Here is a 108,274-nt window from a genome sequence, read left to right as displayed (position 1 = left end):
TTCCGAACAGGACCGTGAAACGCCTCAGCGCCGATGATAGTGCAGATACCTGTGTGAAAGTAGGACACCGCCAGACTCCCCCACAAGAAGCCCAGCTTGAGAGATCAAGCTGGGCTTTGTGCTTTGGCGCGGGGAAAGCAGCAGCTCGTGCGACGCTGCACTGTCCTGTGCTGACGACATCCTCCCCGAACGCTGCGGCCAACGTTGGCCGCCACCTACCCTTACCGCCAAACAGAAAGCCCGCATGCGCGGGCTTTGGTGTTTCTATTGCTGGGCGTGGCTCGCTGCATGTGCCGTTTGTGGATTCCTCAAGCGAGGTCAAAGTGTTGCAATAAACACGCTTGTTGTCTGCGGGTAGTCTTCTAGACTGGATAGATTCCCAGGAAATCTCCACGTAGTTTATATTTTGTATACAATAGTCAGATACAAGCAGTTGGACTATGGAGAAGCTACTCATGCAATTTCAGGCATTTGCGCGCGAGCAATCCGCGCTTCGTGACGCGATTACCGCAGCCTACCGTCGTGATGAACGTGAATGTGTTGCAACCATGATGGAACAGGCGGCAATGCCTGAGGGACAGGTAGCCTCGATCAAGGCGCTGGCTAGCAAGCTGGTGACCCAGGTTCGTCGCGAACGCACCAAGTCCAGTGGTGTTGATGCCTTGATGCATGAGTTCACACTGTCCAGCCAGGAAGGTATCGCGCTGATGTGTCTGGCCGAAGCACTGCTTCGCATTCCCGACCGCGCCACGGCAGACAAACTGATTCGCGACAAAATTTCCGGTGGCGACTGGAAAGCACACTTGGGCAATAGCTCTTCGCTGTTCGTGAACGCGGCTGCCTGGGGCTTGCTGGTTACCGGCAAACTGGTGTCTTCCCATAGTGCGCAGGGTCTGTCTTCGGCGCTGACCCGTATTATTGCCAAGGGTGGTGAGCCGTTGATCCGCAAGGGCGTCGATCTGGCGATGCGCATGCTCGGCAAGCAGTTTGTGACTGGCGAAACCATCGAAGAGGCGCTGGCTAACGGGAGGGAGCGCGAAGCACGTGGCTACCGCTTCAGCTACGACATGCTCGGCGAAGCGGCGATGACCGAAGCGGATGCGCAGCGTTACCTGAACGATTACGTGTTGGCCATTCACGCCATCGGCAAAGAATCCAACGGGCGTGGCATTTACAGTGGTCCCGGCATCTCGGTGAAACTGTCCGCTATCCACCCGCGTTATGCGCGGATGAAGCACGAGCGCATGATGGCAGAGTTGCTGCCGCGCCTGAAACAGCTGTTCCTGCTGGCCAAGCAATACAACATCGGCCTGAATATCGACGCTGAAGAAGCCGACCGTCTGGAAATTTCCATGGACCTGGTCGAGGCCCTGGCCAACGACCCGGAGCTGGACGGTTTCGAAGGTATCGGCATTGTGGTGCAGGCATACCAGAAGCGTTGCCCGTACGTAATCGATTACCTGATCGACCTGGCGCGCCGCAGCAAGCATCGCTTCATGGTGCGCCTGGTAAAAGGCGCCTACTGGGATGCCGAAATCAAGCGTGCGCAAGTGGATGGCCTGCCGGGCTACCCGGTATACACCCGCAAGGTGTACACCGACGTGTCCTATATTGCCTGCGCCAAGCGCCTGTTGGCCGCACAGGATGCCATCTACCCGCAGTTTGCCTCGCACAACGCCTACACGTTGGCCGCGGTCTACCATCTGGCCGAAGGCAAGGACTACGAATTCCAGTGTCTGCACGGCATGGGTGAAACCCTGTACGACCAGGTCGTCGGTAAGGACAAGCTGGACAAGCCCTGCCGTATCTACGCGCCGGTGGGCTCGCACGAGACCCTGCTGGCCTATCTGGTGCGCCGCCTGCTGGAAAACGGTGCCAACTCCTCGTTCGTGAACCGTATCGTCGACGAGAGCGTGTCGATCGAAGAGCTGGTGGAAGATCCCGTTGCCGAAGCTGGCCGTCATGGCGGACTGCCGCATAGCAAGATCGCGCTGCCGGTTGCCCTCTACGGCGCCGAGCGCAAGAACTCCAAAGGCCTTGATCTGGCCAACGAGCATGTGCTGACAAGTTTGCAGCTGTCGCTGCAGGCATCCGAGGTGCAGCCTTGGCTGGCCGTGCCGCTGCTGGCCGATCGCGATGTCGAGCCGGTCAATTCGCAAGCGGTTCGTAATCCGGCCAACCTGCAGGATGTTGTGGGGCAGGTGCAAGAAGCGAGCCGCGAGGATGTGGAAATCGCCCTGCAGGCTGCGGTGCGGGCAGCTCCTGGCTGGGCGGCCACCGAGCCGGCCAAGCGTGCGTTGTGCCTGGATCGCATGGCCGATCTGATGGAAGACAATATGGCCACCCTGATGGGGTTGGCCGTGCGCGAAGCCGGTAAAACGCTGAACAACGCGATTGCCGAAGTGCGCGAGGCGGTGGACTTCTGCCGCTACTACGCCGCACATGTGCGCGCCGAATTCGACAACCAGCGTAATCCCGCATTGGGTCCGGTGGTATGTATCAGCCCGTGGAACTTCCCGCTGGCGATTTTCATCGGTGAGGTTACCGCCTCGTTGGCCGCAGGTAACGTGGTACTGGCCAAGCCCGCCGAGCAGACCGCGCTGATTGCCGCCTACGCCATCCGCCTGCTGCATGAAGCTGGCGTGCCGCGCGATGTACTGCAGTTCCTGCCGGGGCGTGGCGAAGTGGTTGGCTCCGCGCTGACCACCGATGCCCGCATCAAGGGCGTGATCTTCACCGGCTCCACCGAAGTGGCGCAGATCATCAACCGCGCCCTGTCCGGCCGTGGCGAGGAAGTGCCGCTGATCGCCGAAACCGGTGGCCAGAACGCCATGATCGTCGACAGTTCGGCGCTGCCGGAGCAAGTGGTTACCGACGTATTGTCCTCGGCTTTCGATTCTGCCGGCCAGCGCTGCTCGGCGCTGCGCGTGCTGTATCTGCAGAACGACATCGCCGACAAGGTGGTGACCATGATCAAGGGCGCGATGGACGAACTGCGCGTGGGTAACCCGGCACGCTTCGATACCGACATCGGTCCGGTAATCGATGCCGAAGCGCAGGGCAATCTGTTGCGTCACATCGATGGCTTGAAACCGCGTGCCCGCAGCATGTATCAGGCCAAACTGAGCGATGAGTGTGCCGCCGGCACTTATGTGGCTCCGACTTTGTTCGAGATCGACAGCATCAAGCTGCTGGAACGCGAAGTGTTCGGCCCTGTGCTGCATGTGATCCGTTTTGATGCCAGTGAAATCGACAAGGTCGTTGCCGAGATCAATAGCACCGGCTACGGTTTGACCCACGGTATTCACAGCCGTATCGACGAAACAATCGAAGCCATCACCAGCAACATCAAGGTGGGCAACGTCTATGTAAACCGCAATATCGTTGGCGCGGTGGTTGGCGTGCAGCCGTTTGGTGGCGAAGGCAAGTCGGGTACCGGTCCGAAAGCCGGTGGCCCGCTGTATCTGTACCGCCTCACCCGCGGCAGCTGGAACGCCCGTCTTGCGGCCAACCCGGAGCCGGTTGACTTCACCGCGTTGGATCAACTGCAAGGCGTGCTGCCGCAGCTGCCGCTGGATGACGGTGCCCGCAATCATCTGCAGGAACTGATTGCTGCAGCACGTCGTCATTCGCCGCTGAATCATGCCGAGACCCTGCCGGGTCCGACTGGCGAGATCAATACCTTGCTGTTCGCCCCGCGTGGTCTGGTGGCGTGTTCGGCCGATAATCTGGAGGCACTGGTGATGCAGGTAGCTGCCGCCTTCGCGACCGGCAACCGCGTGTTGCTGCAGGATAGCGTGCCGGCGCAACAGTTGGCCGCAGTGCTGAAGAGCAGCGTGCAAGTTGGTGACAAGGTTGAAGCGGCCGAGGTGACGGCCATGCTGTATGCCGGCCCGGATGCGGAGCTGCTGCGCCAGACGCTGGCCCGCCGTGACGGTGCCCTGATTCCGCTGCTATTGGTCGAAGAGGGTGGTTACAACCTGCATCGACTGGTCGTGGAGCGCGCGATTAGCGTGAATACCACGGCTGCAGGCGGCAATGCGAGTCTGATGAGTATCGGAGACTGATTAGACTTGATCTTGGCAGGTGGCATTGAAATAATGCGCCTGCCTTGTTGTAACGTTCGCCAGTAGACAAAATCCATTGGCACGAGCAAACCCTGACACAAAAGAGAAGAGAAACGACATGCAACTGAACAAACTGACCAGCGTATCCCTTGCTGTTGCCGCCGCCCTGGCGATTGCCGGCTGCAGCCAGAAGCAGGATGCACCGGCAGGCGAGGCCTCTGCTGCCAGCGCCGCCGCTACCGGCAACGTAGTGAAAATCGGTTTTGCCGCACCGTTGACCGGTCCGCAAGCCCACTACGGCGAGGAGTACAAGAATGGCGTGACGCTGGCAATCGAAGATGCCAACGCCGAGAAGCCGACCATCGATGGCAAGCCGGTAACATTTGAACTGGTAGCCGAAGATGACCAGGCCGATCCGAAGACCGCTACCCAGATGGCTCAGAAGTTTGTCGATGACAAAGTGAACGGTATTGTCGGTCACTTCAACTCCGGTACTTCCATTCCGGCGTCCAAGATCTACTCCGATGCCGGTATCCCGATGATCGCCATGGCGACCTCGCCGGTATTCACTGCTCAGGGCTACAAGAACACCTTCCGATCCATGACCTCCGATACCCAGCAAGGTTCGGTAATGGGCCAGTTCGTGGTTAAAACGCTCGGCGCCAAGAAAGTCGTTATCGTTGACGACCGTACCGCCTATGGTCAGGGTCTGGCTGACGAATTCGAAAAAGCAGTCAAGGCTTCCGGCGGCGAAGTGGTGAAGCGTGAATTCACCAACGACAAAGCCACCGATTTTGCCGCCATTCTGACCACCATCAAGGGCGTGTCCCCGGACGTGGTGTTCTACGGTGGTGCTGATGCCCAGTCCGCTCCGATGGCCAAGCAGATGAAGCGTCTGGGTCTGAAGGCACCGCTGGTATCCGGCGAAATGACCAAAACCCCGACCTTCCTGAAACTGGCTGGTCAGGAAGCCGAAGGCACCATCGCCTCGCTGGCCGGTCTGCCGCTGGACAAGATGCCGAAGGGTGCCGACTACGCTTCGCGCTACAAGGCCCGCTTCAACATGGACGTTGCCACCTACTCGCCGTACGGCTATGACGCGACTCGCGCCTTGATCGCCGCGATGAAGGAAGCCAACTCCGCCGAGCCGGCCAAGTACCTGCCGGTGCTGGCCAAGATCCAGTACAAGGATGGCGTGACTTCCTCCAACTGGACCTACGATGAAAAAGGCGACCTGAAAGACGGCGGTATCACCGTGTACAAGGTTGAAAAAGGCGAGTGGAAAGTGATGCAGACCGTGGGTGGTGGCGCTCCGGCCGCTGACGCCTCCGCAGCCCAGTAAGCCTGCCGGCAGCCCGGCTGCCCAAGCAAAAAGCCTGACAGTACGCTGTCAGGCTTTTTTATTGTGCCGGGATCACCGCAAGAACAACGCCCGCGATGGCGGGCGTTGTGCCGAGCAGCATGCGGCCAACGTTGGCCGCACAGCAAGCATCAGCATTCCACGATGTTGACCGGCACCTCGATCACATTGATCGCCAGGCCGCCACGCGCGGTTTCCTTGTATTTGTTGCTCATGTCGCGGCCGGTATCGCGCATGGTCTTGATCACGCGATCCAGCGACACGAAGTGCTGGCCGTCACCGCGCAGCGCCATACGGGCAGCGTTGATGGCCTTGATCGCTGCCATCGCATTACGCTCGATGCACGGCACCTGCACCAGACCGCCGACCGGGTCACAGGTCAGGCCCAGGTTGTGCTCCATGCCGATCTCGGCGGCGTTTTCTACCTGTTCCGGCGTGCCGCCCAGCACTTCGGCCAGCGCACCAGCTGCCATCGAGCAGGCCGAGCCGACTTCGCCCTGGCAGCCGACCTCGGCGCCGGAGATGGAGGCGTTGAGCTTGAACAGGATGCCGATGGCGCCGGCAGTGAGCAGGAAGCGCACCACGCCATCTTCACTGGCATTCGGTACGAAGCGGGCATAGTAGTGCAGCACTGCCGGAATGATGCCGGCCGCGCCGTTGGTCGGGGCGGTGACCACGCGGCCGCCACCGGCGTTTTCCTCGTTGACCGCCAGGGCGTACAGGTTGACCCAGTCCATCACCGTCAGCGGGTCACGCAAGGCAGCTTCCGGCGCGTTGGTGAGCTTGCGGTACAGATCGGCAGCGCGACGTTTCACCTTCATGCCACCCGGCAGGATGCCTTCGTGACTGCAACCGCGTTGCACGCAGCCCTGCATCACGTGCCAGATTTGCAGCAGGCCGCTGCGTACCTCGTCCTCGCTGCGCCAGGCCAGTTCGTTCTCCAGCATGATCTGGCTGATGCTCTTGCCGTGGCGCTGGCACAGCGCCAGCAGCTCGGCACCGGTCTTGAACGGGTGCTTCAGCTCGGTCACGCCCGGCGGCACAAAACCGGCGTCGATCGCCGCCTCGTCCACCACGAAGCCGCCACCCACCGAGTAGTAGGCGCGTTTGGACAAGCTGTTGCCAGCTGCGTCGAAGGCTTCGAAGATCATGCCGTTGGGGTGGTAGGGTAGCGCCTTGCGCTTGTACAGCAGCAGGTCTTCCGCCTCGTTGAAGGCAATGCGCTGCTGACCGAGCAGACTGATGGCCTTGTCGGCACGGATGGTAGCCAGTATCTGCGGCACGGCATCGGTATCGACCAAGTCCGGCAGTTCGCCGGCCAAGCCTAACAATACCGCGGTGTCGGTGCCGTGGCCTTTGCCGGTAGCGCCCAACGAGCCGAACATCTCCGACTTCACCCGGCTGGTGGCGGACAGCAGACCGTCTTTTTCCAGGCGGGTGACAAACTGGCGCGCGGCGCGCATCGGGCCGACGGTATGGGAGCTGGACGGGCCGATGCCGATCTTAAACAGGTCGAAAACACTGATTGCCATGCTGCTTCTCTTGTCTGGTTGCGGCGCCACCGTGGGTTGGTAGTGCCTGATGTTTCAGGGGGTAGCCCTGTGTTTTTGGACAATGTGCTGCGGCCAACGTTGGCCGCAGCAGCCTTGCTATTTTAACGATAGACCGGATAGGCCGAGCACAACTCCGCCACCTGGCGTTTTACCCGTGCGCTGACTTCCGCATTCTCGATGTCGTCGAGGATGTCGCACACCCAGTGCGCTACCTGGCGCGCTTCGGTTTCCTTGAAGCCGCGGCTGGTGATCGCCGGGGTGCCGATGCGGATGCCGCTGGTCACGAACGGGCTTTGCGGATCGTTCGGCACCGCGTTCTTGTTGACGGTGATGTGGGCGGCGCCCAGCGCGGCATCGGCCGCCTTGCCGGTGAGGCCTTTGTCGATCAGGCTCAGCAGGAACAGGTGGTCGTCGGTCTTGCCGGAGACGATGCTGTAACCGCGGCTCTGGAATACGTGCACCATGGCGCGGGCGTTGGCCAGCACCTGTTTCTGGTAGTCGATGAACTCCGGCTGCAGTGCCTCCTGGAATGCCACCGCCTTGGCAGCGATCACGTGCATCAGCGGGCCGCCCTGAATGCCGGGGAACACCACCGAATTCAGCTTCTTTTCCAGCTCCGGGTTGGACGCCGCCAGAATCAGGCCGCCACGCGGGCCGCGCAGGGTCTTGTGGGTGGTGGTGGTCACCACGTGGGCGTGCGGAATCGGGTTCGGATACAGCCCGGCCGCCACCAGACCGGCGACGTGCGCCATGTCCACGAACAGGTAGGCGCCGATGCTGTCGGCGATCTCGCGCATGCGCTTCCAGTCCACGATCAGCGAGTAGGCGGAGAAACCGGCCACGATCATCTTCGGCTGGTATTCATTGGCCATGCGCTGCACTTCGTCGTAGTCGATCTCGCCGGTTTCCGGGTTCAGGCCGTATTGTACGGCGTGGTAGATCTTGCCGGAGAAGTTGACCTTGGCGCCGTGGGTGAGGTGGCCGCCGTGGGCCAGGCTCATGCCCAGCACGGTGTCGTGCGGTTCCAGCAGTGCCATGTACACGGCGGCGTTGGCCTGACTGCCGGAGTGCGGCTGCACGTTGGCGTAATCGGCGCTGAACAGCTGCTTGGCGCGGTCGATGGCCAGCTGCTCCACCACGTCCACATGCTCGCAGCCGCCGTAGTATCGCTTGCCTGGGTAGCCCTCGGCGTACTTGTTGGTGAGCTGGCTGCCCTGTGCCTGCATCACGCGCGGGCTGGTGTAGTTCTCGGAGGCAATCAGCTCGATGTGGTCTTGCTGGCGCTGGTCTTCGGCCTGCATGGCGGCCCATAGGGCGTCGTCGAAACCGGCAATCTGCATGTCTTTGGTAAACATCGTAATTTCCTTGGTCGCCGGCGCAGGCGGCAAAAGGTTGGCCGCACCACGCCTTGAAGAACGGGCGGTGCCGGACGGACGGTCTGTGCGGGAAGGCCGACAGATAGCTGGGCGCCCGTCCGGTATCACCGGACGATGCCCCCTCTGTCCCTTTGCCTGAGAGATTGCGGCGCAGTGTGCACTGGCCATGCTGCCTTCGGCGAGGTCGCGCGCTTGCGGACCTACTCTCCAGAGTGCCAGACCAGGGCAGTTCTTTTGCCTGAGAGTTTCTGGGGCGATTCCCCTTCGGCGCTGCCGCCAGACGCTGGTCCGGGCAGTCTCTCCTGCACTGGTGGCGGCCAACCTTGCAATCGGCCGCGTGGCTTGGCGCAATCTAGAGAAGGCAGCATGGGCTGTCAACGCATGTCCGACAATATTCGATGTGCGACTGCAGCAAGATGGACAAATTTCAGACTGCCGGTCTTGCTCGCCGGTCAGTCGCTATTGGGCGGCAGGTGAGGGAATATGGTGCTGCACAGTGAAGAATGTTGCTGTTTTTATAGCTGCGCTGGCAGCCAGTGGCATGTGGTGCGGTGCAAAAAGTGATTGCAGGGCGCGGGCCGCTAGCGGTTTGCTTACTGTAGATTGGTTACAGTAACGCAGGAGAGATGTACGGTTTATATGGAAATTTTTCCGGTCTAAACCTAACATGTCGCAATTGCTGGCTTGTTTTAAATCAAAAGCAAGTCACTCTCTAAATTGGCTAAGTATCAAAGTGCACAATTTTGTTTTATGGCTATAAAAGGAACGGGAGAACTACCGAGCAGGTAGTGACAGATACCCGCCTGAAACTCAAAAAACAAGGGAAATAACAATCATGTCATTGCGCGCAAAACTCATGGCATTCGTGCTGCTGGTGTTGGCCGCACTCTCGGTAGTCTTCTGTGGGGTAGCCTACTGGAAGATGAGTGCGACCCTCGAAAGCCAGATTGAAGGGCAGATCAAGATGGCGGCCGATAACAAGGTCAGCTTCGTGTCGGAATGGGTGCAAGTTAGGGAGGGGATCGTTGCCTCGGTGCTGCCACGTTTCGGTACCGGTGAGCTCAAGCCGATTCTTGATCAAGCCCAGCAGGCTGGTAAGTTCGACGATATGTATGTCGGCCAACCTGACAAGACCATGACCCAGTTCTCCGGGTCTGCCGGTGTACCGCCGGGCTACGATCCGACTGGCCGGCCGTGGTATCTGGCGGCCAAGGATGCCAATGGCCCGATTGCTTCTCCGCCATATATTGATGCCTCCACCAAGAAACCGATCATCACTTTTGCCCAGGCGCGCAAGGATGGCGGCCAGCTGGTGGCCGTGGCCGGTGGTGACGTGACGCTGGCACGCGTGGTGGATGAAGTGGTCTCTGCCAAGTTGCCGGGTGATGGCTATGCCTTCCTGATTACTGCCGAAGGCGACGTGATTGCCCACCCGCAGAAGGATTCCGGCCTCAAGAAAATCTCCGAGGTGATTCCGGGTTTTGATCTGGCTGGTATCAATAAGGATGGCTCCATCCAGATTGCCAATATCGATGGCGTCAAACACATGGTGGCGCTGTTCCCGGTACCGAATACCAACTGGCTGTTTGGCGTGATGGTGCCGCATGCGGCAGCCATGGCACCGGTAAGCCAGTTGCTGATGGTGATGGTTGGTCTGGCAGCAGCTGGCATGGTGCTGGCCGGTATCCTGGCTTATGCCGGTGTTGCCCGCATGCTGTCGGGCCTTGGCACGCTGCAGAAGGCGATGCAAGAAGTGGCGAGCGGTCACGGCGACCTGACCAAGACCTTGCCGGTTGGTAACCGCGACGAAGTTGGCTTGATTGCCGAAGCCTTTAACCAGTTTGTGGCCAAGTTGCGCGAGATGTTCCTGACTGTGCGTGACGAATCCCAGGCGCTGGCACATGATGCGGCCGAGTTGAGCCGGGTGGCAGAACAGATCGGCCAGGATTCCCGCGTGCAGTCCACCGAGCTGTCTGCCACTGCGGCAACCATCGAGGAAATCACCGTCAGCATCAACCACATTGCCGACCATGTGGGTGAAACCGAGCAACTGGTAGCGCAGTCGCGCACCAATTCGGTGGAGTCGCATCGCGCGATGGCCGAAGTCGAGCGCGAAGTGGCCTCTATCCAGGAAGCTGTTGCCTCGCTGCATACCGTGATGGGTAGCCTGTCCGGCCAGTCCGAACAGATCAAGGGCATTGTCGGTGTGATCCGTGATATTGCCGACCAGACCAACCTGCTGGCACTGAATGCCGCTATCGAGGCAGCGCGCGCCGGCGAATCCGGCCGCGGCTTTGCCGTGGTGGCCGATGAAGTACGCAAACTGGCCGAGCGTACGGCCACGGCTACCGTGCAGATTGCCGAGATGATCGACACCGTGATCCGCCGTACCGGTGAAGCAATCGAACATGCCGATACCACCAACGAGAAAGTGACATCTGGTGTAGCATTGTCGCGCCAGGCGGCCGACAAGGTAGAAGTGATCAAGAGCAATGCCGAGGAAATCTCGTCGCGCATGGGTGAGATTACTTCGTCCACAGCCGAGCAGGGCGTCGCCACCAACGAGATGGCGCGGAGTGCCGAGCGAGTAAACGTAATGGCGCAGCAGACCGATACCAGCCTGCAAGAAGCACTGGCTACCATCAATGTGCTGGCGCAACGTGGCGACGAGCTCAAGGCACTGGTGTCCCGCTTCAAGCTGTAATCGCGACCCGTCATATCCCGCCCCGGCCCGTGCCGGGGTTTTTTATTTGTGGAGCCACAATTGCACAATCCTTTCAGTCAGTTTTCCGCAGACACTCCTGTCGTTCTGGATGGCGCCATGGCGTCGGAGCTGGAGCGTCGCGGTTGCAATCTTAATGACGCCCTGTGGTCTGCCCGTGTGCTGATCGAGCAGCCGCAGCTGATCCGGGACGTGCATTACGACTACTTCATGGCCGGGGCCGATGTGGCGACCACGGCCAGTTATCAGGCCAGTTTTCCCGGCTTTGCCAAACGCGGTCTGAGCGAAGAAGAGTCGGCACGCCTGATGCGGTTGTCGATCGAGCTGGCCCAGGCGGCACGCGATGCTTTTTGGGCAGACGAACAGCATCGGGTTGGCCGCATCAAGCCACTGGTGGCGGCGTCGGTCGGCCCGTATGGCGCCATGCTGGCGGATGGCTCCGAATACCGCGGCAACTATGGCCTGAGCGAGCAGCAATTGATGGACTTCCATCGTCCGCGCATTGCTGCCTTGCTGGTCGCCGGACCGGATCTACTGGCTTGCGAAACCATTCCATGCCAGGTTGAGGCGGTGGCCATTGCCCGTCTGTTGCAGCAGGAGTTTCCGCACGCCGCCGCGTGGATCAGCTTCTCCTGCCGTGACGATGCCAATCTCAGCGAAGGTACGCCGCTGGCCGAGGCCATTGCCGCACTGGAGCCGTTCCAGCAGGTGGTGGCGGTGGGGGTAAACTGCACGGCACCACGTCACATCGCACCGCTGTTGCAGGCTGCGGCAAAAGCCAGCGGCAAGCGGCTGCTGACTTATCCCAACTCGGGAGAGGCTTACGATCCGGTCACCAAGACCTGGCATGGCAGCAGCGATCCGCAAGCCTTTGCCGAAGCCGCCCGCCAGTGGCGCGCAGCGGGTGCCAGCTGCATCGGTGGCTGCTGCCGTACTACGCCGGAAGACATCCGCGCACTGTCCGCCTGGTTGCGCCGCGGCTGATGCCGCGCCGTCGCAGAGGGCTTACGGTTGTCGTGAGGTTAAATTGCGCATTGCCTGCTATTTGTTTTGTTAAATGGCAGGCAATTGCGTTTTTGGGGTTTCTTGATCTAGGTGCTGGAGGCGTGGCTGGTGTGGCCGTAAAATGACCGCTCTTTTTGTTGCGCTGCAATATCCATCATGACCACGCTTAGCCAAACTGCCATGCCGCCTGCTGATACCGCCATTGCCCACTCGTTGCTGGAGGATGTCCTTGCCATCCTGGTTGGCACCTTGCTGGTGGCATTCGGCGTGGTGATGTTCAAGCAGGCCGGGCTGTTGACCGGTAGCACCGCCGGCATCGCATTTCTGATTCACTACCGCACCGGCCTGCCGTTTGGCGCGATTTTCTTTGTCATCAACCTGCCGTTCTACTGGCTGGCATGGCGGCGCATGGGCTGGCGTTTCACCCTCAAGACTTTCATCGCCGTCAGCCTGTTGTCACTGTTTACCAGTGTGCATGGCCAGTTCCTGCATCTTGGCAGTCTCAATCCGTTCTATACCGGCCTGGTCGGCGGTCTGATGATGGGGATGGGGTTCATCGCGCTGTTCCGCCATCAGGCCAGCCTCGGTGGTATCAACATTCTGGCGCTGTACCTGCAGGAGCGCTACGGCATTCGTGCCGGCAAGCTGCAGCTGGGGCTGGACGTGGTGATCCTGCTGGCTTCGCTGCTGCTGGTGAGCTGGCAGGCCCTGCTCGGCTCCATTCTCGGCGCCGCCGCCCTGAACATGGTGATCGGTTTCAACCACCGTCCGGATCGCTATATCGCCATGTAACGGTGGCTGGGTGTCGTGCAAAGGTTGGCCGCATGCGGCCAACCTTTTTTCATGGCTGGCGATCAGCAGGATGGTTGACGCCATCGTTCAGCGGCACCGGCTCGAGCAGGAACGGGTTGACGTCATCCAGGCAGCCGACGTTGTAGCCGTACTGTTGCGGATTGCTGCGCCGCTGGTGGTGGGTGTAGATGCCGCACTCGCTGCAGAAATAGTGGCTGGCGGTACGGGTGTTGAACTGGTATCGCCGCAGCTTGTCCTCGCCTTGCACGATGCGGATGCCGGCTAGCGGTACCGAGGCCACGATGGCACCCTTGCGGCGGCAGATCGAGCAGTCGCAGCGGCGCGGATCGACGATGCCATCGGGTAGATGCAGCTCCAGTACCACCGCGCCGCAATGGCAGCGGGCGGTGTGGTATTCGCGGATGGGGGTTGTGCCGACTTGCTTGATCATGACTGCCTCCAATGTCTGATGACTTTTGCATGATGGCAGGTGGCAAGCCGGCCGGCGACTGGCCGCCGGGCTAGGCCACAAAAAACCCGGCGCAGGGCCGGGTCTGGTCAGTTCTTCTGGTGGCCGTTTTCCTGGAAATCCAGGCTGAAGCCGGCGCCGGCATCAATCGCCAGCACGTCTTTTAACCACGGCAGTACGGACTCCAGCTCGCGCTTCAGTGTCCATGGCGGGTTGACCACGAACATGCCGGTGCCGTGCATGCCGAAACCGTCGGCCGACGGCTTGCGTACCGTCAGCGTCACATCCAGCCAGCTATGGCAGGGCAACTTGCGCAGTTCGCGCAGCATGTCGCCCACTTCCTTGCGCTGCAGCAGCGGGTACCAGATGGCGTAGGTACCGGTGGCAAAGCGTTTCAGCGCCTCTTTCATCGCCCGTACCACGTGCTGGTAGTCGCCCTTGTCTTCGTATGGCGGATCGATCAGCGTCAGCGCGCGGCGCGGTGGCGGCGGCAGGATGGACTTGATGCCCTCGAAGCCGTTGGCCTTTTCCACTTTCACGCGGCGGCCGGCATCGGCAAAACAGTGCGACAGCAACTCGAAATCGCTGGGATGCAGTTCGAACAGCCGCAGCTTGTTGCTGCTGTCCATCACCTCGGCGGCGAACCACGGCGAGCCCGGGTAGTGGCGCAGCTCACCGTCCTCGTTCATACCGCGCACCACGGCCAGATAACGCTGCACCAGCTCCGGCGCATCGTCACGCTGCCACAGTCGTGCCACGCCATCGACATACTCGGCCGTTTTGGTGGCATAGCCTTCGGTCAGGCTGTAGGCACCGGCACCGGCATGGGTGTCGATGTACCAGAAAGCCCCTTTCTGGCCGAGATAATCAAGAATCTGCACCTCTACCAGGTGCTTGAGGACGTCGGCGTGGTTGCCGGCGTGAAAGGCGTGGCGATAACTGAGCATGGGCGTGGGCCGTCAAAAACAGCCGGCTATTGTAGCTTAAGCCGGGGTCTCAGTCGCCCAGCCATGCGGCCGGCAATGCGTCCTGCCAGCCGAACTCGCGCAGCAGGCGCGCGAAATTGCCGGACAACGGTGCGGTGATGGTCAGGGGCTGGCCGCTGTGAGGATGCGTCAGCGTCAATTCGACTGCGTGCAGCAACATGCGGCCAACGTTGAACTGGCTCAGGAAGAAGCGGTTGTGCACGCCCTTGCCGTGGGTGGCATCGCCGATGATCGGGTGGGCGATGTGCTTGAGGTGGCGGCGCAGCTGGTGGCGGCGGCCGGTTTCCGGTGCCAGCTGTACCAAGGCATAGCGGCTTTGCGGGTAGCGGTCCACCGCGAACGGCAACTCGCAGCGTGCCAGCGTGCGGTAGCGGGTAAACGCCGGCTGGGCGTTGAGCTGGGCATCGCCATGCACGTACTCGCGCTCGTCCGGCTGGCGGGTGATGGCGTGATCAATGTCGCCGCTGTCCTGCGGGTGGCCGCGCACGATCGCCAGATAGGTTTTGCCGGGCTGGCGCGCGGCGAAACCGTCATTGAGCAGCCGCGCGGTGGCGCTATCCAGCGCGAACAGCAGCACGCCGCTGGTGCCGCGGTCCAGCCGGTGTACCGGAAACACCTGCTGGCCGATCTGGTCGCGCAGCAGCTGCACCGCGAAGCGGGTCTCGCGGCGATCGATCTCGCTGCGGTGTACCAGCAGGCCGGAGGGCTTGTCGATGGCGATCAGGTGTTCGTCGAGATACAGGATGGTGAGCATGGGGCAGGGGCGCAAAGCGGGAAAGGCCGGCAGTGTAGCAGTTCGCTGCCTGGTGCTGGCAGAGGAGCGGGCCGCCGCAGGCATTGCCGCGCATCCCCGTGGCGGTGCTGTTTGGTGCCTGCCGGGCCAGGCTTGGGTGGAGGGCACAGTTTGCGGCCTTACAGTCCAAGCAGGTACAGCGAGGCAGAGATTGTGATCACAGATCCGAGTGTGGTCAGCAGGATGACGCGTGACACCAGTGCCGCTTCGCGTTCGTAAAAGCTGGTCAGCATGAAGGGGCCGGTCCCGGTGGGCAGGGCGCTGAGCAGCAGGGCCGCGTCGGCCCACAGGGCCGGCAACTGGAACACGCGAAAAGCCAGAAAACCGGTCAGCAGCGGTTGCAATAGCAGTTTTGCCATCACCAGTCCGGCGGTGCCATCGCGGCGGCCTTGCTGCTTTTGGGCAAGAAACAGGCCGAGGGACACCAGCGCGCACGGTGTAGCGGCGGCCCCCAGCATGGACAGGAACTGTGTTGCCGCTGCCGGCAGGCTGCCGCCGCTGGCGGCATAGGCGCTGCCGAGTAACGGAGCGATCAGCAAGGGATTGCTGGCCAGTGATTTGCTGATTTTCAGGATTGCCGGCAAGGCCTTCTGCTTGTCTTGCAGGCCGATTTCAATCAGCACGATACCGATGGCGAACAGCAGGCAGGCGACAATCAGCGTCGCGATAATGGCCGGTAGCAGCCCTTTGCTGCCGAGCACCAGCATACACAGCGGGATGCCCAGAAAGCCGGTGTTGGCATAGGCAGCGCTCAGCCCGTCTATGCTGGCATCGGCCAGGTGCCGCAGCTGGCGCCGGCGGTAAATGACGGTGACGGCGAATACCAGGAACGAGCCGGCACACACCGAGGCGATGAATCCGGGTTGCCATAGCTCTCCCCAGCTGGAGGTGGCGGTTACCTTGAACAGCAGCGCCGGCAGAGCCAGCCAGACGACAAAGCGGTTCAGCTCGGTGGAGGCGGTTTCCCCCAGCCGCCCGCTACGGCGACAGAGGTAACCGGCCAGTATCAAGCCGAAGATTGGCAATACCACGTTGATGATCGACGACATTTGGGCGCGTGTAACCAGGGGAACAGAGACGCGTGCAGCTTAAGTTTCCGTATAAATACCGTCCAATGCTATATATGTGAGATATAAATACTTAAAAGGTATCAATCTATGGATTTTCGCCAACTGCGTTATTTCGTTACGCTGGCCGAGACGCTGCATTTCGGCCGTGCCGCAGCTTTGCTGCACATCTCGCAACCGCCGCTAAGCCGGCAAATCGCGGCGATGGAAGAAGAGCTGGGTGTCGCCCTGCTCAAACGCTCGACCAGGCTGGTGGAGCTTACCGCCGCCGGCCGGCACTTCCACGAACAGGCCAGCCGCGTCATCGCCGCGCTGGATGCCGCCGTGCGCAGCACCCAGGCCATTGAACGCGGCGAGCTGGGGGTGTTGCGGGTCGGCTTTACCATGAGTGCGGCGTGGAGCGTGTTGCCACCGCTGATCCGGCAATACAGTGACGCCTACCCGCAGGCCGAGGTGCAGTTAAGCGAAGTGTTGCCGCGGGAATTGAACGATGCGCTCATCTCCGGTGCTGTCGATGCCGGCATTGCTTTTCCCTGGCAGCGGCCCCCGGGACTCGAGTACATGGCGGTTCATGCCGAGCCGCTGTGCGCGGTGGTGCCCAGCGCTCACCGGCTGGCGCAATTGCCAGAAATTGCCGTCAGCGATCTGGCTGGCGAGCCTTTCATCACCTTCCCCGCAACCACCGCACCGGCCTTGCACGAGCTGGTCATCGGCTGCTGTCGCGATCATGGCTTTGAGCCGCAGATCCGGCTGGAAACCCATCTGCAGCAGACCATCGTCAACCTGGTGGCCGAAGGCCTCGGCGTATCGCTGGTGCCGCAATCGATGGCCAGGATGCGGCTGGCTGGCGCCGAGTTCCGGGAGGTCGCCGGCGCGCGGATTGTCGAGCAGGGCATCATCTGGGCGGCGGGCAACGACAATCCATGCCTGGCAAGGTTTCTGGCCTGTGCCCGGGGTTTTGGCGCGGGGGCGTCACCAGTGGCTGATCTGCCGCGCTAGCCGGCTGACGCTGGAAGTGTAGCCGGCAGCCACGGCGGATTTGCTGCAGGTGGCTGGTGTCCGTGTTGCCGGCCGGCTGTTGCCTGGGCGAGGCGGTATGGCGCAGCGGAGGCTTTCATTTGGCATGAGATGTGCTATCGATGAAGCTTTCCCCTGTTGCAAGGAGTTGCCATGTTGCCCCGCCTGAATGTCCTCGCCCTCGCCTTGCTGCTGGGGGCCTGTGCCGCCACACCGCCGGCCTTCAACTACAGCCCGCTGCCACCGCAGCCGGAAGTCGCCTCCGGCTACCAGGACAAACCGGGCTGGGCCACCCGCCACTACGCGGTGGCGGCGGCCAACCCGCTGGCCACCGATGCCGGCCGCCAGGTACTGGCAGCCGGCGGCAGCGCGCTGGATGCCGCCATCGCGGTGCAGATGGTGCTGGGGCTGGTCGAGCCGCAGAGCAGCGGCATCGGTGGTGGTGCCTTCCTGCTGTACTGGGACGGCAAGGCGGTGAGCGCCTACGATGGCCGCGAGACCGCGCCGGCCGCTGCTGACGAACGGCTGTTCCTGACGGCCGAGGGCAAGCCGATGGGTTTTGATGCCGCGGTCGTGGGCGGGCGCTCGGTAGGCGTGCCGGGCGCAGTGGCCATGCTGGAAATGGCACACCGCGAGCAGGGGCGCCTGCCGTGGGCGCTGTTGTTCCAGCCGGCGATCCGCCTGGCCGAGCAGGGCTTTGCCATCAGCCCGCGGCTGTTCACCCTGCTGCAGTCCGACCGCTACCTGCGGCAGGACCCGGTGGCGGCGGCGTATTTCTACCAGCCGGATGGCCAGCCGTGGCCGGTGGGGCATGTGCTGCAGAACCAGCCCTACGCCGAGGTGCTGCGCGCCATCGCCGCACAGGGCAGCAAGGCGCTGCTGCAGGGGCCGGTGGCGGCGGCCATCGTCACCAAGGTGCGCGGACATGCGGCCAACCCCGGCTTGCTGACGCTGGCCGATCTGGCCGCCTACCGGCCAAAGAAGCGCGAGGCACTGTGCAGCGACTATCGGGCCCGCGAGCACGACTACCGGCTGTGCGGGTTTCCGCCGCCCAGCAGCGGCATGCTGGCCATCGGCCAGATTCTGGGCATCCTGAACAATACCGCCGCCGCCAGCCATCCGCCGCAGCAGGCGGCGGATGGCAAGCTGTTGCCGTCGCCGCAGTGGCTGCACCTGTACACCGAGGCATCGCGACTGGCGTTTGCCGATCGTGCCAAGTATGTCGGCGATCCCGATTTTGTCAGCCCACCCGGTGGCAGCTGGCACAGCATGCTGGCGCCGGCGTATCTGGCGGCGCGTGCCGGCCTGATCGGTGAAACCAGCATGAAGACGGCGCAGCCGGGCCAGCCAGGCGTGCTGCAGGCCGCACTGGGGTTGGCCGCGGCGCAGCCGGAGTACGGCACCAGCCACATCAGCATCATCGATGCAGCAGGCCACGCGCTGAGCATGACCACCACGGTGGAAGCGCAGTTCGGCGCGCGGCAGATGGTGAATCCGTCCGGCAAGGGCAGCGGCGGTTTCCTGCTCAATAACCAGCTTACCGATTTCAACTTTGCGCCCAATGACACCCGCGGCCTGCCCACCGCCAACCGCGTGCAACCGGGCAAGCGTCCGCGCAGTTCGATGAGCCCGACGCTGGTGTTCGACAAGGCCAGCGGCCAGGTGCTGATCAGTGCCGGCAGTCCGGGGGGCGCGCTGATCATCCACTACACCGCCAAGACGCTGTATGCGATGCTCAACTGGGGCATGGACGCGCAGCAGGCCATCAGCCTGCCCAACTTCGGCGCTACCGGTGCACCGACGCTGCTGGAGCAGCAGCGCTTTCCGGCCGACACCATCAGCTGGTTGCAGGCGCATGGTCACGAAGTGCGGGAAAGCGAAATGACCAGCGGCCTGCAGGCGATCGGGCGTCGTGACGGTGGTTTCTTCGGCGGCGCCGACCCGCGCCGCGAAGGGGTGGTGATGGGGGAGTGATAGTCTCCGGCATGGCAGCAAGGGCATGCCGTGCCGGCATAAAAAAAGCGCGGGACGAACCCGCGCCAAACTGGGAGCAAACCCCTGACACAAAAACAGCGCTAGTGTTTGGCCCAGCGGCTGGCCAGCTCGCCCATGATGCCGCGGCGGAAGGCCAGTACGCAGATAATGAAGATGGCGCCGGTCACCAGCGTCACCGAGTCGCCGAGGGTGGCGAACCAGTCGATGCCGCTGAGCTGGGCCAGCGCGTTGCCGATCTCGCCCAGCTTGTTCTCGATGGTCACCACCACGAAGGCACCCAGCAGCGGGCCGCTGAAGGTGGCCAGGCCGCCCACCAGCGTCATCAGCACCACGGCCCCGGCCAACAACCGGCGCTTGCGACGGCTGATCGAGGAGTTCTGCCTCAACACCGATCGCTATACCCACGTGGAAATGTCGAAGGCCACCGGCAAGGAAGATCCGCAGGCCGATCACTATCGCATTCTGGAAGCGGCGCGGCGGCGGGATACTGCGGCGGTGGTGGAAATGCTGGAGGCGCACATCCTGGATACCAAGCGCGAATTGCTGGCGCTGGCACGGGCACAGGAGCAGGGCGAGTTGCTGTCGGGCGCGCGCTTTACCTAGCACGCCGCTGGCGGCGCAAGACGGGACTGACCAGCCCGTCAGCGGACTGGAAATGACTGCGGCCAACCATCCGGCATGGTTGGCCGCAATACTTTTGGCTGGGCGCGGCGTGTTGCGCGGCGGGTTTACACCCCGTCCACGCTGTTCTGTACCTCGCACTCCTTCAGCATCTCCTGCGCCCATACCACGGCATCCAGATAAAGGCCGGTTACCTGTTCCGCACTCACCAGCAACAGCTGGCACAGGCTGGCGATACGCTCGCTGTCATCCTGCTCGCACGCCAGCGTCAATTGCAGCGGTGCGGCAAACAGCCCGCGGTTGTTCAGCAGGGCGTCGGCAATGGTGACTGGCAGCTCCAGCGTGGCCAGCGCTTCGGCCTGGCTGGTGCGCAGCAGGGCGCCCAGCATGGAGAACATGCCGGTCAGGAACAGGTGCTCAGCCTCCAGCCGGTTGCCGTTGAGCAGCCCCAGCTGCTCCATGAAGCGGCCGCGGATCAGCGATTTTTCCATCAGCGTCAGCGCGGCGCCGCTGTCGTCGTCGGCGCTGAACAGCAGCAGCGACAGCCACTTGAACAGGTTGTCCCGTCCCAGCAGCATGATGCTTTCCTCGATGCTCTGCACCTTGCGCGCCAGGCCATTGACCGGTGCGTTGACATAGCGCAGCAGCTTGAACAGCAGCAACGGGTCGAGCTTGAACTGCGCCTCGATACTGGCCGGCGGCGCATCGGCACGCAGCAGACGCATGATTTCCAGCACCCGGCCCTGGTTGGGCGCTTCCTTGTTGCCACGGCTGCCCGGTGGCTGCACGCCCAGATAGGAGCCGTGAAACAGCGCGAAATGCTGGCTGCCCGGCGCGTGCTGGCACAGCGACAGCTCCTCGGCGGAGTTGATGTTGCGCGCCAGCCAGCGCAGGTGGCTGAAGCGTTGCGGCAGTTTCTCCAGCAGCGGGAACAGCGCGCGGGTGTTTGGTGCGGCAAAGTCCAGGATCAGATAGTCCATGCGCTGGTACAGCGCCAGCGCGCTGGACATGCTGCCAAAGCGCGCCGGTTCGGCGGCAAAGCGCCAGCCAGCCTGACGCAAGGCGTCCAGTTGCGCCATCAGGGCCTCATCCAGCGCATCGCCTTCCTGCGCTTCCAGCACAAAAATGCAGCTGGCCAGCGGCAACTCCTGTGCCGCCAGCTCCGGTAGCGAGGCCAGTGACACGTGGATGAAGGCGCGGCGATAGGCCAGCAGACGGAACACATTCATATTGCGCAGCGTGTCCAGCAGCAGCCGGTCGAAAGTGCGGCGGTGCTGGCGCGACCTGGCCTGGCCCAGGCTGCCCTTGACCACGAATTCGTAAGCCACCACCCGTTGCGATTTGTCCTGCAGCGGCTGGTGGGCGACAAAGCCCAGCGATTGCACCTGGTCCAGCGGCGCGACACGATCCGCTGCGGGCGGGGTGCTGCTTGCCGGTGCGACGGCCGGTGCCGGGGTGCTGGCCGGGGCGGGGGCCGGCGGCTCCTTGCCACGCAGGGCGCCAAACAGTTTTTTCAGCATGAATCTATCCCGTGGTAGTGCTAGGGGGAGGCGTAAGCATAGCAGCCATGCCGGAGGCTGGTGTGACGGCGCGGTGGGAGAGCGTTGCACCTGTCGCCGATACGCTCAACAGACGCAGTTAGTCGCAAAATTTGGCTTTGCGAGTTACGGTGCGACTTCTTTGATCCTGTTAAGGGCCTCTGTGATGCTCTTTGGGTACTCGCCACTGAAGTATTCAAAAGTAAGCGGATTGGCTGTGTAGAAATGGCAGCAGAACTCGACCCAGTCTTCCGTTTTCAGTGGGCCATTAATCTTGAAGACCTTGTGCGATCTTGCCTTGACGTGAGCAGGGTTCTTCATTGGCATGTTGAAATCGGCATCCCGCCTATGAAAATACTCTTCTTCAGTGAAAAGCTGGATCGCACCGTCAAAGTGTCTGAAACAGTTGGCAGCGAGATCGAATTCGGCGTGAAGGTAGCGCGCGGGGAAGTAGGACAATCCACCGGCTTTGATCCGAACGTTCTCTGTCTTCATTTCCAGAGCCTGAAACGACTTGATGCCATCCGATTCGCTCCACTTGATGTCTAGACAGTACGCGTCGGCAAAGAAAAAAGAGATATGCCGAGATTCGAGATCTAATGGTGGGCGCAGTTTGGCAATTCCGGGTCTGATGTTGCGTATGTCCCTGTCAAAGGGGGCACCGAACCAGGTATCGGCCTCGAAGTAGTCCCGCCCGTCGATGTCGATCCGGACCCTGTCTTCGTCGAGAGCAATGTATTTTTCTATGCCGGGGCCGTCGAACTGCCAGAACAGCGCTATAAACCTTGGTGCCCAGTTGTTGACTGGGTGCATTCCACGCCGGTAACAGGGATGGGCCATCAAAATAAAGTGGGGACCGGCAAAGCAGCCTTCAGACTGGGGGCTTGAAGGAAATCGGCGCGTGATCTCGTGGAACGGCAGTAGTCCGTCACGCTCTGTCGGTATTGGTCCCAACAGCGCTCTTGTAATGCCTTGAGCCTTGGCAATGACGCCAGTGGTTTGAATGTACTTGAACGACTCTGGGTTGAGCGTTACGCCTTTGGATGCGGCCAAGGCTGTAAATTTTGCAATCAGGTCTGCAGCGCTGGCTAGCCGTTCCCGGGACTGTCTCTCCATGTCCGCAAAATAACGAGCCATCATTTCGTCATGTTCTCGGTCAGTCATTACAGTATTCCGAAGCAGGTTATATCGCGCATGCGGCCAACCTTGTCGCCAAGGTTGGCCGCAGCATACACCGGGTAGTGCGCTTTAGCGGACCACGGTCTTGCTGAAATCCACCCGGCCGAACGGGTTCACCTGATAGCCGCTGACATTGCGGCCGGTCAGCGCCGCGGCGGTGGGGTGGGCCAGCGGCAGCCACAACGCCTGCTCCTTGATGATCTGCTGCGCGCGGGCATAGTTGGCCGCCCGTTGTTGCGGGGCGGCGATGCGGCGTGCATCGGCGATCAGCTTGTCCAGTGCCGGGTCGCAGTAGCGGGCAAAATTGGTGCCGGACTGCACCGCGGCGCAGCTGAACTGCGGGGTGAGGAAGTTGTCGGCGTCGCCGTTGTCGCCGGCCCAGCCCATGAACAGCAGGTCATGCTCGCCAGCCTTGCCGCGCTTGATCAGCTCGCCCCATTCGATCACCTTGATCTCGGCGCGGATGCCGACCTTGGCCAGATCCGCCTGCAGCACTTCGGCGCCGGCTTTCGGGTTCGGGTTCAGCGTGCTGCCGGTGGGGCGTACCCAGATGGTGGTGTCAAAGCCGTTACCGTAGCCGGCCTCGGCCAGCAGTTTCTTGGCGCGGGCAATGTCCAGCGGGTAGTCCTTGATCGCCTTGTTGTAGCCGAAGGTCGAGGGCGGGAACGGGTTGTTGGCCGCTACCGCACTGCCGGCAAACACCACTTTCAGGTAGTTGGCCTTGTCGAAGGCGAGGTTCACCGCCTGGCGCACGCGCTTGTCGTCAAACGGCTTGTGCTGGCTGTTCAGTGCCACGAAGGCGGTGGAGAACATCGGCGTGGTCAGCACTTTCACCCGTGCATCGCCGGCGGCATCGCTGATGTCCTGCGGCTTGGGACCGAGGGCGATCTGGCATTCGCCGGCTTTCAGCTTCTGCGCGCGTACCGCGCTGTCCGGGGTGATGGCGTAGATCAGCCGTTCTGCCGCCGGCTTGCCGCCAAAGTAGGCGGGGTTGGCCGCATAGCGTACTGCGCTGTCCTTGGCCAGGCTCTGGAACACGAACGGGCCGGTGCCGACCGGCAGGCTGTTGAGTTGCTCGAAATTGCCGGCCTTGGCCAGCTGCGCGGCGTATTCGGCGGAGTAGATGCTGGCAAAGCCCATGGTCAGCAGCGGCAGCAGGGTGGCATCCGGCTGGTTCAGCTCGAAGCGCACGGTGCGGTCGTCCACTTTCACCACCGCCTTGATCAGCTTGTCGAGCTGGAACGATTTGGCGTGCGGGTAGCCGGTGGGGGCGCTCTTGTACCACGGCTGCGCCGGGTCCAGCATGCGCTGGAAGCTGAATACCACGTCGTCGGCATTCAGCGGGCGGCTGGGCTTGAACCAGGCGGTCTTGTGGAAGCTGACGCCGGGGCGCAGGGTGAAGGTGATGGCCTGGCCGTCGTCGGCCACTTTCCAGCTGCTGGCCAGGCTCGGCACCACCTTGCCGGCACGGGCGTCGTAGTCCACCAGCCGGTTGAAGATCACGTCGGCGCTGGCATTGGTGGTGGTCAGCGAGTTGTAGCGGACCACATCGAAACCTTCCGGACTGGCTTCGGTGCACACGGTCAGCGGTTTGGCGTAGGTAGCGGTGGCGCAGGCCAGCAGGGCGGCCAGCAGGGGCAGTCGGGTGCGCATGCAATCTCTCCACAAGGCAGTACGGCGCCGGGTGCGCCGTGACGGTGTCAAAGGGCAAAGCAATGTCGCAAGCATAACCTGATTGCCGGCCGGTGGCGTAACCGAAAATCCGCTAAGCATATGCCGCTTTGCCTGCGGCGCCGGTCTAGCCGTAGCGCTGCAGCAGTGGCGTGGCAGTCTTGTGCAGCAGTGCCGCCAGCGTGGCCAGCGCCAGCTGCTGGCGCTTACTGAGGTGGCGGGCGTATACCGCGCTGTATTCCAGCTGCGGCTCGCCGCCGCGATGGCGTTTGAACGAGCCGGCACCGGCGCTGTAGTGCAGCCGCAGCCCGCGCTGGCGCGCCTCGCGCAGCAACAATGCCATCAGCCGGCGGTACAGCCCCAGTGCGGCCGGCAGGCGGGTGTCGTAACCCAGCATCGGCGTGGTCAGCCAGCCGTGGCGGGCGTACAGGCCGACGCAGCCGACCACATTGCCGGCCAGTTCCAGTGCATATAGCTCTAGAAAACGCTGCTCGTGGCACAGCCGGAAGAAGCGGCTGCTGAAATCCGGATTCAGCGCCGAGTGCTTGTCGATGAACAGGTCGCGAAAGCAGTACTGTAGTTGCGGCAGCTGCTCGGCGCGGATGTCGTCCGGCCCCAGCAGGCGCAGGTCGGCTTGCTCCAGCAGGGTCTGGTCGCGCTTGACGTTGCCCCGCCGCCACAGTGCCGGCGACTGCGGGTCGCACAGGTAGACCAGCCGCGCCGGCAGCAGCGTCCAGCCCTGTGCGGTCAGCTGTTGCGGCAGGCCGGGGTTGGCCGCGGCGCAGACATTGCGCAGCAGCAGCGGCTGTTCCGGCTGTGTGGACAGCAGGCTGTCGCGCAGGTCGGTCAGCTCCTGCGCTTGCCAGTCCGGATGCAGGTTGGTGGACAGCAGCCAGTTGCCGGGCAGCAAGGCGCTGTCCAGCCGCGCGGCGCTGATCAGCCCGGACAGCGGCGATGCGGCCAACGTCGCCAGCGCCTGCGCGCGGCTGCCGTGACGGCGCGCCTCGGCCTGCGGGTAGCGCAGCCAGGCCGAGCGCGGGCTGGCGACGTAGCTATCCTGCGCGCTGAACTGCTGCAGCTGGGTGACCGGCATCAGGCCATGCCCGCTATCGCACACGCCGATCTGGCATGGCGCATTGCTCACCCAGTGCTGGCCGCCATGACGCTGCGCCAGCTGCAGCCAGCTGGCGTGGGCGTCCGGATGGAGCGCTTGCTGCAAGCGGATCATGTGCGCTTGCTGTACACGTGTACGCCACCGTAGATGGCGGAGCGGTCGCGGGCGTGCAGGCTGCGGTTGTGATCCGGGTCGGTGTGCCAGCAGGCCATCAGCTGCGGCGCCAGCCGGCCTTCCAGCGGCGAGCGGCTGCCGCCGGTGCGGAACACCACCCGCGCGCCCGGCGCGGCGGTGCGGGTAATCTGCCGCCACAGCGAGTTGAGCTGGTTGTCGTCCATCCAGTCCTGCGCATCCAGCAGCAGGTAGCCATCCAGCGACTGCGGCGCGCAGCCGTCCAGAAAATCGGTCAGCGAGCCGTGGTGGCTCAGCAGGCGCGACAGGTTGCTGCGGATGGTTTCGTAGTGGCGCGACTGCAGGTACATCGGCAGTGCGTCCTGCTGCGTCAGATCGTAGCGGCGGGCAAAGGCCTGCTGCGCGAACGGGTTGGCCGCAAACGGGAAATCGCACGCCAGCCGGCGCAGGCGTTCCTGGAACAATCCGGCCAGATTGCCGCCGGCATCGGCGCGCAGCGCGGCGAACTGCGCCGGCGGAATGCCCATGCTGTACAACAGGCTCTCGCGGCGGGCGAGGAAGCGCAGCAGCGGGTGGCGGAACACCGGTGCCAGATGGCGCTCGAACAGCTCGCGCTGTTCCGCCAGGTTGGCCGCATCCGCCAGCCGCGACAGATTGCCGCCCAGCAGCCGCGTCATCACATGACCAAAGCCGATGAAGCCGCCCAGCAGGCCGTGGCGGTAAGCGCGGTGCGCAAACAGCTGGTAGCGCTGGCGGCCGCGCCAGTCCTTGCCTTCCCAATACTGGCGGGCGGCCACCGGCAACTGCGGTGCCACATAGCGGCGGAAGCGCTGCGGGTTGTGCTTGCTGTCGGCGCTGCCGAGAAAATCCAGCAGCGTCTGGTAATCGGGCAGGGTGGCAAAGGCGGCTTTCTTCAGCGCCAGCATCGCCAGATGGCTGTGGTTGAGGTCGACGGCGTGGACCACCGCCGGCTGCTGGCTGAGATACGCCAGCGCATTGCAGCCGCCGGAGGCGATGGTCAGCAGGCGCGCCCCCGGTTGCAGTTGCAGCGCCTCGATATCGACCTGCGGGTCTTCCCAGATCTGCGCATACACCAGCTGGCTGAACCAGCGGGCAAACAGCCGGTCGCCCAGTGCTTTCAGCCCGGTGGTGGTGGAATTGTTGACGGCTTGGTGAACCAGGGTATGCGTGCTCATGCGGACTCCCTCGCTGGCGTTTGTCGCATGGTGCCTGCGCTGCATGGCAGCTTTGTGACGAGCGGATGTGGGATTTGTGTCAGCCCGAGAAAGCAGGTGAAAGTGTGGTTTTTTGCCGCGGGTCTGGATTGCATCAAGCCTTCCGGTGCTTGGGGTGGCATACAATTGCCCTCTGCGCGGGGGCTGGCCTGTCCTGTCGTATGGTCATCTTTTACAAGGAAACGAGTGCTATGACGGATGTCAGTGAGCTGAGTGGTGGCAGTGCGGTGTACAAGACCCTGCTGGAATCGACCAATGCCATTCCGTGGCAGATCGACTGGCCGACCATGTCCTTTGCCTACATCGGGCCACAGATCGAACCGTTGCTGGGCTGGAGCCAGGACAGCTGGGTGTCGGCCAACGACTGGGCGATGCGCATCCATCCGGATGATCGCGACTACGTGGTGAATTTCTGCGTGGCGCAATCCCAGGCCGGGGTGGATCACGAGGCGGATTACCGCGCACTGACCAAGGACAACGGCTATGTGTGGATCCGTGACGTGGTGCACGTGGTGCGCAACGCGCAGGGCGAGGTCGAATCGCTGGTCGGCTTCATGTTCGATATCAGCGAGCGCAAGAAGACCGAAGAAAAACTGTTGGCGCTGCAAAAAGAGCTGGAGGCGCTGTCGTTCAAGGATGGCTTGACCGGTATCGCCAACCGCCGCCAGCTGGATGCCAGCCTGCAGCGGGAGTGGGAAACCGCCTGCCGTAGCCAGCAGCCGCTGTCGATGCTGTTGCTGGATGTCGATTACTTCAAGCAATACAACGATGTGTATGGCCATGTGCTGGGTGACAAATGCCTGATCGACATCGCGCAGACGCTGAATCTGGCCGCGGTGGGCGCGCGCGATGTGGTGGCCCGCTTCGGCGGCGAGGAGTTTGTGCTGCTGCTGCCGGAAACCGATGCCGCCGGGGCGCAAAAAGTGGCCGAGCGTTGCCAGCGCCTGATCGAGAAACTGGCCATTGCCCACGTGCAGTCACCGCACCAGCAGCGGGTGACCGTCAGCATTGGCGTCGGCACCGTGACGCCAGGCCGCGGCATGAACAGCAGCGAGTTCATCCAGGCAGTTGACCGCCAGATGTACGCCGCCAAGCAAAACGGCAAGAACCGCATCGAATCCTTGCAGCTCGCCGACTGACAACGGTGCGGTGGGGCGAAGGCGGCCTTGCCGCCGCCGCTTGCTCAGTACTGCCAGCGCACCACGGCGAACCATTCCACCAGAAAATCCAGCAGCGCCCGCACCGCCGGCGACAGGTGGCGGCGCGACGGGTACAGCGCGTAGATGGTCATCGCCGGCGGCTGCCAGTCCGGCAGTACCGCCTGCAGTTCGCCGCTGCGCAACAGCCGGTTGGCCAGATAGGTGGGTTGCAGGCTGATGCCGCCGTCGGCCAGCGCCGCGTGCAGCAGCACGGTGGCGTCGTTGGCGGTGAAGCGGGTGATCACCTGCACCGTTTCGCGCACCGCGTCGCGCGTCAGTTGCCAGCTGCTGCGGCCAACGTTGCTGTGCCCCAGGCAACGGTGGCCGGCCAGCTCGGCCGGTGTCTGCGGCGTGCCGGCGCGGGCCAGGTAGCCGGGGCTGGCCACCAGTACCGAATCGCACACCGCCAGCGGCCGCGCGATCAGAGCCGGGTCCGGCTCGCTGCTGATGCGGATCGCCAGGTCGATACGCGCCTCCACCAGGTTCAGCGCGGCATCGCCGACGTTGAGATCGAGCTTCAATTGCGGATGCTGTGCCAGAAACGCCGCCAGCGCTGCCGCCAGATGGGCATGGCCGAAAGACATGCTGCTGGTCAGCCGCAGTTGGCCGCGCAGGCTGCCATCGGCCGGCGCCACTTCGTCCTCCACCTCCGCTACCAGGGTCAGCAGCTGTAGGCAGCGCCGCAGCGCCTGCTCGCCGGCATCGGTCAGCGTTACGCGGCGGGTGGTGCGCTGCAATAGCCGCGCCCCCAGCCATTGCTCCATTTCCGCCACGTAGCGCGTCACCATCGCCCGCGACATGCCCAGCCGCTCGGCGCTGGCGCTGAAGCTGCCACTGGTGGCGACATCGGTGAATACCTGCATGGCGGTGACGCGGTCCATATGATTTGGCCGATTTGTGCAACAAATATGCGCAGTTTATCGCGTTTATCTGCGCGGATAGAGAAATTATAGTGGCGTCCATCAACCCCGCGGCTGTTGCCGCCATGAAAGGACACACCATGTTTCGCACCACGCTGATCGCTGCCTCCCTGGCCCTGAGCGCCACCGCCGCCCAAGCCGCGCAACCGCTGCAACTGAAGGTCTACAACGCCGGCGAAGGCAGCTTCCACGCCAACGCCGTGGTGGTCAGCGGCGAGCACGAAGCGCTGGTGATCGACAGCGGCTTTACCCGCGCCGATGGCTACCGCATTGCGGCCAACGTGCTGGACAGCGGCAAGACGCTGAAGACCATCCTGATCAGCAATGCCGACCCGGATTATTACTTTGGCGCCGAGGTGCTGAAGCAGCTGTTCCCGCTGGCGCAAGTGGTGGCCACCCCGGCGGTGACGGCGCAGATCCAGGCCAAGCTGGCCGGCAAGCTGGCGTTCTGGGGGCCGAAGATGGGAGCCAACGCGCCGCAGCAGCCGATCGTGCCGACGGCGCTGCGTGAAAACAGCCTGAGCGTGGATGGCGAGAAGATCGAGCTGCGCGGCACCAGCGGCGTGCTGGCGCATCGCCCGTATGTGTGGATTCCGTCGCTGCACGCCATTGCCGGCAACGTCGCGCTGTTCAGCGGCCTGCACGTGTGGACCGCCGACACCCGACAGCCGGCCGAGCGCCAGGCCTGGCTGGCACAGCTGGACGAGATGGCGGCGCTGAAACCGGCCATCGTGGTGCCGGGGCACATGGCCGCCGGCAGCGCGCTGGATGCGTCGGCCATCGATTACACTCGCACCTACCTGCAGCGTTTTGACCGCGAGGCGGGCAAGGCGGGTAATGCCGCCGAACTGATTGCCGCCATGCAGCGCGCCTACCCGCAGGCCGGCATGGGGCTGGCGCTGGATATTGGCGCCAAGGTGAACAAAGGTGAGATGAAATGGTAAAAGCCACCCTGCATTACTACTACGACCCGCTGTGTGGCTGGTGTTACGGCGCGGCACCGTTGCTGGCCGCTGCGGCCAAGGTTGACGGCCTCGCCATCGCGCTGCACGCCGGCGCGATGATGAGCGGCCCGAACCGCCAGCCGGTGACGCCGCAGCTGCGCCAGTACGTGATGGGTCACGATGCGCGCATCCGGCAACTGAGCGGCCAGCCGTTCGGCGATGGCTACTTCAACGGCCTGCTGCTGGATAGCGGCGCGGTATTCGACAGCACGCCGCCAACGCTGGCGATCCTCGCTGCCGAGGCGCTGGGCGTGGCTGGACTGGCCATGCTGCACCGGCTGCAGCAGGCGCATTACGTAGACGGGCAGCGCATTGCCGATGTCACGGTATTGCAGCAGCTGGCGGTGGAGCTGGGGCTGGATGGTGCGGCCTTCGCCGCCGAATACCAGCGGCAGCAGGGCGAATTCGCCAGCCACGTTGGCCGCAGCCACCGCGACATGGCGGCGCACGGCCTGCGCGGCTTCCCCTCGCTGCTGCTGGAGCTGGATGGCCGTTTGCAGCGGGTGGATTTGTCGGCGTTCCTCGGCAAACCGGAGGCGTTTGCCGGCTACCTGCAAGGCCTGCTGGCCGGTGCCGCCGCCCAGGTGGCGGCCGATGGCCCGCTGTGCACGCCGGACGGTTGCCAGTAGGCGAGAAAATTTCAGTAAAAAAAGCCGCCAGTCAGGCAAGACTGGCGGTTTTTTTTGCGGCCAACGTTGGCCGCGGCTTACTGCGCTACGGCCTGCAGATGCGAGCCCAGCACGCCTTCGGTGCTGCCGGCAGGCTGGCCGGCGGCAACCGCGGCAATCCAGTCGTCGGTGCTGACCACTGCGGCAAAGCCGGTCTGCATCACCACGGTAAACACGCGGTGGATTTCCTCGGCGCTGGCGCTGCCGGCGCGGTTGCGGTACGGCAGCGAGCCGCTGGCGTCGGCCAGCAGTTCCACTTGCCAGCCATCGTGGCTGGCGTGCAGCACGGTGGCGGCATCGCAGTTGTGTGTCATGTAGCCGACGATGCTCAGCGTGTCGATATCGCGTGCGCGCAGCCAGTCGGCCAGGTCGGTGCCGGTAAAGCAGCTGGCCAGCTGCTTGCTGATCAGGTGGTCATGCGGGCGGGCGGCGATGTCCGGATGCAGTGCGGCGCCGTGGCTGCCCTCGGCAAAAATCGGCGTGCCCGGCGGGGTGATGTGCTGCACCACCACCACCGGGATGCCGGCGGCGCTGGCCGCATCCATGGCGCGGCCAACGTTGGGCAGGGTGATGGCCGGGTCCGGATAGCTGATGCCCAGCTTGCCGGTGAAGTATTCGTTCTGTACGTCGATGACGATCAAGGCGCGTTTCGGGCTACTCATGCTGCTCTCCTGGTGTGGGCTGGCGATGACGGCAGTGTGCCGCCGCCATGCCGCCGTCACGAGTGGCCCGGATGACAATTTACGTTAAGATCGGGCCATCTGTGTGCCGGAGTCCGTCATGTCCGAAATCCGTGTTGCCGTGGTGGCATTTGACCGCATCAGCCCGTTCCATCTGTCGGTACCCTGTGTGGTGTTCGGCGAGAACCGCCTGCAAGCGCCGGCTTACCGGCTGCAGGTGTGTGCCGCCGAGGCCGCTCCGCTGGCCAGCTCCGCCGGTTTTGGCCTGTTGCCGGCGGCGGGGCTGGAGGCGCTGGACACCGCCGACGTGGTGATCGTGCCCAGCTGGCGCGATCCGGCCGAAACCGCGCCGGCGCCACTGTTGGCCGCCTTGCGCGCGGCACACGATCGCGGTGCGCGCATTGTCGGCTTGTGCCTGGGCGCCTACGTACTGGCGCAGGCCGGGCTGCTGGATGGCCGCCGTGCCACCACCCACTGGGCCTATGCTGACGATTTTGCCCACCGCTTCCCGGCGGTGACTGTCGATGCCGATGTGCTGTACCTGGATGACGGCTCGCTGCTGACTTCGGCCGGCACCGCCGCCGGGCTGGATTGCTGCCTGCACCTGCTGCGCCAGCTCAGTGGTGCCGCTGCGGCCAACAGTGTGGCGCGACGGCTGGTGACGCCGCCGCACCGCCAGGGCGGGCAGGCGCAGTACATCGAACAGCCGCTGCCGGAAAGCGCGCGGGACGGCCGGCTGGCCGGGTTGCTGGACTGGGTGCGCGCCAATCTGCAGCAGCCGCACACGCTGGACAGTCTGGCGGCCCGCGCGCTGATGAGCCGGCGCACCTTTACCCGCCACTTTCGCCAGCTGACCGGCAGTACGGTGCAGGGCTGGCTGCTGGCGCAGCGGCTGGCATTGACGCAGCAGCTGCTGGAAAGCGGTGCGCTGCCGGTGGAGCAGATCGCGCAGCAGGCGGGCTTCGGCTCGGCCGCCTCGTTGCGGCTGCATTTCCGCCAGGCGTTCGGCGTCGCGCCCAGCGCCTGGCGGCAGACATTCCAGGCCGCCACGCCCGGCTGAGCCGGTGCTTCAGGCGGGCTGGACCAGCGGCGGCCGGCGCTGTTGCCAGGCCAGTACGATGGCCACGGCGATCAGGCTGGCGGCCACGGTGAAGGTGGTGTGCAGGCCGGTGGCCGTGGCCACCGCCGTGGCGGCGGTAATCGGATGGCTGCCACTTGCCGCGGCGAACAGCGCGCCCATCAGCGCGGTGCCGGTAATCAGCCCCAGATTGCGGGACAGGTTGAGCAGGCCGGCAATGAGGCCGCGCTGGCCGGGCGCCTGGCCGCGCATCACCATGGTGTTGTTGGCGGCCTGAAACAGCGCATAGCCGGAGGTCACGGTAATCAGGGCCAGCAGGTAACCCGGCACGCCAAGACTGGCAGGCAGCCAGGCCAGGGCGCCGCAGCCGGCCAGCATGGCGGCCAGACCGCCCACGGTCATGTCTTGCGGGCCGTAGCGGTCTACCAGCTTGCCGGCCGGAACACCGCACAAGGCGGCCGCCAGCGGGCCGCACGACATCACCAGGCCAAGCTGCGCTGCCGCCAGCCCGAGACTGCGGCTCAGATAGAACGGTCCCACCACCAGCGTGGCCATGATCACCGTCGATACCAGCAGGCTCATGATGAGGCCGCTGCGCATGGCGGACTGGCGCAACAACGACAGGCTGAGCAAGGGCGCGGCGGCGCGGCGCTGGTGCTGCACGAAGGCCAGCCCCAGAACGCCGGCCATCGCCAGCAGCGGCAGGCTGGCACCGCCGGCAGCACCATGTCGCTGGGTCATGCCCAGTGCGTAGGCCAGCAGGGCCAGCGCCAGCAGCAGCGTACCGGGCAGATCGAAGCCGCGGGTTGGCCGGCTGGCTGCCGGCGGGTCTGCCGGCAAGCTGCTGGCCATCAGCAGCAGTGCGGCCAGGCCGAGAGGGAACTGGATGACAAATACCGCCTGCCAGCCGAAAAGCGCGATCAAGCCGCCGCCCAGCGATGGTCCCAGCGCGGTGCCGACCGCAGAGGTGGTGCCCAGCAGCCCCATCGCGGTGCCGGTTTTCTCGGCCGGCACGATGTCGGCGACGACGGCCATGCTCAAGGCCATCATGGTGGCAGCCCCCATGCCCTGGCATGCCCGGGCAAGCAGCAGTAGCGGCAGGCTGGGAGTGGCGCAGGCCAGCGCTGCCAGGCTGAACAGGCTGACGCCGGCCAGCAGCAGCCTGCGCCGGCCCAGCAAGTCGCCGAGCCGGCCGATGCTGACGATGAGGGCAGTCAGCGGCAGCAGGTAGGCCAGTACGATCCACTGTACTTGCTGGAAGCTGGCGGCAAACACGCTGGCCAGCGTCGGCAGGGCAATGTTGGCAATACTGGTGCCCAGCGCAGACAACAGCATGGCAAGGGCCAGCGAGAACATGGCCAGACGCGGTCTGGCCGTGGGCGAATGTAGGGTAGGCATATGCGTTTCCGTTAAGGCGTGTGGATCGGGCCGGCGCGGTGTGGCGGGGCGCCGGTGATGTTGACGCTGTAAGCCTAGGGTGGTCCGACATGTGGCGGAAGACGCACGAATTGCATTCGAATAGTGCATGTAACGCCGCATTGTCGAATTGCTGCTATGCTCGGCGGATGACCATGCCAGATCTCAATTTGCTGATTGCGCTCGATGTCCTGCTCGAAGAGGGCAGCGTGGCGCGGGCGGCCCGCCGGTTGCAGCTAAGCCCGTCGGCCATGAGCCGTACCTTGCAGCGCCTGCGCGATGCCACCGGCGACCCCTTGCTGGTGCGCGCCGGCCGCGGCCTGCTGCCCACGCCGCGGGCCGTGGCGTTGCGGGAGCAGGTGAAGGGGCTGGTGCAGGCGGCAGAACAGGTGCTGCGCCCGGCCGCCTTGCTGGACCCGGCGCAGGTCAGCCGCCGTTTCGTGCTGCTGTGCAGTGACGGGTTTGTGGAAAATTTTGGCCCGCCGCTGCTGGACCGGTTGCGCCAGGCGGCGCCGGGAATCCGGCTCGACTTCCTGCCCAAGGTCGATCGTGACACCCGCGCCCGGCATGAAAGCGAGATCGATCTGGAAACCGCGGTGGTCGGGCGGCTGCCGGCCCAGCAGCTGCGGGTGCGGGCGCTGTTTCGGGATCGCTTTGTCGGCGTGGTCAGCCAGTCGCACCCGCTGGCCAGCGGCGAGGTGACGCTGGCGCGTTATCTGGCCTGCGAGCATGTGGCCGACAGCCGCCACGGCATGGGGAACGAGCCGGTAGACCGTGCGCTGCAGGCGCAAGGTGCATCGCGGCGCATCGTCACGTCGGTGGGCGGTTTCGCTGCTGCGCTGGCGCTGGCCCGCCACAGCGGACTGGTGGCCACGGTGCCGGAGCGGCATAGCGGCAACTTGCAGCAGGGGATGTTTGCTTTTGCGCTGCCGCTAGCACTGCCACCGTTCACCGTGTCGATGTTGTGGCATGGCCGGCTGGAAGGCGACCCGGTGCATCAATGGCTGCGTGCCCAGCTGCTGTCTGTCTGCCAGGACACGCCGCCTTCTCTGCCTGTCGGGCCGTGACGCCGGCTTGGCGCGTAGCAGTGCTGCCGTCGCGGCAGGCTTGCCCATTCGTATTGCGCTGCAAGGCGCCGCAGCACATCGCGCGGCCCGCAGCTAGGCGCTCAGCGGGGCGCTGCTTGGGGTGGCTGTGGCGCCCATATGCAGGGCAAGCAGTTCCGACAACGGCATCGGCTGGCCAAACAGATAGCCTTGATAATTATGGCAACCTTGTTGCTGTAAAAATGCCAGCTGCTCTGCGGTTTCCACGCCTTCGGCCACGACGTTCAGGTTCAGCGCCCGGGCCAGCACAATGACGGTACGTACGATGGCGGCATCGTGCTGGTCGTGCATGACGTTGCGCACAAAGGACTGGTCAACTTTCAGCTGGTCGAGCGGCAGTTTTTTCAGGTAGGCAAGTGACGAATAGCCGGTGCCGAAATCATCCAGCGCAAACTGCACGCCGCTGTGCCGTAGTGGTGCCATCTTGCGGCTGCTGGCTTCGATATCGTCTACCAGTCCGCTTTCGGTAAGTTCCAGTACCAGCCGTTGCGGCGGCGCACCGCTGGCGGCGAGTATGCGCTGTACCTGGACGGTAAAATCTGTTTGCCGCAGTTGCCTGATGCTGATGTTCACCGACAGGCTGAGGCCCGCCATGGCGGGCTGCAGGCTGAATTGCTGTAGCTGGAGACAGGCTTGTTCCAGCACCCATTGCCCGATGGGGATGATCAGCCCGGTTTCTTCCGCCAGTGCAATAAAACGGTCCGGACTTAGCAGCCCCAGCGTCGGGTGCTGCCAGCGCAACAGCACTTCCGCGCCATAGATCGTGCCGGTGTGGTCAATCTGCGGCTGGTACAGCAGGCGTAGCTGGTCGCCAGCCACGGCCTGGCGCAGCGCCGCTTCCAGACTGGCGCGTTCGCTCAGGTTCTTTTGCATCTGCGGGTCAAAGAAATGCACCGCATTGCGGCCGGCGGCCTTGGCGCTGTACAGGGCCAGGTCGGCGCGTTTCATCAACTCGTCGCCGTTGTGCTGGCCATCGGCAAACATGGCAATGCCGATGCTGGGGGTGGCGTGGTAGTCATGGCCAGCCAGGTCGTAGGGCACGTTCAGTGCCAGCCGGATGCGTTCACCCAGCCGCTGCGCAAGCTTGGCCGCTTCGTCGTGGTTTTTACTTAAGTTGGGCAGCAAAATCACGAACTCATCGCCCCCGAGCCGGGCCACGGTGTCATCTTCGCGCACGCACTGGTTCAGCCGCAGGGCAACATCCTGCAGCAGCAAGTCGCCCATGTCGTGGCCGAGGGTATCGTTCAGGGTCTTGAAGTTATCCAGGTCGATGAACAGCAGCGCGCCTTCGTTGCCGCGTCGTCCGGCACTGCCGACTGCCTGCTGCAGGCGTTCCAGCAACAGGCGGCGGTTCGGCAGCCGGGTCAGCGGGTCGTAATACGCCAGATTACGGATTTCTTCCTCGGCACGTTTGCGCTGGGTGATATCCGTCAGCGTGGCAACGTAGTGGCTGATGTGGTTTTGCGCATCGCTTACCGCGGTGATGGTGAGCCACTCCGGATAAATGTCGCCGCTCTTGCGACGGTTCCAGATTTCACCGCTCCAGAAGCGACAGCTTTGTAACTGTCGCCACATCTCGTCGTAAAACGCTTGTGGATGTTTGCCCGAACTCAGCAGGTGCGGGGTTTGGCCGACGGCTTCTGCTTCGCTGTAGCCGGTAATGGTGCTGAAGGCGCTGTTGACCCGCAGGATGGTGTTGTCGGCATCGGTAACGAAAATGCCCTCCTGCGATTCGAACGCGGCGGCGGCAATGCGCAGCTGTTCTTCATCGCGCTGACGGCGGGCTTCCAGTTTCTCGAAGCGCAGGTAGTACACGCTGGCCATGCCGATCAGCAGCAGCAGGATGCTGCCAACCATCGCAACCGCGAAATTGGCCTCATGCCGCCAGTTGGCCAGTATCTGCTGGCGATCCAGCCGCACCGCGATGATGAATGGATAGACGCGAGATGCCCGGTAGGCGGTGATCAGCTGGCGGCCATCCGCCAGCTGTTCCGTAAAACTGCCTGCTTCGCTCTGTGCCAGCCGGATACGCAGTGCCGGGCTGTATACCGTGGCAGCAGGCTGCGGATTGCTGCGGATAAGCAGGCTGCCATCGTAACGCAGCAGCGCAATCTGGCCATGCAAGGCTGTGAGGTGCGAGGTGTAAAAGTTCAGGAAGTAATCGGTATTCAGTGCAGCCACGACCGTATGCCAGCTGCCGTCCGGCTGCGGGACATCCAGCAGGAGCGGAATGAAACTGAGGTTGTCCGCCGGCTGCCGGGGGGCGCTCCGCAGATCGGCGAAATCGCGGCCGGCAAACAGTGACCCGCTGCGCAACACCGCCACCGGCGCCGTACTTTGCGGCATGAACATGCGGCGATCCAGTGCGATGCCAAGGTTGGCCGCATTGGAGCTGTGGCGGATGCGGTCGGTGGAATCGGCCAGCGCAACCGAACGCAGGTAGGGTGCCTGCTGCAGGTAGAACGCCAGCCGCTGGCGCGCCTGCGGATCACTACCTGCCAGGGTGAGGGTGTGCTCCACCACGGTGAGGCTCTGGGTCAGCTGGTCTTCCATGGCGCGCGCGGTCAGGCCGGCCAGCGCAAACTGCCGCTCGAGGGCGTCATTGTGCAGTCGCCACAGAACCGCGCCGGTGGCGATGCCTACCGTCAGCAGCACCAGCGTGACCGCCGTCAGAAAGACGTTGCGGCGCCGGCGGCGTGCTGCTGCGGGCGTTCGGGATCCCAAACTGTCCACCGTGTCAGCCGCCTCAGTGCTCAGCAATCGGGTCCAGTTTATTGCGCTTGATGGCAGCTAGCAGACGGCCATCGGCACGCACCTTGTCGAGGAAGGACGATACCCGCTGGTACCAGGCATCGTCGCCCTTCTGCATGGCATAGGCGTAGTGCGTCAGATGATAGGTGCTCGGCGGTGATACCAGGCGGGCCCAGTCGGTGGTTTCCAGCATGCGGCGGCTGAACGGGTAGTCGGTCATGAACACATCGGCGCGGCCGGCTTCCACTTCCTGTTCCCGACCCTGCGGAGTAGCGGTGACCAGCAAGGTGGCTTGCTTCAGTTTCTCGCGCATCACCGCTTCGTGCAGCGTGCCCTTGGCCACGGCCACCACGGTGCCGGGCTTGTCGAGATCGGCCCAGCTCTGGATGCGGCGGTTGCTGCGAGTGGTGATGGCGTAGATATCGCTGATCAGGTGCGGGCGGGTGAAGCGCAGCCGTTCGCTACGCTGCGGGGTGATACCGATGGCAAACATGGCGATGTCGCACTTGTCCTGCTCGATGTCGCTGATCAGCGTGGCAAACGAGCTGTCGATGAAACGCACCGGCACCCGCAGCTCCTGCCCCAGCGCATTGGCCATCTCGATATCGATGCCGGAGAGCTGCAGCGTTTTCGGGTTGCGGTAGGAGATGCCGTAGTAATCCGGCCAGATACAGACTTTCAGCTCGTTGGCGGACTGAATCTTGTCCAGGTGGCCGGCGTGGGCGGCGGGTAGTGCCAGCATACAGGTGGCGGCCAGCAGGCTCAGGACCGTGCGTTTCATGGTGGGTGGGCTTTCGTGGAAACTGGTGACCGTGCCCATACGAAACGAGCCTTGGCAGCATGTGCTGTCAAGGCATCGTGGTAGGCGGTTGCGGCGATTCTATTGGAGCTTGTCCCGGCACAAACTGCGAAAGATCAAACTTGCTGTGGACATTTGTCGCTGATGACTAGTATTGCATTCGCATTTTCTTGCCTTGCGGTGTCCTCGTTCAAGCCGCCTCGAAGCCCTGCAGCACATTCACCGCGTTGACGCCGATGTCATCCACCATGTAGCCGCCTTCCAGCACAAACAGCGTCGGGATGCCGAGCCGGGCCAGCAGTTGGCCGATGCGCAGGTAGTCGTCGTTTTCCAGACAGAAACGGCTGATCGGGTCGTCCTTGAAGGTGTCCACCCCCAGCGAGACCACCACCGCGTCCGGCGCGTAGCCGGCAATGTGCTGGCAGGCATGCTGCAAGGCGGCGCGGTAGCCTTGCCAGTCGGTGCCGTGCGGCAGCGGCAGGTTGAGGTTGTAGCCGAAGCCGTCGCCGGCACCCAGTTCGTCGCGGTGGCCGGAGAAGTATGGGTAGCTGTTCTTCGGGTCGCCGTGCAAGGACAGGAACAACACGTCGGCGCGGTCGTAGAAGATGCTCTGGGTGCCGTTGCCGTGGTGGTAGTCCACATCCAGCACCGCCACGCGGCGGGCGCCGTTGTCGCGCGCGTACTGGGCGGCGATGGCGGCATTGTTCAGGTAGCAGTAACCGCCCATGTATTCGCGCGCGGCATGATGGCCGGGCGGGCGGCACAGCGCGAAGGCGGCGTGCTGGCCGCCGTGGCGGATGGCCTCCATGCCGCTCAGTGCCAGGTCGGCGCTGGTCTTGATCGCCTGCCAGGTGCCGGCGGTGATCGCCACGCCGGCATTCATGGCGTAGAAGCCCAGCTTGCCGTCGATGAATTCCGGCTCCAGATCGCTGCGCAGATCGCGCACCGGCCACACCAGCGGCAGCGCATCGTGGTCGCGGCCGCTGTCGCGCCATTCCTGCCACGCATTCTGCAAGAAGGTGAGGTAGCGCAGGCTGTGCACTCCGGCATAGTGGTCGATGCTGAAGTTCTGCGGGGCGATAACCTCGCCCAGTTGCTGCTGCAGCACGCGGTTGAGCACGGTATCGGCGCGGCTGGGCATCTCGAAGCAGGGCATCAGCACGCCGTCCTTGAGTTCGGAACCGTGGTGCAGGCGGTGGGTGTCGCTGTAGTAGGTAAGCATGGTGGTAAGGCCTGGGCAGGAGGATGGCCCAGTATCGGCGCCGGCGGCGGAAATTGCTTTGCCATTTGCCGCCATCGCTGGCTAGCATTGAGAAAATATTTTCACAGGTTGGCCGCAATGAGCGAAAAAAACCTAAACCGGGCGCTGGATGATACCGATCTGACTATCCTGCGCCTGCTGCAACAGGATGGTGCGCTGTCCAATACCGCGCTGGCGGAGCAGCTGTCATTGAGCGTGACGCCATGCTGGCGGCGGCTGAAACGGCTGGAGGAAGAAGGCTATATCACCGGCTACCAGGCCAATCTGGATCGCCGCAAGCTGGGCTACGATGTGCTGGCCTTCGTGCAGGTGAGCTTCGGCGTGCATGGCGGCGAGTTGCCCAACCGTTTCGAGGCGGCGATGCAGGCCGAGGCGCGGGTGCTGGGCTGCCACAAGATCACCGGCAATGCCGATTACCTGCTGCAGGTGGTGGCGCGCTCGCTGGACGATTACAGCCAGTTCGTCGAGAACGTGCTGCGGCAGATGCCGGGCGTGGCGGCGATTCACTCCAGCCTGGCGCTGCGCGAGATCAAGGCCGGCAGCCGGCTGCCGCTGGGCAGCTAGCCGACAATTATGCCGACTGCGCGCCGGCCAGCTGGGCGCCGGCCTGGGCCGGCAGGCGGCGGAACTGCAGTGTCGACAGCATGGCCAGCCCGCCCATGGCCACGAAGGCCCACGAGAAATCGCTGGCCTGCAGCGTGGCGTGGCCCTGCCAGCTGGCGACCCCCTGCAGCACGAATGCGGCCAACGTGACCCCCACGCCGGCGGCCAGCTGCATCACCACGCTGGACAGGGTGGAGGCATGGCTCATGCCGGCCGGGCTGATGTCGGCAAAGGCGATGGCATTGAGGCTGGTGAATTGCAGCGAGCGCAGGCAGCCGCCCAGCAGGAAGGTCGCCAGCATCAGCCAGTGCGGGCTGTGGGCATCGAACAGGCCGTAGCCGGCAAACGACAGACCGCACAGCATGCTGTTGACCATCAGCACCTGGCGGAAACCGAAGCGCTGCAGGATGCGGCTGACGATGGTTTTCATGAACATGGCGCCCAGCGCGGTGGAACAGGTCAGCAGGCCGGACTGGAATGGCGTCAGGCCAAAGCCCAGTTGCAGCATCAGCGGCAGCAGGAACGGGGTGGAGCCCATGGCGACACGGAACAGGAAGCCGCCGATCAGGCTGACGTGAAACGTGGGCAAGCGCAGCAGCGACAGATCCAGCAGCGGATGCTGGCGGCGGCGCACATGCCACGGATACAGCACCAGCAGCACCGCCCCCAGCAGCGTCAGCAGGGTGGACAAGCCGGCCGACAACATGTGCTTGCCCTCGCTGGCCAGGCCCAGCATCGCCAGCGACAAGCCCAGCCCGACCAGCACAAAGCCGCGGACATCCAGCGGCGGCACCTGGTCATCGCGCAGGTTGGCAATGTAGCGGCCGGCCAGCACCAGCCCCAGCAGGCCGATCGGCAGATTGATCAGGAAAATCCAGCGCCAGTGGAAATAGGTGCTGATGAAGCCGCCCAGCGGCGGACCGACCACCGGCCCCAGCAATGCCGGAATGGTCAGATAGCTCATCGCCCGCACCAGCTGGCTTTTCTCGGTGGTGCGCAGGATCACCAGCTTGCCTACCGGCACCATCATCGCGCCGCCGATACCCTGGATGAAACGCGCCAGCACGAAGCCGACCAGGCTGCTGCTGAAGGCGCACAGCAGCGAGCCGGCGCTGAACACCACGATGGCGGCACGGAAAATGCGGCGGGCGCCAAAGCGGTCGGCCATCCAGCCGCTCAGCGGAATGAACACCGCCAGGCTGACCAGGTAGGAAGTCAGTGCCAGCTTGAGCGCAATCGGGTCGACGCCAAGGGCGCCGGCAATCGCCGGCAGCGAGGTGGCAATCACGGTGGCGTCCATGTTTTCCATGAACAGGGCGGTAGCAATGATCAGCGGCGTGAGCATGCTGCGAGACAGACGGAATGGCATAGCGGGTACAGGCGACAGGCAGGGCGATAATTTACCAGATAGTTAGCCTGTTGATGGTCACGCAAGGTAATGGTTTCCTGTCCGACGGGTCAGGTTGGCCGCAGGCCCGCGGCCAACCTTGTAGCGTTACAGCATCATGCCGCCGGACACCTCGATGCGCTGCGCGTTGACCCAGCGGCTGTCGTCGGACAGTAGCGCCGCAATGGCGCCGCCGATGTCGTCCGCCTCGCCGACGCGGCCCAGTGCCGTCTGGCTGGCAACGAAGCGGTTCAGCTCCGGATTGTCGCGTACCGAGCCACCGCCAAAATCGGTGGCAATGGCGCCTGGGGCGATGGTGTTGACGGCGATGCCGCGCGGGCCCAGCTCTTTGGCCAGGTAGCGGGTCAGCACCTCCACCGCGCCCTTCATCGCCGCGTAGGCGGCATAGCCGGGCAGCGCGAAGCGGGCCAGCCCGCTGGACAGATTCACGATACGGCCGCCGTCGGCCAGCAGCGGCAGCAGGCGCTGGGTGAGGAAAAACATGCCCTTGAAGTGGGTATTCAGCAGCAGGTCGAACTGCGCTTCGCTGGTGTCGGCAAAGGCGGCATGCACACCCATGCCGGCGTTGTTGACCAGAAAGTCGAAGCTGTCACGCTGCCAGTGTGTGCGCAGCGCGCTGCGTACCGCGTCGGCAAAGCCGGCGTGGCTGGCGAGCTGTCCCACGTCCAGTTGCAGCGCGACGGCCTTGCCGCCCAGCGCTGCGATAGCGGCCACCACCTCGTCGGCGGCGGCACGGTTGCTGTGGTAGGTAAGGATGATATCGGTGTGGCGGGCGGCCAGCTTCAGGGCGGTGTTACGGCCCAGGCCACGGCTGGCTCCGGTGATGATGGCGATCTTGCGCATGATGGGTTCCTTGCAGGTGGGCGGGCGGCGGCTGCCGTCATGCGCTGCAGTCTATTGCCGGTTGGTGGCGCAATAAACCGGCTGATTACGGTTAGACTGTACGGATTATCCGGATAATTGGACGGGCAATGGAGCAACTGGACGCGATGCGCATTTTCCTGCGGGTGGCAGAGCTGGGCAGCTTTGTGCGTGCCAGCGAAACGCTGGGCCTGCCGCGCGCCACCGTGTCGGACGCGGTGCGGCAGCTGGAAAACCGGCTGGGTACCCGGCTGCTGCACCGGACCACGCGGCGGGTGCAGCTGAGCCAGGACGGCCAGCTGTTTCTGGAGCGCAGCCGCGACCTGCTGGCGGATTTCGACGAGCTGGGGGCGTTGTTCCAGCAGCAACAGGCGGCGGTCAGTGGCCGGCTGCGGGTGGACATGTCCAGTGGCATCGCCCGCAATATGGTGCTGCCGCAGCTGCCGGCTTTCCTGGCGGCCCATCCGGGGCTGCAGCTGGAGTTGTCGGGCACCGACCGCCGTGTCGACCTGGTGCGCGAGGGTTTCGATTGCGTGGTGCGGGTAGGCGAGATCGGCGATGCCAGTCTGGTCTGCCGGCCGCTGGGGCTGCTGCCGCTGGTGAATTGCGCCAGTCCGGACTATCTGGCGGCGCACGGCACGCCGCAGACGCCGGACGATCTGGCCGGCCACCGGCTGGTGCACTACGTGGCGCAGCTGGGCAACAAGCCGGACGGTTTCGAGTATCTGGATGCCGACGGCCAGCGCCGTCATGTCGCGGTAGCCGGCCAGCTGGTGGTGAACAGCGCCGATGCCTACCTGGCGGCTTGCCTTGCCGGCATCGGCATCATCCAGTTGCCGCGCATGGCGGTGACGGCACAGTTGGCTGCCGGGCAGTTGCAGGAGGTGCTGCCGCAATGGCAGGCGGCACCGATGCCGGTGAGCCTGCTGTATGCCAACCGCCGCCACCAGCCGCGACGGGTGCAGCTGTTCATGAACTGGCTGGACGCGGTGATCCGTCCGCAGCTGCAGGCGGTGGCGGTTGCTGCGACCTAGTCCACTTTCAGCCGGGCGCCGCCGGTACTGCCGCGACGTTTGGGCAGACTGAGCGTCAGTACGCCGTTTTCGTACTTGGCGCTGGCCTGCTCGCGGTCGATGTCGGCCGGCAGCTGGAAGCTGCGCGACACCATGCCGTAGTAGCGCTCGCTGCGCAGGTTGCGCTCGTCCTTGTGCTGGCTGTCGAACTGTTTCACCTCGGCCTTGATGGTGACCTGGGCGCCGTCGATCTCGACATGGATGTCTTCCTTGTCGACGCCCGGCACTTCGGCCAGCACGGTGTAGCCGTTGTCGGATTCGTTGACGTCCAGCTTGATCTGCGAGGGCAGGGTGTCACCGTGCAGCGGCTTGATGAAGAACCCCGGGCTGGCGAAATCGCGGAACAGTTCGTCGAACAGGCCATTGCGGGAGGGCAGGATGTTCATGACTTCTCCTTGCATATCAGAGGGTTGACACGGCGGCTGCGCCGCTTGCCCTTGATATAGTGCCCCTGTCGCCGCTTCTCAAGCCGGCTAAAACGCGGAGTTGATCTGCCGCAGATAACAACAAGGCCACGCGCTGGCGTGGCCTTGTCCTGGGGCGCAACGGGCTTATTGCAGCTCCAGCGCCAGCAGTTCTTCCACCGTCTGGCGGCGGCGGATCAGGCGGTCGCTGTCGCCATCCACCAGCACTTCGGCGATCAGCGGGCGGGTGTTGTAGTTGCTGGACATCGAGGCGCCGTAGGCACCGGTATCGTGGAATACCAGCAGGTCGCCGATGTTGGCCGCCGGCATGCGACGCGGCACCACCACGCCACCGTCGCCCTGGGTGAACACGTCACCGGATTCGCACAGCGGGCCGGCCACCACGCAGTCTTTTTCGGCCTGTTGCACGCCGTCATGCGGTACCACGCTGATGTGGTGGTAGCTGCCGTACATCGACGGACGCATCAGCTCGTTGAAGCCGGCATCCACCAGCACGAAATGGTTGCGGCCAACGTCCTTGGTGGCGCGGACCTCGGCCAGCAGGTTGCCGGACTCGGCCACCAGGTAGCGGCCGGGCTCGATCTCCAGTGCCAGCGGATGGCCGATCAGCGCGGCGGCTTCCTGGCGCGCGGCATCCCACAGCCCGAAATAATGGCCGGTATCCACGGTGGCGTCGCCGTCGCGATACGGAATCGACAGCCCGCCGCCGGCGGAGATGGCGTGCAGGTCGTGGCCGGCGTTCTTCACCAGCCGTACCAGGTTGACCATGGCGCCGCACACTTCCTGCAGGTGGCTGTAGTCGACGCCGGAGCCGATGTGCATGTGCAGGCCGATCAGCTGCAGGCCGTACTGGCGGATCACCGCCAGCGCTGCCGGCAGGTCGCTATGCCAGATGCCGTGCTTGCTGTGCTCGCCACCGGTATTGGTCTTGTTGCTGTGGCCATGGCCGAAACCCGGGTTGATGCGCAGCCACACGCGATGGCCGGGGGAGGCTTCGCCCAGCTGCTGCAGCATGTCGATGGAACCGGCGTTGACCGGAATGCTGTGCTCGACCACCAGCGCCAGCGTCGGGCGGTCGATCAGGTCGGCGGTGAACACGATGCCGGACGGCTCGCCGGCAGCATCGAAGCCGGCGGCCAGCGCACGCAGGATTTCGCCACGCGATACCGCGTCCACTTTCACGCCCTGTTCGCGCATCAGCTGCAGGATGTGCACGTTGCTGCAGGCTTTTTGCGCGAAGCGGATGGTGTCGAACTGGCGCAGTGCGGCGATACGCTCGCGGATCACCGCGGCGTCGTAAGTCCACAGCGGGGTGCCGTATTGCTGTGCCAGCGCGGCGAGGCGGGCGGTGTCGGGAGTCTGCATGGAATTTTTCCTGATCTGGAAGTGGCTGCCTTGCATCATGCCGCCGGTGGTTGATTCAGTAAAATGCTAATATTTTGCCAATCAATTCATTTTTGATATGGAATGGTGATGAGCATTTCACACCGACACATCGAAGTGTTCCGCGCGGTGATGACCAGCGGCAGCGTCACCGCCGCCGCCGCCTTGCTGCACACCTCGCAGCCCACCGTCAGCCGCGAGCTGGCGCGGCTGGAGCAAATGCTGGGCTTTGTGTTGTTCGACCGCATCAAGGGCCGGCTGCAGCCGACGGCGCCGGCACTGGCACTGTTCGACGAGGTGCAGCGTTCCTATATCGGTCTGGAACGTATTGTAGAAACTGCGGCCAACCTGGCGCGGCCGGATGGCGGCCAGCTGGCCGTCGCCTGCCTGCCGGCGTTTGCCCATGCCTTGCTGCCGGCGGTGTGCCGGCGCCTGCAACAACAGGCGGGCAATGTGCGGGTGGCAATCACGCCGCAGGAGTCGCCGCTGCTGGAGGAGTGGCTGTCGGCGCAGCGCTTCGACATCGGTCTGACCGAATCGGCGGAGCCGCCGCCGGGCACCAGCCTGCAGCCGCTGCTCAGCGCCGACGAAGTGTGCGTATTGCCGGAGGGTCACCCACTGCTGGCCAAGGCGGTGCTGGCGCCGCAGGATTTTGCCGGGCAGCCGTTTGTCAGCCTGTCGCCGCAGGATGCCTACCGGCTGCAGCTGGATGCGGTGTTCGCCGCCGCCGGCGTGGCGCGGCAGCTGGTGTGGGAGACGCACAGCGCGGTGTCGGTGTGCGCACTGGTGCAGCAGGGGCTGGGGGTCGCCATCGTCAACCCGCTTACCGCGCTGGCCATGGCCGGACAGGGGATGCAGCTGCGCCGCTTTGCCGTATCGGTGCCGTTTGCGGTTAGCGTGGTGTTGCCGCAGTTCCGGCCATCGACACCGCTGAGCGGCACTTTTGTCGCACTGCTGCAGCAGGAGGCGGCGCTGCTGCAGCAACGGCTGGCGGCGATCTAGCCGGCCGGCTGCAACTAGCGGTTTCGTATGCGACCGCAGGGTTAAGGCATTGCTGTGATTGTGTTTTTGGCTGTTGTGCGTGGGCGACGCATGTTTACGGTTTGTTTAGAGTTTATTGCTGTTTTTGTTTAAAATTACTGCATTAAATAATTGCAGGCCGTGCGGACGCCGTTCCGTATCGTTCTTTCAGAAAACAAACCGGAGGATGTCTTGGTGCGACGGACGCTACTCGTGTTCTGCTGTTTGCTGTATTGCGGCCTGGCCCAGGCCATGTCGGTGACTTTCATCAACCCGGGCAAGCATGACGAGATCTATTGGCTGACCGCCACGCGCGCGATGCAGGCCGCGGCCGACGATCTGGGCGTGCAGCTGGAAGTGCTGTACGCCGAGCGGGTTCATCCCCGCGCCGTGGAATTCGCCCGCGAGATCGTGGCCCGCCCCAGGGACAAGCGCCCGGACTATGTGATCCTGTCCAACGACTACGGCACCGGACCGGAAATCCTGCGGTTGCTGGATTCCGCCGGTATCCGCACCTTCCTGGCCTTTAGCGGCCGTGGCGACGACAAGGGGCCGGAGCCGATGGGCGCGCCGCGCACCCAGTTCCACCTGTGGCTGGGGTCGCTGGAGCCGCGCGCGGAAGATGCCGGCTACCAGTCGGCCAAGGCGCTGATCCAGCGTGCGCGCAAGGCGAAGCTGCCGCGGGTGGGCGGCAAGCTGCAGCTGATCGCCATTGGTGGCGACCGTTCCACCCCTGCCTCGATCGCCCGGGACGAGGGCATGCGCAAGGCCGTGGCCGAAGCCGGTGACGTGGAGCTGGTGCAGGAGGTCTACGCCGCCTGGAACCGCGCGCGCGGCGCGGAGCAGAGCGATTGGCTATACCTGCGTTATCCGCAGGCGCGCATGGTGTGGGCCGGCAACGACCTGATGACCTTTGGCGCCATGGACAGCTGGCGTAAGCGGGGCGGCCAGCCGGGCAAGGATGCCTTCTTCAGCGGCATCAATACCTCGACCGAAGCGATGCAGGCACTGCGTGACGGCAGCCTGGCTGCGCTGTCCGGCGGCCATTTCATTGCCGGCGCCTGGGCGCTGGTGATGCTGTACGACTACAACCGCGGCATCGACTTCGCCACGGAAGGGCTGGAGCTGGATCGCACCATGTTCACGCTGTTCGATGCCGCCAGCGCCGAGCGCTATCTGCGCTATTACGGAGATATGGATTTCTCGCGCGTCGACTTCCGTCACTACAGCAAGGCATTCAATCCGCGTCTGAAGCGCTACGATTTCGGCTTCCAGCAACTGCTCAAGTAAGAAAGTCGCACTTTGCCGCAAAACTTCCGCTCGCTTGCCTATGCGCTGATCCGCCGTCTGGCCCTGCTGGCGACTTGCTGTACCCTGCTGTTCAGTGCCGTGCAGGGGGTGTGGACGTACCACTCGGTGCGGCAACAGCTGCTGGGCAATATCCAGTACGTTGCCAGCAGCAATATGCCGATGCTGTCGGTGGCGCTGTGGGACATCGAGCCGGCCACCGTGCGGCAGCAGCTGGCGGTGATCGCCGCCCGACCAGGCGTCGGCTTTGTGCGCGTCAATGTGGTGACCGGGCAGATGTTCGAGGCCGGCGATGCCTCGCTGCTGTACCACAACCAGGTCTCGCGCTTTGTCATTCCGCCGCCGGCCGGTGGCGGCAAGGCGCTGGGCGAGCTGCTGATCGTGCTCAAGGACAACTACATCTACCGGCAGGTGGCGTTAGCCCTGGCCGGCATGTTGCTGGGCTATTTCCTGCTGACGGTGTTGCTCTGTGCGCTGGTGGTGTACGTGCTGCGGCGCGACCTGGAAAAGCCCATGCACGCGATGGCCGATTTTGCCGGCCGCCTCGGCCCGCACACGCTGACCTCGCCGCTGCGGCTGCAGCGCGGCAAACGCGATATGCATGACGAGATCGATCTGGTCGCCGCCGGTTTTGGCACCCTGCAGAATGCGCTGACCGAACATATCGAGTCGCTTGACCAGCAGGTGGCGGAGCGCACGCGGCAGCTGGAAAGCGCGCTGGCCGATATTCGCGACCTGCTGACCCATGACACCCTGACCGGTTGTTACAACCGTGCGTTTCTGGACGAGCGCCTGCCGCAGGAAACCGCGCGGGCGCAGCGAAGCGGCCAACCGCTGGCGCTGGTGTTCTGCGATATCGATCACTTCAAGCAGATCAACGACGAATACGGCCACCTGGTCGGTGACGAGGTGCTGCGCGAGGTGGCCACGCGCCTGCGCAGCCAGCTACGCAACGATATCGACTGGGTGGTGCGTTTCGGTGGCGAAGAGTTCGTGGTGGTGCTGCCGGATACCGGCGGCGACAACGCCCGCCTTGTGGCCGAGCGGCTGCGCGAGGCGGTTGCCACTTCCATGCTGCTGGAGGATGGCCGCCGCCTGCAGTTGACGGCCAGCCTCGGTGTCGCCATCTGGCAGCCGGACGAAGAGCTGGACGCGTGGCTGAAGCGGGCCGATACCCTGCTGTATCAGGCCAAGATGCAGGGCCGCAACCGCGTGGAAAGCTGAGCCGCCTGTCCACTGCCGACCGGCATCACAGCGGGTCAGATTGCGCCCAGATGCCTAGTCCCTCGTTACGTGCCTCACGCTCGAACGGTACGTAGTAATAGGCGCCGTATTGCGAGCGGTCGACACTGCCCAGCCCGCGGCTTAGCAACGCTGCCGTGATATCCGCCTTGTATAGCCGCACGCGGGCCAGGTCGCGGCCAACCTTGTCTACCCCGAACACATCCACCCGCACCTGCTGATACAACAGGATGTTGTCCAGCTGGGTATAGCTTGCGGCCGCCAGCGGGTGGTTGTCCGGCGGCGGCTGGAACGCCAGCAGGCTGACGCGCACGCGGCTTTGCTCGACCTCTTCGCTGTCCGGCAGCTGGCGATAGCGCACACAGCTGAAAGCGTTGCCGGACTCTACCGCCTGCACTACGCAGTAGAAGCTGGTCAGCAAACCCTCGGCGCGGGCGAGGGCTGGTGCGGCGGATAACAGGCACAACAGCAAGCAGTGCCAGCAGGAGAATCGGGACATGGGCAGGCTCGGATGGAATGCCCCATTGTCGCCGCTGGATCATGCGTGGATTTGTCGACCATGTATCCGCGTTGTCACAAGCGCCGTAGCGTAACTACAAATACGATGCGGCCAACCTGTCAGCAGGTTGGCCGCAATGTTGGCGTGGAGGCGCTGCCGGTTTAGAACGCGTCAGACGGCACCCGCACCCAGCCCTCCATCAGGATGCGCGCGCTGCGGCTCATGATGGCTTTGGTGACCAGCCACTGGCCGTCGACCAGTTTGGCCTCGGCACCCACGCGCAGGGTGCCGGACGGATGGCCGAAACGCACCGTGTTGCGTTCGCCGCCACCGGCCGCCAGGTTCACCAGCGTGCCGGGCACGGCGGCGGCGGTGGCGATGGCTACCGCGGCGGTGCCCATCATGGCGTGGTGCAGCTTACCCATCGACAGCGCCCGCACCAGTACATCGATGTCGCCGGCCTTGATCTGCTTGCCGCTGGCGGCGGTGTAGTCGGCCGGCGGCGCGACGAAGGCGATTTTCGGCGTGTGCTGGCGGGTAGCGGCTTCTGCCGGCGTCTTGATCAGCCCCATGCGCAGCGCGCCGGCGACGCGGATGGCTTCGAATCTTGCCAGCGCCGCCGGGTCAGTGTTGATGGCCTCACGCAGCTCGGTGCCGCTGTAACCGATGTCGGCGGCATTGACGAAGATGGTGGGAATGCCGGCACTGATCATGGTGGCCTTGAAGGTGCCGACGCCGGGTACTTCCAGATCGTCCACCAGCTTGCCGGTGGGGAACATGCTGCCGCCTTCGTCGCCGTCGTCAGACGGATCCATGAACTCCAGCACGATCTCGGCCGCCGGAAAGGTGACGCCATCCAGCTCGAAATCACCGGTTTCCTGTACCTGGCCGTTAGTCACCGGCACATGGGCGATGATGGTTTTCTGGATATTGGCTTGCCAGATGCGCACCACACACACGCCGTTGTCCGGCACGCGCGCCGGGTCGATCAATCCGGCGTGGATGGCAAAAGCGCCGGCGGCGGTGCTCAGGTTGCCGCAGTTGCCGCTCCAGTCGACAAAGGCCTTGTCGATGGCGACCTGGCCGTACAGGTAGTCCACGTCGTGATCGGGCTGGCTGCTTTGGGACAGGATCACGCACTTGCTGGTGCTGGAAGTGGCGCCACCCATGCCGTCGATGTGGGCGGAGTAGGGGTCGGGGCTGCCGATCACGCGCATGAACAGCGCATCGCGTGCCGGGCCGGGCTGCTGGCAGCGTTCCGGCAAGTCCTGCAGGCGGAAGAACACTCCCTTGCTGGTGCCGCCGCGGATGTAGGTGGCGGGGATGCGAATCTGGGAAGGGTGAGCCATGGGCGCTCCTGGATAAAAATGTCGGGCGGCAAACTGCTTGCGGCCAACCTCGCAAGGTTGGCCGCAGCGTGGCATCAGGCGGTGGCGCCTTGCAGGAAGTCCTTGGCAAAGCGTTGCAGCACGCCACCGGCTTCGTACACCGACACCTCTTCGTCCGAATCCAGACGGCAGGTTACCGGCACTTGCAAGGTCTCGCCGTTCTTGCGGTGGATCACCAGCGTCAGCTCGGCGCGCGGGGTCAGCTGGCCCTGCACATCATAGGTTTCGGTGCCGTCCAGCTGCAGCGTCTTGCGGGTGGTACCCGGCTTGAACTCCAGCGGCAGCACGCCCATGCCGATCAGGTTGGTGCGGTGAATGCGCTCGAAGCCTTCGGCGACGATGGCTTCCACCCCGGCCAGACGCACGCCTTTGGCGGCCCAGTCACGCGAGCTGCCCTGGCCGTAGTCGGCGCCGGCCACGATGATCAGCGGCTGCTTGCGGTTCATATAGGTTTCGATGGCTTCCCACATGCGCATCACCTTGCCTTCCGGTTCCACACGCGCCAGCGAGCCTTTCTTCACTTCACCATCCACCACGGCCATTTCGTTTACCAGCTGCGGGTTGGCGAAGGTGGCGCGCTGCGCGGTGAGGTGGTCGCCGCGGTGGGTGGCGTAGGAGTTGAAGTCCTCCTCCGGCAAGCCCATCTTGTGCAGGTACTCGCCGGCTGCCGAGTTCATCAGGATGGCGTTGGACGGCGACAAATGGTCGGTGGTGATGTTGTCCGGCAGCAGTGCCAGCGGGCGCATGCCGCGCAAGGTGCGCTCACCGGCCAGCGCGCCTTCCCAGTACGGCGGGCGGCGAATATAAGTGCTCATCGGGCGCCAGTCGTACAGCGGCGAGGCGGCCTTCTCGGTGGCGCGCTTCTCGAACATCGGGATGTAGATCTGGTTGAACTGCTCCGGCTTCACCGCGCGTGCCACGATGGCGTCGATTTCCTCGTCACTCGGCCAGATGTCCTTGAGGCGGATTGCCTTGCCATCCACCACGGTCAGCACATCCTGCTCGATGTCGAAACGTACGGTACCGGCGATGGCGTAGGCCACCACCAGTGGCGGCGAGGCCAGGAAGGCCTGCTTGGCGTACGGGTGGATACGGCCGTCGAAGTTGCGGTTGCCGGACAGTACGGCGGTGGCGTACAAGTCGCGGTCAATGATCTCCTGCTGGATGTGCGGTTCCAGCGCACCGGACATGCCGTTACAGGAGGTACAAGCATAGGCGACGATGCCGAAGCCCAGTGCTTCCAGGTCGTCCAGCAGGCCGGCTTCTTCCAGATACAGTTTCACCACCTTGGAGCCAGGGGCCAGCGAGGTCTTCACCCACGGCTTGCGTACCAGGCCGAGCTTGCGGGCGTTGCGGGCCAGCAGGCCAGCGGCGATCACATTGCGCGGGTTGCTGGTGTTGGTGCAGCTGGTGATGGCGGCGATGATTACCGCACCATCCGGCATCAGGCCCTGCGCTTCTTCGGCGCGCGCCGCTTCCAGGTTGGCCGCAATGCCGCGCTCGGCCAGCGCCGAGGTCGGCAGGCGTTTGTGCGGGTTGGACGGGCCGGCCATGTTGCGCACCACGCTCGACAGGTCGAAGCGCAGTACGCGCTCGTACTGCACCTCGCGCAGGCTGTCGGCCCACAGGCCGGCTTCCCTGGCGTAGCTTTCCACCAGCTTTACCTGTTCGTCGCTGCGGCCGGTCAGGCGCAGATAGTCCAGCGTCTGGCCGTCGATGGCGAACATGGCGGCGGTGGCGCCGTATTCCGGAGCCATATTGGAGATGGTGGCACGGTCGCCGATGGTGAGGCTGGCAGCACCGGCACCATAGAATTCCAGATAGGCGCCGACCACTTTTTGCTGACGCAGGAATTCGGTGAGCGCCAGCACCACGTCAGTGGCGGTGATGCCGGGCTGGCGGCGGCCGCTCAGCTCCACACCGACGATATCCGGCAGCCGCATCCACGAGGCGCGGCCCAGCATCACGTTTTCGGCTTCCAGGCCGCCCACGCCCACCGCGATCACGCCGAGCGCATCCACGTGCGGGGTATGACTGTCGGTGCCGACGCAGGTATCCGGGTAGGCCACGCCGTTGTCGGCGTGGATGACCGGCGACATCTTCTCCAGGTTGATCTGGTGCATGATGCCGTTGCCGGCCGGAATCACGTCCACGTTGTCGAACGCGGTCTTGGTCCACTCGATGAAGTGGAAGCGGTCTTCGTTGCGCCGATCTTCGATGTCTCGGTTTTTCTGGAACGCCTCCGGGTCGAAACCACCGCATTCCACGGCCAGCGAGTGGTCGACGATCAGCTGCACGGGCACCACCGGGTTCACCTTGGCCGGGTCGCCGCCCTGGTCGGCAATGGCGTCACGCAGGCCGGCCAGATCCACCAGCGCGGTCTGGCCGAGGATGTCGTGGCAAACCACGCGGGCCGGGAACCACGGGAAGTCGCGCTCGCGCTTGCGCTCGATCAGCTGCAGCAGGCAGTCGTTGATGATGGCCGGGTCGGCACGGCGGACGATGTTCTCGGCGTGTACGCGGGCGGTATAGGGCAGGCCGGCCCAGGCGCCGGGCTGGAGGGCTTCAACGGCGGCACGGGCATCGAAGTAGTCGAGGGCGGTGCCGGGCAGTGGCTTGCGGTATTGGCTGTTCATGGCATGGGCACAAGGGTGAGGGTGGCGATTACCTTGCGGCCAACGTTGGCCGCAAGGTGCCGGATGCTGGTTATTGTTGTGGGGCCGCACCACCGGCAGGTGACGCGGCCTGACGGCTTAGCGTTGCGACAGCGGCACGAAAGGCAGGTCTTCCGGGCCGGTGTAGTTGGCCGACGGGCGGATGATCTTGCCATCGACACGCTGCTCCATCACATGCGCGCTCCAGCCGCTGGTGCGGGCGATCACAAACAGCGGGGTGAACATCGCGGTGGGCACGCCCATCATGTGGTAGCTCACCGCGCTGAACCAGTCCAGGTTCGGGAACATCTTCTTGATGTCCCACATCACGGTTTCCAGCCGTTCGGCGATGTCGAACATCTTGGTGTCGCCGGCGGCCAGCGACAGTTCGCGCGCCACTTCCTTGATCACTTTATTGCGCGGGTCGCTGATGGTGTACACCGGGTGGCCGAAGCCGATCACCACCTCCTTGCGTTCCACGCGGGCCTTGATGTCGGCCTCGGCTTCGTCCGGGTTTTCGTAGCGTTTCTGCACTTCGAACGCTACTTCGTTGGCGCCGCCGTGTTTCGGGCCGCGCAGCGCGCCGATGGCGCCGGTGATGGCGCTGTACAGGTCGGAGCCGGTGCCGGCGATGACGCGGGCGGTAAAGGTGGAGGCGTTGAATTCGTGCTCGGCATACAGGTTCAGCGAGGTGTGCATCGCGCGTACCCATTGCTCGGACGGCTTCTCGCCATGCAGCAGGTGCAGGAAGTGGCCGCCGATGGAGTCGTCATCGGTTTCGACGTGGATGCGCTTGCCGTTGTGGCTGAAGTGGTACCAGTACAGCAGCATCGAGCCGAGGCTGGCCATCAGCCGGTCGGCGATGTCGCGGGCACCAGCGGCGTTGTGGTCGTCTTTTTCCGGCAGCGCGCAGCCCAGCGCGGACACGCCGCTACGCATCACGTCCATCGGATGGGCGGCGGCCGGCAGCGCTTCCAGCACCGCTTTTACCGACGCCGGCAGGCCGCGCAGGCTTTTCAGTTTCTTCTTGTAGCCGGCCAGCTCGGCCTTGTTCGGCAGCTTGCCGTGTACCAGCAGGTAGGCGACTTCTTCGAATTCGCAGTGCGCCGCCAGGTCCAGGATGTCGTAGCCGCGGTAGTGCAGGTCGTTGCCGGTGCGGCCAACGGTGCACAGTGCAGTGTTGCCGGCGGCAACGCCGGACAGGGCAACGGATTTCTTCGGTTTGCCGGTCAGAACCACTTCACTCATGCTGTTTCTCCTTTGTGCGGCCGCCGGGCGGCCTGGCGATGACGGTGCGGCGCTGCCGCAATAACTGCGATGGGGGTGGGGTTGGCCGCGCTCTGTGTATGGTTGTGGCTTGTTGCGGCCAACCCCGGTAACGCTTACTTGTTCTTGCCTTCGGCAAACAGGGCGTCCAGTTTCTGCTCGTAGTCGTGGTAGCCCAGGTGGTCGTACAGCTCCATGCGGGTCTGCATCTTGCCGACCACGTTCTGCTGGGTGCCGTCCTGGCGGATGGCGCCGTAAACCTCCAGCGCAGCCTTGCTCATGGCGCGGAATGCCGACAGCGGATACAGCACCATGCTGACGCCGTGCTCGCCCAGCTCCCTGGTGGTGTACAGCGGGGTGGCGCCGAATTCGGTGATGTTGGCGAGTACCGGCACTTTTACCGCCTCGGCAAACTGCCGGTACATCGCGAGATCGGTGATGGCCTCGGGGAAGATCATGTCGGCGCCGGCTTCCACGCAGGCCACGGCGCGTTCGATGGCGGCGTCCAGACCTTCCACCGCCAGCGCATCGGTACGGGCCATGATCACCATGCCGTGCTTGCGGGCGTCGGTGGCGGCCTTGATGCGGTCGACCATTTCGTCCTGGCTGACGATGGCCTTGTTGGGGCGATGGCCGCAGCGTTTTTGCTGTACCTGGTCTTCGATGTGCACGGCGGCGGCGCCGGCTTTTTCCAGGCTGCGTACCGCACGGGCAATGTTGAAGGCGCCGCCCCAGCCGGTGTCGATATCCACCAGCAGCGGCAAGTCGGTCACGTCGGTGATGCGGCGCACGTCGATCAGTACGTCTTCCAGCGTGGTGATGCCCAGGTCGGGAATGCCGCAAGAGCAGGCCGCCACGCCGCCGCCGGACAGGTACAACGCCTTGAAGCCGCTATGCTCGGCCAGGCGTGCGGCATAGGCGTTTACCGCGCCAACGACCTGCAGGGGTTTTTCTTGGGCGACTGCGTCGCGGAAACGTTGGCCGGGTGTCGTCATCGGGGGCTCCTGTCCTTGTTCTGGGGTGATTTGCATAAATTCTAGCAAGTGCTTGGTTTTTTGAAAACAGACTTTTTGTCCCAGGGGCTGTCACCTGCAGTCACAGGCTGGCTTGCCAACTGGCTGCCGTGGTTCAATGTGCAGCTCGGGGTGTTGTCGTAATTCAGTGTGAACTAATGCGGAGGGCCTCCGGTCATAAGTTGTGCCCTGTGCCGGCTCAACCGGCGACAAACTAAAAACAGCAGGGCGAATCAGGGAGTGAATGACAACGATGAGCGATCGAGAACTCGATCAGCAACTGGTGGAGCGTGCCCAGCGCGGCGAAAAACGTGCGTTCGACTTGCTGGTCAGCAAGTATCAGCGCCGTCTGTCACGGCTGTTGTCGCGGTTTATCCGCGATAGTGCCGACATTGAAGACGTGACGCAGGAAGCTTTTGTAAAGGCATACCGCGCCTTGCCGTCGTTTCGTGGCGAGAGCGCGTTTTATACCTGGCTGTACCGGATTGGCATCAATACAGCCAAGAATTTTCTGACCTCGGCCGGGCGGCGGCCAGTGGTAAGTGCGGAGTATGAGGACGAGGACGGCGATACGCTGGATATGGCCTCGCAGGTGCCGGACTACCACACGCCCGAGGCGGAAATGATGAACCAGCAGATATTGGCCGCGGTCAATGCGGCGGTAGCGCGTCTGCCGGAAGAATTGCGTACGGCGATCTCCCTCCGGGAAATGGAGGGCCTCAGTTACGAGGAAATTGCTGAGGCAATGAATTGTCCGATCGGCACCGTGCGGTCACGGATTTTCCGTGCCCGCGAGGCGATTGCGACAGAGTTGCGTCCGTTGCTGGACACGGCCAAAAACAAGAGATGGTGAGAAGATGATGAAAGAAAACCTTTCCGCCCTGATGGATGGTGAACTGGCCGACAAGGATGCCGAGCCGCTCATCAAGCGCCTGGCCGGCGATGCCGAGTTGCAGTCGGCGTGGCAGGAGTTTCACCTGATTGGTGATGCCCTGCGCGGTGCCTCGCTGCTGTCGGTGGATGTGCGCAGCGAGGTAAGCAGCACGCTGGCAACCGAGCCGACCGTGCTGGCGCCGCGTTCGTTGCAGCGTCGGGTCAGCCGTCCGGCGGCCCGCTTTGCGGTGGCGGCTTCGGTGGCGCTGGCGGGCGTGGTGGGTTGGTACAGCTGGCAGAGCCAGCCGGCAGATGCCGGTCTGGTTGCCCAGGTGGTGCCGGCGCCGTCTGCCCAGTTGCAGCAAGTGGCGGATGGTAGCCAGTTGTATCTGGATGCGCATCAGGATGGTGCCGTCGGTGACGGTTTGACGCGAGTTGGCCTCAGCCAGCCAGTTGCCCAGGGGGTGCGTTGATGCGTCGGCTGGCCGTCTGTGTCCTGATTTCTCTGCCGCTGGTTGCCCATGCCGAAGATGACTGGTCGTTGTTGCGTCGAGCGGCGGTTGCTGGCCAGTCTTTTCCTTTCAGTGCCATCTATTCCCACCCGTTGGGCGGCGAGCTGGAAACCTTCCGTATTTACCGCAGCAGTGAAGATGGCTTGCTGCGCGAACGGCGCGAGTCGCTGGACGGGTTGCCGCGCGAAATCGTGCGCCAGGGTAGCGAGCTTACCTGCTATGCGCCGGATGCCCGCTCGCTGAGCGCGGCCAAGCTGGGTGCGGTAAAAATGTTCCCGGCCGTGTTGCCGGATGCGCCAGCGGATCTCGCGGTGGCGTACAACCTGAGCCGTGGCGGTATGGATCGCGTGGCCGAGCGCGACTGCCAGTGGTTGCTGCTCAAGCCGCGCGAGGTCAATTCCCGTTACAGCCAGCGTTTGTGTATCGACCCGGTCACGGCATTGCCGCTGAAGGTGGTAACCGGTGGCGTGCGCGGCGAGGTGATCGAGCAGTTTGCTTTTACCGAGTTGACCCTCGGACCGGAGCATGACAGATCGAAGCTGCGGCCGCGTTACAAGCAGTCACTGTCGCTGGGGACGGCGGCAGTGGTGAAAAGTGCGCAACCGCCGCTGGAAGTGAAGGGTATCCCCGCTGGTTTCCGGCTGCTTCGCTACATGAGCCGGCCGCTGCCGGGCCACGAGCAGGCGGTGCAGCACTATGTATACTCGGACGGTTTTGCCAAGCTGTCGCTGTTTGTCGAAACCTCGGATGCCGAAGTGCCTGCACATCCGGTGGTTATCGCGCCCAACGGTATTGGGGTGGCATCCCGCCGGGCTGGTGAGCAATTGCTGACGGTGGTGGGGGATATGCCGGAAGCGGGTCTGCAGTCCGTCCTGAAAAATATTCGTCTCGTCCCGAAGTAATATGATCGAAACCGAAGCGCGGGTATTGCGGGTGGAGCCCGGTTTTGCCTGGGTGGAGCCCCGCCCGCATTCTCCCTGCGGGCAATGTGATCCGGTTTCCGGCTGTCGCTCGTTGCAGCTGGCACGGATGTTCAGCCTGCGCCAGCCGCAGTTCCGGGTGCTGGATCCGCTGGGGGTGAATGCAGGCGAACAGGTCAAAATCGCGGTGCCGGAATCCGGCATGCTGCGTAGTGCCGGCTTGCTGTATGCCGTGCCGGTATCTGCCTTGTTGCTGGGAGCCATGCTGGCCTCCGCTGCCGGCGAGTTGGCCGCAGTGGCCGGCGGGTTGTTTGCCTTGCTGTTTTCCTTGTTGCTGGTGCGTGGCTACAGCCGTCGCCTTGCCGGCGATGTGCGATTTCAGCCGCATATCGCCAGTCGTGCCTCTTCTTCTCAACTTTCCGTGGAGTTTGTCAGAACATGCCGCTCAAGAAGCTGATTGCCGCCTCTATGCTGATGGCCGGCTTGATTGCCAGTCCTGTGATTCACGCCGCACCGGTAACGGTGCTGCCGGACTTCACCCAGCTGGTCGAGGACCAGGGTAAGGCGGTGGTGAATATCCGTACGGTCGGTACGGTACGGCAGATGGTGCGCGAGCTGCCGCAGGGCATGGAAAACGATCCGTTCTCCGAGTTTTTCCGCCAGTTTGCCCCGCCGCAGCTGCGAGAGTACCGCACGGGTGGCATGGGGTCGGGCTTCATCCTGTCGGCGGACGGTTATGTGCTGACCAATGCGCATGTGATTGCCGACGCTGACGAGATGATCGTTACCCTGGGGGACCGCCGGGAGTTCAAGGCCAAGGTGGTGGGCTCCGATGCGCGTACCGATGTGGCGTTGCTGAAAATCGATGCCAAGGGGCTGCCCTTTGTCAAAGTCGGCAAGTCGGAGGCGCTGAAAGTCGGCGAGTGGGTGCTGGCTATCGGCTCGCCGTTCGGTTTCGAGAACAGTGTTACCGCCGGTATCGTTTCCGCCAAAGGGCGTCACCTGCCGGACGAGAGCTACGTGCCGTTCATCCAGACCGATGCGGCAGTGAATCCGGGTAACTCGGGCGGCCCGCTGTTCAATCTGAAGGGCGAGGTAGTCGGGATCAACTCGCAGATTTACAGCCGTTCCGGTGGTTTCATGGGTATCTCTTTCTCGATTCCCATCGATGTGGCCATGACGGTTGCCGACGAGTTGAAGCGGGAGGGCAAGGTCAGCCGCAGTCGTATCGGCGTGGCGATTCAGCCGATGAGCAAGGAGTTGGCTGCATCGTTCGGTCTGGCTGATGCCAAGGGTGTACTGATCAGTAGTGTCGAAAAAGGCGGTCCGGCAGATAAGGCCGGGCTCAAGTCTGGTGATGTGGTGTTGTCGATGAATGGCAAGCCGCTGGACAGCGGTGATGACTTGCCGCGGCTGCTTAGCGGCATCCGCCCGGGCAGCAAGGTGGAGCTGGAAGTCTGGCGTAACCGCAAGTCGCTGCGCACGAGTGTGGTGACCTCGGAGTTGCAGAGTGAGGATCCGCGTACCGCTGATCGTGCCTATCACGGAAATCAGGGGCCTTCGGCCGAGGCGTCGATGACCAATCAGACCGGCTTGACGGTGCAGCCACTGGCTGCCGCACAGCTGCAGAAGCTGGGTGTGAAATTTGGCCTGCTGGTGCGGGGGGTGCAGGGTCCGGCGGCGGATGCCGGCTTGCAGGCGGGGGATGTTATCGTCGGTGTTTCAGGTGAAGAGCTGACCAGCATTCGCCAGCTACAGCAGGCAATCAATGCGGTGCCTGCTGGTGGCAGCCTGGCGTTGCAGGTGCTGCGGCAGGGGGATTCGCTGTTTGTTGCCGTGAAGCCGGAGAAGGTAAAGCCCTGATGCAATTGACACTGTATTTTCGCGAGTACTGCAGCCTGTGCCACGACATGCTGGCGCAGCTGCGGCCGTGGCAGCAGCACTACGGCTTTGCCATTGATGTGGTGGATGTCGATGCCGACCCGGTGCTGGAAGAGCGTTTCAACGAACTGGTGCCGGTACTGATGGATGGCGAGCTGGAAATTTGCCACTGGCATCTGGATGAAGCAAGGTTGGCCGCACATCTGGAGCAACGCCCGGCTGCACAGGGCAGCGAAATCAGCTAAAATCCGCGCCAGTGTTAAAAGGGCACTTTGTGTGCCCTTAATTTTTGCTGGATTCAGATGAAACATATCCGTAATTTCTCGATTATTGCCCATATTGACCACGGCAAATCGACATTGGCCGACCGCTTCATCCAGTTTTGTGGCGGTCTGGAACTGCGTGAAATGAGTGCCCAGGTACTCGACTCGATGGATATCGAGAAAGAGCGCGGTATCACCATCAAGGCACAAACTGCCGCGCTGCAATACAAGGCGCGCGATGGTCAGGTCTACAACCTGAACCTGATCGATACCCCGGGTCACGTCGACTTTTCCTACGAAGTATCGCGCTCGCTGTCCGCCTGTGAAGGCGCGCTGCTGGTTGTCGATGCCTCCCAAGGTGTTGAAGCGCAAACCGTGGCCAACTGCTACACCGCCATCGAGCTAGGTGTCGAGGTGGTACCGGTGCTGAACAAGATCGACCTGCCGGCCGCCGATCCGGAACGTGTCAGCCAGGAGATCGAGGACATCATCGGTATCGAGGCTATCGATGCCGTGCGAGCCTCGGCCAAGTCCGGTATCGGTATCGAGGACATCCTGGAAACCGTGGTTACCAAGATTCCGCCGCCGGAAGGCAATCCGGATGCACCGCTGAAGGCGCTGATCATCGACTCCTGGTTCGACAACTACGTCGGCGTGGTGATGCTGGTGCGCGTAATCGATGGCCAGCTCAAGCCCAAGGACAAGATCAAGTTCATGGCGACCCAGGCCGAGCATCTGTGCGAGCAGGTGGGCGTATTCACCCCGAAATCGGTACAGCGTGAAGTGCTGAGCGCGGGTGAAGTGGGCTTTGTTATCGCCGGTATCAAAGAACTGAAGTCTGCCAAGGTGGGCGATACCATCACCCTGGCCGCCAAACCGGCCAGCGAGGCACTACCTGGTTTCAAGGAAGTCCAGTCGCAGGTATTTGCCGGTCTGTATCCGGTGGAAAGTCACGATTACGAAGCCCTGCGCGATGCACTGGAAAAGCTGCAGCTGAACGATGCCTCGCTGAAGTTCGAGCCGGAAGTGTCGCAGGCGCTGGGCTTCGGTTTCCGTTGTGGCTTCCTCGGCCTGCTGCATCTGGAGATTGTGCAGGAGCGCCTGGAGCGCGAATTCGACATGGACCTGATCACCACCGCGCCGACGGTGAACTACGAAGTGGTGATGAAGGACGGTGTCGTCGAGGTAGTGTCCAACCCGTCGCGCATGCCGGAAGCTGGCAAGTACGACGAACTGCGCGAACCGATTATCACTGCCACCATTCTGGTGCCGCAAGACTACGTGGGCTCGGTGATGACGCTGTGTAACAACAAGCGTGGCGTGCAGCGAAATATGCAGTACATGGGGCGTCAGGTGATGCTGAAGTACGACCTGCCGATGAACGAAGTGGTGATGGACTTCTTTGACAAGCTCAAGTCCACCAGTCGCGGCTATGCCTCGCTGGACTACGAGTTCAAGGAGTTCCAGTCCGCCGATCTGGTGAAGCTGGATGTGCTGGTTAACGGCGAAAAAGTGGATGCTCTGAGCCTGATCGTGCACCGTGCCAGCAGCGTGTATCGTGGTCGCGAATTGGTGTCCAAGATGCGCGAGCTGATTCCGCGTCAGATGTTCGACATCGCGGTGCAGGCCGCCATCGGCGGTCATATCATCGCCCGCGAAACAGTCAAAGCACTACGTAAAAACGTACTGGCCAAGTGTTACGGTGGTGACATTACCCGTAAGAAGAAACTGCTGGAAAAGCAGAAGGCCGGTAAGAAGCGCATGAAGCAGGTAGGTAACGTTGAAATCCCGCAGGAGGCCTTCCTGGCCATTCTGCAAGTTGGGGACAAGTAATGGGGACGAACCTGGTGTGGGTATGGGTAGTGCTGGCCGTGGTCGGCCTGCTGCTGATCCTGTTTTCGGCCAAAAATGAGGATGGTTCGCCATCCTCCTCGGTAGAGTGGGGTTATCTGGCGCTGCTGGGTGGCGCCTTCGGCTTGCTGTCCGGCTATATGAGCTTTGGCTCGGTAATGCTGATCATCGTACTGGTGACCGGCATCATCTGGGCGCTGGACAAGTGGCTGCTGGCAAAAAAACGTCCGCCGGGCGAACGCGCGCCGCACTATATCGACTTCCCGCGCGGGTTCTTTCCCATCATTGCCGTGGTCTTCCTGCTGCGCTCATTCGTGGCCGAACCGTTCCAGATTCCGTCCAGCTCCATGCGGCCGGGCCTTGTTGTCGGAGATTTCATCCTGGTGAACAAGTTCGACTACGGTTTGCGACTACCGGTGACAAACCAGGTGGTGGTGCCGGTGGGCAAGGTAGAGCGTGGCGATGTGGTGGTGTTCAACTACCCCGAAGATGAAAAGATCAATTTCATCAAGCGCGTTATCGGCACACCGGGCGATGTAGTGGACTATCGCAACAAGCAGCTGACCATTAACGGCAAGCCGGTAGAGCATGTTTCGGCTGGCGATCTGGAATATCTGGAAAAAGGCCTGATGCTGGTGCGTACGCAGCAGTTCCAGGAAACCATCAACGGCAAGACTTTCCATACTCTGGTGATGCCAGAAACGCCGGTTTACATTCCTAACGGTGTCCGCCTGTTTGCCGGTCGTGAAAATTGCGAGTACCGCGAAGACGGTTTTACTTGCAAAGTACCGCAGGGACAGTATTTCATGATGGGTGACAATCGCGATAACAGCGAAGACAGCCGTTACTGGGGTTTTGTCGAGGATCGCCTGCTGGTGGGTAAAGCCTTCCTGATCTGGATGAACTTCGGTGATTTCTCGCGTATCGGCACCCGCATCCACTGAGCAATCTGAAAGGGCTGGAGATGAAGCGTTCGCAGGGTGGTTTTTCGTTCCTGGTGGTATTGGCTTTTGCCATGCTGGCGGCTGTGGTGGTGTTTCTGGTGCTGAAAGTGGTGCCGGTGTACACCGAGTACAACGCCATCAAGCGCACGATTAATGAAATCGCGGTGGATCAGGAACAGACCGATCACGAGGTACGCCGCAGCTTCGAGAACAATGACATTGTGCAGGACTTTAACTCCGTAAAGAAAGAAGACCTGCTAGTGATCAGCTCCGGTGGCAAACTGGGTGTCGGCATTAGCTACAACACCGAAGTTCCGATCATGAAGGACATCAAACTGGTGTTCCATTTCGAATATCAGGCCGGCAGCATTCCCGTGCTGCAGGATCAAGCAAAATAAATCGTGAACCAACAAGACAATCGATTCCGGCGCCTTGGTACGGCGCTGGATTATTTTTTTGAGAAGCCGGATTTACTGAAGCAGGCGCTGACCCATCGCAGTTTTGGTACGCCCAACAACGAACGCTTCGAATTCATCGGCGACAGCATCCTCAATTACACCGTGGCGCGGATGTTGTTCGACCAGTTTCCGAAACTGAGCGAAGGCGAGCTGTCGCGCTTGCGCGCCAACCTGGTTAACCAGAACACTCTGGCCGAAATCGCCCAGGAGCTGAAACTTGGCGATTACCTGTATCTGGGCGAGGGCGAACTGAAAAGCGGCGGCTTTAACCGGCCGTCCATCCTGGCTGATGCCGTCGAGGCAACCTTTGCCGCCATCAGCTTCGATCGCGATTTCCAGGCCGCGGAACAGGTAGTACGGCGCTTGTATCAGGGCCGTATCAGTGCCATTGACCCGCCCCGTCATGCCAAGGATGCCAAGACCCGCCTGCAGGAGGCATTGCAGGCACGCCGTCTGGCGCTGCCGCGTTACACCATCCTGGCGCAGAACGGCGAAGCACATGAGCAGTCGTTCCGCGTGCAGTGTGACCTGGGCGAGCTGGCGATCATTACAACCGGTGAGGGCAGCAGCCGTCGCGGTGCCGAGCAACAGGCCGCGGAAGCTGCGCTGCTGTTGCTGGAACAACATTTTGCCGCTGGCAAGAAAAAAACATCATGAGTGACACCCCGTACCGCTGCGGCTTTGTCGCCATCGTTGGTCGTCCCAACGTCGGCAAATCCACGCTGATGAACCATCTCATCGGCCAGAAGATCAGCATCACCTCCAAGAAGGCGCAAACCACGCGCCACCGCGTCAACGGCATCTACACCGAGCCGAACGCGCAGTTCATTTTTGTGGACACCCCGGGTTTTCAGACCTACCACAAGGGCGCGCTGAACGAGACGCTGAACAATAGCGTGAAAGATTCGCTGGCCAACGTCGATTGCGTGCTGTTCGTGCTGGAAGCCATGCGCCTGTCGGCGGCCGACCGCGAAGTCATCGCACTGTTGCCCAAGAAGACACCGGTGATTCTGGTGCTGAACAAGCTGGACAAGGCCAAGGACAAGCTGGCGCTGTCGGCCTTCATCGAAGAGGCCCGGGCCGAGTTCCCGTTTGCCGAAGTCGAAGTAGTCAGCGCCAAGCACGGCCAACGTCTGGGCGAGTTGCTGGACAAGGTACGTCCGCACCTGCCGGAATCGGTGCCGCTGTATCCGGAAGACATGGTCACCGACAAGACCCAGCGTTTCCTGGCTGCCGAAATCGTGCGCGAGAAACTGTTCCGCTATCTGGGCGAAGAGCTGCCGTACGAGATGAACGTGGAAGTGGAGTCGTTCGAAGTGGACGGCCACATGTTCCGCATTTATGTCGCGGTGCTGGTGGACAAGGAAGGGCAGAAGCCGATCGTTATCGGTCGCGGAGGCGAGAAGCTGAAGAAAATCTCTACCGAGGCACGCATTGACATGGAACAGCTGTTCGACTGCAAGGTGTTCCTGGAAGTGTGGGTGAAGGTGAAATCCGGCTGGGCAGACGACGTTCGCTTCCTGCGCGATTTCGGCATCAACTGACCCACGCCTCAGCAAGGTTGGCCGCATGTTTGCGAACACTCCCGAACCGCCGTACTGGGCGGTGATCTTCAGCAGTCAACGTACCGCCGGCGATGATGGTTACAGCGACATGGCCGAGCGCATGGTGCAGCTGGCTGGCGAGCAGCCGGGCTTCCTCGGTGCCGAAAGTGCCCGTGATGGCGACGGCTTCGGCATCACCGTGTCCTACTGGTCCAGTGAAGACGCGATTGCCGCCTGGAAGGCGGATGCCGAGCACCGCCTGGCGCAGCAGCAGGGCTTTGTCCGCTGGTATGCCGAGCTGGCGTTGCGGGTTGCCAAAGTGGAACGGGCCAAGGTCTGGCAGCGGCCGGAGCAGGGCGATGCAGCCGGGCAAGGTTGACCGCCAGCCGTCCTACGTTCTGCACACCCAGCCGTACAAGGAAACCAGTCTGCTGGTGGAAGTGCTGACGCGGGACCACGGCCGCTTCACCCTGGTGGCGCGCGGCGCGCGCCGGCCGCGCTCCGATTTGCGTGGGCTGTTGCTGCCGTTCCAGCCCTTGCAACTATCGTGGTTCGGCAAGGGCGAATTGCGCACCCTGCATGTCGCCGACTGGCGTGGCGGCGTGCCACAGTTTGCCGGCGAACGGCTGGTGTGCGGCTTCTATCTGAACGAATTGCTGCTGCGGCTGGCGCCGCGTGACGATCCGGCGCCGGAGCTGTTCAAACTGTACGACCGGGTCGTGCGTACCCTGGCCGGCGATGTGCAGTTTGGCAACGTGCTGCGCCGCTTCGAGCTGGATCTGCTCTCGCTGCTGGGTTACGCCCCGATGTTGGCCGCCGATGCCGGCGGGCAGGATGTCGTGCCAGAAGGATATTACCTGTGCCGCTTTGGCGAGCTGCCGCAACGGGTGGCGCCCATCGAGCGGCCATCGGCGCATGGCTGCGTGCTGCCGGGCGCCAGCCTGCTGGCACTGGCAGCCGGTGACCTGAGCCAGGTACAGACCCGTCGCGATGCCCGTCTGCTGACCCGCGTGCTGCTGGACGAATTGCTGGGGCAGCAGCCGCTGGCCACCCGCGAACTACTAACAACCCTATATGCGCTGGCCGAGTAGCCAGCGACAGCCGGAGAGAGACCCATCATGATTCTGCTCGGTGTCAACATCGACCACGTCGCCACCCTGCGTCAGGCGCGCGGCACCCGTTTCCCCAGTCCGATCGAAGCGGCACTGGTGGCCGAATCCAGCGGCGCCGACCTGATTACCCTGCATCTGCGCGAAGACCGCCGCCACATCCAGGATCACGACGTGGACGCGATGCGCGCCACCATCAAGACGCGCATGAACCTGGAAATGGCGCTGACCGACGAGATGCTGGCCAATGCGCTGCGGGTGAAGCCGGAAGACGTCTGCCTGGTGCCGGAAAAGCGCGAAGAAGTCACCACCGAAGGCGGCCTGGATGTAATCCGTTACTTCGATCAGGTGCGCGAATTCACCCGCCAGCTGACGGATGCCGGCACGCGGGTGTCGATCTTCATCGATCCGGATATCGAGCAGATCCAGGCGGCCTGGGATGCCGGCGCCCGCGTGATCGAACTGCACACCGGGGCCTATGCCCACGCCGACTTCAAGCACGAGGAGCAGGCTGCCGAGCTGGCACGCATCCGCGAAGCTGCGGTGTTTGCTGCCCATCTGGGGATGGTGGTGAATGCCGGTCACGGCCTGAACTACCACAACGTAAAGCCGATTGCCGCCATTGCGGAAATCGCCGAGCTGAACATCGGTCACGCGCTGGTGAGCCATGCGCTGATGGTCGGTTTCGCCAATGCGGTACGCGAGATGAAGGCCTTGATGATCGAAGGCCGCCAGGGTCTGTAAACGATGATTTACGGCATCGGCACCGACATCTCACGGATCGAACGCTTCGAAGGCTTGCTGGCACGCTGGGGACTGGACATCGGCCGCCGCCTGCTGGCGGCCCCGGAGCGCGAGGAGTTGGCCGCCGCGGCGCAGCCGGCGCGCTTTCTCGCCAAGCGTTTTGCCGCCAAGGAAGCGCTGGGCAAGGCGCTGGGCACCGGCATCCGCGAGCCGGTGCTACTGACGGCTATCGCCATCACACACGATGCCCTGGGCAAGCCGATGTTTGCCTTTGACGATGCGCTGAAAGCGTTTCTTGCCAGCCGTGGCATCAGCAATGTGCATCTGTCGATTTCCGACGAACAACAACACGCGCTGGCGTTCGTGGTCTGCGAAACCGCCGGTGCGGCCAACCTGTGAGCAAGACATGACGACTATGCAACTGCCCCGCGGCCCGGTAATGGCGGATGTAGCCGGATTCCGCCTGACGGATGAAGAGCGCCAGCGGCTATGCCACCCGCTGGTGGGCGGCGTGATCCTGTTCCGTCGCAACTTCCAGAATATCGAGCAACTCAAGGCGCTGACTGCCGAAATCCGTGCGCTGCGCAGCCCGGCACTGCTGATTGCCGTCGATCACGAAGGTGGCCGCGTGCAACGCTTTATCGATGGCTTCACCCGCCTGCCGCCGATGCAGTTACTGGGCCAGTTGTGGGATAGCGACGGCGAGGCTGCGGCCTGCGCCTCAACCGAGAACGTCGGCTATGTGTTGGCCGCAGAGTTGCGCGCCTGCGGTATCGACCTGTCGTTTACCCCGGTACTGGATCTGGACTGGGGACAGTGCGCGGTAATCGGCAACCGCAGCTTCCATCGCGACCCGGCGGTGGTGTCGGCACTGGCGGTGGCCTTGCAGCGTGGGCTGACCCGTGGCGGCATGGGCAGCTGCGGCAAGCACTTCCCCGGGCACGGCTTTGTCGAGGGCGACAGCCATCACGTGATTCCGGTGGATGAGCGCAGCCTGGATGCGCTGCGACAGGACGACCTCAAGCCGTTTGCGGCGCTGGCGGCGGCAGGAATGGCATCGGTAATGCCGGCGCACGTGGTGTATCCGGCGGTAGACCCGCAGCCGGCCGGTTTCTCCCGCGTCTGGTTGCAGGACATTCTGCGCGCTGAGCTGGGTTTTGATGGTGCCATCTTCTCCGACGACCTGACCATGGAAGGCGCCGCCGGTGTCGGCGACATCGTGGCGCGCGCCGAATTTGCCTTTGCGGCCGGCTGTGACATGGCACTGGTGTGCAACCGTCCGGATCTGGCGGACGAACTGCTGGCGCGACTGACGCCGCCGGCACAGCCCAAGTTGGCCGCACGGCTGCAACGCATGGCCGGGCAGGGCGAGGTGGCCGACTGGCAGGCATTGTTGGCCAGCGAGGCGTTCCGCGCCGCGCAGCAGGCGGTGCTGCAGCTGGGACTGCCGCGCGAGACACTGCAAGGACCGATTGTCGGCGAGGCTTACTGAGGCTCTCTACGCGAAAAAAAGCCCAACGTATGCGTTGGGCTTTTTCTATGTTGGCCGCCGGCCGCTAGCGGCCTTGTTCCTGCCAGCGCTGCAGGTTTTTTTCCAGCAGCTGATCCATGACTTTAGAGTCGACCAATTTTTTCAGTGCCTTGTTGAGTCGCTGGTAGAGCTGATCACTGTAGCAGGAGGACTGGTGGCCAAGCGTCAGGTACAGCGGCTCGCGGGTGATGGTGCCGCTGGCGCTCTTCAGATTTCGCATGCCCAGACGGCGGGCATAGGCATTCGCCGGTTCGTCTTCGTAGATCAGGTAGTCGGCACGTCCCAGGCTGAGCATGCGCAAGGCGTTTTCCACGCTACCGACGGTTTCGATGTTGAGGCTGTGTTCGGCAAAGCGGTCGAATTCCTCGCCAAAACTGTTGTTCACCACGGTGACGCCGCGATAGCCGACCAAGTCCAGCCAGCGGCTGTAATTGACCGGTTTGCTGTCGCGCATCCAGATCGCGGTGCGGGTCATGGTCATCGGCGTCTGGATGTAGCTCATGTACTGGCGACGCGGCTGGGTATAGAACGCGCCGGCAATCAGATCGACCCTGCCATCCTGCACCGATTTCTGTACCCGTGCCCACGGGCCGACGTAGTTCACGGTAATCGGGATGCCGATCTCGCGTGACAGCAACTGCATCAGGTCGGCGGCGGCGCCTTCCAGATGCTTGCCGTCGTCGGCGTCTACCCACAGGTACGGCGGGTATTCCGGGTTGCCGGATGCGATCAGCTGCGTGCAAGGCGTACCGCCGGCAACGGCCATGCTCCAGGGCAGGCTGGCGGTCAGCAACAGGGCGGTAGTGGCAAGCGTTCGGGCAAGCGGCATGGCGACAATCTGGGCGATAGGCAAAATCAGTGAGCCAGTCTAGGCAGGCTGTTTACGGGCGACAAGCGGAGTATTCCGGATATTTGATTTGATTACATGTTTTGCATTTGAGCTATTTTTATTTACACAAATATGCCATTGATATTGTTTGCAAGCTGCTGTTTCTATTGTTTGATATACAACGGGCATTGTCAGGCCAGGTTTTAATAAGTTTTTGTTGTTTTTACAACGCTGTGCATTTTGTCGGACAAAATGCGCAGGCGGTATTGTTAGGCTGACAAGCTTGGTCGCAGGGTGACCAGTCGCTGGTAAAGCGGTTCGCAGGCATCGGCCAGTCGTTCGATGCTGGCTTCACGCAAGGCCGCCAGGTCTACGCTCCGGGCATTGTCCAGCCCGGCCCAGCGCAATAGCGCCGCGCCGGCTTGCGGATGGTCGAACAGACCATGCAGATAGCTGCCCATGATCTGGCCATCGTCGCTGCAGGCGCCATCGCTGCCTTCGTCAAGCAAGAATGCCGGCCGTGCACAATCCGGCCCCTGGCTGACTCCCATGCGGATTTCGTAGCCGCTGACCGCGGCGCTGGCAAAGGCGCATTGCCCGTGCCGCTGGCGTAGCGTCTTGCTGGCGGCCAGGGTGGTGTCGATGTCCAGCAGGCCAAGTCCGGCGCTGCTGCCGGCGCTGCCTTCCACGCCCAGCGGGTCGTCAATCCGGCGCCCCAGCATCTGGTAGCCGCCGCAGATGCCCAGCAGCTTGCCGCCATAACGGAGATGGCGATGCAGGTATTGCGGCCAACCTTGCTGCTGCAGGAATGCCAGGTCGGCACGGGTGCTTTTGCTGCCCGGCAAGATGACCAGATCCGCCGGCGGCCTGGGTGCATCCGGCCCGACAAAATGCAGGTTTACTTGCGGATGGGCGCGCAGGGCATCGAAATCGGTATGGTTGCTGATGCGCGGCAGCACCGGTACCACGATGTCGAAACTGCCGCGTTGTTGCTGTTGCTGGATGCTGTCTTCGGCATCCAGTTGCAGGCCGTGCAGATAGGGCAGCACCGCCAGCACCGGCTTGCCGGTCTTGGCTTCCAGCCAGTCCAGTCCGCCTTGCAGCAGGCTGATGTCGCCGCGAAACCGGTTGATCACGAAGCCGACAATGCGTTGCCGCTCGCTGGCGGACAGGCAGTCCAGCGTGCCGGTCAAATGGGCGAACACGCCGCCACGATCAATGTCCGCCACCAGAATGACCGGACAGTCCACCGCCTCGGCAAAGCCCATATTGGCAATGTCGCGATCGCGCAGGTTGATTTCCGCCGGACTGCCGGCGCCTTCCACCATCACCGCGTCGTAGCCGTGCTGCAGGCGCCGGTAGGACTCCTGCACCGCCTGCATCGCCGTGCTCTTGTAGTGGTGATAGTCGCGGGCATTCATGTCGCTGCGCACCCGGCCCTGGATGATGACTTGCGCACCGGTATCCGAGCTGGGTTTGAGCAGCACCGGGTTCATGTCGCTGTGCGGCGCGACGCCGGCTGCCAGTGCCTGCAATGCCTGCGCCCGGCCGATCTCGCCGCCATCGCTGGTTACCGCACTGTTCAGCGCCATGTTCTGCGGCTTGAACGGTGCCACGCGCAGTCCGCGGCGGGCCAGCAGCCGGCACAAGGCGGCCACCACGGTGCTTTTGCCGGCATCGGAAGTGCAGCCTTGCACCATCAGCGTCGGCCACGGCCAACGGGCGGGAGTGGAGGCGGGCATCGGGAAATCCAGTGTGGGGGGAGCGCGATTCTAGCAGCATGGCTGTCTGACGGGGCAGCAGGCACTGCAGCGTGCATTTACAATGCGGCCAACTATGGAGAAGACGCTGTGCACCTGTTTGCTTTTGTCGACCGTGTGGTCACCGACATCATTACGCCGGCGCTGGACCGGCGCTTTGCCGTAACACGCGTCAGTTTGCTGTGCCAGGAGACCGAGCTGGGGCTGGCATACGACATTGCCGGCGTGTGCCGCAGCCAGCAGCTGCCGGTGGAGGTGGTGACCGTGCCGCCGGACAACCAGCCATTGGCACTGCGGCAGCGCCTGTCCGAACTGTTGCATGGTCCGCTGTGCCTGAACCTGAGCGCCGCCTCGCCGGTACAGGCTGCGCTGGCGTTTGAACTGGCGCGGCAACGGCAGCTGCCGGTCATGGCGCTGGATCACCGGCGAGACCGGCTGATCTGGTTGTCCGGTGGCGAGCAACAGCCGCTACGCAGCGGCAGCGATATCGCCGATGGCCTGGCGCTGGAAGATTACTTTGCGTTGTATGGCTGCCGCCTGCGCGGCACGCGCTACCGGCTGTGGCAACGCGATCTGCGGCTGGAAACGTTGGCCGCCGGTCTTGCCGCCCGGGCTGCCACGCATCCGCACGAATTGACGCTGCTTAACCGCTTGTGCAACGAGCTGGATGCCCGCCAGTTCAGCCGGCGGTTGTTACCGCGCAGCGAGCATTTTCTGCGCCACTGGTTGCAGCAAAGCGGCATGGTGATGTTCGACAATATCGGCCATCTGCGTTGCAACGATGCGCCGGCACGGCTGTTCCTGTCTGGTGGCTGGCTGGAAATCTGGCTGCTGTCACTGGTGGCACGCATGGCGCCGCATCTGCCGGTGAGCGATGCCGCAGTCGGGGTGAAGGTTAGCCACCGCGGGGTGGAGAACGAGTACGACGTGGCCATCCTGTGCAATAACCAGCTGTTCCTGGTGGAGTGCAAGACCACCGCGCCTGCCAGCCTCGGGCAGCATGGCATCGGGCTGGACAACCTGTTCAAGCTGGATAGTGCGGCGCGGCTGGGAGGGCTGGATGCCCAGGCCATGCTGGTCAGCCTGTATCCGCCGACCGTCAGCGAATACAGCCGTGCCAAGGGGCAGGGCATTGCCACCCTGGCCGGAGAGGCGCTGCTGCAAGCCGACGACACGCTGCGTCGCTGGTTGCTGGGCCGGTTGGACTAGCCCCCGACGGCCGCCATGCCAGCAATGGCCGTTAGCGTTGCAGGGGGATGAGCTGTGCCGGGTTGTCTGCGCGGCATGCCGCGGCAACGGTCATCACCGCTGGCGCTGATATTTAGCTTTGCTAATAAATTTGTTGGATACTGCCCAGTATCCATTGTTGAATTCTCACTCGCTAAAACGGATGCCCACTCTCGCCCCTTGCCTGTTTGCCCGCCGCGATTGCCTGCGTGTCATGGCCGCCACCATGTTGGCCGCCGGACTGGCCGGCTGCAGTCGACCTTTGCCGCTGTTGCGGGTCGGAAGCAACGGCTGGCCCGGTTATCTGCTGATCGAATGGGCGGCAGAGTCCGGGCTTTATCGCGACGGGCAGATTCGGGTCATCCGCTTCCCGTCATCCACCCTGGTGATGCAGGGGCTGGCCAGTGGCGAGCTGGAGGCGGGCTGCCTGACGCTGGATGAAGTGCTGGCGCTGCGTGCCGAAGGGGTGTCGTTACAGGTTGTGGCGGTGCTGGATGTCTCGGCCGGTGCCGATGTGCTGCTGGCGCAGGATTCGATCACCGAGCTTGGGCAGTTGGCTGGCAAGCGCATCGGGGTGGAGCAGAGTGCGGTTGGCGCCGTCATGCTGGATGCGGTATTGGGCAAGGCCCACCTGTTGCCATCGGATGTCACCATCGTGCCGCTGTTGCTGGATCAGCACGAACAGGCATTCCGCAGCGGCAAGGTCGATGCGCTGGTCACCATGGAGCCGTTTGCCAAGCGGCTGCTGGCCGCGGGTGCCCACTTGCTGTTCTCCAGTGTGGCGATTCCTGGCCGCATCGTGGATGTGCTGGCGGTGCGCAGCGATGTGGCGCCGGTCCAGATGGATAACTTGCGGCGGCTGTTGGATGGGCATTTCCGGGTGCTGACCGATTTCGGCCAGCAGGACCGGCAGACACTGGCCGGACTTGCCATGCTACTGGGCGAGCGTGGCAAGGATGTCGCCTCTTATTTCTGGGGGATGAATTTTCCTGACCGGCAGGAGAATCTGAGCTGGTTCGATGGCCAGTCTCCCCGCTTGCTGCAATCGGCCAACGCGCTGATGGCAGTGATGCAGTCTGCCGGATTGCTGCGTACGCCGCTGTCGCTGGATGATCTGCTACTGCCGGAAGTCTTGCGGGGGAATCGTTGATGCGCGTCCGGTCGCTCAAAAACCAGCTGGTGCTGGTAGTGGTCGCCATGGTGCTGTTTACTCTGGGCGGGGCCTATTGGCTCGGGGTTCACGGCCGGACCGACGCCGAGTTTGCAGATGCGCGCCGTGACGGGCTGCAGAATGTGTTCCGCCTGAGCCAGCATCTGCTGGGCGACGGTTCGCATTACAACGATGCCGTCAGCCAGGAACTGTCGATGCTGGCGACCGATCCGCGTATCAGCCAGGTGCTGGTAATCGACGCCCAGGACATTGTGCGTTACTCGCTGGACCGCCAGCAGCTGGGCGAGAAGCTGGAGCCGCAGCCATGGCTGGATTCCGCACTGCTGGCAGCGTTGCGTAACAGCCGCCTGGGCAGCGCGTTGATCGATCGTGAGCACAACAGCGTGCTGGTCGGGGTTTCCTACATGCGGCAGGAGCGCGATGTAGTGCGCAGTCCGCAGCGCGGCATTGTGTTGATCCGTTACGACCTGAGCGCCGCAGTACAGCTGGTACGCTGGCAGGTACTGCAGGTTTTCATTTTGCCGGCGGTCATGCTGCTGGTACTGATAACGCTGTTGAGCTGGCTGGTGCAGCGTTATGTGGTCGGCCCGCTGGAGGTGCTGCGGCAGGCAACCCTGCAGTACGCCCAGGATGGCACGCTGCAGCCGCTGCCGGAGACCGGCGCGCAGGAGGTGCGAGCGCTGCTGCGCGGCTTTAATGCTATGCAGCAGCACCTGCAAGACTCCCTGGCGCTGCTGGAATCGCAAAAGCAGGCTGCCACCCAGCTGGTACAGGAGCGAGAGGCGCTGTTGCTGGCGATTCCGGACCTGCTGTTCGAATTGACGCCGGAAGGTCGCTATCTGCAGGTGTGGTCCAATTCGGCCAAGGATGGTCTGGTGGCCGAGCGCGAACAGCTGCTGGGCAATCTGGTACACCAGGTCATGCCGCTCGATGCGGCAGACACGGTATGTCAGGCTATTACCGAAGCGATGAAGCAGGGGGTGTCGCGCGGGCGGCGCATCTGTCTGTATATCAATTGCGAGGCACGCTGGTTCGAATTGTCCGCCGCCCGCAAAGAGACGCTGGACGGGCGCGAGAGCTGCATCGTGCTGTCGCACGACATCACGACCCGCAAGCATGCCGAAGACGAGCTGCAGTTGTGGGGGCAGGTGTTTGCCGCTGCCCACAACGGGATTCTGGTGACCGACAGTTTTCACAGCATCCTGCTGGTCAACAAGGCCTTCAGCCGTATTACCGGTTACGAACCGGAGGACCTGGTTGGTCGCACGCCCAGTATCTTGTCGTCCGGACGCCATGATGCCGGCTTCTATCACCGCATGTGGGAGGAGATCGGCAAGCACGGGTATTGGCAGGGCGAAATCTGGAACCGGCGCAAGAATGGCGAGATATTTCCGGAGTGGCAGTCGATCTCTGCGGTCCACGGCGAAGATGGCGAGATTTCCCATTACATCAGCGTGTTCAGCGATATCAGCAGCCAGAAAGAGGCCGAGCAATACATCCGGCGGCTGGCCTATTTTGACAGCCTGACCGGTCTGCCTAACCGCGCGCTGTTGCAGGATCACGCCAAGCAGGCGCTGTCACTGTCGCGGCATGACAAGACGCCGTTGGCTCTGATGTTCATCGACCTGGATCGCTTCAAGAACATCAACGACACCCTGGGCCACAGCATCGGTGACCAGTTGCTGGTGGAGGTTGGCCGCAGATTGCCACTGCTGCTGCAGGAAAAGGACACGCTGACGCGGCTGGGAGGGGACGAGTTCATTATCCTGCTGCCGGAAACCGACGAGTCCGCCGCCGGCCATCTGGCCGAAAACATCATTCAGGTGCTGTCGGCACCTTATCACCTTGGCGGTTACGAGCTGGTCATTACGCCGTCCATCGGTATTGCCATGGCGCCGGTAGATGGCAGCACACTGGACGATCTGTTGCGTGCTGCCGATGCGGCCATGTACCGCGCCAAAGCCGAAGGACGCAGCACCTTCCGCTTCTTTACCCTGCAGATGCAGCAGCGTTCGGCGTCGCGCCTGAAGCTGGAGTCGGAATTGCGCCGTGCGCTGGAGCGGGGCGAGTTGATATTGTTCTATCAGCCGCAATGCGATCTGCAGGGACGACTGGTGGGAGTGGAGGCACTGGTGCGCTGGCGGCATCCGGAGCTGGGGCTGGTGTCGCCGGCCGAGTTCGTGCCACTGGCAGAAGAGAGCGGGCTGATTGTGCCGATCGGTTCCTGGGTGATGAAGGAGGCAGTGGCGCAGATGTGTACTTGGCGGGATCGTGGCATCAATATGCCCTCGGTCGCCGTCAATCTTTCGGCCCTGCAGTTCCGTCAGCCGCAGCTGGTGGAACAGGTAGCCGGTCTGCTGCACGAAGCGGCGCTGCCGGCTGAGTGCCTGGAGTTGGAACTGACCGAGTCTGTGGTGCTGGAGGATCCGGAAGATGCGCTGGGGCTGATGCAGCGGCTGCATGAACTAGGGGTGCGCCTAGCCATTGACGACTTTGGTACCGGTTACTCGTCGCTTAACTATCTGCGCCGCTTCCCGGTGGACCGCCTGAAAATCGACCGCAGTTTTGTGCAGGATCTGGAGCAGGGGCGTGGCATCGCCATCGTGCGCGCAATTGTCAGCCTTGCCCGCTCGCTGGGCTTTGTCACCATTGCCGAAGGGGTGGAGACCGAGGCGCAGCTGGACATGCTGCGCCGGCTGCATTGCGATGAAGTGCAGGGTTTCCTGTTCGCCAAGCCGATGCCGGTGGCGCAACTGGAAAGCTGGCTGCATAACCATCAGGCCGGCACGAGTAGCGGTAAAGAGCAGGTGCTGCCTTCCAACAGCTGAGAGTTGTTTGGCCGTCCCCCAAAGCAAATGCCCGCCAGATGGCGGGCATTTGCTTTGGGGGCAAAGGTGAGTCCGCCGTCAGGCGTCCAGCCCTTGCTGCACCAGTGCGGCGGCGCGCACTACGGCGCGGGCCTTGTTCTGCGTTTCCTGCCATTCCGATTCCGGTACCGAGTCGGCGACGATGCCGGCACCGGCCTGCACGTACAGGGTGTCGTTCTTGATGACCGCGGTACGGATGGCAATGGCCATGTCCATGTCGCCGGTAAAGCCCAGATAGCCGACGGCGCCGCCGTAGACGCCGCGTTTGCTCGGCTCGAATTCGTCGATGATTTCCATCGCCCGTACCTTGGGTGCGCCGGACAGGGTGCCGGCCGGGAAGGCGGCTTTCAGGATGTCGATGTTCGAGACGCCAGGCTTCACGGTGCCTTCCACGCTGGACACAATGTGCATCACATGCGAGTAGCGCTCGATGGCCATATTGTCGGTAATGCGTACGCTGCCGGTGTCGGCGACGCGGCCAACGTCGTTGCGGCCCAGGTCCATCAGCATCACGTGTTCGGCAATTTCCTTCGGGTCGGCCAGCAGTTCCTCGGCCAGTACCTGATCCTCTTCGCGGCTCTTGCCGCGCGGGCGGGTGCCGGCAATCGGACGTACGGTGATGGTGTCGTCCTCGCGGCGCACCAGGATTTCCGGCGAGGCGCCCACCACATGGAAGTCGTCGAAGTGGTAGTAGAACATGTACGGCGACGGATTCAGGCTGCGCAGCGCACGGTACAGCGACAGCGGCGAATCGCTAAACGGCATGCTCATGCGCTGCGACAGCACTACCTGCATGATGTCGCCGTCTAGGATGTAATTCTTGGCATTGCTGACCGCCTGCTTGAAGGCGTCCTGACCGTACTCGGACACCGCCTCGGTAGCCTGCGACGGCAGCGATAGTGGAATGGAAACATTCTCGCGCAGCTTGTTGCGCAACTGGCCGAGGCGCGCCTGGGCTTTTTGCAGCGCATTCGGGACTGCCGGGTCGGCGTAGACCACCAGGTAGAGCTTGCCGGACAGATTGTCGACCACCGCCAGCTCTTCAGACAGCATCAGCAGGATGTCCGGAGTGCCGATCACGTCCGGCTTCCTGGTCGCGGCCAACCGTTTCTCGACATAGCGCACGGTGTCGTAGCCGAAGTAGCCGACCAAGCCGCCGGTGAAGCGTGGCAAACCGGCGATCGGCGGCGTATTGAAGCGCTGCATGAAGCCGGAGATGAAGCCCAGCGGATCGCCTTCATGGCGTTCGATCACCTTGTCGCCGTATTCGACCTGCACGCTCGGCCCCTGCACGCGCAGGCGGGTGGTAGCCGGCAGGCCGATGAAAGAGTAGCGGCCGAAGCGTTCGCCACCGACCACTGATTCCAGCAGGTAGGAATACGGTTGGTTGGCCAGCTTCAGGTACACCGACAGCGGGGTGTCCAGGTCGGCAAACAGTTCCAGGGTGACGGGGATGCGGTTGTAGCCGGCAGCGGCCAGCTCGGCAAATTGTTGTGGCGTCATGATGAAATCCGGGTGTCTTTACGGTCGGCGCGGCAGCGCCATGAACGGGCTGGGTGAGGCTGGGCAATCAGCGTTGCCATCGCCAGCTGGCACGGTTGGGCAGGAATTTCATCGTGGATCGGTCAGGAAGTCTCAGACAGAATATGCTGGGCTATTGTGTCGGAAAAACGCGCCGCCGTACAGGCGGCGCGCTGCATGCCAAAGGCGGGGAATCAGTCGCGGCGATGGACGTGCGGGTCCTGCGATTGCTTGAGCAGGGCGAACAGGTCCACCAGACTGCCCAGTACCAGGTCGGCATCCAGGGTGGCGGCATCGCGGTAGCCGTAGCTGACGGCAACGGCCAACGCGCCAGCCTTGCGTGCGCAAGCCATATCGTTTTCGGAGTCGCCAACCAGCACCATTTCTTGCGGTTTGACGTTGAGCACCGCGGCGGCATGCAGCAGGGGCAGCGCGGACGGTTTCTTTTCCGGCAGGCTGTCACCGCCCAGAATCAGGCTGAAAGCGGTATCGATGCCCAGTTGCTGCAGCAGCGGTACCGCCAGAAACTGTGACTTGTTGGTAATCACCACCAGCGGCAGTTCCAGCGAGCGCAGCAGCCCCAGTGCATCGGAGACGCCGGGGTACATGCGGGTATGCACGGTGAGGTGCTGGTGATAATGGCGGATGAACAGGTTGAAGCCCTGGGTCCAGGTGGCCTCGTCGCTATGCTGCTCCATGCTGTCGGTCAGCGTGCGGTGGACCAGGCTGCCTACGCCGTCGCCAACATAGGACATGACCCGCTGTTGCGGCAATTGCGGCAGCCCCATCGCTTCGCGCATGGCGTTGGCGCTGGCGGCGAGGTCGGCGATGGAGTCCACCAGGGTGCCGTCCAGGTCGAAGGCGACGGCTTTGATGTGCTTCAGATTCATGGCATCGGATCGGATTCGGGGGAAGGCCGCTATTGTAACCGATGGCGCGGTGCCGTTTCGCTGCTGCAGACAGGTGAATTTCCTGCCGTGCGGCGGAAAGCAACATCCCCGCCGTCGCGGGGATGTCGGATGTTGGCAGCCAACTGTCGTTTGCTTACAGCTGGCGGATGTCTAGCACCGGCTGGCTGCCGAAGGCCGGACTGTGCAGGTAGTCGATGATGCGGCTGGCGGCAGCGGCGGGGGTGGTGAGCTGGCCGTCAGCCTTCAGTGCCTCGAAGCGCGGGCGATTCGGGAATGCAGCCGGGTCGGCAGCACGAATCTCGGCCTGCATGCCGGTATCTACCACGCCCGGGTACAGCGACACGGCCAGTGCTGGCGTCGTGCGCAGCGCCTGCTCGGCTGCCAGGGTGCGGGTGAAATGATCGACGCCGGCCTTGGTGGCGCAATAGACCGCCCAGCCCGGGTAAGGGTTGGCCGCTGCGCCGGACGAGATATTGATGATGCGGCGCGGGCTGTCCGCCGGGGTCAAGGCCAGAAAGTGGCTGCTCAGCAGCATCGGTGCGGACAGGTTCAGTGCCACCGCCTGCAGCGTGGTTTCATCCGGCAGCGCGTCGGCGCTGGCGATCGGCTGCACGGTGCCGGCGTTGTTGATCAGGGTGTAACTGTCACCGTGGCCAAGCGCGGCCAGCGCGCGCTCCATCAGCAGTGGCAGCAGCTGGCTGTCGGCCAGATCGGCATTCAGCGTGATCAGTTGCGGGTGCTCGGGCAGGGCGCTGCAGTCGCGGGCTATGGCGGCGACGCGATAGCCCGCTGCCAGCAGTTGCGCGGTCAGTGCGGCCCCCAGGCCGCGCGAGGCGCCAGTGACGATGGCCAGTTTCACTGGCGGCCAACCTTGGCCAGCTCGGCACGCATGGCGTCGATGACTGCCTTGTAGTCCGGCTGGCCATAGATGGCGCTGCCGGCCACGAAGGTGTCGGCGCCGGCCGCCGCAACTTCGGCAATATTGTCTACCTTGATGCCGCCGTCGACTTCCAGCCAGATCTCGCCGCCGTGTTTGGCGGTGTATTCGTCGATGCGCTGGCGTACCGCGCGCACCTTGTCCAATGTCTGCGGGATGAATTTCTGGCCGCCAAAACCCGGGTTGACCGACATCAGCAGCACCATGTCCAGCTTGTCCATGACGTGGTCAAGGAACGACAGCGGCGTGGCCGGGTTCAGCACCAGACCGGCCTTGCAGCCGGCTTCCTTGATCAGGCCCAGGGTGCGGTCGATGTGGTCGGATGCTTCCGGGTGGAAGGTGATGATGTCGGCGCCCGCCTTGGCAAACGCCGCAGCCAGGGCGTCCACCGGTTTTACCATCAGATGCACGTCGATCGGAGCCGTGGTGTGCGGGCGGATAGCCTGGCAGAACATCGGGCCCATGGTCAGGTTGGGCACGTAGTGGTTGTCCATCACATCGAAGTGGATGACATCGGCGCCGGCGGCGATGACGTTGCGGACTTCCTCGCCCAGGCGGGCAAAGTCGGCGGACAGGATGGACGGGGCGATACGGAACTGGCTCATGGCGTGTGCAAGGGCGGGGTCGGAAAAATGCCGGCTATTGTACGCGATAGCAGCCGGACGGCGCGACGTGGCGTAGAATCAGACTTCATCGAAGCGGACTTCACCGCCATCACGAGGAATTACCGTGAGCCAGAAATATCACATCAGCGTCGAGGCCCAGGCTTTCTATCTGGAAGAACACTCCAATGCTGTCGACGACCAGTATGCCTTTGCCTATCGCATTACCATCCGCAATACCGGCGAAGTGCCGGCCAAGCTGCTGACCCGCCATTGGCTGATTACCGATGCCAACGACAAGGTGCAGGAAGTCCGTGGCGCCGGTGTGGTCGGCGAACACCCGCATCTGGCACCGGGCGAGGAGTTTACCTATACCAGTGGCGCCACCATCCGCACGCCGTACGGCACCATGCGCGGCAGTTACCAGATGGAGGCCGACGACGGCGAACGCTTCGATGCCGACATCCCGGAGTTTCACCTCATCGCCCCGCGCGTGCTGCACTGACCCGCTGTTGCTGTGTTCCGATTTCCTGCCGGGTTGGCCGCATGGTTGCCCGGCCTTGCCTGATTGTTCCTGACCGATGCGACATTACGCCCATTCCGCAACGCCGGCGTCCGCCGAGCGCAACGACCTGCAAACCCTGAAAACCCTGTTGCCATATTTGTGGCGTTTCAAGTGGCGCGTGCTGCTGGCGCTGACCTGTCTGGTGGCGGCCAAGGTGGCGGGCGTGATGACGCCGCTGTACCTGAAGGATATTGTCGACCAGCTGTCGATCCGGAATGTGGTGTTGGCTCTGCCGGTATTGGCGCTGGCGGGTTATGGCCTGGCGCGCTTGCTTTCCAGTGTGCTGGGCGAAATGCGCGATGCCATTTTTGCCCGCGTGGTGCAGGGGGCGGTGCGTAGCGTGGCGCGCGAGGTGTTTGCGCATCTGTTCCGGCTGTCGCTGCGCTTCCACCTGGAGCGCCAGACTGGTGGCATGAGCCGCGACATCGAACGCGGCACCAAGGGCATTGGCTTTTTGCTCAATTTCACCGTGTTCAACATCCTGCCGACGCTGGTGGAAATCACGCTGGTGGTCGGTATTCTGCTGCACCGCTATAACGCCTGGTTTGCGGTGGTGACCTTCGGCACTATTGCCCTCTATATCGCGTTTACGCTGGCGGTGACCGAGTGGCGTACCGTGTTCCGCCGCAGCATGAATGACCTGGATTCCAAGGCCAACAGCAAGGCCATCGACGCGCTGCTCAACTACGAGACGGTGAAGTACTTCGGTAACGAGCGCTACGAAAACCAGCGCTACGATCATAATCTGGCTTCCTGGGAGCAGTCCGCCATCAAGAACCAGGTGTCGCTATCGGCGCTGAATGCCGGACAGGGAGCCATTATTGCTACCGGTGTCACACTGGTGATGTGGTTGGCCGCGCGCGGCGTGGTCAGTGGCGAGATGACGGTGGGCGATGTGGTGCTGGTGGCGACCTTCCTTACCCAGTTATGGTCGCCGCTGCATTTCCTCGGCTTTGTCTACCGCGAGATCAAACATTCGCTGGCTGATATGGAGCGCATGTTCACACTGTTGAATGTCGGGGCGGAGGTGGCAGACCGGCCGCAGGCGCAGGCGCTGGATAGCCGCAATGTGCATATCCGCTTTGACGCGGTGAGCTTCGGCTACGATGCCAAGCGCCAGATTCTGCATGATGTCAGCTTCGATATTCCGGCCGGGCATACCGTTGCCGTGGTCGGCGCCAGCGGCGCCGGCAAGTCCACGCTGTCGCGCCTGCTGTTCCGTTTCTACGACGTAAGCGGTGGCAGCATCCGCTTCAACGGTGTGGATAGTCGCGATCTGACGCAGGACAGTCTGCGTGCCCACATCGGCATCGTGCCGCAGGACACGGTGCTGTTTAACGACAGCATCTATTACAACATCGCTTATGGCCGCCCGGACGCCAGCCGCGAGGAGGTGATCGAGGCAGCGAAATCGGCGCATATCCATGATTTTGTGATGAGCCTGCCCGATGGCTACGACACCACGGTAGGCGAGCGCGGGTTGAAACTGTCCGGTGGCGAAAAGCAGCGGGTAGCAATTGCCCGCACCATTCTGAAGAATCCGCCGGTTCTGGTGTTTGACGAGGCAACCAGTGCGCTGGATTCGCACACCGAAAAGGCGATCCAGGCCGAGTTGATGAGTATTGCGGCCAACCGTACCACGCTGATTATTGCGCACCGTCTATCTACCATTGCCGATGCCGACTGCATTCTGGTGATGGAGCAGGGGCGCATTGTCGAGCGTGGCAGCCATCGCGAGTTGCTGGCATCTGACGGCCGCTATGCGCAGATGTGGCGGCTGCAGCAGGAGGGCGAACCTGAGCCGGCCTGAGGCTGTGATGCGGTCAACGTAAAATGCTCTGTTATCTGCGGGCACTCTAAAGCAGCATGACCGGCAGCCGCGGTAGAAAATCGCTTGTGTTCGATATTGCTTCATCCGATATTGCTGCTTCTTGGTAGTAATTCATGCCATAAAATTAAAACCCCCGCCGGGGTGACGGGCAGGGTACAGTAGCCGTCTTGTCTTTTTAAGCTACCGTCATCCGAAAGGAACGCCATGTCCCGCCCTTACCAGCTGTATGTCGATAGCCAGTATCTGAGTCCCTACGCCATGTCCGCCTTCGTCACCCTGACCGAGAAGCGGTTGCCGTTCGAACTGCAGACGGTGGATCTGGACAGTGGCGCCAATCTGCTGCCGGACTATGCCGCGCTGTGTGGCCTGCAACGTGTGCCGTTGCTGCTGGATGGCGATTTCCGGCTGGCGGAGTCCTCCGCCATCAGCGAATACCTGGAAGACTGCCACCCGGCGCCTGCGGTGTATCCGGCGGCGCCGCAACCGCGGGCGCTGGCGCGGCAGCTGCAGGCCTGGCTGCGCAGCGACCTGATGCCGCTGCGCGAGCAGCGCAGCACCGAGGTGGTGTTCCTGCGGCCCAGTCCGATTCCGCTGGATAGCCGCGGGCGGCGCGCGGCGGAAAAACTGGCGGCGGTGGCCGGCGAGCTGCTGGCGCACGGCGGCGACAACCTGTTCGGCGACTGGTGCATCGCCGATGCCGATCTGGCGCTGATGCTGCAGCGGCTGCTGCAGAACGGCGACCCGCTGCCGCCACAGCTGGCCGATTACGCGCGCCGGCAATGGCTGCGCCCGTCGCTGCAGGCCTGGCGCCAGCTGCAAACTGCCTGAGATTGCCCGCTGTTAGCAGCCCGCCCGCCTTGCGCGGGCTTTTTCTTGCCTGCCGTCAAGGTTGGCCGCCGGCCGGCTGCGGCATGCTTGCTGCATGACATTTCCTGTTTCCCGTTACCGGCTGTGGCTGACCTGGCTATGGCTTTCCATGCTGACGCTGCTGCTGGCGTGGCTGGCCGACTGGCCGGCCCCCGGCCATGCCGTGGCGCTGCTGGCGCTGTGCGGCGCCTGGCTCAAGGGCGTGGCGGTAGTGGAACAATTCATGGCCCTGCGCCACGCACCGTGGTGGTTGCGCGGCACGGTGCATGGCTGGCTGCTGCTGGTCTGCGGCGGTCTGCTGGCCAGTTTCCTGTAGGAGCTTCCTGATGAATGCCCCCGTTCACGCCGCCGTTGCGGCCAACGTTCCGTACTACCAGCCGGTTGCCGACGAATGCGCGGTGTTCGAGCACGCCTGGCGGCCCCAGCTGCCGCTGCTGATCAAGGGCCCCACCGGCTGCGGCAAGACCCGCTTCGTCGCCCACATGGCGGCGCGCCTCGGCCTGCCGCTGTTCACCGTGTCCTGCCATGACGACCTGTCGGCTGCCGATCTGGTCGGCCGCCACCTGATCGCCGGCGGTGACACCCGCTGGTGCGACGGCCCGCTTACCCGCGCGGGGCGCGAGGGCGGCATCTGCTATCTGGACGAGGTGGTAGAGGCGCGCAAGGACACCACCGTGGTGCTGCACCCGCTCACCGACGACCGTCGCATCCTGCCGATCGAGCGTACCGGCGAACAGTTGGCCGCACCGCCGGGCTTCATGCTGGTGGTGTCGTACAACCCGGGCTACCAGCATGTGCTCAAGACGCTGAAGCCGTCCACCCGCCAGCGCTTCGTGGCGCTGAGTTTCGACTTTCCGGCGCCGGAGGTCGAAATGGCGGTGCTGCAGCAGGAGGGCGGCGCCGATGCGGCATTGGCCACACGGCTGGTGGCACTGGCCGGCCAGCTGCGCCGGCTGTCCGGTTACGACCTGGACGAAGGCGTCAGCACCCGGCTGCTGGTCTATGCCGCTACGCTGATCCGCAGCGGCATGAGCCCGCTGGCAGCCTGCCGTGTGGCACTGGTGGAACCGCTGTCGGACGAGCCGGAAACCATCGCCGCGCTGCTGGCGGTGGTGGCGACCCAGTTTGGCCACTGACATGGACGACGCCGACCGCCAGCGCGCCATCTGTGCCCATGCGCTGTATCTGGCCAATTTGCTGCTGGCGCCCGGCATCGGCTTTGTCGCGCTGTGGTGGTGTCGCCGCCGCTGGTTGCCGCAGGCAGGCGCCGCGCTGCGCGCGCATCTGCAGCAAGCGTTTGCCGCCGCGTTGTGGAGCGGAGCGCTGCTGTTGCTGGTGGGCGGGGCGGTGCCGCTGCTGGGCGGGCTGGGCAACAGCACAACCTGGATCGTGCTGATCCTGTATTTCACCCTGATTCACGCCGCGCTGGTGCTGTCCGGAGCTTACGCGCTGTCGCGGGCGATGGCCGGCCTGCCTTGCCGCTACCCGCTGCCCGGCCTGTGGCGGCCACGCTAGAACGAAAGCACCGATATGGAAGACATCGTTGGCGGCTGGTGGGACAAACTCATCCGTCGCGCCGCCTACCGCGGCTACCCGCACGCCCAGGTGTGCCTGAGCGACATCGAACAGCAGGCGCCGCTGTTTTTCCGCGCCATGGGCGGCGATGCCGCGCTCACCATCAAGACCGCCGTCGGCACCGCCCACGGCGCGCGCCGCCGGCTGCTGGAGCGCATCGCCGGCAGCAACACCCAGCTGGAGCTGGCCTGGCGCGATGGCCAGTCGCTGTACCTGCCGGAAAAAATCGACCTGTACCCGGACGCGGCGCTGAACCGCGACTTGTACTTCTGGCTGATGGCGCTGGCGGCGCAGCCGCTGCCGGCCGGCGACTGGCTGACGCGCAATCGCCTGGCCGCCGCGGCTTGCCTGGCGCAGATGCCCGGCCTGGCCGCACTGTCCCCCCGGCTGGTGGCCGCCTTGCTGCCGCTGCGCGACATGCCGCGCGAGCCTGCCGCCGCCGCACGCGAGGCCACCATCCGCCTGGCGCTGCAGCAGCCGGAGGCCGACATCACTTTGCCGCAGGCAGCCGGCGCGCCGCAGCCGGTGCTGCTGTGGCTGCACCCCGAGCCGCCGGGCAGTGTTGCGGCCAACCTTGATGACGGCCAGACGCCGGATAGCGGCCACGGCGATAGCCGCGACGGCAAACAGCGCCGCCGCTATCGCGCGCGCCGCGAAACGCCGGACGAGCGCAGCAACGGCATGCTGCTGCAGTTCCGCGCCGAAAGCATCTTCACCTGGGACGACTACGTGAAGGTGAACCGCCACCAGGATGACGACGAGGCCGACGACGGCGCCGCCGCCGAGGACATGGACCGCCTCACCGTGACGCGCGATGGCAAGACCCGGTCCAGCCGCCTCAAGTTCGACCTTGACCTGCCGGCGGCCGCCTACGACGACACCCCGCTGGGCGGCGGCATGCTGCTGCCGGAGTGGGATTACAAGCGGCAGCGGCTGGTGGCCGATCACTGCCGGCTGCAACCGATGCTGCCGCGCGACGCGCAGCCGGCGCCGCTGCCGGACGCACTGCAGCCGCTGGCCCGGCGTCTGCGGCGCCAGTTCCAGGCGCTGTCGCCGGAGCGCATGCGCAAGAGCGGCGAAGCCAGCGGGCCCGATATCGATCTCGACCGCTTGATCCGCTTCCTCGCAGAACGCCGCAGCGGCGTGGCGGTGGCCGAGCCGGCGCTGTACCAGGCGTGGCCGCCGGGCGGGCGCAGCATGGCCTGCCTGCTGCTGGCCGACCTGTCGCTGTCCACCGAAAGCTGGCTCGGCGAGGCGGGGCAGGTGATCAACGTCATCCGCGACAGCCTGCTGCTGTTTGCCGAGGCGCTGGCCGCCTGCGGCGACCGCTTCGGCCTGTACGGTTTCTCCTCGCTGCGCCGCAGCGAGGTGCGCTACCTGCTGCTGAAGGATTTTGCCGAGCGTTACGACGACGCCGCGCGCGGCCGCATCCTGGCGATTCGTCCCGGCTACTACACCCGCATGGGCGCCGCCATCCGCCAGTCCAGCCGCATCCTGCTGGAGCAGCCGGCGCAGCGCCGGCTGCTGCTGATCGTGTCTGACGGCAAGCCCAACGATCTGGACCATTACGAAGGCCGTTATGGCGTGGAGGACACCCGCCGCGCGGTACTGGAAGCGAAGCAGGCCGGGCTGATCCCGTTCTGCGTCACCGTGGACCGCGAGGCCGGCGAGTACCTGCCGCACCTGTTCGGCCGCAACGGCTACAGCGTGGTGCACGACGCGCGGCGGCTGCCGCAGGTGCTCACCAGCCTGTACGCGCGCCTGACGGCGTAAGCCTGCGGCCAACCTTGGCCGCCAGAAAGGAGGCCGCGATGGCCAAGAAATTCCCGCTGCATCCGGCGCATCCGGAGCGGCTGTGCTGGGGCTGCGACAAGTACTGCCCGGCTGGCTCCTTGCAATGCGGCAACGGCTCCGGCCGCACCCAGCATCCGGCCGAAGTGCTGGGCGACGACTGGTACCGGCACGGCGACTGGGGGCTGGAGGTGCCGGCAGAAAACCCTGGCGACGGGTCGGAAAAGCGTTGATTCGAATCAATGCTGCTGTTCTGCTGACCGGAGGATGATGCTTGCATTGATTCCCTCATAGCGTGATGGAGAACAGCATGAAATTCCCGAAGATGAGCGCGCTCGCGCAGGGCGTATTGCTGGCAGGTCTGCCACTTGCCGCCTCGCTGGCCTGGGCCGATGCGGCCAGCAAGCCGGTTACCCAGCCGGAGGCCGCCTACCAGTCGGCGCCGTCGCCGCTGGCCGGCGAGGAGATGTACCAGAACATCAACCCCAAGGCGCCGCCGATGACCAAGGCGGAATTCGCCCGCGCCAAGCAGATCTACTTCGAGCGCTGCGCCGGCTGTCACGGCGTGCTGCGCAAGGGCGCCACCGGCAAGCCGCTGACGCCTGACATCACGCTGGGCAAGGGCACCGAGTACCTGAAAGTGTTCATCGCCTACGGCAGCCCGGCCGGGATGCCGAACTGGCAGACCTCCGGCGAGATGTCGCCGCAGGACGTGGACCTGATGGCGCGCTACATCCAGCAGGAGCCGCCGACGCCGCCGGAGTACTCGCTGGCCGACATCGAGAAATCGCGCAAGGTGCTGATTCCGGTCGACCAGCGCCCGACGCGCAAGCTGAACAACTACAACCTGGACAATCTGTTCTCGGTGACGCTGCGCGATGCCGGCGAGGTGGCGCTGATCGACGGCGACAGCAAGCAGATCATCAACATCGTCAAGACCGGCTACGCGGTGCATATCTCGCGGCTGTCCAGCTCCGGCCGCTACCTGTACGTGATCGGCCGCGATGCCAAGGTCAACCTGATCGACCTGTGGATGGAAAAACCGGACACCGTGGCCGAGGTGAAAGTGGGGCTGGAAGCGCGTTCGGTGGAAACTTCCAAGTTCAAGGGCTGGGAAGACAAGATCGCCGTGGCCGGCACCTACTGGCCGCCGCAGTTCGTGATCATGGATGGCGACACGCTGAAGCCGCGCAAGATCGTCTCCACCCGCGGCATGACCGTGGACAACGAGTACCACCCGGAGCCGCGCGTGGCGTCCATTGTCGCCAGCCACTACAAGCCTGAGTTCGTGATCAATGCCAAGGAGAGCGGCAAGATCATGATGGTGGATTACTCCGACCTGAATAACCTCAAGACCACCACCATCGACTCCGCCAAGTTCCTGCACGACGGCGGTTTTGACAGTTCTGGCCGTTACTTCCTGGTGGCGGCCAACGCCTCCAACAAGATCGCGGTGGTGGATACCAAGCTCGACAAGCTGGCGGCGCTGGTCGATGTCGGCAAGACCCCGCACCCGGGCCGTGGCGCCAACTTCGTGCATCCCAAGTACGGCCCGGTGTGGAGCACCTCGCACCTGGGGAGCGACGATGTGACGCTGATCGGTACCGACCCGGTGAAACACCCGCAGTACGCGTGGAAAGTGGTGGCCACCTTCAAGGGCCAGGGCGGCGGTTCGCTGTTCATCAAGACCCATCCGAAATCGAAGAACCTGTGGGTGGATACCCCGCTGAACCCGGATGCCAAGGTCAGCCAGAGCGCCGCGGTGTACGACATCAACAATCTGGACAAGGGCGCGCAGATCGTGGACGTGGCGGCCTGCGCCAAGCTCACCGACGATGGCGCCAAGCGCGTGGTGCAGCCGGAGTTCAACAAGGCCGGCGACGAGGTGTGGTTCTCGGTGTGGAGTGCCAAGAACAAGGAATCCGCCATCGTGGTGATGGATGACAAGACCCGTAGCTGCAAGGCGGTGATCAAGGACAAGCGCCTGATTACCCCGACCGGCAAGTTCAACGTGTTCAACACCCAGCACGACATCTACTGATCAACCGGGCGGCCCGCCACGGGCCGCCATTGCAGGGAGTACCGCTCATGAACAACCGTTTGCTGACTGCCGGCCTGCTTGCCGCCGGCCTGTTGCTGGCCGGCACGGCCAATGCCTCGCTGGCGCTGGCGCAGAAGAACAACTGCCTGGCCTGCCATAGCGTGGATCACAAGGTGGTGGGGCCGGCGTTCAAGGAGATTGCCGCCAAGTACAAGGGCCAGAACGTGCAGGCCAGGCTGGAGGAAAAAGTGAAGAAGGGCGGTGCCGGCAGCTTCGGCCCGATCCCGATGTCGCCCAACCCGCAGGTGCCGGATGCCGAAGTGAAGCAGCTGGTGCAGTGGGTGCTGTCGCAGTAAACCGTGCTGCGGCCGGCCGCAAGGTTGGCCGCATGCCGCGATGGCTTGTGCCAGCAGGTGCTGCCTGCTGGCGCAAGCCCTTGCCGGAAGGTCCCGCATGAAACCGCCCGCTGTCAGCCTGTTGCGGCTGAGTCTCAAGTGCGCACTGCTGCTTATCTGCAGCGGTGTGCTGTTCTACGAATCCGCCCACGCCGAACCGCTGGCGGCGCCTGCTCCGGCACGCGCCGCCGAGCTGCGTCACCTGCTGCGCCAGGACTGCGGCGCTTGCCACGGCATGACGCTGCAGGGCGGGCTGGGCAGCCCGCTCACCGCGCAGGCGCTGGCCGGCAAGCCGGCGGACAGTCTGGTCGCCACCTTGCTGGATGGCCGCCCGGGCACGCCGATGCCGCCGTGGCGGCCGTTCATCAGCGAGGACGAGGCACGCTGGCTGATCCGGCAATTGCAACAAGGGGAAGCACCATGAAAACAATCACAAGCTTGGCCGCCGCGGTGGCCGCCGCCGTGCTGCTGGCCGGCTGCGCCACGCCGGCGCTGCGCGGCAGCGGCGATCTGGGGGTGGTGATCGAGCGCGCCAGCGGCAGCGTGCAGGTGGTGGACAACAGCCAGCGCCGCAGCCTGGCGCACATCAGCGGGCTGGGCGATCTGTCGCATGCTTCGCTGGTGTACAGCCGCGACGCGCGCTACGTGTACGTGTTCGGCCGCGATGGCGGGCTGTCCAAGATCGACATCCTCAGCGGCAAACTGGTGGCGCGGGTAATGCAGGCCGGCAACAGCATCGGCGGCGCCATCTCGACCGATGGCCGCATCGTGGCGGCGCAGAACTACACCCCGGGTGGGGTGAAACTGTTCGATGCCGACAGCCTGGCGCTGCTGGCGGATATTCCGGCGCTGGATGAGCACGGCCAGCCATCCAAGGTGGTCGGCCTGGCCGACCTGCCGGGCAACCGCTTCGCCTTCAGCCTGTTCGAGGCCGGTGAAATCTGGCTGCTGGATGCGGCCAACCCGCGCGCGCCGCTAGTCACCAAGTACAAAAACGTTGGCCGCCAGCCGTATGACGGTCTGGCCAGCAGCGACGGCCGCTACTACATCGCCGGCCTGTACGGCGAGGACGGGCTGGCCTTGCTGGACAACTGGCATCCGCAGGCCGGGGTGCGCCGCATCCTGCCGGGCTACGGCCAGGGGCAGGACAAGCAGCCGGTGTACAAGATGCCGCACCTGCGCGGCTGGAGCCTGGCCGGCGACTACGCCTTTTTGCCGGCAGTCGGCCACAACAGCGTGCTGGTGGCTGACAGCCGCAGCTGGCAGCAGGTGGCGCAGGTGCCGGTGTACGGCCAGCCGGTATTCGTGATGGCGGAACCCTCCGGTCGCCGGGTGTGGGTGAATTTCGCCTTTCCGCATAACGACACCGTGCAGGTGATCGACGTACCCAGCATGCAGGTGATCAAGACGCTGCAGCCGGGCCGCGCCATCCTGCACATGGAGTTCACCGCCCGTGGCGATGCGGTGTGGCTGTCCAGCCGCGACGACGACAAGCTGGTGGTGATCGATACCCAGAGCTTTGCCACCGTGGGCGAACTGCCGGCGACCAGCCCGTCCGGCATCTTCTTCAGCTGGCGTGCCGCCCGCATGGGGATGTGATATGCAGCTGCAAATGCATGACCCGCTGCTGCGGCTGCTGGATCGCTACCAGCGCGATTTTCCGCTGCAGTCGGCACCGTTCGCGCTGCTGGCGGCCGAGTGCGGGCTGCCGGAGCCCACGTTGCTGCTGCGGCTGCAGCAGGCGCGCGCCAGCGGACTGCTCAGCCGCATTGGCGCGGTGTTTGCCCCCAATAGCGTCGGCGCCAGCACGCTGGCGGCGCTGGCAGTGCCGCCAGAACGGCTGGACGAGGTGGCGGCGCAGGTCAGCCGCCAGCCGGAGGTCAACCACAACTACGCGCGCGATCACCACTACAACCTGTGGTTCGTGCTGACCGCCGCCAGCCGCGCCGGCATCGACGCCGCGCTGGCGCAGATTGCCGCCGACACCGGGCTGGCGCCGCTGGACCTGCCGCTGCAACGCGAATACCACATCGACCTGGGTTTTGCCCTGGGTGACGACGGCCCGAGCCGGCGGCCAACCCGTACCCCGGCCGCGCCGCCGCTGGACGCGGCCGATCGCCGGCTGGTGGCGGCGCTGGGCGATGGTCTGGCGTTGCTGCCATGCCCATTCCTGCCGCTGGCTGCCGCCAGCGGGCTGGCGGAAGCCGAAGTACGGCAGCGGCTGCAGGCATGGGTGGATGGCGGCGTGATCCGCCGCTTCGGCTTCGTACTGCGCCACCACGAGCTGGGTTTCCGTGCCAACGCCATGTGCGTGTGGCAGGTGCCGGCCGGAGAGCGCGATGCCATCGGCGCGCGGCTGGCGACCGACCCGGCGGTAACGCTGTGCTATGCCCGCCCGCCGCGTGGCGAAGCGTGGCCGTACAACCTGTTCTGCATGATTCACGCCCGCGATGCGGCGACGGTACACGGCGAGGCGCAGCGGCTGTCGCAGGCGCACGGCCTGGCCGCCATGCCGCAGGCGGTGCTGGTCTCCACCCGCCGCTATACCCAGCGCGGCGCCCGTTATCACCCGGAGTAAACCATGAACGCCGCGCTACCGCTGGATGCCATCGACAGCCTGCTTATCGACCGCCTGCAGGGCGGCTTTCCATTGCGGCCGTCGCCGTTTGCCGCTGCCGGCGCCGAGCTGGGGCTGTCCGCCGGTCTGCTGTGCCAGCGGCTGCAATCGCTGCTGGAGCGGCGGGTGCTGACCCGTTTCGGGCCGATGTACCAGATCGAACGCATGGGCGGCGCCTTCGTGCTGGCGGCGCTGGCGGTGCCGGAGGCGCGCTACGACGCGGTGGCGGCGCAGGTCAATGCCTTGCCGGCGGTGGCGCACAACTACCGCCGCGAGCACGACTTCAATATGTGGTTCGTGCTGGCCACCAGCACACCGGGGCGCATTTACGACGCGATGCTGGACATCGAGGAAGCCACCGGGCTGCGGGTGTACGACTTTCCCAAATTGCGCGAGTACTACGTGGGCATGCAGTTTGCCGTCGGCGGCAGCGCGCCAGTGGGGCGGCGCCTGCCGGAGGTCGGCGAAGAGGGCGAAGTGCAGCTGGACGACACCGACTGGCAGCTGATCCGCGCCACCCAGGGCGGCCTGCCGCTGGTGACCGAGCCGTGGCAGCAGCTGGGTATCACGCTGGGGCTGGACGAGGAACAAGTCTGCGCGCGGCTGGCGGCCATGGTGCAGTGCGGCGTCATCCGTCGCATCGGCGCGGTACCCAACCATTACGCCATCGGCTATGCGGCCAACGGTATGGCGGTGTTCGATGTCGACGATGCGCTGGTGGATGAGCTGGGCGGCCAGATCGGCGCGCTGCCGTTCGTCAGCCACTGCTACCGCCGCCTGCGCCGCCAGCCGGTGTGGCCGTATAACCTGTTTGCCATGTGTCACGGCAGCAACCGCGACGAGGTGCTGGCGCAGGTGGCCAGCGTGCGCCAGCTGCTGGGCGCCGCCTGTCGCCGCCACGAGGTACTGTTCTCCAGCCGCATCCTGAAAAAGAGCGGTTTGCGGGTGTAGCCTGCGGCATGCCGGTGGCGTGTAAAAGTGCTACGGAACCCTATGCAACTGTCGATATAGCACTACGATAAGAGCGAACAGGCGGGCAGGAGGGGAACATGGCGCAACGACTATTGAGCAAGGTGTTACTGGCCTTGGGTTTTGCCTGTTTGCAGGCAACCGCTACTGCTGCCACGGTCAAGTACATGGTGCTGGAAGAGGTGGAACCGTTCCAGATTGTGACGCGGGGCAACCCGATGTATGGTGGGCTGGTGACCGAGGTGGTCAGCCGGATTTTTCGTGATAGCCCGCACCAGCTGCAGGCGGTGGTAGCGCCGTCGCCGCGTTTGAATGCCATGCGCAGCAAGGGGCGTTTGGGCAACTGGCTGAGCTATGGCGCCAAGCAATGGCTGCAGCCTGGCTGGCAGCTGTCGAAGGAGCCGGTTTACACCTGGCATCATGTGCTGCTGGTGCCGCGCCAGAGCGAGTTCCAGTATCACCGCGTCAACGACCTGTTTGGCCACTCGCTGATCCTGATGCATGGTTACGATTACCCAGGGCTGGACGGTTTTCTGCGCAGTCGTCATCCGCATGGCCGCATCATCGACCAGCGCGCGCTGAGCCAGGAGGGCGCTTTACGCATGCTGCGTGCCGGGCGGGGGGTCGGTTATATCGATACCAATCTGCGGGTGCGCTACAACTTGCGTCAGCAAGGTCTGTCGCCGGCTGGCTTCCGCTTCTACGACCTGTCTGCGGTCATCCCGAACATCGAACTACATCTGATGTACAGCAAGCTTATGCCGCAGGCGGTGAAGGAGCTGATCGACAGGCGGCTGGCCGAAATGCGCCAGTCCAGCGAGCTTGCCGCCATTGCCAAGCGTTATCAGTAGCCGGCTGCGGCGCAAGGTTGGCCGCAAAAAAAAACGCCGTACAGCCAGGGCTGCACGGCGTTTTTCATGGCCAGCGCTCAGCGCGGTACCGCTTGCCGGCGTCGCCCCAGCCGGTTGATCCACAGCGAGGCCAGGATTACCGCGCCGCCCAGTGCCAGCCGCGGCAGGTCGACATTGCGGTTCCAGATCAGCACGTTGACCAGCAGGCCGGCGGGCACGTGCAGCTCGTTCATGATTGCCAGCGTGCCGGCGTTGACCATCACGCTGCCTTTCACCCACCAGTACATGCCCAGCGCGGTGGCAAACAGCCCCATGTACACCAGTACCCCCCATTGCAGGGTGGTCTGCGGCAGGCGTTCCGGATTGCCGAACAGCAGGAACGATGGCAGCGCCAGCAGCAGCGCGCCAAGGAAGAAGTGGCCGAAGTAGCGGTACAGCGGCTGTTCCACCGGGTATTGCTGCAGCAGGCGGCGGCACAGCACCTGGCCGGCGGCAAAGGTGAGGTTGGCTAGCTGCAGCAGCAGGAAGCCGGTCAGGTATTCGCCTTGCAGCGGCTGGAAGCGGATGATGATGCCGCCACCCACCGCCACCGCGGCGGCCAGCAGCGCCCAGCGGTTGAGGCGGCGTTGCAGCGCATCGTCCAGCAGCACCACGTAGATCGGCGTCAGCACGGTAAACAGCAGCACTTCCGGCACCGTCAGCACGGCAAAACTGCGGTACAGGCACAGGTAGGTGATGCCGAACTGCAGCGCGCCGGCCAGCCAGAAGCCGCCCAGCAGCCGCTGCGGCAGGCCGCGCCACACGGTAAACGGCAGGAACACCGCTGCGGCTATCAGCACGCGCAGCAACACGGCAAAGTCGCTGTCAACCTGGGCGGCCAGGTACTGGCCGATCAGGCTGAAGGAGAATGCCCACAGGACGGTAACGATAAGCAGGTAAGGCATGAATAGGGTGTCAGTCGGAAACAGGGGCAGCGATGATAGGCCAGTCGCCGGCGCTTGGGAACCGGCCGGCAGCACGGGGTGGCGGCGGGGACTAAAATCAAGGTAGCGCCAGCGGGCGCATCGATAGCGGCCTGCCGCGGCGGGCGAGGAGGGGCATCATGACTTCCAGACGCAGGCAACAGGGCTGGTACAATGGCGCTTATATGGTGACGGCGGTGCTGGCCATCGTGCTGTTCATGGCGCAGCCGTGGATTCCGCTGCTGCTGTTGGCCGCCATGGGCGGCGCGGCGGTGGTGATCGCCATCGCTCGCGGTGGCCGCCAGTTGCAGCAGTGGTTGCGCCAGCATCACCCGCATCTGCATTGAATTGGCGTGGCCGGCCACGGCCATGCATGCGCTTGACTGCAGTCAATGAGATTGCGCGGCATAGCGCCGACGATGACGTCATTGTCATCGCCGGAGGCTGTCATGCTGCGCCTGAGCCACTATCTGCATACCTTGCTGCATCCGACGCCGCTGGCGCCGCCGCGTGCGCCGTCCGGTCCGGTGGTGATCTGGACCCTGATCCGCCGTTGCAATCTGACCTGCCAGCACTGCTATTCCATCTCCGCCGACAAGGATTTTCCGGGCGAGCTGTCCCGCGATGAGGTTTTCGCGGTGCTGGAGGACCTGTACGCCTGCGGCGTGCGGGTACTGATCCTGTCCGGCGGCGAGCCGCTGCTGCGACCGGACATCTACGACATCGGCCGCCGCGCCAAGGCGATGGGTTTCTACGTCGGCCTGTCTAGCAACGGCACGCTGATCGATGCGGCCAACGTTGGCCGCATCGCCGAGGTGGGCTTCGACTACGTCGGCGTCAGCCTCGACGGCATCGGTGCCACTCACGACCGCTTCCGCCGGCTGCAAGGCGGCTTCGAGCTGGCGCTGCGCGGCATCCGTCTGGCGCGCGATGCCGGCATGAAGGTCGGCGTGCGCTACACCATGACCGAGGACAACGCCCACGATCTGCCGGCGCTGCTGCAGCTGGTGGCGGACGAAGGCATCGACAAGTTCTATTTCTCGCACCTCAACTACGCCGGCCGCGGCAACAAGCACCGCGACAGCGATGCGCGTCACGCGCGCACGCGCTGGGCGATGGACTTGCTGCTGGATACCTGCCACGCGCAGCTGCAGGCCGGCGAGCAGCGCGACTACGTCACCGGCAACAACGATGCCGACGGCGTCTACCTGCTGCAGTGGGCGGCACGGCATTACCCGGCCGAAGTCGAGGTGCTGCGCCAGCGCCTGCAGCAGTGGGGTGGCAACGCCAGCGGCGTCAACGTCGCCAATATCGACAACCTCGGCAATGTGCATCCGGACACCATGTGGTGGCAGGTGACGCTGGGCAATGTGCGTGAGCGGCCGTTTTCCGCCATCTGGCCGGATACCAGCCACCCGCTGATGGCCGGGCTGAAGCAGCATCCACGGCCGGTGCATGGCCGCTGTGCCGCCTGCAGCCACTTGGCGATCTGCAACGGCAATACCCGCGTGCGTGCCTGGCAGCTGACCGGCGATTACTGGGCCGCCGACCCGGCCTGTTATTTATCCGATGCCGAGATCGGTGTGGCGGCCGGTGCCTATGCCATGCCGCAGCTGACGCCGTGGCAGCGCAGCAACTCACCGGAGGTGCGGCCATGAAAATCCTGCTGCGCGCTTTACTGTTGAGCCTGCTGCCGCTGGCGGCGCAGGCTCAACAGTAAAGCGCGCAGCAGGATTTTCATGGCCGCACCTCCGGTGGGTAAACGTGGCCAACGTGGCGCCGGGGGCGGACAGGCGTGCCAGCTGGGCAAACAGTGCCGGTTGCCACATGTCCGGATTGCGCGACGGGGCAAAGCCATCGAGAAACCAGGCATCGATACAGGCATCCAGCTGCGGCAGGGTGTCGAGTGCATCGCCGACCAGCAGGGTAAGGCTAATGCGGCCGCCTTCCAGTACGAAGCGATGCCAGCCCGGCGGCAGTGCTGCGTACTGCTGCAACAGCTGGGCCGCTTCGTGCTGCAGGGCAGGCCACAAGGCCAGTGCCTGCTGCAGGTCCGCCACGCTTAGCGGGTGTTTCTCGGTGCTGACAAACGCCAGCCGCGCGCTTGCCGGGGCGTACTGCAGGAATACCTGCCACGCCACCAGAAAGTTGAGCCCGGTACCAAAGCCGGTTTCGCCGATACGGAATACCGCGTGCTCGGCTAGGGCCGCAAATCGTTCTGGCAGCAAGTTGTTGTTGATGAATACATGACGGGTTTCATCGATACCGCTGTCGCGAGAGAAGTACACGTCGCCGTAGTCGCCGGAGACGGGTTCGCCGCTGCTCCAGTCCAGGCGGGCGGTTTGGATAGCTGAAGACATAAGAATGCTGCGTTGGGAGGCGGCTTGTGCCGAAAGGTCGCATTGTATGCCCGCCGTGGGCGGGCTCAAACAGTTGGCCGCACCGTATTTGCGCTGACACATGCACGGTGCGCCGGCTGATTGAGGCATCGCTGGCCGCAGTGTGGCGAACAGGGGACAGATGCCGGCATGTTCACATGGCGGGCAAGCGACTGAAATGTATAGATATTCTGATGGATACAGTAGGCAGCACCTGGGGTTGGATCAAAGCTGGCCGATAAATTGCATATTGCCGGCGGCATGTTCTATAGAATCGACAGCCAATTACAGACGCGGCGCATGAGACCCATGACGCGGCGCCCTCAAAACGTGGAGACAGAAATGAAACACGCGATGCGTATCGGCACGCGACTGGTTTTAGCCCAGGTCGTCCTGATGGTGTTATTGGTGGCGGCGTTCATGCTGCCGGCCTATTACTTTTCGCAAAAGCTGCTGCAGTCTCGTACCCAGGCAGTGCAGCAGCAGTTGATCAGCCAGTCGGTCAACATGATCGAAGGCTTCGACGATGCGCTAAAGATTTCTGCTGCGCAATTCGAGCGCATGTATGTCGCCAGCTTCCCGGGTTCCATTGAACTGGTGCCGGGGCAGACCATGCCAGTCGAGGGGGCCGGTGCCGTGCCGGTGCTGAAGGCCGGCGATATGGTGCTGAATAACAACCATGATCTGGCCGGTGAGTTCGCCATTCGCAGTGGCAACGTCGCATCGGTGCTGGTACTCACCGGCGGCGATTTTGTCCGTATCTCTACCTCGTTGCTCACGGCCGATGGCAAGCGTGCGGTGGGTAGCAAACTTGACCGCAGCAGCATCGCGTACGAGCGCTTGATGAAGGGCATGCCTTATCAGGGCAAGATGATTCTGTCAGACAAGGAATATGTGGTCAGCTTCACTCCGGTGAAGGACGAATCAGGCAAGGTGGTCGGGGCAACATCGGTGGCGATTGGCGCCAGCGAAGGGGTGGGTGGTTTGCTGGCGCGCCTGACCAAGGTGCATATCGGCGAATCCGGCCACATCAATATTGTGGATGTAAACAAGGCGGACCGTGATTACGGCCGTTTCGTGCTGCATCACAAACTGCCGGGACGCAGCGTGGACAAGGATCTGGACATCAATGGCCAGCCTTATCTGAAACCGCTGCTGGACAGCAAGAGTGGCAGCCTTACCGTGCAGCTGCCTGGCGATAACGGTAAGCCGGTGGCGCATATGCTCAGCTGGCAACGGCTGGATACCTGGGGTTGGCTGATTATCAGCGATGAACTGGCCAGCGAGCTGCAGCGTGATAACCGTCTGCTGTTGCAAGGCTTGATTGTCGGCTGCGTTCTGCTGCTGGTGCTGATGTCGCTGGCGCTGTGGGTGCTGACTGGCAGGCTGGTCGGCCGTCCGGTGCGCATGCTGGTGCGCTCGGTCGGAGAAGTGCGCGACAGCCACGATCTGACCCGTCGCATCGAAGTGGCGCGCCAGGACGAAGTGGGTGAGGTAGCGGCGGCTATCAATAGCCTGCTGGAGAACTTCCGGCATGCGCTGAACCGTACCAGTGAACATGCGTCCGAACTGGAGTTGGCCGCGCGCGAACTGGCCGACAAGGCGGCCGCTGCGGCCAACTCATCCGGCGAACAGCGGGAAAGTGCCGCGCTGATGCATGGCTACAGCCAGGAGCTGGGCGGTAGTGTGCATCAGATCGAGCAGGTGGCCAGCGATGCCAGTCGCGCTGCCAGCGCCTCCAGCGATGCGGCAACACAGGGGAGTCGCAGCCTGGTGGCGGCGGTGGAGGAGGTGAATCGCATCTCCGGCACGCTGGATGCGGCCGCAGGCAGCCTGCATAGCCTTGAAGAAAGTGCTTCGCAGATTTCCACCATCATCGGCGTGATTCACGACATTGCCGAGCAGACCAATCTGCTGGCACTCAACGCTGCAATCGAAGCGGCACGTGCCGGTGAGTTCGGGCGTGGTTTTGCCGTGGTTGCCGATGAGGTACGCAAGCTTGCCGAGCGCACCTCATCGGCAACTGGCGAGATTTCCGGCATGATTGGCTCGATGCAGTCGGCCACCGGCTCGGCGGTAGACGCCATGCGTCAGTCGGTGACGCTGGCGGCCAACGGTGCTGCCATTACCGGCGAGGCGCGACAGGCCATCGATAGCATTCTGGATGCGTCGCGCGAAACCATGGCGGTGGTGAGCCAGATTCATCAGCGGCTGGGAGAGCAGCGTGCCAGTGTGCAGCAGATCGTGACCCAGGTAGAACAAGTGGCAACTCTCGCCAGCGTCAGCAATGATGCGGCCAATCGGTCTGCGGAAACTGCACAACACATGACTGGCTTGGCCAATGCGCTGCGTGATGAGGTAAACGTGTTCCGCACCTGACCTCGGTTGCATTGCTGGCTTAGTCCCTGCCACAGAAAAACGCCCTTGCCGGATGGATTCTGCAAGGGCGTTTTCTCTTTTTGGCGGTAAGAAACGAGTCTGGCTTACGCCCGCTCAATCTCAGTTGCTGCATTGGGGAAAGTTTTTAGCTCGCTGTCGTATCGCCAGCATCTAGCTGGCCAAGCTTTTGGAGGGCGTCATGACGCTCGTCCTGCTCGCTGTGCAGATAGCGCCGAGTGGTCTGGATGCTGCGGTGGCGCAGGTTCTGGCTTACTTGCAGCAAGTCGATGCCTGCTTGTAGTTGATGGCTGGCAGCGGTATGGCGCAGCCAGTGGGTACTGGCTTGTCGCAGCTTCTCGCGGCAGGCGGCATCGCTGCAATTGTCCGCTGCACGCTGGAAGATTTCGCGGGTAATCAGGTATAGCGCTTTGTCGCCAATGGGTCGCAGCACACTGCCGGGTTTGGAAATGGCGCAAATCAGCGGTGTGCTTTCTCGGTGCTCGGGGAGTGGCGTTAGCCCAAGGTGCAGGCGGTAGCGGCGCAATGCCGCAAGCAAGGCGTCGTTTACCGGAATATCGGCTATGCCGGTCTTGCCCTCTACGCGCCACCACCAGCGCTGGCGTGACTCGAAAAAATCGCCCATTACGGCATTGCAGGCCTCGCTGCGGCGTGCACCACTGAAGTACAGCAGGCTGATAACCCATCGTGATCGCTCGCGCTGGGCAAGCTCCCCCTCGCTGTTGGCCGGCAATTGTCGCAGCGCCTGCAGAATGGCCTGCCAGCCAGCTTCATCAAAGTACCGCTCGACCTCTTCAATCTTCTGGCGAGAAGGTTTGCGTAAAAGCCGGAACGGATTACCGCCAAGTACGCCGGCCTGGTTCAGGTAGCCATAAAAGCTGCCAAGAATCGTGATGCTGTGGTGGATGCTGCTGGCAGAGAGCGGGCCGGTAAAAGGTTTCCATTCCGGCTTGCTTCGCCCGACGGCTGGGCCGATCCAGCGCTCTGCAGGGTAGGGGTTGGCAAGAAAGCGCTGGTAATCAAGTACATCCTGGCGTTTGACGTCATCAAGGTGTTGATTCCGGTTGTGCAGCCACATCAGAAAGCGCTCGACTTCTTTGCGATAACTGCGCAGCGTGGCTGGTCGGGTGCTGAACTCTGAGAGCCAGGTAAGTGCAGCATCTTCATCGCTACTTGCATGGATAAGGGCGTTCTGCGGGGCGTAGGGTGTGAGCAATGGTGGCAACTTTTGATCAATAACTTCCGATAAGAATAGTTATCGGAAAAATATTTGGCAAGTCATGTATTAATTAATGTAATACGTAATATTTATTTTCAGTTGTGGCTGCTAAAATGCGTGCAACAGGAGGAATACATGGATATCTATGCGCGCATAAGGCAAGTCGCATTCGAATTGATTGCCGAAGGGGAGTGGCCAACCGTGGTAGAGGTGCGGGCGCGACTAGGCACAGGCTCCAATACCACCATCAACAACACCTTGAAACAGTGGCGGCAGGAGTTTCTGGCGCGCATGGCCAGCAATGTGAGGCGGCCGGACTGGCCGACAGGCTTGGCCGAGGCTGTTGACCAGTTATGGCAACGCGCATGCGACCAAGCTGAATCGCATCTTGAGAGCCTGCGTGAAGAGTGCAAGGCCGAGGTCGAGCGACTGGTGGGCGAGCTGGCCGAGCAGCATCGGCAATACGATGCACGTAGCGCGCAATTGGCCGCACTGGCGCAGGAACACGAGCTGCTGAAGCAGCAATACCAACAGCTCCAGCAGCAGTACGCCGAAGAAGCGAGGCGCAGACAGGTGCTTGAGGAGAGTTTGAGTGGCTTAACCAGCTCGCTGGACGAGGCGCGCCAGCAGCTATTGCTGGCACAGAAAGATGCCGACAATCGGGTGGTTGCCCTGGAGCAACGCCACGATGAGCGCTTGCAGCAGGCGGCGCAGGAGGCTGCACGGCGCGAAACACTGGCCTACGAGCGCTTTGAAGGCATGCGGATTCAGTTGTACCAACAAGTAGAAAGCGAGCGCAGCAGCTTCAAGCAGCAGGCCGCGCAGTGGCAGGCTCAATTGCAGCAGCTGGAGCGTGAGCGTGATGAAGTGCGGCAGACACTGCGCGAACAACAGGCTGATGCGGCGCGCGAACAAGGGCGGCAGCAAGCACAATACGAAATGGCGCAGCAGCGACTGCAGGCGATGGCAGAAGAACTACAGGTTGGCCGCAAGCAAGGAGAGGAGCTGCAGACCAGGTTGCTGGCACTAACCAGCGAGTTGGCCAGTCGCACAACGCAACTGCAAGAGCGCGATCGCCAGCTCCCACTGCTGCAACGGTGGCTACAGCAGGAGCGGGAGCTACTACAGGCAATGACGCCGGAGGATTATGCCGACATCCTGCAACAGCGGTTTGCCATATTACTGGAACAGACGGCCTAACCGGGCGCAAATCTGTTCCAGGTAGTGGCGATCGGTGTCGTCGAAGCTGGCCAGTTCAATCGAATCCACATCCAGTACGGCGCGCACCACGCCAAGTGAATCAAATACCGGTACCACGATTTCCGAGCGGGAAAGTGACGAGCAGGCAATGTGACCGGGGAATGCCTCGACATCCGGTACAACCAGGGTTTTCGCCTGTGCCCATGCGCCGCCACATACACCCTTGCCACTGCGGATGCGAGTGCAGGCGATTGGCCCTTGAAACGGACCCAGCACCAGTTGCTCGCCCTTTACCAGGTAAAAACCGGTCCACAACCAGCCAAAGGTGTGATGGATTGCCGCGCAGGTATTGGCCATGGCTGCAATCAGATCGTCTTCGCTGTCGATCAGTGCCTGAGCTTGCGGTAACAGGGTTTGGTAGCGCTCCAGCTTGCTACCTCCATCAATGATAAGGTTCTCGGCCATGCAAAATCCTTTGCTGAAGAGGAGTGGGGCGAGAGGATAACAAAAAAGCCGGAGCGATCGCCCCGGCTTTTTTGCGCCATCCTGCATGGCAGCATTACATCATGTGCTGACCGCCGTTGATGGCAAAGTCAGCACCGGTAATAAAACCGGCCACATCGGAGGACAGGTAGGTGACTAGGCCGGCAATTTCCTCCGGCTTGCCCAAGCGACCGACCGGGATGTTAGCAATAATCTTGTTGCGCACATCTTCCGGCACCGCCATCACCATGTCGGTGCCAATATAACCCGGGCTTACGGTATTAACCGTCACGCCCTTGCGGGCTACTTCTTGCGCCAACGCCATGGTGAAGCCGTGCATGCCCGCTTTGGCAGCGGAATAGTTGGTTTGGCCGAACTGGCCTTTCTGGCCGTTGATGGACGAAATGTTGATAATTCGACCAAAACCGCGCTCGGTCATGCCATCTACCACCGGCTTGCACAAATTGAACAAGGAATCGAGATTGGTGCCAATTACCGCATCCCAGTCGGTTTTGCTCAATTTACGGAAAGTTGCATCACGGGTAATGCCGGCATTGTTCACCAGTACGTCCACCGGGCCGATTTCGGCTTGGATCTTGGCAACTGCAGCCTGACATGCATCAAAGTCGGTTACGTCACATTGCACGGCATGAACGTCATAGCCCAACCCCTTCATGTCGGACAGCCACGCACCTTCCTTGCCCGGGCGACTGTAGGTAGTGACCACGGTATGGCCGGCATCTGCTAATGCCTTGCAAATGGCGGTACCAATGCCGCCCATGCCCCCGGTTACCAAAGCGATACGTTTCGTCATAATGCTGGCTCCTTGTCTGTTTGTAGTCTGCGCCGAGCAGGCTACTGGTCATGTATTTTGTTTTAATGACAGATTAGGGGCGTCAGCAAAAAATGTAAATCGCCTGTAACATCTAAATTTTATTTATTTTGCATTAATTGCCTGGGTTACCAGTTTTTGCAGCAGCTCGAGTCGTGCTGCACGCACATGCCCGTCTTTGCTCGCTTGCTTAATGGCGCAATCCGGCTCCTGCCGGTGGGTGCAGTTATGGAAGCGGCAATGGCCGATGTAGTCACGCATTTCGGGAAAGAGGCTGGCAAACTCGGTTGCACCAATATGGGATAGGCCAAATTCCTGTAGTCCTGGCGAATCTATCAAATGGCTAGCTGCATCCAGATGGTAGAGTGCCGCATGGGTGGTGGTGTGGCGGCCAGCATCCAGCGCTTCCGAGATTTCGCCTACCCGTGCAGCGGCATCCGGCAGCAGCGCATTGGTGATGGTGGATTTGCCCATGCCGGATTGTCCGACAAGAACACTGGTCTGCCCTTGTAGCAGCGGGCGCAAGGCATCCGCCCCTTGCTTGGCGCTGAGAACAACCAGTTTGTAGCCTAATTGCTGGTAAGGCTGTAGTTTTTCTAGCCAGGCAGCAGTCTCCGGCAAGTCGCTCTTATTGATCACGATGACCGGGTCAATGTCCGCAGCCTCGGCCGCCAGCAAGCAGCGGTTGAGCAATTCTTCGCTAGGGGTTGGCACGGCGGCGGTGACAAAGAAAATACGCGTCACGTTGGCCGCAATCAGCTTGGTGCGCCAGTCATCCTGGCGGTAAAGCAGGCTGTGGCGGTCATGCGATCCTTCGATGACAGCCTGCTCGTTATTGAGCACGGTGATATCGACATTGTCACCACAGACATAATCAACACGCTTGCCGCGACTGGTGCAGTCATAGCTTTGGCCACCACTTTCCACTATGAAACGGCGACCATAGGAGCGAACAATCAGGCCGGTCTGTTTCATGCGCGGCCAACCAGTGCTTCCACTTTGGCGGCGCAAATAAAGTCATTCAAAGTAATGCCGCCGGCGTCATGGGTGGAGAAGCACACCACGGCGCGGTTGTAATGCACGGACATGTCCGGATGATGGTCTTCGGCATGCGCGATCCAGGCCAGCGCATTCACAAAAGCCATGGTCTGGTAATAATCGGCGAAACGGAAGGTCTTCACCAGTTCGATGCCTTCCAGTTGCCAGCCTGGCAGATGGGCAAGCAGCTCGCTGACGGTTTCGGTGCTCAGCGGGTGTTTTCCGTGCTGTGGCTCACAGTGCATGTCGAGCAGGTTCATGGGGTAGTTCCTTGCAGATGGGCGATGCGCAGGCTCGCCGGCGGATGAGAGTCGTAAAATGCCGAGTGCAGCGGATCGGGCGTGAGTGTACTTGCATTGTCCCGATAGAGTTTGGTCAGCGCCGACACCAGTGCGTTGGCATTGCTGTGGCTGGCAGCAAAGTCGTCCGCCTGGTATTCGTGACGACGAGACAGCATGCTGGAGAGCGGGTGCAGGATAAATGTGAATACCGGCATGCTAAGCATAAACAGTAACAGGCCGGTAGCCGGTGTCATTTCAGTACTGCCGAGCCCCAGGTAAAAATCAGGCAAGTACAGCAACTGCGCAAACAGCCACAGCAACAGCAGCGAGCTGGCGAACGCCAGTGCAATACGACTGCGGATGTGTCCGTGGTGGAAGTGCCCCAGCTCGTGCGCCAGCACTGCCTCGATCTCTTCCGGCTCCAGCTGCTCCAGCAAGGTGTCGAAGAACACGATGCGCTTGGATTTGCCCAGTCCGGTGAAGTAGGCATTGCCGTGACTGGAACGGCGCGAGCCATCCATTACAAATACGCCGTCACTGGCGAAGCCGCAGCGCGCTAACAGCTGGTTGATTCGCATCAGCAAATCATTATCGGCCAACGGGGTAAAACGATTGAAGCGCGGCGCGATCAGTGTTGGATATGCCCAGACCATCAGCAGGCTGAAACTGCACCATGCCAGCCAGGTCCACAACCAGAAGTGCTCTCCGCCATGCTGGATCAGCCACAGCACCGCGGCCAGCGCCGGCGTACCAATCAATAGGGACAATACCGTCCCCTTGATCAGGTCGCTGATAAATAACCGGACGCTCATCTTGCTAAAACCAAAGCGGCGCTCCACCACGAAGGTGCTATATAGCGACAAGGGCAGTCCGGCGATGCTCATTGCCAGCATGCACAGGCCAACGGTGGCCAGCTGCCCCGGCATGCCAGACCCCAGGAGTCCTGTAGCAAGTTGGCTGGCAAATTCAACGCCACCGCCCAGGGTCAGCAGCAATAACAACACTGCATCCAGCAGGCTGGCCACCATGGCAACGCGGACTCTGCTGCAGGTGTAGTCGGCAGCTTTTTGATGTTGCTCCAGCGAGATGCTGGCAGCAAAAGGAGCGGGGACGGTGCCGCGGTGGCGCCGGATATGGCTGATATGTCGTGCGGCCAACCACCAACGTAACCAGCTGCTCAGCAACAGCGCCAGCATCAGACTCCAGGTAAATGCATTCATCAAGTTGTTTGCCCTGTCGCGGTCAAATCGCGGAAAATGGGCGCATTTTGAAAGACACAGACTTATGCCGCAAGATCAAAACAACCTCATCTGGCTCGACATGGAAATGACGGGCCTCAATCCGGACAGCGATCGCATCATCGAGATCGCTGTTATTGTTACTGATTCCCAGCTTAATGTGATCGCCGAATCGCCGGTATTGGCCATCCATCAGTCGCCAGAAGTGCTGGATGCCATGGATGACTGGAACAAGAACACCCACGGCAAGTCTGGCCTGATCGATCGCGTCAAGGCATCTGCCGTTGATGAAGGCAAGGCCGTCGAATTTATGCTGGCTTTCCTGCAGGAACACGTTCCAGCCGGTAAATCCCCGATGTGCGGCAATTCCATCTGCCAGGATCGCCGCTTCATGGCGCGCTGGATGCCGCAGCTGGAGAACTATTTCCACTACCGGAATCTGGATGTCTCCACCCTGAAAGAGCTATGCCGCCGCTGGAAACCGGAAATTGCCAAAGGCGTGGTAAAGAAGGGCAAACACGAGGCATTGGCCGACATCCAGGAATCCATCGACGAACTGCGCTACTACCGCGAGCATTTCCTCAAGGTTTAAGCGCGCAACCATGATTACTGAACGCACACACCCCATCAACGAGTCTCCGGTTTGGGCGCGGCTGCACCAGCACCAGCGTGCCACCCGTCATGTGCACATGCGCGAGTTGTTTGCGCAAGATCCGTTACGTTTCGACCGGCACTCACTGGAGCTTGACGGCCTGTTGCTGGACTACTCCAAGAACCGCATCACCGACCGCACGCTGGAGTTGCTGCTGGAGCTGGCCGATGCGGCCAACCTTGGGCAGTGGATGCAATGGATGCATACCGGCGAGCGTATCAATATCAGCGAAAAGCGGGCTGTGCTGCATACGGCACTACGCCTGCCGCGCGAGGCTTCTCTGCTGCTGGATGGGCAAGACGTAGTACCGCAGGTGCATGCCGAGCTGGATCGCATGTTCGCATTTGTCGAACAAGTGCATAGCGGTCACTGGCGTGGATTTAGTGGTCAGCAAATCAACAGGGTAGTCAATATCGGCATCGGCGGCTCCGACCTCGGGCCGTTGACGGTTGTCGAGGCGCTTAAGCCCTATGCCCACGCTGGGCTGGCTATCGACTTCGTTTCCAATGTCGACGGCCAGCATTTGTCGCAGGTGCTGGCGCAGTGCGATCCAGCCAGCACGCTGTTTATTGTGGCATCCAAGTCGTTCAGCACGCCGGAAACACTACTCAATGCTCAAGCGGCGCGGCGCTGGTTGGTGACGGCGCTGGGCGAGCAGGCCGTGTCGCGGCATTTTGTGGCTGTATCCACAAGCACCAAGGCTGTGCGCGCATTTGGCATTGATACGGCCAATATGTTCGGTTTCTGGGACTGGGTTGGCGGCCGCTATTCGGTGTGGTCAGCAATCGGCCTGCCTGTGGCACTGGCGATCGGTACTGATAATTTCCGCCAGTTTCTGGCTGGCGGCGCACGCATGGATGCGCATTTCTTCGAAACGCCGTTCGAGCGTAATATGCCCGTGTTACTGGGGCTGATCGGCATCTGGTACAACACTTTCTATGGCGCGCACACTCACGCCATCATGCCTTATGACCACGGCCTTCGCCGCTTGCCTGCGCATATCCAGCAAATGGACATGGAGTCCAATGGTAAGCGGGTTGGCCGCTGCGGGGAGCGACTGGACTTTGATACCGGACCGGTAATCTGGGGCGAGGAGGGGGTCAATAGCCAGCATGCTTTCTTCCAGTTGCTGCATCAGGGTACCCGGCTGGTTCCTTGTGACTTCATCGTGCCGATGAATAGTCATTACCCGCTTGATGGCCAGCATCAGGTGCTGGTAGCCAACTGCTTTGCGCAGACTGAAGCGCTGATGCGTGGCAAAACCGAAGCGCAGGTACTGCAGGAGCTGGCCGCCATCAGCGGCGATGAATTGGACATGTTGCTGCCGCAAAAGCTGTTCCCCGGCAATCAGCCATCCAACACTATTGCTCTGGATCAGGTCACACCTTACTCACTGGGCATGTTGCTGGCGCTGTACGAGCACAAGGTCTTTGTACAAGGCGCCATCTGGGGGGTGAACTCCTTCGATCAGTGGGGGGTGGAGTACGGCAAGCAACTCGCCTCCCGCTTATTGGATGAAATGGCGACCGGTGACAGCGGGCAACATGACGCCTCCACCAATGGCCTAGTGCGGCACTATCTGGAGCGCAAACATGGATAAATGGCAGTTGGCCGCACTGTTGGGCGAGCGGCTGCTTGAGTGCGGCCAACGTGTAACCACCGCGGAATCCTGCACCGGCGGGGGGGTGGCAGCCGCAATTACCGAGATTGCCGGCAGTTCTGCCTGGTTTGACATGGCGGTGGTGAGTTACAGCAATGAAGTGAAGCAGCGTGTACTTGGCGTACCTGCAGAGCTGCTGCAGCAGCATGGCGCAGTCAGCGAGCATGTTGCTGCAGCCATGGCACAAGGAGCGCTAAAACTGGCGACCGCCGACTGGGCGCTGGCGGTTTCCGGGATTGCCGGGCCATCCGGCGGCAGTG

General features: G+C 63.1%; 100 protein-coding genes and 2 riboswitches (1 of these 102 cut by a window edge). Of the genes, 59 read left to right on the top strand and 41 right to left on the bottom strand.

The annotated features are described in order from the left end of the window. The first annotated feature begins 455 nt into the window (after positions 1 to 455). Positions 456 to 4,067 carry a trifunctional transcriptional regulator/proline dehydrogenase/L-glutamate gamma-semialdehyde dehydrogenase gene (gene putA, locus HU218_RS09215; protein ID WP_174874641.1) on the top strand — a complete coding sequence of 1,204 codons (3,612 nt, stop codon included), beginning with the start codon at positions 456 to 458 and terminating at the stop codon, positions 4,065 to 4,067. A gap of 118 nt (positions 4,068 to 4,185) precedes the next feature. Next, on the top strand, positions 4,186 to 5,409 hold the full coding sequence (locus tag HU218_RS09210; protein ID WP_174874640.1) for a branched-chain amino acid ABC transporter substrate-binding protein: 1,224 nt from the start codon (positions 4,186 to 4,188) through the stop codon (positions 5,407 to 5,409). 149 nt (positions 5,410 to 5,558) lie between these two features. On the opposite strand, the gene HU218_RS09205 is transcribed toward HU218_RS09210, so the two are convergent. Beyond that, on the bottom strand, positions 5,559 to 6,959 hold the full coding sequence (locus HU218_RS09205) for an L-serine ammonia-lyase (RefSeq protein WP_174874639.1): 1,401 nt from the start codon (positions 6,957 to 6,959) through the stop codon (positions 5,559 to 5,561). A 122-nt stretch (positions 6,960 to 7,081) separates the two neighbouring features. Next, positions 7,082 to 8,335 carry a serine hydroxymethyltransferase gene (gene glyA / locus HU218_RS09200; protein ID WP_174874638.1) on the bottom strand — a complete coding sequence of 418 codons (1,254 nt, stop codon included), beginning with the start codon at positions 8,333 to 8,335 and terminating at the stop codon, positions 7,082 to 7,084. Positions 8,336 to 8,475: 140 nt separating this feature from the next. Then, positions 8,476 to 8,571, bottom strand: a riboswitch (glycine riboswitch). A gap of 1 nt (position 8,572) precedes the next feature. Continuing rightward, positions 8,573 to 8,671, bottom strand: a riboswitch (glycine riboswitch). A 541-nt stretch (positions 8,672 to 9,212) separates the two neighbouring features. On the opposite strand from glyA, the gene HU218_RS09195 reads away from it, so the two are divergent. The 3 genes from HU218_RS09195 to HU218_RS09185 all read left to right on the top strand — a co-directional run bounded on the left by HU218_RS09195 (position 9,213) and on the right by HU218_RS09185 (position 12,875). Next, positions 9,213 to 11,060, top strand: coding sequence for a methyl-accepting chemotaxis protein (locus tag HU218_RS09195; RefSeq protein WP_174874637.1), 1,848 nt, complete (start codon positions 9,213 to 9,215; stop codon positions 11,058 to 11,060). 60 nt (positions 11,061 to 11,120) lie between these two features. Continuing rightward, positions 11,121 to 12,062 (top strand): homocysteine S-methyltransferase, encoded by a 942-nt coding sequence (gene mmuM / locus HU218_RS09190; protein ID WP_246210897.1) that lies wholly within the window; start codon positions 11,121 to 11,123, stop codon positions 12,060 to 12,062. Positions 12,063 to 12,239: 177 nt separating this feature from the next. Next, entirely contained in the window at positions 12,240 to 12,875 is a 636-nt protein-coding gene (locus tag HU218_RS09185) for a YitT family protein (protein WP_174874636.1), read from the top strand. 49 nt (positions 12,876 to 12,924) lie between these two features. Here HU218_RS09185 and HU218_RS09180 read toward each other — a convergent pair whose 3' ends face one another. The 4 genes from HU218_RS09180 to HU218_RS09165 all read right to left on the bottom strand — a co-directional run bounded on the left by HU218_RS09180 (position 12,925) and on the right by HU218_RS09165 (position 16,172). Then, positions 12,925 to 13,326 carry a GFA family protein gene (locus HU218_RS09180; protein WP_174874635.1) on the bottom strand — a complete coding sequence of 134 codons (402 nt, stop codon included), beginning with the start codon at positions 13,324 to 13,326 and terminating at the stop codon, positions 12,925 to 12,927. A gap of 107 nt (positions 13,327 to 13,433) precedes the next feature. Next, positions 13,434 to 14,291: a 23S rRNA (adenine(2030)-N(6))-methyltransferase RlmJ gene (locus tag HU218_RS09175; protein ID WP_174874634.1), complete on the bottom strand. Its 858-nt coding sequence runs from the start codon at positions 14,289 to 14,291 to the stop codon at positions 13,434 to 13,436. Positions 14,292 to 14,340: 49 nt separating this feature from the next. Beyond that, a complete protein-coding gene (locus tag HU218_RS09170; protein ID WP_174874633.1) occupies positions 14,341 to 15,084 on the bottom strand; it encodes a pseudouridine synthase in 744 nt (247 codons plus the stop codon). A 158-nt stretch (positions 15,085 to 15,242) separates the two neighbouring features. Continuing rightward, entirely contained in the window at positions 15,243 to 16,172 is a 930-nt protein-coding gene (locus HU218_RS09165; protein WP_174874632.1) for an AEC family transporter, read from the bottom strand. A 108-nt stretch (positions 16,173 to 16,280) separates the two neighbouring features. On the opposite strand from HU218_RS09165, the gene HU218_RS09160 reads away from it, so the two are divergent. Both HU218_RS09160 and HU218_RS09155 read left to right on the top strand, forming a co-directional pair. After that, on the top strand, positions 16,281 to 17,189 hold the full coding sequence (locus HU218_RS09160; protein ID WP_174874631.1) for a LysR family transcriptional regulator: 909 nt from the start codon (positions 16,281 to 16,283) through the stop codon (positions 17,187 to 17,189). 171 nt (positions 17,190 to 17,360) lie between these two features. Further along, positions 17,361 to 19,181: a gamma-glutamyltransferase family protein gene (locus tag HU218_RS09155; protein WP_174874630.1), complete on the top strand. Its 1,821-nt coding sequence runs from the start codon at positions 17,361 to 17,363 to the stop codon at positions 19,179 to 19,181. A gap of 101 nt (positions 19,182 to 19,282) precedes the next feature. Here the strand turns inward: HU218_RS09155 and HU218_RS16770 are convergent, their stop codons facing one another. Next, entirely contained in the window at positions 19,283 to 19,465 is a 183-nt protein-coding gene (locus tag HU218_RS16770; protein ID WP_425509248.1) for a hypothetical protein, read from the bottom strand. On the opposite strand from HU218_RS16770, the gene HU218_RS17190 reads away from it, so the two are divergent. Further along, positions 19,407 to 19,805, top strand: coding sequence for an FCD domain-containing protein (locus HU218_RS17190; protein ID WP_425509247.1), 399 nt, complete (start codon positions 19,407 to 19,409; stop codon positions 19,803 to 19,805). The genes HU218_RS16770 and HU218_RS17190 overlap by 59 nt on opposite strands. A 125-nt stretch (positions 19,806 to 19,930) precedes the next feature. Here the strand turns inward: HU218_RS17190 and HU218_RS09145 are convergent, their stop codons facing one another. The 5 genes from HU218_RS09145 to HU218_RS09125 form a co-directional block, all read right to left on the bottom strand. After that, positions 19,931 to 21,343, bottom strand: a complete 1,413-nt coding sequence (locus tag HU218_RS09145) for an EAL and HDOD domain-containing protein (RefSeq protein ID WP_174874628.1) — start codon at positions 21,341 to 21,343, stop codon at positions 19,931 to 19,933. A 144-nt stretch (positions 21,344 to 21,487) separates the two neighbouring features. Beyond that, complete coding sequence (locus HU218_RS09140) at positions 21,488 to 22,525, bottom strand: hypothetical protein (RefSeq protein WP_174874627.1); 1,038 nt, start codon at positions 22,523 to 22,525, stop codon at positions 21,488 to 21,490. An 84-nt stretch (positions 22,526 to 22,609) separates the two neighbouring features. Then, positions 22,610 to 24,193 (bottom strand): ABC transporter substrate-binding protein, encoded by a 1,584-nt coding sequence (locus tag HU218_RS09135; RefSeq protein WP_174874626.1) that lies wholly within the window; start codon positions 24,191 to 24,193, stop codon positions 22,610 to 22,612. Between the two features lie 145 nt (positions 24,194 to 24,338). Beyond that, positions 24,339 to 25,439 (bottom strand): GNAT family N-acetyltransferase, encoded by a 1,101-nt coding sequence (locus HU218_RS09130; RefSeq protein WP_174874625.1) that lies wholly within the window; start codon positions 25,437 to 25,439, stop codon positions 24,339 to 24,341. After that, positions 25,436 to 26,653, bottom strand: coding sequence for a BtaA family protein (locus tag HU218_RS09125; RefSeq protein ID WP_174874624.1), 1,218 nt, complete (start codon positions 26,651 to 26,653; stop codon positions 25,436 to 25,438). The genes HU218_RS09130 and HU218_RS09125 overlap by 4 nt, the downstream gene beginning before the upstream one ends. A gap of 230 nt (positions 26,654 to 26,883) precedes the next feature. Between HU218_RS09125 and HU218_RS09120 the strand changes: the two genes are divergently transcribed. Continuing rightward, positions 26,884 to 27,831 (top strand): GGDEF domain-containing protein, encoded by a 948-nt coding sequence (locus HU218_RS09120; RefSeq protein ID WP_174874623.1) that lies wholly within the window; start codon positions 26,884 to 26,886, stop codon positions 27,829 to 27,831. A 44-nt stretch (positions 27,832 to 27,875) separates the two neighbouring features. On the opposite strand, the gene HU218_RS09115 is transcribed toward HU218_RS09120, so the two are convergent. Further along, entirely contained in the window at positions 27,876 to 28,772 is an 897-nt protein-coding gene (locus HU218_RS09115) for a LysR family transcriptional regulator (RefSeq protein WP_174874622.1), read from the bottom strand. 119 nt (positions 28,773 to 28,891) lie between these two features. Between HU218_RS09115 and HU218_RS09110 the strand changes: the two genes are divergently transcribed. Then, positions 28,892 to 29,755: an MBL fold metallo-hydrolase gene (locus HU218_RS09110; RefSeq protein ID WP_174874621.1), complete on the top strand. Its 864-nt coding sequence runs from the start codon at positions 28,892 to 28,894 to the stop codon at positions 29,753 to 29,755. After that, complete coding sequence (locus HU218_RS09105; protein ID WP_174874620.1) at positions 29,749 to 30,444, top strand: DsbA family protein; 696 nt, start codon at positions 29,749 to 29,751, stop codon at positions 30,442 to 30,444. Before HU218_RS09110 ends, HU218_RS09105 begins: the two co-directional genes overlap by 7 nt. Positions 30,445 to 30,521: 77 nt before the next feature. Here HU218_RS09105 and HU218_RS09100 read toward each other — a convergent pair whose 3' ends face one another. Then, positions 30,522 to 31,145 (bottom strand): cysteine hydrolase family protein, encoded by a 624-nt coding sequence (locus tag HU218_RS09100; protein ID WP_174874619.1) that lies wholly within the window; start codon positions 31,143 to 31,145, stop codon positions 30,522 to 30,524. Positions 31,146 to 31,263: 118 nt separating this feature from the next. On the opposite strand from HU218_RS09100, the gene HU218_RS09095 reads away from it, so the two are divergent. Next, entirely contained in the window at positions 31,264 to 32,223 is a 960-nt protein-coding gene (locus HU218_RS09095) for a helix-turn-helix domain-containing protein (RefSeq protein ID WP_174874618.1), read from the top strand. Between the two features lie 9 nt (positions 32,224 to 32,232). Here HU218_RS09095 and HU218_RS09090 read toward each other — a convergent pair whose 3' ends face one another. Then, the gene (locus tag HU218_RS09090) at positions 32,233 to 33,639 is read right to left on the bottom strand and encodes an MFS transporter (RefSeq protein ID WP_174874617.1); all 1,407 of its coding nucleotides are present in this window, start codon (positions 33,637 to 33,639) and stop codon (positions 32,233 to 32,235) included. A gap of 173 nt (positions 33,640 to 33,812) precedes the next feature. Between HU218_RS09090 and HU218_RS09085 the strand changes: the two genes are divergently transcribed. Further along, positions 33,813 to 34,724: a LysR family transcriptional regulator gene (locus HU218_RS09085; protein ID WP_246210895.1), complete on the top strand. Its 912-nt coding sequence runs from the start codon at positions 33,813 to 33,815 to the stop codon at positions 34,722 to 34,724. 93 nt (positions 34,725 to 34,817) lie between these two features. Here the strand turns inward: HU218_RS09085 and HU218_RS17035 are convergent, their stop codons facing one another. The 3 genes from HU218_RS17035 to HU218_RS09070 all read right to left on the bottom strand — a co-directional run bounded on the left by HU218_RS17035 (position 34,818) and on the right by HU218_RS09070 (position 39,535). Continuing rightward, positions 34,818 to 37,418, bottom strand: a complete 2,601-nt coding sequence (locus HU218_RS17035) for a bifunctional diguanylate cyclase/phosphodiesterase (RefSeq protein WP_174874615.1) — start codon at positions 37,416 to 37,418, stop codon at positions 34,818 to 34,820. 91 nt (positions 37,419 to 37,509) lie between these two features. Next, a complete protein-coding gene (locus HU218_RS09075) occupies positions 37,510 to 38,295 on the bottom strand; it encodes a substrate-binding periplasmic protein (protein ID WP_174874614.1) in 786 nt (261 codons plus the stop codon). A gap of 208 nt (positions 38,296 to 38,503) precedes the next feature. After that, positions 38,504 to 39,535, bottom strand: a complete 1,032-nt coding sequence (locus HU218_RS09070) for a histone deacetylase family protein (RefSeq protein WP_174874613.1) — start codon at positions 39,533 to 39,535, stop codon at positions 38,504 to 38,506. Between the two features lie 117 nt (positions 39,536 to 39,652). Between HU218_RS09070 and HU218_RS09065 the strand changes: the two genes are divergently transcribed. Beyond that, positions 39,653 to 40,138, top strand: a complete 486-nt coding sequence (locus HU218_RS09065) for an Lrp/AsnC family transcriptional regulator (RefSeq protein ID WP_174874612.1) — start codon at positions 39,653 to 39,655, stop codon at positions 40,136 to 40,138. 7 nt (positions 40,139 to 40,145) lie between these two features. Here HU218_RS09065 and HU218_RS09060 read toward each other — a convergent pair whose 3' ends face one another. After that, the gene (locus HU218_RS09060) at positions 40,146 to 41,546 is read right to left on the bottom strand and encodes a DHA2 family efflux MFS transporter permease subunit (RefSeq protein WP_246210894.1); all 1,401 of its coding nucleotides are present in this window, start codon (positions 41,544 to 41,546) and stop codon (positions 40,146 to 40,148) included. A gap of 126 nt (positions 41,547 to 41,672) precedes the next feature. Then, the gene (locus tag HU218_RS09055; protein ID WP_174874611.1) at positions 41,673 to 42,428 is read right to left on the bottom strand and encodes an SDR family NAD(P)-dependent oxidoreductase; all 756 of its coding nucleotides are present in this window, start codon (positions 42,426 to 42,428) and stop codon (positions 41,673 to 41,675) included. Between the two features lie 128 nt (positions 42,429 to 42,556). Between HU218_RS09055 and HU218_RS09050 the strand changes: the two genes are divergently transcribed. Further along, complete coding sequence (locus HU218_RS09050; RefSeq protein ID WP_174874610.1) at positions 42,557 to 43,480, top strand: LysR family transcriptional regulator; 924 nt, start codon at positions 42,557 to 42,559, stop codon at positions 43,478 to 43,480. Here the strand turns inward: HU218_RS09050 and HU218_RS09045 are convergent. Together HU218_RS09045 and lysA are read right to left on the bottom strand one after the other, a co-directional pair. Next, positions 43,477 to 43,905, bottom strand: a complete 429-nt coding sequence (locus HU218_RS09045) for an Hsp20/alpha crystallin family protein (protein ID WP_174874609.1) — start codon at positions 43,903 to 43,905, stop codon at positions 43,477 to 43,479. The two genes, HU218_RS09050 and HU218_RS09045, sit on opposite strands and share 4 nt — an antisense overlap. Before the next feature lie 165 nt (positions 43,906 to 44,070). Then, the gene (gene lysA / locus HU218_RS09040) at positions 44,071 to 45,309 is read right to left on the bottom strand and encodes a diaminopimelate decarboxylase (RefSeq protein ID WP_174874608.1); all 1,239 of its coding nucleotides are present in this window, start codon (positions 45,307 to 45,309) and stop codon (positions 44,071 to 44,073) included. Positions 45,310 to 45,417: 108 nt separating this feature from the next. Between lysA and HU218_RS09035 the strand changes: the two genes are divergently transcribed. The 3 genes from HU218_RS09035 (at position 45,418) to HU218_RS09025 (ending at position 48,879) form a co-directional block, all read left to right on the top strand. After that, entirely contained in the window at positions 45,418 to 46,329 is a 912-nt protein-coding gene (locus tag HU218_RS09035; RefSeq protein WP_174874607.1) for a LysR family transcriptional regulator, read from the top strand. A gap of 270 nt (positions 46,330 to 46,599) precedes the next feature. Beyond that, complete coding sequence (locus HU218_RS09030; RefSeq protein ID WP_174874606.1) at positions 46,600 to 47,637, top strand: ABC transporter substrate-binding protein; 1,038 nt, start codon at positions 46,600 to 46,602, stop codon at positions 47,635 to 47,637. Positions 47,638 to 47,649: 12 nt separating this feature from the next. Further along, on the top strand, positions 47,650 to 48,879 hold the full coding sequence (locus HU218_RS09025) for a GGDEF domain-containing protein (protein ID WP_174874605.1): 1,230 nt from the start codon (positions 47,650 to 47,652) through the stop codon (positions 48,877 to 48,879). A gap of 25 nt (positions 48,880 to 48,904) precedes the next feature. Here the strand turns inward: HU218_RS09025 and HU218_RS09020 are convergent, their stop codons facing one another. The 5 genes from HU218_RS09020 to prpB all read right to left on the bottom strand — a co-directional run bounded on the left by HU218_RS09020 (position 48,905) and on the right by prpB (position 55,699). Continuing rightward, positions 48,905 to 49,396: a thermonuclease family protein gene (locus tag HU218_RS09020; RefSeq protein WP_174874604.1), complete on the bottom strand. Its 492-nt coding sequence runs from the start codon at positions 49,394 to 49,396 to the stop codon at positions 48,905 to 48,907. 161 nt (positions 49,397 to 49,557) lie between these two features. Further along, entirely contained in the window at positions 49,558 to 50,745 is a 1,188-nt protein-coding gene (gene prpF, locus HU218_RS09015) for a 2-methylaconitate cis-trans isomerase PrpF (RefSeq protein WP_174874603.1), read from the bottom strand. Positions 50,746 to 50,819: 74 nt separating this feature from the next. Further along, positions 50,820 to 53,420, bottom strand: coding sequence for a Fe/S-dependent 2-methylisocitrate dehydratase AcnD (acnD, locus tag HU218_RS09010; protein ID WP_174874602.1), 2,601 nt, complete (start codon positions 53,418 to 53,420; stop codon positions 50,820 to 50,822). A 117-nt stretch (positions 53,421 to 53,537) separates the two neighbouring features. Beyond that, on the bottom strand, positions 53,538 to 54,686 hold the full coding sequence (gene prpC / locus HU218_RS09005; protein ID WP_174874601.1) for a bifunctional 2-methylcitrate synthase/citrate synthase: 1,149 nt from the start codon (positions 54,684 to 54,686) through the stop codon (positions 53,538 to 53,540). A 134-nt stretch (positions 54,687 to 54,820) separates the two neighbouring features. Further along, positions 54,821 to 55,699: a methylisocitrate lyase gene (gene prpB / locus HU218_RS09000; protein WP_174874600.1), complete on the bottom strand. Its 879-nt coding sequence runs from the start codon at positions 55,697 to 55,699 to the stop codon at positions 54,821 to 54,823. Between the two features lie 271 nt (positions 55,700 to 55,970). Here prpB and rpoE point away from each other — a divergent pair, with 271 nt between their 5' ends. From rpoE to nagZ, 16 genes are read left to right on the top strand one after another with little or no spacing between them, the layout of a single operon-like run. After that, positions 55,971 to 56,570: an RNA polymerase sigma factor RpoE gene (gene rpoE / locus HU218_RS08995; RefSeq protein ID WP_174874599.1), complete on the top strand. Its 600-nt coding sequence runs from the start codon at positions 55,971 to 55,973 to the stop codon at positions 56,568 to 56,570. 4 nt (positions 56,571 to 56,574) lie between these two features. Next, positions 56,575 to 57,063, top strand: coding sequence for a sigma-E factor negative regulatory protein (locus HU218_RS08990; RefSeq protein WP_174874598.1), 489 nt, complete (start codon positions 56,575 to 56,577; stop codon positions 57,061 to 57,063). Then, complete coding sequence (locus HU218_RS08985) at positions 57,063 to 58,004, top strand: MucB/RseB C-terminal domain-containing protein (RefSeq protein ID WP_174874597.1); 942 nt, start codon at positions 57,063 to 57,065, stop codon at positions 58,002 to 58,004. The genes HU218_RS08990 and HU218_RS08985 overlap by 1 nt, the downstream gene beginning before the upstream one ends. Before the next feature lies 1 nt (position 58,005). After that, positions 58,006 to 58,479 (top strand): SoxR reducing system RseC family protein, encoded by a 474-nt coding sequence (locus HU218_RS08980; RefSeq protein WP_174874596.1) that lies wholly within the window; start codon positions 58,006 to 58,008, stop codon positions 58,477 to 58,479. Beyond that, positions 58,461 to 59,885 carry a DegQ family serine endoprotease gene (locus HU218_RS08975; RefSeq protein WP_174874595.1) on the top strand — a complete coding sequence of 475 codons (1,425 nt, stop codon included), beginning with the start codon at positions 58,461 to 58,463 and terminating at the stop codon, positions 59,883 to 59,885. Before HU218_RS08980 ends, HU218_RS08975 begins: the two co-directional genes overlap by 19 nt. Then, a complete protein-coding gene (locus HU218_RS08970; protein WP_174874594.1) occupies positions 59,885 to 60,148 on the top strand; it encodes a glutaredoxin family protein in 264 nt (87 codons plus the stop codon). Before HU218_RS08975 ends, HU218_RS08970 begins: the two co-directional genes overlap by 1 nt. A 57-nt stretch (positions 60,149 to 60,205) precedes the next feature. Beyond that, positions 60,206 to 61,999, top strand: coding sequence for a translation elongation factor 4 (gene lepA / locus HU218_RS08965; protein WP_174874593.1), 1,794 nt, complete (start codon positions 60,206 to 60,208; stop codon positions 61,997 to 61,999). Further along, on the top strand, positions 61,999 to 62,961 hold the full coding sequence (lepB, locus tag HU218_RS08960; protein ID WP_174874592.1) for a signal peptidase I: 963 nt from the start codon (positions 61,999 to 62,001) through the stop codon (positions 62,959 to 62,961). Before lepA ends, lepB begins: the two co-directional genes overlap by 1 nt. Positions 62,962 to 62,981: 20 nt before the next feature. Next, entirely contained in the window at positions 62,982 to 63,359 is a 378-nt protein-coding gene (locus tag HU218_RS08955) for a DUF4845 domain-containing protein (protein ID WP_174874591.1), read from the top strand. A 3-nt stretch (positions 63,360 to 63,362) separates the two neighbouring features. Continuing rightward, positions 63,363 to 64,076 (top strand): ribonuclease III, encoded by a 714-nt coding sequence (rnc, locus tag HU218_RS08950; protein ID WP_174874590.1) that lies wholly within the window; start codon positions 63,363 to 63,365, stop codon positions 64,074 to 64,076. Beyond that, positions 64,073 to 64,963: a GTPase Era gene (era, locus tag HU218_RS08945; protein WP_174874589.1), complete on the top strand. Its 891-nt coding sequence runs from the start codon at positions 64,073 to 64,075 to the stop codon at positions 64,961 to 64,963. Before rnc ends, era begins: the two co-directional genes overlap by 4 nt. A 25-nt stretch (positions 64,964 to 64,988) precedes the next feature. Continuing rightward, a complete protein-coding gene (locus HU218_RS08940; RefSeq protein ID WP_174874588.1) occupies positions 64,989 to 65,342 on the top strand; it encodes an antibiotic biosynthesis monooxygenase family protein in 354 nt (117 codons plus the stop codon). Beyond that, positions 65,323 to 66,054 carry a DNA repair protein RecO gene (gene recO / locus HU218_RS08935; RefSeq protein ID WP_174874587.1) on the top strand — a complete coding sequence of 244 codons (732 nt, stop codon included), beginning with the start codon at positions 65,323 to 65,325 and terminating at the stop codon, positions 66,052 to 66,054. The genes HU218_RS08940 and recO overlap by 20 nt, the downstream gene beginning before the upstream one ends. Positions 66,055 to 66,084: 30 nt before the next feature. Beyond that, positions 66,085 to 66,816 (top strand): pyridoxine 5'-phosphate synthase, encoded by a 732-nt coding sequence (gene pdxJ / locus HU218_RS08930; RefSeq protein ID WP_174874649.1) that lies wholly within the window; start codon positions 66,085 to 66,087, stop codon positions 66,814 to 66,816. A gap of 3 nt (positions 66,817 to 66,819) precedes the next feature. Then, the gene (acpS, locus tag HU218_RS08925) at positions 66,820 to 67,215 is read left to right on the top strand and encodes a holo-ACP synthase (protein ID WP_174874586.1); all 396 of its coding nucleotides are present in this window, start codon (positions 66,820 to 66,822) and stop codon (positions 67,213 to 67,215) included. A gap of 7 nt (positions 67,216 to 67,222) precedes the next feature. After that, positions 67,223 to 68,308, top strand: coding sequence for a beta-N-acetylhexosaminidase (nagZ, locus tag HU218_RS08920; RefSeq protein WP_174874585.1), 1,086 nt, complete (start codon positions 67,223 to 67,225; stop codon positions 68,306 to 68,308). Positions 68,309 to 68,372: 64 nt separating this feature from the next. On the opposite strand, the gene HU218_RS08915 is transcribed toward nagZ, so the two are convergent. Together HU218_RS08915 and HU218_RS08910 are read right to left on the bottom strand one after the other, a co-directional pair. Continuing rightward, the gene (locus HU218_RS08915) at positions 68,373 to 69,176 is read right to left on the bottom strand and encodes a substrate-binding periplasmic protein (protein ID WP_174874584.1); all 804 of its coding nucleotides are present in this window, start codon (positions 69,174 to 69,176) and stop codon (positions 68,373 to 68,375) included. Positions 69,177 to 69,445: 269 nt separating this feature from the next. Continuing rightward, on the bottom strand, positions 69,446 to 70,918 hold the full coding sequence (locus HU218_RS08910) for a cobyric acid synthase (protein ID WP_174874583.1): 1,473 nt from the start codon (positions 70,916 to 70,918) through the stop codon (positions 69,446 to 69,448). A gap of 108 nt (positions 70,919 to 71,026) precedes the next feature. On the opposite strand from HU218_RS08910, the gene HU218_RS08905 reads away from it, so the two are divergent. The 3 genes from HU218_RS08905 (at position 71,027) to HU218_RS08895 (ending at position 76,162) form a co-directional block, all read left to right on the top strand. Continuing rightward, positions 71,027 to 72,145, top strand: coding sequence for a Card1-like endonuclease domain-containing protein (locus HU218_RS08905; protein WP_174874582.1), 1,119 nt, complete (start codon positions 71,027 to 71,029; stop codon positions 72,143 to 72,145). A 181-nt stretch (positions 72,146 to 72,326) separates the two neighbouring features. Continuing rightward, a complete protein-coding gene (locus tag HU218_RS08900; protein ID WP_174874581.1) occupies positions 72,327 to 73,313 on the top strand; it encodes an ABC transporter substrate-binding protein in 987 nt (328 codons plus the stop codon). Further along, a complete protein-coding gene (locus HU218_RS08895) occupies positions 73,313 to 76,162 on the top strand; it encodes an EAL domain-containing protein (protein WP_174874580.1) in 2,850 nt (949 codons plus the stop codon). Before HU218_RS08900 ends, HU218_RS08895 begins: the two co-directional genes overlap by 1 nt. Before the next feature lie 78 nt (positions 76,163 to 76,240). Here the strand turns inward: HU218_RS08895 and trpE are convergent, their stop codons facing one another. The 4 genes from trpE to rpe all read right to left on the bottom strand — a co-directional run bounded on the left by trpE (position 76,241) and on the right by rpe (position 80,175). Beyond that, complete coding sequence (gene trpE, locus HU218_RS08890) at positions 76,241 to 77,707, bottom strand: anthranilate synthase component I (protein WP_217450771.1); 1,467 nt, start codon at positions 77,705 to 77,707, stop codon at positions 76,241 to 76,243. A gap of 209 nt (positions 77,708 to 77,916) precedes the next feature. After that, entirely contained in the window at positions 77,917 to 78,612 is a 696-nt protein-coding gene (locus tag HU218_RS08885; RefSeq protein WP_174874578.1) for a phosphoglycolate phosphatase, read from the bottom strand. A gap of 154 nt (positions 78,613 to 78,766) precedes the next feature. Continuing rightward, positions 78,767 to 79,492, bottom strand: coding sequence for an SDR family NAD(P)-dependent oxidoreductase (locus HU218_RS08880; protein WP_174874577.1), 726 nt, complete (start codon positions 79,490 to 79,492; stop codon positions 78,767 to 78,769). Continuing rightward, positions 79,489 to 80,175, bottom strand: a complete 687-nt coding sequence (gene rpe, locus HU218_RS08875) for a ribulose-phosphate 3-epimerase (RefSeq protein ID WP_174874576.1) — start codon at positions 80,173 to 80,175, stop codon at positions 79,489 to 79,491. Before rpe ends, HU218_RS08880 begins: the two co-directional genes overlap by 4 nt. A gap of 124 nt (positions 80,176 to 80,299) precedes the next feature. Here rpe and apaG point away from each other — a divergent pair, with 124 nt between their 5' ends. From apaG to HU218_RS08800, 15 genes are all read left to right on the top strand, one after another. Continuing rightward, on the top strand, positions 80,300 to 80,677 hold the full coding sequence (apaG, locus tag HU218_RS08870) for a Co2+/Mg2+ efflux protein ApaG (RefSeq protein ID WP_217450765.1): 378 nt from the start codon (positions 80,300 to 80,302) through the stop codon (positions 80,675 to 80,677). Positions 80,678 to 80,753: 76 nt separating this feature from the next. After that, a complete protein-coding gene (locus HU218_RS08865; RefSeq protein ID WP_174874575.1) occupies positions 80,754 to 82,547 on the top strand; it encodes an ABCB family ABC transporter ATP-binding protein/permease in 1,794 nt (597 codons plus the stop codon). 225 nt (positions 82,548 to 82,772) lie between these two features. After that, complete coding sequence (gene yfcF / locus HU218_RS08860) at positions 82,773 to 83,396, top strand: glutathione transferase (RefSeq protein WP_174874574.1); 624 nt, start codon at positions 82,773 to 82,775, stop codon at positions 83,394 to 83,396. Between the two features lie 94 nt (positions 83,397 to 83,490). Then, on the top strand, positions 83,491 to 83,751 hold the full coding sequence (locus HU218_RS08855; protein ID WP_174874573.1) for a cytochrome C oxidase subunit IV family protein: 261 nt from the start codon (positions 83,491 to 83,493) through the stop codon (positions 83,749 to 83,751). 10 nt (positions 83,752 to 83,761) lie between these two features. After that, on the top strand, positions 83,762 to 84,571 hold the full coding sequence (locus HU218_RS08850) for a CbbQ/NirQ/NorQ/GpvN family protein (RefSeq protein ID WP_174874572.1): 810 nt from the start codon (positions 83,762 to 83,764) through the stop codon (positions 84,569 to 84,571). Between the two features lies 1 nt (position 84,572). Continuing rightward, positions 84,573 to 84,950 carry a hypothetical protein gene (locus HU218_RS08845; protein WP_174874571.1) on the top strand — a complete coding sequence of 126 codons (378 nt, stop codon included), beginning with the start codon at positions 84,573 to 84,575 and terminating at the stop codon, positions 84,948 to 84,950. A gap of 15 nt (positions 84,951 to 84,965) precedes the next feature. Then, the gene (locus tag HU218_RS08840; RefSeq protein ID WP_174874570.1) at positions 84,966 to 86,783 is read left to right on the top strand and encodes a nitric oxide reductase activation protein NorD; all 1,818 of its coding nucleotides are present in this window, start codon (positions 84,966 to 84,968) and stop codon (positions 86,781 to 86,783) included. 38 nt (positions 86,784 to 86,821) lie between these two features. Continuing rightward, the gene (locus HU218_RS08835) at positions 86,822 to 87,034 is read left to right on the top strand and encodes a DUF3079 domain-containing protein (protein WP_174874569.1); all 213 of its coding nucleotides are present in this window, start codon (positions 86,822 to 86,824) and stop codon (positions 87,032 to 87,034) included. Between the two features lie 77 nt (positions 87,035 to 87,111). Continuing rightward, positions 87,112 to 88,842: a nitrite reductase gene (locus HU218_RS08830; protein ID WP_174874568.1), complete on the top strand. Its 1,731-nt coding sequence runs from the start codon at positions 87,112 to 87,114 to the stop codon at positions 88,840 to 88,842. A 47-nt stretch (positions 88,843 to 88,889) separates the two neighbouring features. Next, on the top strand, positions 88,890 to 89,198 hold the full coding sequence (locus tag HU218_RS08825) for a c-type cytochrome (protein ID WP_174874567.1): 309 nt from the start codon (positions 88,890 to 88,892) through the stop codon (positions 89,196 to 89,198). 97 nt (positions 89,199 to 89,295) lie between these two features. Beyond that, positions 89,296 to 89,661: a c-type cytochrome gene (locus HU218_RS08820; protein WP_174874566.1), complete on the top strand. Its 366-nt coding sequence runs from the start codon at positions 89,296 to 89,298 to the stop codon at positions 89,659 to 89,661. Beyond that, a complete protein-coding gene (locus HU218_RS08815) occupies positions 89,658 to 90,836 on the top strand; it encodes a cytochrome D1 domain-containing protein (protein WP_174874565.1) in 1,179 nt (392 codons plus the stop codon). The genes HU218_RS08820 and HU218_RS08815 overlap by 4 nt, the downstream gene beginning before the upstream one ends. Position 90,837: 1 nt before the next feature. Next, positions 90,838 to 91,815: a siroheme decarboxylase subunit beta gene (ahbB, locus tag HU218_RS08810; protein WP_217450764.1), complete on the top strand. Its 978-nt coding sequence runs from the start codon at positions 90,838 to 90,840 to the stop codon at positions 91,813 to 91,815. A gap of 3 nt (positions 91,816 to 91,818) precedes the next feature. Next, positions 91,819 to 92,805 carry a siroheme decarboxylase subunit beta gene (ahbB, locus tag HU218_RS08805; protein WP_174874564.1) on the top strand — a complete coding sequence of 329 codons (987 nt, stop codon included), beginning with the start codon at positions 91,819 to 91,821 and terminating at the stop codon, positions 92,803 to 92,805. 98 nt (positions 92,806 to 92,903) lie between these two features. Further along, positions 92,904 to 93,674: a substrate-binding periplasmic protein gene (locus tag HU218_RS08800; RefSeq protein WP_174874563.1), complete on the top strand. Its 771-nt coding sequence runs from the start codon at positions 92,904 to 92,906 to the stop codon at positions 93,672 to 93,674. A 77-nt stretch (positions 93,675 to 93,751) separates the two neighbouring features. Here HU218_RS08800 and HU218_RS08795 read toward each other — a convergent pair whose 3' ends face one another. Next, the gene (locus tag HU218_RS08795) at positions 93,752 to 94,618 is read right to left on the bottom strand and encodes an EamA family transporter (RefSeq protein ID WP_174874562.1); all 867 of its coding nucleotides are present in this window, start codon (positions 94,616 to 94,618) and stop codon (positions 93,752 to 93,754) included. A gap of 158 nt (positions 94,619 to 94,776) precedes the next feature. Between HU218_RS08795 and HU218_RS08790 the strand changes: the two genes are divergently transcribed. Both HU218_RS08790 and nirJ read left to right on the top strand, forming a co-directional pair. Beyond that, positions 94,777 to 94,983: a hypothetical protein gene (locus HU218_RS08790; protein ID WP_174874561.1), complete on the top strand. Its 207-nt coding sequence runs from the start codon at positions 94,777 to 94,779 to the stop codon at positions 94,981 to 94,983. 102 nt (positions 94,984 to 95,085) lie between these two features. Further along, positions 95,086 to 96,294: a heme d1 biosynthesis radical SAM protein NirJ gene (gene nirJ / locus HU218_RS08785; RefSeq protein ID WP_174874560.1), complete on the top strand. Its 1,209-nt coding sequence runs from the start codon at positions 95,086 to 95,088 to the stop codon at positions 96,292 to 96,294. Here the strand turns inward: nirJ and mnmC2 are convergent. After that, entirely contained in the window at positions 96,274 to 96,996 is a 723-nt protein-coding gene (gene mnmC2, locus HU218_RS08780) for a tRNA (5-methylaminomethyl-2-thiouridine)(34)-methyltransferase MnmC2 (protein ID WP_174874559.1), read from the bottom strand. The genes nirJ and mnmC2 overlap by 21 nt on opposite strands. A 360-nt stretch (positions 96,997 to 97,356) precedes the next feature. Between mnmC2 and HU218_RS08775 the strand changes: the two genes are divergently transcribed. Next, complete coding sequence (locus HU218_RS08775; RefSeq protein ID WP_174874558.1) at positions 97,357 to 99,393, top strand: methyl-accepting chemotaxis protein; 2,037 nt, start codon at positions 97,357 to 97,359, stop codon at positions 99,391 to 99,393. A gap of 145 nt (positions 99,394 to 99,538) precedes the next feature. Here the strand turns inward: HU218_RS08775 and HU218_RS08770 are convergent, their stop codons facing one another. Next, positions 99,539 to 100,636, bottom strand: a complete 1,098-nt coding sequence (locus HU218_RS08770) for a tyrosine-type recombinase/integrase (protein ID WP_174874557.1) — start codon at positions 100,634 to 100,636, stop codon at positions 99,539 to 99,541. 129 nt (positions 100,637 to 100,765) lie between these two features. On the opposite strand from HU218_RS08770, the gene HU218_RS08765 reads away from it, so the two are divergent. Beyond that, entirely contained in the window at positions 100,766 to 101,830 is a 1,065-nt protein-coding gene (locus tag HU218_RS08765) for a DNA-binding protein (RefSeq protein WP_174874556.1), read from the top strand. On the opposite strand, the gene HU218_RS08760 is transcribed toward HU218_RS08765, so the two are convergent. The 5 genes from HU218_RS08760 to HU218_RS08740 all read right to left on the bottom strand — a co-directional run bounded on the left by HU218_RS08760 (position 101,810) and on the right by HU218_RS08740 (position 105,684). Then, positions 101,810 to 102,295 carry a GAF domain-containing protein gene (locus HU218_RS08760; protein WP_174874555.1) on the bottom strand — a complete coding sequence of 162 codons (486 nt, stop codon included), beginning with the start codon at positions 102,293 to 102,295 and terminating at the stop codon, positions 101,810 to 101,812. The genes HU218_RS08765 and HU218_RS08760 overlap by 21 nt on opposite strands. A 94-nt stretch (positions 102,296 to 102,389) precedes the next feature. Next, on the bottom strand, positions 102,390 to 103,127 hold the full coding sequence (gene phbB, locus HU218_RS08755) for a beta-ketoacyl-ACP reductase (RefSeq protein ID WP_174874554.1): 738 nt from the start codon (positions 103,125 to 103,127) through the stop codon (positions 102,390 to 102,392). A 123-nt stretch (positions 103,128 to 103,250) separates the two neighbouring features. Then, positions 103,251 to 104,120, bottom strand: a complete 870-nt coding sequence (gene rsgA / locus HU218_RS08750) for a ribosome small subunit-dependent GTPase A (RefSeq protein WP_174874553.1) — start codon at positions 104,118 to 104,120, stop codon at positions 103,251 to 103,253. After that, positions 104,117 to 104,443, bottom strand: coding sequence for a 4a-hydroxytetrahydrobiopterin dehydratase (locus tag HU218_RS08745; protein ID WP_174874552.1), 327 nt, complete (start codon positions 104,441 to 104,443; stop codon positions 104,117 to 104,119). Before HU218_RS08745 ends, rsgA begins: the two co-directional genes overlap by 4 nt. Then, positions 104,440 to 105,684 (bottom strand): M48 family metallopeptidase, encoded by a 1,245-nt coding sequence (locus HU218_RS08740; protein ID WP_174874551.1) that lies wholly within the window; start codon positions 105,682 to 105,684, stop codon positions 104,440 to 104,442. The genes HU218_RS08745 and HU218_RS08740 overlap by 4 nt, the downstream gene beginning before the upstream one ends. Positions 105,685 to 105,748: 64 nt before the next feature. On the opposite strand from HU218_RS08740, the gene orn reads away from it, so the two are divergent. The 3 genes in view from orn to HU218_RS08725 are tightly spaced (at most 10 nt apart) and all read left to right on the top strand, a layout consistent with a single transcriptional unit that may run on beyond the window. After that, positions 105,749 to 106,294, top strand: coding sequence for an oligoribonuclease (gene orn, locus HU218_RS08735; RefSeq protein ID WP_174874550.1), 546 nt, complete (start codon positions 105,749 to 105,751; stop codon positions 106,292 to 106,294). A gap of 10 nt (positions 106,295 to 106,304) precedes the next feature. After that, positions 106,305 to 107,954, top strand: a complete 1,650-nt coding sequence (pgi, locus tag HU218_RS08730) for a glucose-6-phosphate isomerase (RefSeq protein ID WP_174874549.1) — start codon at positions 106,305 to 106,307, stop codon at positions 107,952 to 107,954. Then, a protein-coding gene (locus tag HU218_RS08725; RefSeq protein ID WP_174874548.1) for a CinA family protein crosses the window boundary here: on the top strand, positions 107,947 to 108,274 show its 5' portion. Its footprint extends 161 nt past the window's final position; the window shows 328 of its 489 coding nt (coding positions 1–328); it begins with the start codon at positions 107,947 to 107,949; its stop codon lies off the right edge, out of view. Before pgi ends, HU218_RS08725 begins: the two co-directional genes overlap by 8 nt.

The organism is Vogesella oryzae, from assembly GCF_902829295.1.
In the GTDB taxonomy this organism is placed as follows: Bacteria; Pseudomonadota; Gammaproteobacteria; order Burkholderiales; family Chromobacteriaceae; genus Vogesella; species Vogesella oryzae.
Note: the sequence above shows the minus strand (reverse complement) of the source record. Positions and strands in the feature narration are given on the sequence as shown.

Excerpts from the sequence above, each read along its gene's own strand:
- HU218_RS08765 (WP_174874556.1), top strand. The coding sequence starts at position 100,766 with ATGGATATCTATGCGCGCATAAGGCAAGTCGCATTCGAATTGATTGCC.
- HU218_RS08815 (WP_174874565.1), top strand. The coding sequence starts at position 89,658 with ATGAAAACAATCACAAGCTTGGCCGCCGCGGTGGCCGCCGCCGTGCTG.
- HU218_RS09125 (WP_174874624.1), bottom strand. The coding sequence starts at position 26,653 with ATGAGCACGCATACCCTGGTTCACCAAGCCGTCAACAATTCCACCACC.
- rsgA (WP_174874553.1), bottom strand. The coding sequence starts at position 104,120 with ATGAAACAGACCGGCCTGATTGTTCGCTCCTATGGTCGCCGTTTCATA.
- HU218_RS09155 (WP_174874630.1), top strand. The coding sequence starts at position 17,361 with ATGTTGCCCCGCCTGAATGTCCTCGCCCTCGCCTTGCTGCTGGGGGCC.
- orn (WP_174874550.1), top strand. The coding sequence starts at position 105,749 with ATGCCGCAAGATCAAAACAACCTCATCTGGCTCGACATGGAAATGACG.
- HU218_RS09110 (WP_174874621.1), top strand. The coding sequence starts at position 28,892 with ATGTTTCGCACCACGCTGATCGCTGCCTCCCTGGCCCTGAGCGCCACC.
- HU218_RS09165 (WP_174874632.1), bottom strand. The coding sequence starts at position 16,172 with ATGTCGTCGATCATCAACGTGGTATTGCCAATCTTCGGCTTGATACTG.
- HU218_RS09030 (WP_174874606.1), top strand. The coding sequence starts at position 46,600 with ATGTCGGTGACTTTCATCAACCCGGGCAAGCATGACGAGATCTATTGG.
- HU218_RS08915 (WP_174874584.1), bottom strand. The coding sequence starts at position 69,176 with ATGCCGCTTGCCCGAACGCTTGCCACTACCGCCCTGTTGCTGACCGCC.
- phbB (WP_174874554.1), bottom strand. The coding sequence starts at position 103,127 with ATGACGAAACGTATCGCTTTGGTAACCGGGGGCATGGGCGGCATTGGT.
- HU218_RS08760 (WP_174874555.1), bottom strand. The coding sequence starts at position 102,295 with ATGGCCGAGAACCTTATCATTGATGGAGGTAGCAAGCTGGAGCGCTAC.
- HU218_RS09170 (WP_174874633.1), bottom strand. The coding sequence starts at position 15,084 with ATGCTCACCATCCTGTATCTCGACGAACACCTGATCGCCATCGACAAG.
- prpF (WP_174874603.1), bottom strand. The coding sequence starts at position 50,745 with ATGGCTCACCCTTCCCAGATTCGCATCCCCGCCACCTACATCCGCGGC.
- HU218_RS09050 (WP_174874610.1), top strand. The coding sequence starts at position 42,557 with ATGGAGCAACTGGACGCGATGCGCATTTTCCTGCGGGTGGCAGAGCTG.
- recO (WP_174874587.1), top strand. The coding sequence starts at position 65,323 with ATGCAGCCGGGCAAGGTTGACCGCCAGCCGTCCTACGTTCTGCACACC.
- HU218_RS09035 (WP_174874607.1), top strand. The coding sequence starts at position 45,418 with ATGAGCATTTCACACCGACACATCGAAGTGTTCCGCGCGGTGATGACC.
- ahbB (WP_217450764.1), top strand. The coding sequence starts at position 90,838 with ATGCAGCTGCAAATGCATGACCCGCTGCTGCGGCTGCTGGATCGCTAC.
- yfcF (WP_174874574.1), top strand. The coding sequence starts at position 82,773 with ATGTCCCGCCCTTACCAGCTGTATGTCGATAGCCAGTATCTGAGTCCC.
- nagZ (WP_174874585.1), top strand. The coding sequence starts at position 67,223 with ATGACGACTATGCAACTGCCCCGCGGCCCGGTAATGGCGGATGTAGCC.
- HU218_RS09210 (WP_174874640.1), top strand. The coding sequence starts at position 4,186 with ATGCAACTGAACAAACTGACCAGCGTATCCCTTGCTGTTGCCGCCGCC.
- HU218_RS08745 (WP_174874552.1), bottom strand. The coding sequence starts at position 104,443 with ATGAACCTGCTCGACATGCACTGTGAGCCACAGCACGGAAAACACCCG.
- HU218_RS09160 (WP_174874631.1), top strand. The coding sequence starts at position 16,281 with ATGGATTTTCGCCAACTGCGTTATTTCGTTACGCTGGCCGAGACGCTG.
- HU218_RS08825 (WP_174874567.1), top strand. The coding sequence starts at position 88,890 with ATGAACAACCGTTTGCTGACTGCCGGCCTGCTTGCCGCCGGCCTGTTG.
- HU218_RS17190 (WP_425509247.1), top strand. The coding sequence starts at position 19,407 with ATGCCGCTGAGCTGGGCCAGCGCGTTGCCGATCTCGCCCAGCTTGTTC.
- HU218_RS09185 (WP_174874636.1), top strand. The coding sequence starts at position 12,240 with ATGACCACGCTTAGCCAAACTGCCATGCCGCCTGCTGATACCGCCATT.
- prpB (WP_174874600.1), bottom strand. The coding sequence starts at position 55,699 with ATGACGACACCCGGCCAACGTTTCCGCGACGCAGTCGCCCAAGAAAAA.
- HU218_RS08835 (WP_174874569.1), top strand. The coding sequence starts at position 86,822 with ATGGCCAAGAAATTCCCGCTGCATCCGGCGCATCCGGAGCGGCTGTGC.
- HU218_RS08775 (WP_174874558.1), top strand. The coding sequence starts at position 97,357 with ATGAAACACGCGATGCGTATCGGCACGCGACTGGTTTTAGCCCAGGTC.
- HU218_RS09175 (WP_174874634.1), bottom strand. The coding sequence starts at position 14,291 with ATGCTCAGTTATCGCCACGCCTTTCACGCCGGCAACCACGCCGACGTC.
- HU218_RS09065 (WP_174874612.1), top strand. The coding sequence starts at position 39,653 with ATGAGCGAAAAAAACCTAAACCGGGCGCTGGATGATACCGATCTGACT.
- lepB (WP_174874592.1), top strand. The coding sequence starts at position 61,999 with ATGGGGACGAACCTGGTGTGGGTATGGGTAGTGCTGGCCGTGGTCGGC.
- HU218_RS09105 (WP_174874620.1), top strand. The coding sequence starts at position 29,749 with ATGGTAAAAGCCACCCTGCATTACTACTACGACCCGCTGTGTGGCTGG.
- HU218_RS08955 (WP_174874591.1), top strand. The coding sequence starts at position 62,982 with ATGAAGCGTTCGCAGGGTGGTTTTTCGTTCCTGGTGGTATTGGCTTTT.
- rpe (WP_174874576.1), bottom strand. The coding sequence starts at position 80,175 with ATGAGCCAGTTCCGTATCGCCCCGTCCATCCTGTCCGCCGACTTTGCC.
- HU218_RS08845 (WP_174874571.1), top strand. The coding sequence starts at position 84,573 with ATGGACGACGCCGACCGCCAGCGCGCCATCTGTGCCCATGCGCTGTAT.
- HU218_RS09045 (WP_174874609.1), bottom strand. The coding sequence starts at position 43,905 with ATGAACATCCTGCCCTCCCGCAATGGCCTGTTCGACGAACTGTTCCGC.
- HU218_RS09120 (WP_174874623.1), top strand. The coding sequence starts at position 26,884 with ATGACGGATGTCAGTGAGCTGAGTGGTGGCAGTGCGGTGTACAAGACC.
- ahbB (WP_174874564.1), top strand. The coding sequence starts at position 91,819 with ATGAACGCCGCGCTACCGCTGGATGCCATCGACAGCCTGCTTATCGAC.
- HU218_RS08940 (WP_174874588.1), top strand. The coding sequence starts at position 64,989 with ATGTTTGCGAACACTCCCGAACCGCCGTACTGGGCGGTGATCTTCAGC.
- acpS (WP_174874586.1), top strand. The coding sequence starts at position 66,820 with ATGATTTACGGCATCGGCACCGACATCTCACGGATCGAACGCTTCGAA.
- mnmC2 (WP_174874559.1), bottom strand. The coding sequence starts at position 96,996 with ATGTCTTCAGCTATCCAAACCGCCCGCCTGGACTGGAGCAGCGGCGAA.
- HU218_RS08790 (WP_174874561.1), top strand. The coding sequence starts at position 94,777 with ATGACTTCCAGACGCAGGCAACAGGGCTGGTACAATGGCGCTTATATG.
- HU218_RS09115 (WP_174874622.1), bottom strand. The coding sequence starts at position 28,772 with ATGGACCGCGTCACCGCCATGCAGGTATTCACCGATGTCGCCACCAGT.
- HU218_RS09020 (WP_174874604.1), bottom strand. The coding sequence starts at position 49,396 with ATGTCCCGATTCTCCTGCTGGCACTGCTTGCTGTTGTGCCTGTTATCC.
- HU218_RS08800 (WP_174874563.1), top strand. The coding sequence starts at position 92,904 with ATGGCGCAACGACTATTGAGCAAGGTGTTACTGGCCTTGGGTTTTGCC.
- HU218_RS09195 (WP_174874637.1), top strand. The coding sequence starts at position 9,213 with ATGGCATTCGTGCTGCTGGTGTTGGCCGCACTCTCGGTAGTCTTCTGT.
- HU218_RS09055 (WP_174874611.1), bottom strand. The coding sequence starts at position 42,428 with ATGCGCAAGATCGCCATCATCACCGGAGCCAGCCGTGGCCTGGGCCGT.
- HU218_RS08740 (WP_174874551.1), bottom strand. The coding sequence starts at position 105,684 with ATGAATGCATTTACCTGGAGTCTGATGCTGGCGCTGTTGCTGAGCAGC.
- HU218_RS09180 (WP_174874635.1), bottom strand. The coding sequence starts at position 13,326 with ATGATCAAGCAAGTCGGCACAACCCCCATCCGCGAATACCACACCGCC.
- HU218_RS08855 (WP_174874573.1), top strand. The coding sequence starts at position 83,491 with ATGACATTTCCTGTTTCCCGTTACCGGCTGTGGCTGACCTGGCTATGG.
- HU218_RS09205 (WP_174874639.1), bottom strand. The coding sequence starts at position 6,959 with ATGGCAATCAGTGTTTTCGACCTGTTTAAGATCGGCATCGGCCCGTCC.
- HU218_RS09130 (WP_174874625.1), bottom strand. The coding sequence starts at position 25,439 with ATGATCCGCTTGCAGCAAGCGCTCCATCCGGACGCCCACGCCAGCTGG.
- HU218_RS08850 (WP_174874572.1), top strand. The coding sequence starts at position 83,762 with ATGAATGCCCCCGTTCACGCCGCCGTTGCGGCCAACGTTCCGTACTAC.
- putA (WP_174874641.1), top strand. The coding sequence starts at position 456 with ATGCAATTTCAGGCATTTGCGCGCGAGCAATCCGCGCTTCGTGACGCG.
- nirJ (WP_174874560.1), top strand. The coding sequence starts at position 95,086 with ATGCTGCGCCTGAGCCACTATCTGCATACCTTGCTGCATCCGACGCCG.
- HU218_RS09100 (WP_174874619.1), bottom strand. The coding sequence starts at position 31,145 with ATGAGTAGCCCGAAACGCGCCTTGATCGTCATCGACGTACAGAACGAA.
- HU218_RS08795 (WP_174874562.1), bottom strand. The coding sequence starts at position 94,618 with ATGCCTTACCTGCTTATCGTTACCGTCCTGTGGGCATTCTCCTTCAGC.
- lepA (WP_174874593.1), top strand. The coding sequence starts at position 60,206 with ATGAAACATATCCGTAATTTCTCGATTATTGCCCATATTGACCACGGC.
- acnD (WP_174874602.1), bottom strand. The coding sequence starts at position 53,420 with ATGAACAGCCAATACCGCAAGCCACTGCCCGGCACCGCCCTCGACTAC.
- HU218_RS08885 (WP_174874578.1), bottom strand. The coding sequence starts at position 78,612 with ATGAATCTGAAGCACATCAAAGCCGTCGCCTTCGACCTGGACGGCACC.
- HU218_RS09085 (WP_246210895.1), top strand. The coding sequence starts at position 33,813 with ATGCCAGATCTCAATTTGCTGATTGCGCTCGATGTCCTGCTCGAAGAG.
- HU218_RS09060 (WP_246210894.1), bottom strand. The coding sequence starts at position 41,546 with ATGCCATTCCGTCTGTCTCGCAGCATGCTCACGCCGCTGATCATTGCT.
- HU218_RS08830 (WP_174874568.1), top strand. The coding sequence starts at position 87,112 with ATGAAATTCCCGAAGATGAGCGCGCTCGCGCAGGGCGTATTGCTGGCA.
- glyA (WP_174874638.1), bottom strand. The coding sequence starts at position 8,335 with ATGTTTACCAAAGACATGCAGATTGCCGGTTTCGACGACGCCCTATGG.
- HU218_RS09070 (WP_174874613.1), bottom strand. The coding sequence starts at position 39,535 with ATGCTTACCTACTACAGCGACACCCACCGCCTGCACCACGGTTCCGAA.
- HU218_RS09090 (WP_174874617.1), bottom strand. The coding sequence starts at position 33,639 with ATGCCTACCCTACATTCGCCCACGGCCAGACCGCGTCTGGCCATGTTC.
- HU218_RS08865 (WP_174874575.1), top strand. The coding sequence starts at position 80,754 with ATGCGACATTACGCCCATTCCGCAACGCCGGCGTCCGCCGAGCGCAAC.
- era (WP_174874589.1), top strand. The coding sequence starts at position 64,073 with ATGAGTGACACCCCGTACCGCTGCGGCTTTGTCGCCATCGTTGGTCGT.
- pgi (WP_174874549.1), top strand. The coding sequence starts at position 106,305 with ATGATTACTGAACGCACACACCCCATCAACGAGTCTCCGGTTTGGGCG.
- prpC (WP_174874601.1), bottom strand. The coding sequence starts at position 54,686 with ATGAGTGAAGTGGTTCTGACCGGCAAACCGAAGAAATCCGTTGCCCTG.
- HU218_RS09075 (WP_174874614.1), bottom strand. The coding sequence starts at position 38,295 with ATGAAACGCACGGTCCTGAGCCTGCTGGCCGCCACCTGTATGCTGGCA.
- HU218_RS08895 (WP_174874580.1), top strand. The coding sequence starts at position 73,313 with ATGCGCGTCCGGTCGCTCAAAAACCAGCTGGTGCTGGTAGTGGTCGCC.
- HU218_RS09145 (WP_174874628.1), bottom strand. The coding sequence starts at position 21,343 with ATGCTGAAAAAACTGTTTGGCGCCCTGCGTGGCAAGGAGCCGCCGGCC.
- HU218_RS08975 (WP_174874595.1), top strand. The coding sequence starts at position 58,461 with ATGCCGCTCAAGAAGCTGATTGCCGCCTCTATGCTGATGGCCGGCTTG.
- HU218_RS09095 (WP_174874618.1), top strand. The coding sequence starts at position 31,264 with ATGTCCGAAATCCGTGTTGCCGTGGTGGCATTTGACCGCATCAGCCCG.
- HU218_RS08980 (WP_174874596.1), top strand. The coding sequence starts at position 58,006 with ATGATCGAAACCGAAGCGCGGGTATTGCGGGTGGAGCCCGGTTTTGCC.
- HU218_RS08820 (WP_174874566.1), top strand. The coding sequence starts at position 89,296 with ATGAAACCGCCCGCTGTCAGCCTGTTGCGGCTGAGTCTCAAGTGCGCA.
- HU218_RS08900 (WP_174874581.1), top strand. The coding sequence starts at position 72,327 with ATGCCCACTCTCGCCCCTTGCCTGTTTGCCCGCCGCGATTGCCTGCGT.
- lysA (WP_174874608.1), bottom strand. The coding sequence starts at position 45,309 with ATGCAGACTCCCGACACCGCCCGCCTCGCCGCGCTGGCACAGCAATAC.
- rpoE (WP_174874599.1), top strand. The coding sequence starts at position 55,971 with ATGAGCGATCGAGAACTCGATCAGCAACTGGTGGAGCGTGCCCAGCGC.
- HU218_RS08970 (WP_174874594.1), top strand. The coding sequence starts at position 59,885 with ATGCAATTGACACTGTATTTTCGCGAGTACTGCAGCCTGTGCCACGAC.
- HU218_RS09135 (WP_174874626.1), bottom strand. The coding sequence starts at position 24,193 with ATGCGCACCCGACTGCCCCTGCTGGCCGCCCTGCTGGCCTGCGCCACC.
- HU218_RS09140 (WP_174874627.1), bottom strand. The coding sequence starts at position 22,525 with ATGACTGACCGAGAACATGACGAAATGATGGCTCGTTATTTTGCGGAC.
- HU218_RS08990 (WP_174874598.1), top strand. The coding sequence starts at position 56,575 with ATGATGAAAGAAAACCTTTCCGCCCTGATGGATGGTGAACTGGCCGAC.
- HU218_RS08985 (WP_174874597.1), top strand. The coding sequence starts at position 57,063 with ATGCGTCGGCTGGCCGTCTGTGTCCTGATTTCTCTGCCGCTGGTTGCC.
- HU218_RS08910 (WP_174874583.1), bottom strand. The coding sequence starts at position 70,918 with ATGCCCGCCTCCACTCCCGCCCGTTGGCCGTGGCCGACGCTGATGGTG.
- HU218_RS08840 (WP_174874570.1), top strand. The coding sequence starts at position 84,966 with ATGGAAGACATCGTTGGCGGCTGGTGGGACAAACTCATCCGTCGCGCC.